This window comes from Corynebacterium ureicelerivorans, assembly GCF_000747315.1.
Taxonomy (GTDB): domain Bacteria; phylum Actinomycetota; class Actinomycetes; order Mycobacteriales; family Mycobacteriaceae; genus Corynebacterium; species Corynebacterium mucifaciens.
Genome location: NZ_CP009215.1, coordinates 1,865,077 through 1,977,134 on the forward strand (window position 1 = coordinate 1,865,077; position 112,058 = coordinate 1,977,134).

At 66.4% G+C, this 112,058-nt stretch carries 108 protein-coding genes, 2 tRNA genes and 3 pseudogenes (2 of these 113 only partly in view); 43 read left to right on the plus strand and 70 right to left on the minus strand.

Features of this window, described 5'->3' with window-relative positions; translation table 11 throughout:
• From CUREI_RS09240 to CUREI_RS09250, 3 genes are all read right to left on the minus strand, one after another.
• A protein-coding gene (locus CUREI_RS09240) for an alpha-keto acid decarboxylase family protein (protein WP_038612918.1) crosses the window boundary here: on the minus strand, positions 1-616 show its start. 1,088 nt of this gene lie to the left of the window's left edge; 616 of the gene's 1,704 nt are visible here — the first part of the coding sequence; the start codon lies at positions 614-616; its stop codon lies off the left edge, out of view.
• Between the two features lie 141 nt (positions 617-757).
• Positions 758-830: transfer RNA gene (locus tag CUREI_RS09245), tRNA-Lys, on the minus strand.
• Positions 831-883: 53 nt separating this feature from the next.
• Entirely contained in the window at positions 884-2,392 is a 1,509-nt protein-coding gene (locus CUREI_RS09250) for an acetyl-CoA hydrolase/transferase family protein (RefSeq protein WP_038612920.1), read from the minus strand.
• A 188-nt stretch (positions 2,393-2,580) separates the two neighbouring features.
• Between CUREI_RS09250 and dusB the strand changes: the two genes are divergently transcribed.
• The gene (dusB, locus tag CUREI_RS09255) at positions 2,581-3,741 is read left to right on the plus strand and encodes a tRNA dihydrouridine synthase DusB (RefSeq protein WP_144242450.1); all 1,161 of its coding nucleotides are present in this window, start codon (positions 2,581-2,583) and stop codon (positions 3,739-3,741) included.
• Between the two features lie 28 nt (positions 3,742-3,769).
• Entirely contained in the window at positions 3,770-4,501 is a 732-nt protein-coding gene (gene phoU / locus CUREI_RS09260) for a phosphate signaling complex protein PhoU (protein ID WP_330216988.1), read from the plus strand.
• A gap of 9 nt (positions 4,502-4,510) precedes the next feature.
• Here phoU and pstB read toward each other — a convergent pair whose 3' ends face one another.
• From pstB to mshD, 5 genes are all read right to left on the minus strand, one after another.
• Positions 4,511-5,287, minus strand: coding sequence for a phosphate ABC transporter ATP-binding protein PstB (gene pstB, locus CUREI_RS09265; RefSeq protein ID WP_038612925.1), 777 nt, complete (start codon positions 5,285-5,287; stop codon positions 4,511-4,513).
• A gap of 32 nt (positions 5,288-5,319) precedes the next feature.
• Positions 5,320-6,147, minus strand: coding sequence for a phosphate ABC transporter permease PstA (gene pstA / locus CUREI_RS09270; protein ID WP_038614365.1), 828 nt, complete (start codon positions 6,145-6,147; stop codon positions 5,320-5,322).
• Positions 6,148-6,298: 151 nt separating this feature from the next.
• On the minus strand, positions 6,299-7,393 hold the full coding sequence (pstC, locus tag CUREI_RS09275; protein ID WP_038612927.1) for a phosphate ABC transporter permease subunit PstC: 1,095 nt from the start codon (positions 7,391-7,393) through the stop codon (positions 6,299-6,301).
• A gap of 154 nt (positions 7,394-7,547) precedes the next feature.
• Positions 7,548-8,699, minus strand: coding sequence for a phosphate ABC transporter substrate-binding protein PstS (gene pstS / locus CUREI_RS09280; RefSeq protein WP_038612929.1), 1,152 nt, complete (start codon positions 8,697-8,699; stop codon positions 7,548-7,550).
• Between the two features lie 165 nt (positions 8,700-8,864).
• Positions 8,865-9,737 carry a mycothiol synthase gene (gene mshD, locus CUREI_RS09285; protein WP_038612931.1) on the minus strand — a complete coding sequence of 291 codons (873 nt, stop codon included), beginning with the start codon at positions 9,735-9,737 and terminating at the stop codon, positions 8,865-8,867.
• A 34-nt stretch (positions 9,738-9,771) separates the two neighbouring features.
• Between mshD and CUREI_RS09290 the strand changes: the two genes are divergently transcribed.
• Positions 9,772-10,497 (plus strand): LmeA family phospholipid-binding protein, encoded by a 726-nt coding sequence (locus tag CUREI_RS09290; RefSeq protein ID WP_236627185.1) that lies wholly within the window; start codon positions 9,772-9,774, stop codon positions 10,495-10,497.
• A complete protein-coding gene (locus tag CUREI_RS09295; protein WP_038612935.1) occupies positions 10,490-11,146 on the plus strand; it encodes an FABP family protein in 657 nt (218 codons plus the stop codon). Before CUREI_RS09290 ends, CUREI_RS09295 begins: the two co-directional genes overlap by 8 nt.
• Here CUREI_RS09295 and CUREI_RS09300 read toward each other — a convergent pair.
• The gene (locus CUREI_RS09300; protein WP_038612937.1) at positions 11,143-12,045 is read right to left on the minus strand and encodes an aminodeoxychorismate lyase; all 903 of its coding nucleotides are present in this window, start codon (positions 12,043-12,045) and stop codon (positions 11,143-11,145) included. The two genes, CUREI_RS09295 and CUREI_RS09300, sit on opposite strands and share 4 nt — an antisense overlap.
• 22 nt (positions 12,046-12,067) lie before the next feature.
• On the opposite strand from CUREI_RS09300, the gene ygfZ reads away from it, so the two are divergent.
• Both ygfZ and CUREI_RS09310 read left to right on the plus strand, forming a co-directional pair.
• The gene (gene ygfZ, locus CUREI_RS09305) at positions 12,068-13,120 is read left to right on the plus strand and encodes a CAF17-like 4Fe-4S cluster assembly/insertion protein YgfZ (RefSeq protein WP_038612939.1); all 1,053 of its coding nucleotides are present in this window, start codon (positions 12,068-12,070) and stop codon (positions 13,118-13,120) included.
• A 132-nt stretch (positions 13,121-13,252) separates the two neighbouring features.
• Positions 13,253-13,453 (plus strand): DUF3073 domain-containing protein, encoded by a 201-nt coding sequence (locus CUREI_RS09310; RefSeq protein ID WP_038612941.1) that lies wholly within the window; start codon positions 13,253-13,255, stop codon positions 13,451-13,453.
• A gap of 54 nt (positions 13,454-13,507) precedes the next feature.
• Here the strand turns inward: CUREI_RS09310 and purM are convergent, their stop codons facing one another.
• Genes purM through CUREI_RS09325 form a run of 3 tightly spaced genes read right to left on the minus strand, consistent with a single transcriptional unit; the run spans position 13,508 to position 16,500 of the window.
• Positions 13,508-14,575: a phosphoribosylformylglycinamidine cyclo-ligase gene (purM, locus tag CUREI_RS09315; RefSeq protein ID WP_038612943.1), complete on the minus strand. Its 1,068-nt coding sequence runs from the start codon at positions 14,573-14,575 to the stop codon at positions 13,508-13,510.
• Positions 14,575-16,095: an amidophosphoribosyltransferase gene (gene purF, locus CUREI_RS09320; protein WP_051952319.1), complete on the minus strand. Its 1,521-nt coding sequence runs from the start codon at positions 16,093-16,095 to the stop codon at positions 14,575-14,577. Before purF ends, purM begins: the two co-directional genes overlap by 1 nt.
• A 24-nt stretch (positions 16,096-16,119) precedes the next feature.
• Complete coding sequence (locus tag CUREI_RS09325) at positions 16,120-16,500, minus strand: sterol carrier family protein (RefSeq protein ID WP_038612946.1); 381 nt, start codon at positions 16,498-16,500, stop codon at positions 16,120-16,122.
• A 24-nt stretch (positions 16,501-16,524) separates the two neighbouring features.
• Between CUREI_RS09325 and CUREI_RS09330 the strand changes: the two genes are divergently transcribed.
• Positions 16,525-17,532 carry an acyl-CoA thioesterase gene (locus CUREI_RS09330; protein ID WP_038612948.1) on the plus strand — a complete coding sequence of 336 codons (1,008 nt, stop codon included), beginning with the start codon at positions 16,525-16,527 and terminating at the stop codon, positions 17,530-17,532.
• A gap of 20 nt (positions 17,533-17,552) precedes the next feature.
• Here the strand turns inward: CUREI_RS09330 and purL are convergent, their stop codons facing one another.
• From purL to purS, 3 genes are read right to left on the minus strand one after another with little or no spacing between them, the layout of a single operon-like run.
• The gene (gene purL, locus CUREI_RS09335; RefSeq protein ID WP_038612950.1) at positions 17,553-19,829 is read right to left on the minus strand and encodes a phosphoribosylformylglycinamidine synthase subunit PurL; all 2,277 of its coding nucleotides are present in this window, start codon (positions 19,827-19,829) and stop codon (positions 17,553-17,555) included.
• Positions 19,830-19,836: 7 nt separating this feature from the next.
• The gene (purQ, locus tag CUREI_RS09340; RefSeq protein WP_038612952.1) at positions 19,837-20,511 is read right to left on the minus strand and encodes a phosphoribosylformylglycinamidine synthase subunit PurQ; all 675 of its coding nucleotides are present in this window, start codon (positions 20,509-20,511) and stop codon (positions 19,837-19,839) included.
• A complete protein-coding gene (purS, locus tag CUREI_RS09345) occupies positions 20,508-20,738 on the minus strand; it encodes a phosphoribosylformylglycinamidine synthase subunit PurS (RefSeq protein ID WP_074432067.1) in 231 nt (76 codons plus the stop codon). The genes purQ and purS overlap by 4 nt, the downstream gene beginning before the upstream one ends.
• 217 nt (positions 20,739-20,955) lie before the next feature.
• Here purS and CUREI_RS09350 point away from each other — a divergent pair, with 217 nt between their 5' ends.
• From CUREI_RS09350 to CUREI_RS09365, 4 genes are all read left to right on the plus strand, one after another.
• Positions 20,956-23,604 carry an ExeM/NucH family extracellular endonuclease gene (locus CUREI_RS09350; RefSeq protein ID WP_038612955.1) on the plus strand — a complete coding sequence of 883 codons (2,649 nt, stop codon included), beginning with the start codon at positions 20,956-20,958 and terminating at the stop codon, positions 23,602-23,604.
• Positions 23,605-23,674: 70 nt separating this feature from the next.
• Entirely contained in the window at positions 23,675-24,529 is an 855-nt protein-coding gene (locus tag CUREI_RS09355; protein WP_038614368.1) for a metal ABC transporter solute-binding protein, Zn/Mn family, read from the plus strand.
• A gap of 11 nt (positions 24,530-24,540) precedes the next feature.
• Positions 24,541-25,218: a metal ABC transporter ATP-binding protein gene (locus CUREI_RS09360; protein WP_038612957.1), complete on the plus strand. Its 678-nt coding sequence runs from the start codon at positions 24,541-24,543 to the stop codon at positions 25,216-25,218.
• Positions 25,215-26,024, plus strand: coding sequence for a metal ABC transporter permease (locus CUREI_RS09365; protein WP_038612958.1), 810 nt, complete (start codon positions 25,215-25,217; stop codon positions 26,022-26,024). The genes CUREI_RS09360 and CUREI_RS09365 overlap by 4 nt, the downstream gene beginning before the upstream one ends.
• Here the strand turns inward: CUREI_RS09365 and CUREI_RS09370 are convergent.
• The 3 genes from CUREI_RS09370 to CUREI_RS09380 are packed head-to-tail and all read right to left on the minus strand — an operon-like array spanning position 26,006 to position 29,706.
• Entirely contained in the window at positions 26,006-26,680 is a 675-nt protein-coding gene (locus CUREI_RS09370; RefSeq protein ID WP_038612960.1) for a DUF2334 domain-containing protein, read from the minus strand. The two genes, CUREI_RS09365 and CUREI_RS09370, sit on opposite strands and share 19 nt — an antisense overlap.
• 39 nt (positions 26,681-26,719) lie before the next feature.
• Positions 26,720-28,813 carry a S9 family peptidase gene (locus tag CUREI_RS09375; protein WP_038612962.1) on the minus strand — a complete coding sequence of 698 codons (2,094 nt, stop codon included), beginning with the start codon at positions 28,811-28,813 and terminating at the stop codon, positions 26,720-26,722.
• Positions 28,810-29,706: a phosphoribosylaminoimidazolesuccinocarboxamide synthase gene (locus CUREI_RS09380; protein WP_038612964.1), complete on the minus strand. Its 897-nt coding sequence runs from the start codon at positions 29,704-29,706 to the stop codon at positions 28,810-28,812. The genes CUREI_RS09375 and CUREI_RS09380 overlap by 4 nt, the downstream gene beginning before the upstream one ends.
• A 19-nt stretch (positions 29,707-29,725) precedes the next feature.
• Here CUREI_RS09380 and CUREI_RS12340 point away from each other — a divergent pair, with 19 nt between their 5' ends.
• Positions 29,726-30,253: a hypothetical protein gene (locus CUREI_RS12340; RefSeq protein WP_038612966.1), complete on the plus strand. Its 528-nt coding sequence runs from the start codon at positions 29,726-29,728 to the stop codon at positions 30,251-30,253.
• Between the two features lie 12 nt (positions 30,254-30,265).
• Here the strand turns inward: CUREI_RS12340 and purB are convergent, their stop codons facing one another.
• Both purB and purD read right to left on the minus strand, forming a co-directional pair.
• Positions 30,266-31,699, minus strand: a complete 1,434-nt coding sequence (gene purB, locus CUREI_RS09390; protein ID WP_038614370.1) for an adenylosuccinate lyase — start codon at positions 31,697-31,699, stop codon at positions 30,266-30,268.
• On the minus strand, positions 31,699-32,946 hold the full coding sequence (purD, locus tag CUREI_RS09395; RefSeq protein ID WP_038612968.1) for a phosphoribosylamine--glycine ligase: 1,248 nt from the start codon (positions 32,944-32,946) through the stop codon (positions 31,699-31,701). The genes purB and purD overlap by 1 nt, the downstream gene beginning before the upstream one ends.
• 31 nt (positions 32,947-32,977) lie before the next feature.
• Here purD and CUREI_RS09400 point away from each other — a divergent pair, with 31 nt between their 5' ends.
• Positions 32,978-33,397, plus strand: coding sequence for an HIT family protein (locus tag CUREI_RS09400; RefSeq protein ID WP_038614372.1), 420 nt, complete (start codon positions 32,978-32,980; stop codon positions 33,395-33,397).
• Here the strand turns inward: CUREI_RS09400 and CUREI_RS09405 are convergent.
• From CUREI_RS09405 to CUREI_RS09415, 3 genes are all read right to left on the minus strand, one after another.
• Entirely contained in the window at positions 33,372-34,748 is a 1,377-nt protein-coding gene (locus CUREI_RS09405) for a sensor histidine kinase (protein WP_051952321.1), read from the minus strand. The two genes, CUREI_RS09400 and CUREI_RS09405, sit on opposite strands and share 26 nt — an antisense overlap.
• A 5-nt stretch (positions 34,749-34,753) precedes the next feature.
• Positions 34,754-35,461, minus strand: coding sequence for a response regulator transcription factor (locus tag CUREI_RS09410; RefSeq protein WP_038612970.1), 708 nt, complete (start codon positions 35,459-35,461; stop codon positions 34,754-34,756).
• Between the two features lie 135 nt (positions 35,462-35,596).
• Positions 35,597-35,672, minus strand: a tRNA-Thr gene (locus CUREI_RS09415).
• A gap of 92 nt (positions 35,673-35,764) precedes the next feature.
• On the opposite strand from CUREI_RS09415, the gene thrE reads away from it, so the two are divergent.
• Genes thrE through CUREI_RS09445 form a run of 6 tightly spaced genes read left to right on the plus strand, consistent with a single transcriptional unit; the run spans position 35,765 to position 40,737 of the window.
• Positions 35,765-37,219, plus strand: coding sequence for a threonine/serine exporter ThrE (gene thrE / locus CUREI_RS09420; RefSeq protein WP_051952322.1), 1,455 nt, complete (start codon positions 35,765-35,767; stop codon positions 37,217-37,219).
• Positions 37,220-37,272: 53 nt separating this feature from the next.
• Complete coding sequence (locus tag CUREI_RS09425; protein ID WP_038612972.1) at positions 37,273-37,620, plus strand: hypothetical protein; 348 nt, start codon at positions 37,273-37,275, stop codon at positions 37,618-37,620.
• A complete protein-coding gene (locus CUREI_RS09430; protein ID WP_038612973.1) occupies positions 37,621-38,898 on the plus strand; it encodes an alpha,alpha-trehalose-phosphate synthase (UDP-forming) in 1,278 nt (425 codons plus the stop codon). It begins immediately after the preceding gene.
• On the plus strand, positions 38,895-39,278 hold the full coding sequence (locus CUREI_RS09435) for a hypothetical protein (RefSeq protein ID WP_144242451.1): 384 nt from the start codon (positions 38,895-38,897) through the stop codon (positions 39,276-39,278). Before CUREI_RS09430 ends, CUREI_RS09435 begins: the two co-directional genes overlap by 4 nt.
• Positions 39,275-39,958 carry a trehalose-phosphatase gene (locus tag CUREI_RS09440; protein WP_038612977.1) on the plus strand — a complete coding sequence of 228 codons (684 nt, stop codon included), beginning with the start codon at positions 39,275-39,277 and terminating at the stop codon, positions 39,956-39,958. Before CUREI_RS09435 ends, CUREI_RS09440 begins: the two co-directional genes overlap by 4 nt.
• Positions 39,955-40,737, plus strand: a complete 783-nt coding sequence (locus tag CUREI_RS09445) for an alpha/beta hydrolase family esterase (RefSeq protein WP_038612979.1) — start codon at positions 39,955-39,957, stop codon at positions 40,735-40,737. The genes CUREI_RS09440 and CUREI_RS09445 overlap by 4 nt, the downstream gene beginning before the upstream one ends.
• On the opposite strand, the gene rlmB is transcribed toward CUREI_RS09445, so the two are convergent.
• The 9 genes from rlmB to CUREI_RS09490 all read right to left on the minus strand — a co-directional run bounded on the left by rlmB (position 40,700) and on the right by CUREI_RS09490 (position 48,749).
• Positions 40,700-41,632, minus strand: coding sequence for a 23S rRNA (guanosine(2251)-2'-O)-methyltransferase RlmB (gene rlmB, locus CUREI_RS09450; protein WP_038612981.1), 933 nt, complete (start codon positions 41,630-41,632; stop codon positions 40,700-40,702). The two genes, CUREI_RS09445 and rlmB, sit on opposite strands and share 38 nt — an antisense overlap.
• Before the next feature lie 3 nt (positions 41,633-41,635).
• Positions 41,636-42,961, minus strand: coding sequence for a cysteine--tRNA ligase (gene cysS / locus CUREI_RS09455; protein WP_038612984.1), 1,326 nt, complete (start codon positions 42,959-42,961; stop codon positions 41,636-41,638).
• Between the two features lie 11 nt (positions 42,962-42,972).
• Positions 42,973-43,530: a hypothetical protein gene (locus tag CUREI_RS09460; RefSeq protein WP_038612986.1), complete on the minus strand. Its 558-nt coding sequence runs from the start codon at positions 43,528-43,530 to the stop codon at positions 42,973-42,975.
• Positions 43,531-44,088 (minus strand): hypothetical protein, encoded by a 558-nt coding sequence (locus tag CUREI_RS09465; RefSeq protein ID WP_051952323.1) that lies wholly within the window; start codon positions 44,086-44,088, stop codon positions 43,531-43,533.
• Between the two features lie 9 nt (positions 44,089-44,097).
• Positions 44,098-45,351, minus strand: a complete 1,254-nt coding sequence (locus tag CUREI_RS09470; protein ID WP_038612990.1) for a hypothetical protein — start codon at positions 45,349-45,351, stop codon at positions 44,098-44,100.
• A 62-nt stretch (positions 45,352-45,413) separates the two neighbouring features.
• Positions 45,414-45,899, minus strand: a complete 486-nt coding sequence (ispF, locus tag CUREI_RS09475; RefSeq protein ID WP_038612992.1) for a 2-C-methyl-D-erythritol 2,4-cyclodiphosphate synthase — start codon at positions 45,897-45,899, stop codon at positions 45,414-45,416.
• Positions 45,896-47,386: an HNH endonuclease signature motif containing protein gene (locus CUREI_RS09480; protein ID WP_144242452.1), complete on the minus strand. Its 1,491-nt coding sequence runs from the start codon at positions 47,384-47,386 to the stop codon at positions 45,896-45,898. Before CUREI_RS09480 ends, ispF begins: the two co-directional genes overlap by 4 nt.
• A gap of 93 nt (positions 47,387-47,479) precedes the next feature.
• A complete protein-coding gene (gene ispD / locus CUREI_RS09485; protein WP_236627187.1) occupies positions 47,480-48,157 on the minus strand; it encodes a 2-C-methyl-D-erythritol 4-phosphate cytidylyltransferase in 678 nt (225 codons plus the stop codon).
• A gap of 1 nt (position 48,158) precedes the next feature.
• On the minus strand, positions 48,159-48,749 hold the full coding sequence (locus CUREI_RS09490) for a CarD family transcriptional regulator (RefSeq protein WP_038612998.1): 591 nt from the start codon (positions 48,747-48,749) through the stop codon (positions 48,159-48,161).
• A 136-nt stretch (positions 48,750-48,885) separates the two neighbouring features.
• On the opposite strand from CUREI_RS09490, the gene CUREI_RS09495 reads away from it, so the two are divergent.
• Together CUREI_RS09495 and radA are read left to right on the plus strand one after the other, a co-directional pair.
• Positions 48,886-49,461 (plus strand): hypothetical protein, encoded by a 576-nt coding sequence (locus tag CUREI_RS09495; RefSeq protein ID WP_051952324.1) that lies wholly within the window; start codon positions 48,886-48,888, stop codon positions 49,459-49,461.
• An 87-nt stretch (positions 49,462-49,548) separates the two neighbouring features.
• Positions 49,549-50,901 carry a DNA repair protein RadA gene (gene radA / locus CUREI_RS09500; protein ID WP_038613002.1) on the plus strand — a complete coding sequence of 451 codons (1,353 nt, stop codon included), beginning with the start codon at positions 49,549-49,551 and terminating at the stop codon, positions 50,899-50,901.
• 7 nt (positions 50,902-50,908) lie between these two features.
• Here the strand turns inward: radA and CUREI_RS09505 are convergent, their stop codons facing one another.
• Both CUREI_RS09505 and CUREI_RS09510 read right to left on the minus strand, forming a co-directional pair.
• Entirely contained in the window at positions 50,909-51,598 is a 690-nt protein-coding gene (locus tag CUREI_RS09505; protein ID WP_038613004.1) for a hypothetical protein, read from the minus strand.
• A gap of 9 nt (positions 51,599-51,607) precedes the next feature.
• On the minus strand, positions 51,608-52,228 hold the full coding sequence (locus tag CUREI_RS09510; protein ID WP_038613006.1) for a carbonic anhydrase: 621 nt from the start codon (positions 52,226-52,228) through the stop codon (positions 51,608-51,610).
• On the opposite strand from CUREI_RS09510, the gene CUREI_RS09515 reads away from it, so the two are divergent.
• A complete protein-coding gene (locus tag CUREI_RS09515) occupies positions 52,227-53,108 on the plus strand; it encodes an HhH-GPD family protein (protein WP_038613008.1) in 882 nt (293 codons plus the stop codon). The genes CUREI_RS09510 and CUREI_RS09515 overlap by 2 nt on opposite strands.
• On the opposite strand, the gene CUREI_RS12345 is transcribed toward CUREI_RS09515, so the two are convergent.
• The 19 genes from CUREI_RS12345 to dacB all read right to left on the minus strand — a co-directional run bounded on the left by CUREI_RS12345 (position 53,087) and on the right by dacB (position 72,944).
• Positions 53,087-53,257, minus strand: coding sequence for a DUF4236 domain-containing protein (locus CUREI_RS12345; RefSeq protein ID WP_144242453.1), 171 nt, complete (start codon positions 53,255-53,257; stop codon positions 53,087-53,089). The two genes, CUREI_RS09515 and CUREI_RS12345, sit on opposite strands and share 22 nt — an antisense overlap.
• Before the next feature lie 79 nt (positions 53,258-53,336).
• Entirely contained in the window at positions 53,337-56,072 is a 2,736-nt protein-coding gene (locus CUREI_RS09520) for an ATP-dependent Clp protease ATP-binding subunit (RefSeq protein ID WP_038613010.1), read from the minus strand.
• A 130-nt stretch (positions 56,073-56,202) separates the two neighbouring features.
• Positions 56,203-56,502 carry a CHY zinc finger protein gene (locus CUREI_RS09525; RefSeq protein WP_038613012.1) on the minus strand — a complete coding sequence of 100 codons (300 nt, stop codon included), beginning with the start codon at positions 56,500-56,502 and terminating at the stop codon, positions 56,203-56,205.
• Positions 56,499-58,190, minus strand: a complete 1,692-nt coding sequence (gene ptsP, locus CUREI_RS09530) for a phosphoenolpyruvate--protein phosphotransferase (protein ID WP_038613014.1) — start codon at positions 58,188-58,190, stop codon at positions 56,499-56,501. The genes CUREI_RS09525 and ptsP overlap by 4 nt, the downstream gene beginning before the upstream one ends.
• The gene (locus CUREI_RS09535; protein ID WP_051952325.1) at positions 58,183-60,222 is read right to left on the minus strand and encodes a glucose PTS transporter subunit IIA; all 2,040 of its coding nucleotides are present in this window, start codon (positions 60,220-60,222) and stop codon (positions 58,183-58,185) included. The genes ptsP and CUREI_RS09535 overlap by 8 nt, the downstream gene beginning before the upstream one ends.
• Positions 60,223-60,291: 69 nt before the next feature.
• Complete coding sequence (locus tag CUREI_RS11690) at positions 60,292-61,155, minus strand: hypothetical protein (RefSeq protein ID WP_051952326.1); 864 nt, start codon at positions 61,153-61,155, stop codon at positions 60,292-60,294.
• Positions 61,156-61,161: 6 nt separating this feature from the next.
• The gene (lysS, locus tag CUREI_RS09545; protein ID WP_038613016.1) at positions 61,162-62,673 is read right to left on the minus strand and encodes a lysine--tRNA ligase; all 1,512 of its coding nucleotides are present in this window, start codon (positions 62,671-62,673) and stop codon (positions 61,162-61,164) included.
• 76 nt (positions 62,674-62,749) lie between these two features.
• Positions 62,750-63,541, minus strand: a complete 792-nt coding sequence (locus CUREI_RS09550; protein WP_038613018.1) for a pantoate--beta-alanine ligase — start codon at positions 63,539-63,541, stop codon at positions 62,750-62,752.
• Entirely contained in the window at positions 63,542-64,243 is a 702-nt protein-coding gene (locus CUREI_RS09555; RefSeq protein WP_051952327.1) for a 6PGD fold domain-containing protein, read from the minus strand.
• Complete coding sequence (locus tag CUREI_RS09560) at positions 64,244-65,035, minus strand: DUF6779 domain-containing protein (RefSeq protein ID WP_038614386.1); 792 nt, start codon at positions 65,033-65,035, stop codon at positions 64,244-64,246.
• A gap of 10 nt (positions 65,036-65,045) precedes the next feature.
• Positions 65,046-65,513 carry a DUF3180 domain-containing protein gene (locus tag CUREI_RS09565; protein WP_038613020.1) on the minus strand — a complete coding sequence of 156 codons (468 nt, stop codon included), beginning with the start codon at positions 65,511-65,513 and terminating at the stop codon, positions 65,046-65,048.
• Positions 65,510-65,968: a 2-amino-4-hydroxy-6-hydroxymethyldihydropteridine diphosphokinase gene (gene folK / locus CUREI_RS09570; RefSeq protein WP_038613022.1), complete on the minus strand. Its 459-nt coding sequence runs from the start codon at positions 65,966-65,968 to the stop codon at positions 65,510-65,512. The genes CUREI_RS09565 and folK overlap by 4 nt, the downstream gene beginning before the upstream one ends.
• Positions 65,969-65,970: 2 nt before the next feature.
• A complete protein-coding gene (folB, locus tag CUREI_RS09575) occupies positions 65,971-66,342 on the minus strand; it encodes a dihydroneopterin aldolase (protein ID WP_038613024.1) in 372 nt (123 codons plus the stop codon).
• Positions 66,335-67,177: a dihydropteroate synthase gene (gene folP / locus CUREI_RS09580; protein ID WP_038613026.1), complete on the minus strand. Its 843-nt coding sequence runs from the start codon at positions 67,175-67,177 to the stop codon at positions 66,335-66,337. The genes folB and folP overlap by 8 nt, the downstream gene beginning before the upstream one ends.
• 4 nt (positions 67,178-67,181) lie before the next feature.
• The gene (gene folE / locus CUREI_RS09585) at positions 67,182-67,766 is read right to left on the minus strand and encodes a GTP cyclohydrolase I FolE (protein ID WP_038613028.1); all 585 of its coding nucleotides are present in this window, start codon (positions 67,764-67,766) and stop codon (positions 67,182-67,184) included.
• Complete coding sequence (gene ftsH / locus CUREI_RS09590) at positions 67,759-70,071, minus strand: ATP-dependent zinc metalloprotease FtsH (protein WP_051952328.1); 2,313 nt, start codon at positions 70,069-70,071, stop codon at positions 67,759-67,761. Before ftsH ends, folE begins: the two co-directional genes overlap by 8 nt.
• Positions 70,072-70,093: 22 nt before the next feature.
• A complete protein-coding gene (hpt, locus tag CUREI_RS09595) occupies positions 70,094-70,693 on the minus strand; it encodes a hypoxanthine phosphoribosyltransferase (RefSeq protein ID WP_038613030.1) in 600 nt (199 codons plus the stop codon).
• A 113-nt stretch (positions 70,694-70,806) separates the two neighbouring features.
• Positions 70,807-71,691 carry a tRNA lysidine(34) synthetase TilS gene (gene tilS / locus CUREI_RS09600; protein ID WP_038613032.1) on the minus strand — a complete coding sequence of 295 codons (885 nt, stop codon included), beginning with the start codon at positions 71,689-71,691 and terminating at the stop codon, positions 70,807-70,809.
• Positions 71,691-72,944: a D-alanyl-D-alanine carboxypeptidase/D-alanyl-D-alanine endopeptidase gene (gene dacB, locus CUREI_RS09605; RefSeq protein WP_038613034.1), complete on the minus strand. Its 1,254-nt coding sequence runs from the start codon at positions 72,942-72,944 to the stop codon at positions 71,691-71,693. Before dacB ends, tilS begins: the two co-directional genes overlap by 1 nt.
• A 74-nt stretch (positions 72,945-73,018) precedes the next feature.
• Between dacB and CUREI_RS09610 the strand changes: the two genes are divergently transcribed.
• Positions 73,019-73,552 carry an inorganic diphosphatase gene (locus tag CUREI_RS09610; protein WP_038613036.1) on the plus strand — a complete coding sequence of 178 codons (534 nt, stop codon included), beginning with the start codon at positions 73,019-73,021 and terminating at the stop codon, positions 73,550-73,552.
• A gap of 71 nt (positions 73,553-73,623) precedes the next feature.
• On the opposite strand, the gene CUREI_RS11695 is transcribed toward CUREI_RS09610, so the two are convergent.
• The gene (locus CUREI_RS11695) at positions 73,624-74,196 is read right to left on the minus strand and encodes a hypothetical protein (protein ID WP_051952329.1); all 573 of its coding nucleotides are present in this window, start codon (positions 74,194-74,196) and stop codon (positions 73,624-73,626) included.
• A gap of 331 nt (positions 74,197-74,527) precedes the next feature.
• On the opposite strand from CUREI_RS11695, the gene CUREI_RS09620 reads away from it, so the two are divergent.
• Positions 74,528-75,328 (plus strand): GDSL-type esterase/lipase family protein, encoded by an 801-nt coding sequence (locus CUREI_RS09620; protein WP_051952330.1) that lies wholly within the window; start codon positions 74,528-74,530, stop codon positions 75,326-75,328.
• Positions 75,329-75,330: 2 nt separating this feature from the next.
• Here CUREI_RS09620 and CUREI_RS09625 read toward each other — a convergent pair whose 3' ends face one another.
• On the minus strand, positions 75,331-76,008 hold the full coding sequence (locus CUREI_RS09625; RefSeq protein WP_144242454.1) for a sortase family protein: 678 nt from the start codon (positions 76,006-76,008) through the stop codon (positions 75,331-75,333).
• A 19-nt stretch (positions 76,009-76,027) separates the two neighbouring features.
• On the opposite strand from CUREI_RS09625, the gene CUREI_RS09630 reads away from it, so the two are divergent.
• The 3 genes from CUREI_RS09630 to CUREI_RS09640 all read left to right on the plus strand — a co-directional run bounded on the left by CUREI_RS09630 (position 76,028) and on the right by CUREI_RS09640 (position 80,842).
• The gene (locus tag CUREI_RS09630; protein ID WP_038613038.1) at positions 76,028-76,324 is read left to right on the plus strand and encodes a rhodanese-like domain-containing protein; all 297 of its coding nucleotides are present in this window, start codon (positions 76,028-76,030) and stop codon (positions 76,322-76,324) included.
• Between the two features lie 45 nt (positions 76,325-76,369).
• On the plus strand, positions 76,370-76,807 hold the full coding sequence (locus CUREI_RS09635) for a MarR family winged helix-turn-helix transcriptional regulator (protein WP_038614395.1): 438 nt from the start codon (positions 76,370-76,372) through the stop codon (positions 76,805-76,807).
• Between the two features lie 204 nt (positions 76,808-77,011).
• Positions 77,012-80,842: a Pls/PosA family non-ribosomal peptide synthetase gene (locus CUREI_RS09640; protein WP_051952332.1), complete on the plus strand. Its 3,831-nt coding sequence runs from the start codon at positions 77,012-77,014 to the stop codon at positions 80,840-80,842.
• Between the two features lie 29 nt (positions 80,843-80,871).
• Here the strand turns inward: CUREI_RS09640 and ppk2 are convergent, their stop codons facing one another.
• The 3 genes from ppk2 to CUREI_RS09655 form a co-directional block, all read right to left on the minus strand.
• A complete protein-coding gene (gene ppk2 / locus CUREI_RS09645) occupies positions 80,872-81,771 on the minus strand; it encodes a polyphosphate kinase 2 (protein ID WP_038613041.1) in 900 nt (299 codons plus the stop codon).
• A gap of 214 nt (positions 81,772-81,985) precedes the next feature.
• A complete protein-coding gene (gene groL / locus CUREI_RS09650) occupies positions 81,986-83,623 on the minus strand; it encodes a chaperonin GroEL (RefSeq protein WP_038613043.1) in 1,638 nt (545 codons plus the stop codon).
• A gap of 335 nt (positions 83,624-83,958) precedes the next feature.
• Positions 83,959-85,656, minus strand: a complete 1,698-nt coding sequence (locus CUREI_RS09655) for an IS3 family transposase (RefSeq protein ID WP_038609853.1) — start codon at positions 85,654-85,656, stop codon at positions 83,959-83,961.
• 196 nt (positions 85,657-85,852) lie between these two features.
• Here CUREI_RS09655 and CUREI_RS09660 point away from each other — a divergent pair, with 196 nt between their 5' ends.
• The 7 genes from CUREI_RS09660 to CUREI_RS09690 all read left to right on the plus strand — a co-directional run bounded on the left by CUREI_RS09660 (position 85,853) and on the right by CUREI_RS09690 (position 93,801).
• Entirely contained in the window at positions 85,853-87,205 is a 1,353-nt protein-coding gene (locus CUREI_RS09660) for a M20/M25/M40 family metallo-hydrolase (RefSeq protein WP_038613045.1), read from the plus strand.
• Positions 87,206-87,378: 173 nt separating this feature from the next.
• Positions 87,379-90,366 (plus strand): Na+/H+ antiporter subunit A, encoded by a 2,988-nt coding sequence (locus CUREI_RS09665; RefSeq protein WP_038613047.1) that lies wholly within the window; start codon positions 87,379-87,381, stop codon positions 90,364-90,366.
• Complete coding sequence (locus CUREI_RS09670; protein ID WP_038613049.1) at positions 90,367-90,858, plus strand: Na(+)/H(+) antiporter subunit C; 492 nt, start codon at positions 90,367-90,369, stop codon at positions 90,856-90,858.
• The gene (locus CUREI_RS09675; RefSeq protein ID WP_038613051.1) at positions 90,848-92,632 is read left to right on the plus strand and encodes a Na+/H+ antiporter subunit D; all 1,785 of its coding nucleotides are present in this window, start codon (positions 90,848-90,850) and stop codon (positions 92,630-92,632) included. The genes CUREI_RS09670 and CUREI_RS09675 overlap by 11 nt, the downstream gene beginning before the upstream one ends.
• The gene (locus CUREI_RS09680) at positions 92,632-93,144 is read left to right on the plus strand and encodes a Na+/H+ antiporter subunit E (RefSeq protein ID WP_038613059.1); all 513 of its coding nucleotides are present in this window, start codon (positions 92,632-92,634) and stop codon (positions 93,142-93,144) included. The genes CUREI_RS09675 and CUREI_RS09680 overlap by 1 nt, the downstream gene beginning before the upstream one ends.
• Position 93,145: 1 nt before the next feature.
• Positions 93,146-93,424, plus strand: a complete 279-nt coding sequence (locus CUREI_RS09685) for a monovalent cation/H+ antiporter complex subunit F (RefSeq protein WP_038613061.1) — start codon at positions 93,146-93,148, stop codon at positions 93,422-93,424.
• Positions 93,421-93,801, plus strand: coding sequence for a monovalent cation/H(+) antiporter subunit G (locus CUREI_RS09690; protein ID WP_038613063.1), 381 nt, complete (start codon positions 93,421-93,423; stop codon positions 93,799-93,801). Before CUREI_RS09685 ends, CUREI_RS09690 begins: the two co-directional genes overlap by 4 nt.
• Here CUREI_RS09690 and CUREI_RS09695 read toward each other — a convergent pair.
• Positions 93,791-94,921 carry a glutamate--cysteine ligase gene (locus CUREI_RS09695; protein WP_038613065.1) on the minus strand — a complete coding sequence of 377 codons (1,131 nt, stop codon included), beginning with the start codon at positions 94,919-94,921 and terminating at the stop codon, positions 93,791-93,793. The two genes, CUREI_RS09690 and CUREI_RS09695, sit on opposite strands and share 11 nt — an antisense overlap.
• Positions 94,922-95,087: 166 nt before the next feature.
• On the opposite strand from CUREI_RS09695, the pseudogene CUREI_RS12670 reads away from it, so the two are divergent.
• Together CUREI_RS12670 and CUREI_RS12035 are read left to right on the plus strand one after the other, a co-directional pair.
• Positions 95,088-95,528: pseudogene (locus CUREI_RS12670) on the plus strand (transposase); the annotation flags it as partial.
• Positions 95,529-95,639: 111 nt separating this feature from the next.
• Entirely contained in the window at positions 95,640-96,755 is a 1,116-nt protein-coding gene (locus CUREI_RS12035) for an IS30 family transposase (RefSeq protein ID WP_236627276.1), read from the plus strand.
• Positions 96,756-96,820: 65 nt separating this feature from the next.
• Here the strand turns inward: CUREI_RS12035 and CUREI_RS09705 are convergent, their stop codons facing one another.
• Positions 96,821-97,807: a LytR C-terminal domain-containing protein gene (locus CUREI_RS09705; protein ID WP_038613067.1), complete on the minus strand. Its 987-nt coding sequence runs from the start codon at positions 97,805-97,807 to the stop codon at positions 96,821-96,823.
• 58 nt (positions 97,808-97,865) lie between these two features.
• Complete coding sequence (locus CUREI_RS09710) at positions 97,866-98,090, minus strand: DUF3263 domain-containing protein (RefSeq protein ID WP_038613069.1); 225 nt, start codon at positions 98,088-98,090, stop codon at positions 97,866-97,868.
• A 15-nt stretch (positions 98,091-98,105) separates the two neighbouring features.
• On the opposite strand from CUREI_RS09710, the gene CUREI_RS09715 reads away from it, so the two are divergent.
• The 4 genes from CUREI_RS09715 to CUREI_RS09730 are packed head-to-tail and all read left to right on the plus strand — an operon-like array spanning position 98,106 to position 101,560.
• Positions 98,106-98,684, plus strand: a complete 579-nt coding sequence (locus CUREI_RS09715; RefSeq protein ID WP_038613071.1) for a peptide deformylase — start codon at positions 98,106-98,108, stop codon at positions 98,682-98,684.
• Positions 98,685-98,686: 2 nt separating this feature from the next.
• Positions 98,687-99,283 (plus strand): GNAT family N-acetyltransferase, cg3035/Rv0428c family, encoded by a 597-nt coding sequence (locus CUREI_RS09720; protein WP_051952333.1) that lies wholly within the window; start codon positions 98,687-98,689, stop codon positions 99,281-99,283.
• Between the two features lie 5 nt (positions 99,284-99,288).
• On the plus strand, positions 99,289-100,080 hold the full coding sequence (locus CUREI_RS09725; protein ID WP_038613073.1) for an exodeoxyribonuclease III: 792 nt from the start codon (positions 99,289-99,291) through the stop codon (positions 100,078-100,080).
• Between the two features lie 7 nt (positions 100,081-100,087).
• The gene (locus CUREI_RS09730; RefSeq protein WP_038613075.1) at positions 100,088-101,560 is read left to right on the plus strand and encodes a phospholipase D-like domain-containing protein; all 1,473 of its coding nucleotides are present in this window, start codon (positions 100,088-100,090) and stop codon (positions 101,558-101,560) included.
• Positions 101,561-101,608: 48 nt separating this feature from the next.
• On the opposite strand, the gene CUREI_RS12040 is transcribed toward CUREI_RS09730, so the two are convergent.
• From CUREI_RS12040 to CUREI_RS12465, 3 genes and pseudogenes are all read right to left on the minus strand, one after another.
• Complete coding sequence (locus tag CUREI_RS12040) at positions 101,609-102,724, minus strand: IS30 family transposase (protein ID WP_236627276.1); 1,116 nt, start codon at positions 102,722-102,724, stop codon at positions 101,609-101,611.
• 111 nt (positions 102,725-102,835) lie between these two features.
• Positions 102,836-103,303: pseudogene (locus CUREI_RS12675) on the minus strand (transposase); the annotation flags it as partial.
• 50 nt (positions 103,304-103,353) lie between these two features.
• A complete protein-coding gene (locus tag CUREI_RS12465) occupies positions 103,354-103,494 on the minus strand; it encodes a hypothetical protein (protein ID WP_158407461.1) in 141 nt (46 codons plus the stop codon).
• A 182-nt stretch (positions 103,495-103,676) separates the two neighbouring features.
• Between CUREI_RS12465 and istA the strand changes: the two genes are divergently transcribed.
• Both istA and CUREI_RS09745 read left to right on the plus strand, forming a co-directional pair.
• Positions 103,677-105,320, plus strand: a complete 1,644-nt coding sequence (istA, locus tag CUREI_RS09740; protein ID WP_038613077.1) for an IS21 family transposase — start codon at positions 103,677-103,679, stop codon at positions 105,318-105,320.
• Positions 105,317-106,084, plus strand: coding sequence for an ATP-binding protein (locus CUREI_RS09745; protein ID WP_038613079.1), 768 nt, complete (start codon positions 105,317-105,319; stop codon positions 106,082-106,084). Before istA ends, CUREI_RS09745 begins: the two co-directional genes overlap by 4 nt.
• Positions 106,085-106,170: 86 nt before the next feature.
• On the opposite strand, the gene CUREI_RS09750 is transcribed toward CUREI_RS09745, so the two are convergent.
• The 6 genes and pseudogenes from CUREI_RS09750 to CUREI_RS09770 all read right to left on the minus strand — a co-directional run bounded on the left by CUREI_RS09750 (position 106,171) and on the right by CUREI_RS09770 (position 111,029).
• Positions 106,171-106,974, minus strand: a complete 804-nt coding sequence (locus CUREI_RS09750; RefSeq protein WP_158407462.1) for an endonuclease domain-containing protein — start codon at positions 106,972-106,974, stop codon at positions 106,171-106,173.
• Positions 106,975-107,112: 138 nt separating this feature from the next.
• Entirely contained in the window at positions 107,113-108,228 is a 1,116-nt protein-coding gene (locus CUREI_RS12045; protein WP_236627276.1) for an IS30 family transposase, read from the minus strand.
• Between the two features lie 111 nt (positions 108,229-108,339).
• A pseudogene (locus CUREI_RS12680) lies at positions 108,340-108,807 on the minus strand (transposase); the annotation flags it as partial.
• Between the two features lie 87 nt (positions 108,808-108,894).
• Complete coding sequence (locus CUREI_RS09760) at positions 108,895-109,626, minus strand: ABC transporter permease (RefSeq protein ID WP_038613083.1); 732 nt, start codon at positions 109,624-109,626, stop codon at positions 108,895-108,897.
• Entirely contained in the window at positions 109,619-110,557 is a 939-nt protein-coding gene (locus CUREI_RS09765) for an ABC transporter ATP-binding protein (RefSeq protein WP_038613085.1), read from the minus strand. The genes CUREI_RS09760 and CUREI_RS09765 overlap by 8 nt, the downstream gene beginning before the upstream one ends.
• Positions 110,550-111,029: an NUDIX hydrolase gene (locus CUREI_RS09770; RefSeq protein WP_038613086.1), complete on the minus strand. Its 480-nt coding sequence runs from the start codon at positions 111,027-111,029 to the stop codon at positions 110,550-110,552. Before CUREI_RS09770 ends, CUREI_RS09765 begins: the two co-directional genes overlap by 8 nt.
• Positions 111,030-111,066: 37 nt before the next feature.
• Here CUREI_RS09770 and CUREI_RS09775 point away from each other — a divergent pair, with 37 nt between their 5' ends.
• Positions 111,067-112,058 carry the 5' portion of a hypothetical protein gene (locus tag CUREI_RS09775; RefSeq protein WP_038613088.1) on the plus strand. It continues 391 nt past the right edge of the window, so only the first 992 of its 1,383 coding nucleotides appear in the window; its start codon is at positions 111,067-111,069; its stop codon lies beyond the right edge, outside the window.

Consider the following 112,058-nt stretch of genomic DNA (forward strand, 5'->3'; position numbering starts at 1 on the left):
GGGCCGCGATCTCCGTGGCGGCCTTCTCCACTGCCTTGTGGTCGTAACCGACCTCCCACGCCCGCTCAAACCGCGCCGGCTGGGGAGCAGGGCATTCGGCGTCCGCCAGATTGGACGCGATTTCGATGTAGCAGGGCTTGGACTCGCGCAGGGCGGTGGCGATGGCGTCGTCGATCTTTGCCGGGGCCTCCTCCGCGGTGAGGATGCGCACCGTCTTGCAGGTCACCGGGCGGAACATTTCCTCCTGGTAGGAGTAGTCCGTGGTGCCGATGGTGTGGTGCAGGAACCGCCCCGAAGCCTCGTCGTTGGTGTTGTAGCCTGCGGAGATGAAGATCATGGGCAGGCGCTCCGCGTAGGCGCCGGCGACACCGTTCAGCGCGGAGAACGCACCGACGTTGAAGGTGATCACGCATGCCGATGCGCCGTTCGCGCGGGCGTAGCCCTCGGCCGCATAGGCGGCGTTGAGTTCGTTGGTGCAGCTCATCATCTGCAGATTCTCGTTTTTGAGCAGTTCGTCCAAAAGCTGCAGGTTGTAGTCGCCCGGGACCTGGAAGTAGTGCTCCAAGCCGATCTGCTCCAAGCGGGTGGCCAGGTAGTGGCCGACAGTAGTTGCCATGGTTCGCCTTTCCTCAACGGTGGGTGGGATACCAACGGTAGGCGTAAGTTACTTTGATAGCACCATAATCTCGGTGACTGCCAGCCCGGGATGTGACGCACAGAACAAACCCCCGCTGCAGTGCGCAGCGGGGGTTAGCGGTGGGCCCTCCGGGGCTCGAACCCGGGACCTGCGGATTAAAAGTCCGTAGCTCTACCAACTGAGCTAAAGGCCCGCAGGGTCCCATGGTAGCCCCCAGGGCCGTGAGCCCGGTAATCGGGTCGGATTTTAGCCCTCCTTCATCATCGTGCCGGTCTCCTCCATGCGGATGTGGAAGTCGAAGGCGTGGCGCAGGTCATGCGGAGTTGCCTGGTACTTGCACTTGGAGGCGAGCTCGACATACTCCTCCAGCAGCGGGCGGTAGGACGGGTGCGCGATGGAGATCATCTTCGCGGGACGGTCGCGCGGGGCGAGGCCGCGCAGGTCCGCAACGCCGTACTCGGTGATGAAGACCATGGCGTCGTGCTCGTTGTGGTCGATGTGGGACGCGAACGGCACGATGGCGGAGATGGCGCCGTCCTTCGCCACCGACGGAGAGATGAACGTGGAGATGTAGGCGTTGCGGGTGAAGTCGCCGGAGCCGCCCAGGGCGTTCATCAAACGGGAGCCGTTGATGTGGGTGGAGTTGGCGTTGCCGTAGATGTCCGCCTCGATCATGCCGTTGGAGGCGATCAAGCCGGTGCGGCGGATGACTTCGGGGTGGTTGGAGATGGACTGCGGGCGCAGGATGATGGACTCGCGGTAGCGCGACGCCTCCCTGTTCATCTTCTCCGCGTACTCCGGCGACAAGGAGAAGGAGGTGGCTGAGGCGACGGTCATCTTACCGGCGTCGATGAGGTCGACCATGCCGTCCTGGATCACCTCGGTGTAGGCCTGGATGTTCTCGAACTTGGACTCCATCAGGCCCGCCATTACCGCGTTGGGCACGTTGCCCACGCCGGACTGCATGACGTAGCCGTCGTAGGTGAGCCGGCCAGCTTTGACCTCGTTTTCCAGGAAGTCGAGGAAGTTGCCCGCGATCTGCTCGGAAACCTCGTCCGGCGCCTTGAACGGGGCGTTGCGGTCCGGGTCATTCGTCTCAATGACGGCGACGACCTTGTCCGGGTCGATCTCGATGTAGGTGGCGCCGATGCGGTCCCCGCACTTGGTGATCGGGATCGGGACGCGGTTCGGCAGTGGCGGCACGGTCCAGATGTCGTGCATGCCTTCGAGCTCCTCGGACTGCCACGAATTCACCTCGATGATGATCTTCTTGGCCGCGTTGAGGAACTCGACGGAGTTGCCCACGGACGACGACGGCACAATGTTGCCGTCTTCGGTGATGCGCACGGCTTCCACGATGGCCAAGTCGACCTCGCCGAAGAAGCCCTCCTCCACCATCATGCCGGAGTGGGACAGGTGGATGTCCTGGAATTTCAGCTCGCCGGCGTTGATCTTGTTCCGCATGGTCGGGTCCGACTGGTACGGCATGCGGTAACGCAGCGCGTTGGCCTCCGCAAGCACGCCGTCGCACTCCGGCGCGGTGGAGGCACCGGTGTACATGTCGATGGAGAAATCCTGCCCCTTCTCATGCGCGGCCTTCGCCTTCTGCGCAATCGCGGCGGGCATGGCCTTGGGGTAGCCGGCGCCCGTAAAGCCGGAGGTGCCGACCTTGTCGCCGTGGTTGACAAACTGGGCTGCTTCCTCGGCGGTCATAACCTTGTCGCGCAGCTTGGCGCTTGCGATGCGATCGCTCATGATGCTCCCTCAAATCGTTCGCGTGAATTGCTAACAGCGACCACCATATTGTGACCTACGCCCTATGGCTACGAGGAGGGCGGAGCTCGTCGCAAAGCAACAGCTTAACGACGGCCCCGTACCCCCGAACGGGCGTAGCACCGCCGATTGGACGGGAGGCGTGCTGCGCGGGAAGAATGGGCGTCACTATGACTGCAGTTGCCCCCGCCCTAACCATCGGCGGCATTGACCTGAGCTCCCCCGTCATCCTCGCACCGATGGCCGGGGTGACCAACATGCCGTTTCGCGTGCTGTGCCGGGAGATTGAAGAGGAACTCACCGGTACCTCCTCAGGTCTGTACGTCTGCGAGATGATTACCGCGCGGGCGATGGTGGCCCGCAACCCGAAGACGCTGCACATGACCACCTTCGCCGAGGTGGAGACGCCGCGCTCGATGCAGCTGTACACCGTAGACCCCAAGTTCACCTACGAGGCGGTGCGCATGATCGTGGAGGAAGACGTCGCCGACCACGTGGACATGAACTTCGGCTGCCCGGTGCCCAAGGTGACGCGCAAGGGCGGCGGCTGCGCCATCCCGTACAAGCGCCGCCTCTACGGCAACATCGTGGACGCCGCGGTGCGCGCCGCGGAGGGCTCCGGCATTCCGATCACGGTGAAGTTCCGTATCGGCATCGACGACGAGCACCAGACGCACCTGGATGCGGGGCGGATCGCCGCCGAATCCGGCGCGGCCGCCGTCGCCCTGCACGCACGTACGGGCGCGGAGCGCTACTCCGGCGAGGCCCACTGGGATGAAATCGCCCGGCTGGTTGAGCACATGGACGGCACGGGCGTGCCTGTTATCGGCAACGGCGACATTTTCGCCGCCGACGACGCCGCGAAGATGATGGAGCTCACCGGCTCCCACGGCGTCGAGGTAGGGCGCGGGTGCCTGGGCCGCCCGTGGCTGTTCGCCCAGCTGGGCGCTCAGCTGCGTGGTGAGGACATCCCGCCAGAGCCGACGCTCGGCGAGGTCGCACGAATCATCTACCGCCATGCGGAGCTTTTGGCGCAGCACGACGGCGAGGAGCACGCGTGCCGTGACATCCGCAAGCACACCGGGTGGTACTTGCGCGGCTTCCCAGTCGGTGGCGAATTCCGCAAGTCCCTGGCGCAGGTGACCAGTCTGGCAGAACTGCGCGAGCGCCTGGCCCCGATTGCGGGCTCTAACGAGATGGCCGAGCACGCCGACGACGCGCGCGGGCGTCAAGGCTCCGCCGGCAAAATCGCGCTGCCCGAGGGCTGGCTCGAGGACCCGGAAGACGACACCGTGCCAGAGGGCGCGGAGATTGAGAATAACGGTGGATAGGTCCGGGTCCCCGCGGAGTAACAAACGCATGCTGCGCACTGAGTACAGGGAGCACCTCGAGGCGTTTAACCAGGACGTTCTTGAGATGTGCGACACCGTGCGCGAGATCATGGGCCACGCCACCGCCGCGCTACTGGAGCGGTCCTTGGAAGACGCCGAGGCCGCGCTCACAGAGGCGGACTCGCTGAAAGACATCAGTGAGCGCTGCGAGGACCGCAGCATGCGTCTGTTGGCGCTGCAGAACCCCGTCGCCTCGGACCTCCGCCAGGTCGTGTCCGCGATCTACATCGTGGAAAGCTTCGAGCGCATGGGGTCGCTCGCGCGAAACATCGCGCTGCTGGCCCGGCAGCGCCACCCCCACCCCGTGTACCCGGAGGCCCTGCACGGCTACGTGGAGGAACTCGCCCGCCTCGTCTACGAGATGGGTGCGACGACCCGCCAGCTCCTCGTCGAGCCCGACGCCGACGTTGCCGTGGAACTGCACACCATCGACGAGGGTGTCGACGACATGAAGGCCTACCTGTACAGCCTGGTCTCGGACCGGGAGTGGGAGTACTCCACCCGCGAGGCCGTCGACCTGTCCATGCTGGCGCGCTACTACGAGCGCTACGCGGACCGCTGCGTCAGCGTCGCCAGCCGCATGGTTTTCCTGATCACGGGGCTTAAGCCCGAGGCGTACCTCCGCCAGCGCGACGAGGTGGATTACGACCCGGAGCAGAAGTTCGCCACCATCGAGCGGAAATTCCGCACGCGCGGCTGACGGGACGCTCTAGCCGAAGCGGCCGGAGATGTAGTCTTCGGTCTCTTTCTGCTCTGGGTTTTCGAAGATGGTGGTGGTGTCGTTGAACTCCACCAGGTGGCCCGGCTTACCGGTGGCCTCGAGGGAGAAGAACGCGGTCTTGTCGGACACACGGGCTGCCTGCTGCATGTTGTGCGTCACGATGACGATGGTGAAGTCGTTCTTCAGCTCGTGGATGAGGTCCTCCACTGCGAGGGTGGAGATCGGGTCCAGGGCGGAGCACGGCTCGTCCATCAGGAGCACCTCCGGGCGCACCGCGATGGCGCGGGCGATGCACAGGCGCTGTTGCTGGCCGCCAGAGAGGCCGCCGCCCGGCTTGTCCAGGCGGTCCTTGACCTCGTCCCACAGGTTCGCGCCGCGCAGGGACTGCTCCGCGACCTCCTTGAGCTTCTTCTTGTCCTTTTCACCGGAGAGGCGCAGGCCCGCGACCACGTTGTCCTCGATGGACATGGTCGGGAACGGGTTGGCCTTCTGGAACACCATGCCGATGGTGTTGCGCACGGCAACCGGGTCGACGTCCTTGCCGTAAATGTCGTGGCCGTCGAGCAGGATCTCGCCCTTCACGGACGCGTTCGGGATGACCTCGTGCATGCGGTTGAGGGTGCGCAGCACGGTGGACTTGCCGCAGCCCGACGGGCCGATGAAGGCCGTGACGGACTTCGCCGGGATCTGCATGTTGACGTTCTGCACGGCGTGGAAGTCGCCGTAGTAGATGTTGACGTCGTTGAGTTCGAGCTTGGTAGACATCTGGGTTTCTCCTGGAGGGGTACGCGGGTGGGTTACTTCTTGACCGAGTAGCGCTTCGCCACAAAGCGTGCGAGCAGGTTGAGAGTGACAACGAGGATCACGAGCGTCAGCGCCGCGCCCCAGAGTCGGTCGTTTGCCGGGCCGGTGGCACCGGACTTCCACATGTCCAGCATGAACAGCGGCAGCGAGGACTGCGGCTTGTCAAACATGTTGAACCAGTTGGTGGTCGGCGTGGAGCCGACGAGGATGAGCACCGGGGCGGACTCACCCATCACACGGGCGATGGCGAGCATGACACCGGTGACGATGCCGGATAGCGCCGTCGGCAGCACGATGCGCACGATGGTCTTCCACTTTGGAACGCCCAGTGCATAGGACGCCTCGCGCAGGTCCATGGGCACCACGCGCAGCATCTCCTCGGTGTTGCGCACCACGACCGGGATCATGAGCAAGATCAGCGACAGGGACACCGCGAACCCGGAGCGCTGCTGGCCCAGGATGGTGATCCACAGGGCGTAGACGAACAGCGCCGCGACGATGGAGGGCACGCCGGAAAGGATGTCCACCATGAAGGTGGTCAGCTTGCCCAACTTGTTGCCGTTGGAGTACTCCACCAGGTAGATGGCGGTGAAGATGCCGATCGGGATGGAGATCAGCGACGCGATCAGCGTCTGCATGATGGTGCCGGCAATGGCGTGCAGTGCGCCGCCGCCCGGCTTGGAGGAGCGCACGCCGACCATGTCTTCGGTCCACCAGGCCGGGTCGAGCACGGCGCCCATGCCGCGGGAGACCACCGTGACTAGCAGCCACACAAGCGGAATCAGAGCGACGATCATGCACAGCCACATGAGGCCGCCCATGATGGAGTTCGTGGTCTTGCGGCCGGAGGCGATGTCCGTGAACGGGTTGTCGCCGCCGCGCGATGAGCGGGTGGACGGAGCGGGCTGCTGGGTGGCTACCTGGGAGGAGCCGTTGTTCGGTACTGCAGTAGACATTTTTACCTTCCGCTCCTTACTTGTTGACGATCGCGCGGGCGATCGAGTTGACGATGAAGGTGAGCAAGAACAGCACCAGGCCGGCGGCGATGTAGGCGCCCGCGGAAACCGGGTTGTTGAACTCCGCCGCGGCGTTGGCGATCGCGGTAGCGAAGGTGGTGCCGCCGTCGAACAGGGAGCCGCGGAACTCGTTCGCCGGTGCGACGGCCATGTACAGCGCCATGGTTTCGCCCAGTGCGCGGCCCAGGCCCAGCATGGAGCCCGCGATGAAGCCGGACATGCCGAACGGGATCACGGTCATGCGGATGACTTCCCAGCGGGTGGCGCCCAGTGCGAGCGCGGACTCGATCTGGCCGGGAGGGGTCTGCACGAAGATCTCTCGCGCGGTCGCGGCGATGATCGGCAGAATCATGATGGCCAGCACGATGCCGCCAGTCATCATGTTGCGGGCCGTAGAGAACGGCGGGGAGTTCTGGTAGGTGGCGAATAAGAAAAAGTCGCCGCCCCAGCTGTTAACCCAGCTGTAAAAGTCGCCCAGCAGCGGGCCGAGCACCTGCGCACCCCACAGGCCGTACACGATGGACGGCACGGCGGCCAGCATGTCCACCAGCGTGCCCAGCGGACGCACCAGGTTTGGCGGGCAGTAGTTGGACAAGAACAGCGCCACACCGAGCGCGATCGGCATTGCGATCACGAGCGCGATCACCGAAATGGTCACCGTGGAGAAGAACAGGTTCGGGATACCGAACTGCATCGCATCCAGGTTGGACGTCTGCCACTGGCCGCCGTAGGTGAAGAAGCCCGCCAGGCCACCGTCGTTGCGCAGCAAGGGCGGTAGCGCCTGGATGAGCAGGAAGATGCCGATAGCCGCGACAAGCACAGTAATCAGGGTTGCGGAGGCAGTGGAGAGGAACTCGAAGACGCGGTCGCCCGGGCGCTTCACGCCGGCGCCGTTGCTGGCACCCCCCGCAATCGGCGTGTTCTCGGTCGCGGGATCTTCGCCCTTACTCACTGGGGCGCCCGTGGAGTCTTGAATTACAGGATCGGTCTTTGTCGCGGGCCCTGCGCCGCGGTCGTCGTGCTCGGAAGCCGGCAGTTCGTTGTCAGCCATGTGCTCGAATCCTTCGAAGATGAAACGTTGTGGTCGGCGGCGCAAGCGGGTTCCCTCCGCTTCGCCGCATAGAGAGACCCCCGTGATCGGAATCAGTGGGGGGTCTATCTGCCTCCTACGGCCCTAGACCGCAGAGACCGGGTTCCAGAGTGACTTACTGGATGGCGTTGATCGCCTCGCGCAGGCGCTCAGCGTGTGCGCCCTTGACCGGGATGAAGCCCTCGTCGGCGAGCTCCTCGTCCTGGCTGTCAAGTGCGACGTTGAGGAAGTCCTTGACCATGTTGGAGGTCTCCTCGTCGTAGCCGGCGGAGCAGACGATCTCGTAGGTGGTCAGCACCAGCGGGTACGCACCCTCGGCGTCGGTGGTGAACAGCTTCTCGGAGTCGACGACCATGTTGTGGCCCTCGGTGGTGAACTCCAGGTTGTCCAGGGTCTTTTCCACGGCCTCTTCGGTCAGCTCGACCGGACCGTTGCCGAAGTCGATGTTGGCCGTCTTGTCAGCGAAGCCAGCCTCCACGTAGGTGATCGCACCGTCGGTTGCGCTGACCTCCTGTGCCACACCGGAGGAGCCGTTCGCGCCGGTGCCCACAGCGTTCGGGAACGCCTTGCCGGTGGACTCCCACTTGCCGTCGGAGGCGGCGGCCAGGAACTTCTGGAAGTTGTCGGAGGTGCCGGACTCGTCGGAGCGGTAGAAGACGTTGATCGGGGTGTCCGGGAGATCGACGCCCTCGTTGTTCTCAGCGATCTTCGGGTCGTTCCAGGTGGTGATGACACCCTGGAAGATCTCGACGATGTTGTCGACGGTCAGGTTCAGCTCGTCCACGCCGTCCAGGTTGTAGGCGATGGCAACCGGGCCGACGACGAACGGCAGGTGCCAAGCCTCGTTGCCGCCGCAGCGGTCAGCAGCAGCCTGGATTTGGTCGTCCTTCAGCGGGGAGTCGGAGCCAGCGAACACAGCCTGGTTAGCAATGAAGTTCTTCTGGCCAGCACCGGAGCCGGACGGGGTGTACGCGAGCTGCGCACCCGGAACCTCGGATGCGTAGACGGACGCGAAGTAGTCCATCGCGTTCTGCTGGGACGATGCACCCTCAGCAACCAGGGTGCCTTCCTGGCCGGTCAGCTCGTACTCGCCAGAGTTCTGGTCGTCGTCGTTGTCGTTGTTCTCGTCGGAGGAGGCAGCCTCGGTCGCAGACTCAACAGCGGTGGACTCTGCGTTGTCGTCGGAGTCGCCACAAGCGACGAGGGAGGCGGAAGATACTGCAACGACGCCGGCGATTGCGGCGGTGCGCTTGAAGTTACGAATCACGGGATACCTTTCCGGTACAAACAGGTCAGTTTCGAGTATTGGATACAACTATCCAATTACTCACGAGAGCAAACCTACGGAAACCTGGTTAATGGCCGGTAGCCAGTTAAGTGAACAACTGGTGAATTTCTTCGGCCCACTCGATTTCTGCAGGTGGTAGCCAGGCTACCGGTAGACCACGTGACTTTCACGCACAGCGAAACCGAGGTGGCGGTACAGCCTGACAGCAGGCTGGTTATCCGCCTCCACGTAGAGGATGACCTGCGCAGATCCACCCCCAATAAGGTAATTCAGCCCCATCTGCATCAGCGGTCCCCCCAGTCCCTCCCCCCGGTACCGTGAGGCAAGACCAACCACATACACCTCACCAGTCCCATCCGGGTGCCGCTTGGTCCAGTGGAACCCGGCGAGCTCTTTCCCGTAGAACAGCAGCTGCACACCCGCCGGGTCGAACCACTCCGCCTCCATCGCCCGCCGCAGGTGCTCCAGATCCCAGCCCCCCTGCTCCGGGTGCCACGAAAACGCATCGTTGTTCACCTCAAGCCATTGCCTATCGACGGCGTCGCGCCCCCACCGCTCGACCGCTCTGGCGTAATCCAGCGCCTCGAACCCCTCCGGCAGCTCGGCGCCGCCCGCCGGAATCTCCTCGGCGGCGATGCCCATCACCAAAAGCTCACGGTCAACCGTGAACCCGAGTTTTTCGGCGAGCGCCTGCGCCCCGGGGAGGTTGCCGTGCGCCCACAGGCCAGCGTTCGGCCGCTGCTCGCGCACCGCCTCCGCCAGCGCCTCGCCGACGCCCTCGCGTCGGCGCTGCGGATGCACAACGAGCTCCGCCGAGCCGTCCTCGGCGATGCCCGCGCAGGCGATCACCTCCCCGCTGTCTTCCACAATGAGGTGGGTGTGGCGCACGCGCTCGTCGTCAAGCCCCTGCACGAAAGCTTCCGAAAAAGCCGCGATGCCGTCAGCCGCTTCGGCGGCTTCGAGCAGGGGTCGTACGCGGTCGCCGGGGAGGTGGGCGCTTAGGATGTCTGCAGTCATAGCTTTTAAGGCTACGTGCGGAAAAGAGGTCGCGGTGCGGAGAACGGTCATGGTCGTGCTCGCGCTCGTCGCCGCCCTTGGGCTGGCGGACACGGCCGTCGCCTCCCAGGTGGAGCGCACGCTCGCCCCGGCCGGCGCCGAAGCGCAGGTCACAGCCACCCCGTTTGCGCTGTCGGGCGTGAGCGGGCGCATCCCGCGGGTGACCGTGCGGCGCACCGACGCCGACATCCCCGGGCCCGGTGTGGGAACGGCGAGCGTGGAGCTGTTCAACCTCGAGCTGGACACCCCGAAAGACGCGCTGCACGGGGAGATTGTGGGTGCCAACGCCCGCCTCGTGCGCCGCCGCATCCGGCTGGACGGGGTGGGCTTCGGCGAGCTGCTGGGCATCACGGATTTAGACATAGCCAACCCGTACGACATCTCCCCCGCCGGCGGCGTAGCCAGCGAGGCGCGCCTGACCGGCACCGTGCCCGGCGCGGATCAGCCCGCCACCGTGATCGTGACCCTGCGCCTAGCCGACGGGGTGTTTCACATGCGGCCGAGCCAGCTGCTCGAGGTCCCCGACGGCGATGAGCAAGCTGTCCTCGACGGCTTCACCTTCGACCTGGACACCCGCACGCTGCCGCTCGGCGGGCCGGCCGACCTCGTGCAGCTGAACGGCGGCTCGCTCGAGTTTTCCCACGACCGCGTAAACACCGTGGTGGAACCGGCGGATCTCGAGCCGCTGGCGCGAGCGTCTACGCTTGAGAACCATGGCTGAAAACGCAAACACTAACGAGCAGAAGCTGGACGGCAACGAGGCCGTGAACCTCGCGGCCGAGCAGTCGAAGGCGACTGCCCATCGCAACATTCCGGAGCTCGGCTTCGACGACATGCCGCTTGAGGCGGACACCGCCAACCTGCGCTACGGGCCGTCGCTTCACGACGGTCTGCTGGCGCTGCTCCCCCTCGTCGGCGTGTGGTCTGGCTCCGGCCAGGCCAACGACCCCTCCGACCCGGAAGGCGGCGAGTACGCCTTTGGCCAGCAGCTGGTCATCTCCCACGACGGCGAGAACTACCTGCGCTTTGAATCACGCACCTGGCGCCTGGACAGCGAGGGCAACGCCACCGGCGCAGACCAGCGCGAGGTGGGTTTCTGGCGCATCTCGCCGAAGGACGAGATCGAGGTGACGCTGACTAACTCCCGTGGCCTCGTGGAGGTCCTCTACGGCGAGCCCGTCAACGAGCGCGCATGGCAGATCACCAGCGCCTCCACCATCGCCACTGAGACCGGCCCCGCCGCCCACGGCCCCGGGAAGCGGCTGTACGGCCTGATGCCCAACAACAACCTGGGCTGGGTGGACGAGCGCGTCGTCGACGGCGAGATGGTGCCCTACATGTCCGCCGAGCTGAAGCGCGTCGCGGGCTAAGCCAGCGCGCTTTCGATGAGCTGCTTGATCTCCGACTCGTTGCCGGGGGCGGGCAGCTTTGTGCCGTCGAGGCGCTTGACGCGCGCGGCGATACGGGTGGAGCTGACTAGCCACACGGACTCGGCCTTGAACAGCTCGCTGAGGTAGATGTCTTTCGCCTTGCACTTCCACCCGGCCCGCTCTGCGCGCTCGAAGATCGCGGCCTGCGTGGTGCCGGCCAGCACGCCCGCACCCGGCGCAGGCGTGCGCATGCGGCCGCCCTTCTTCACCATCAGCACGCTCGACGTCGCACCCTCGAGCACGCGCCCGGTGCCCGGGTCGATATAGATGATGTCGTCCGCGCCCTGCTCCCCCGCCCAGCGCAGCGCGGCCATGGTCAACGCGTAGTTGAGGGTCTTCGCGCCCTCGCGCATCCACGGCACGTCCGCGTCCACGGCGTAACCCCGCGGGGTGGTCACCACACTCACGCCCCGCTCGCGCTGGCGCAGCACCTCCTTCGGCAGGGGGCGGACAGTGATCCACGCGGTGGGAACGCCGGTGGTTTCGCGCCCACGCGTTAAAGTCCAGGTGCACTTGGCCTCAACCGCCACGCCCGCCTCACCCCCGCGCTCGCGGCAGTAGTCTGCAACCGCCTCCTCCGTCGCACGGGTCCAGTGCTCGCGGCCGGGCTCAGGCAGACCCATCAGCGCGGCAGAGCGGGCGAAGCGCGCGAGGTGCTTGTCCAGGTTCACGGGCGCGCCGCCGCGCACCAGGATGGATTCGAAGACGCCGTCGCCGCGGGTGACGGCCGCATCGTCCCAAAACACGTGCGGCATGTTCGGGTTCTGCCTCCGCACGGAGCCGCCGAACGGCTCCACGAGGTAGATGACGGGTTCGGCCGGGAGCTGGGAAGAAGCCATAGTTCCCCTATGATAGGCCCCCATGGCTTACGCATCGGAGCTACTTGCACTCCCCGGCGCCCAAGAGCTGCCGGGGCCATCGCTTCTCGACGCCGAAGGGGTGCCCTGGCACTACGGCAACCCGCTCGGCGAACAGCGCATCACCGAGCCGACGCTGGTGGACCGCTCCAACCGCGCCGTCATCGCGGTCTCCGGCCCCGACGCACCGGGGTTCCTGAACAACCTGCTGTCGCAGAAGCTCGACACCGTCGCCGACGGCTTTGCCGCCTCGGCCCTCGACCTCGACGCGCAGGGGCGCATCCTCCACCACGCAGACGTGGCGCTGGCGGACGGCGTGTACTACCTCGACGTCCCCTCTTACCAGGGCGAATCCTTCGCAGCGTTCCTGCGCAAGATGGTCTTCTGGTCCGACGTGACTGTGGAAGAGACCGATCTTGCGGTGCTGAGCATCCTCGGGCCTGTGGGGCCAGTGGACGCCGGCCAGGTGTTCACCCGCCGCCTGGACAATTGGGGCGGGGTGGGCCGCACCGACATCGCGGTGCCTCGAGCGCACGTGGGCGAGATCGCCCAGCAGTTCCCGCTTGCGGGCCTGATGGCGTTCACCGCCTTCCGCGTCGCCGCCGGGGAACCGGAGACGCGCGCGGATCTGGATGAGAAGTCCATCCCCCACGAGGCGCCGAACCTGATCAACCGCGGTGAGGCGATCCGCGCCGTGCACCTAGAGAAGGGCTGCTACCGCGGCCAGGAAACGGTCGCGCGTGTGGAAAACCTGGGCCGCTCCCCCAGGCTGCTGGTCAAGCTGCAGCTCGATGGCTCCGCCCCGACCGAGCCGGAAACCGGCGCGGAGATCACTGCGGGCGGGCGCAAGGTCGGCCGCCTGGGCACCGTGGTCCACGACGCGGACGAGGGCCCGGTGGCGCTGGCGTTGGTGAAGCGCTCCGCGTTGGGCGCGCCGCTGGACATCGGGGGCACGGCGGCGTCCGTCGACCCGTCGTCGCTGCCGGCGGATGAAGGCGAGCACGCGGGACGCAGAGCCGTCGATAAGCTGCGCCGCGGCCCGGGCCACGACGAGTAAGACCAGCTCAGACCCCTAAGGCGCATTTTTCCCGGGCGCAGGCTATAGTGTCCTACAGGAAAATATCGTAAATAAGTATGAGGCCGCCTCGATTCGAAGGCCGCCCAAAAACCACCTCAAGGGGGTCACGCCATGGGCCGCGGACGCGCGAAAGCCAAGCAGACCAAGGTTGCTCGCCAGCTGAAGTACAACACTCCTGAAATGGATCTGGATTCCCTGCAGCGGGAACTCGCAGGCCAAGCGCCGCGACGCAGCTGGGACAACGATGAGACCGAGGTGGACGACCAGTACGCGGACTACGCCAAGTGGGACGACGAGGACGACAACCGCTAAGCCTCCACCTACGACGAAAAGGGGCACCCCAGCCGGGGTGCCCTTTTGACGTTGCTAGTACTGCGGATGGGATCCGGTCAGCACGGCGCGTTTGTCATCGCCTTCGCCGGCGGCACGGACCTCGCCGAGATCCCAGGCGTCGATGTGGCGCGCGGCGAGGATAGCCAGGGCGCGATCCCGGTCCTCCGGGCTGACCACTGCAACCATGCCCACGCCCATGTTGAACGTCTTCTCCATCTCCTCGTCCGGCACCTGGCCGACGGACTTGATGGTGCGGAAGATCGGGCCCGGGGTCCAGGTGGTGCGTCGCATCTCCGCCACGAGGCCCTCCGGGATGATGCGCTCCATGTTGCCGGCGAGCCCGCCGCCAGTGACGTGGCAGAAGGTGCGCACGTCGCACTCGGCGGCCAGTGCGAGGCAATCCAGGGCGTAGATGCGGGTCGGCTCCAGCAGCTCCTCGCCCAGCGTGCGGCCGAGCTCTTCCATCTCCGCGTCCAGCGGCAGGCCTGCGCGCTCGAGCAGCACGTGGCGGGCCAGGGAGTAGCCGTTGGAGTGCAGGCCGGAGGACGCCATGGCGATGATGGCATCGCCCTCGCGCACCTTATCCGGGCCGAGCAGCTCGGCAGCTTCGACGACGCCGACGGCGGTGGCGGAAACGTCGTACTCCTCGGGGTCCATCACGCCCGGGTGCTCAGCGGTCTCGCCGCCCAGCAGCGCGCAGCCGGCCTGGACGCAGCCCTCGGCGATGCCCGACACGATCTCGGCGACCTTCTCCGGCACGACCTTGCCGATGGCGATGTAATCCTGCAGGAACAGCGGCTCGGCACCGCAGACAACCAGGTCGTCCACGCACATGGCCACTAGGTCGATGCCGATGGTGTCGTGCTTGTCCATAGACTGAGCCACGGCGAGCTTCGTGCCCACGCCGTCGGAGCCCGCCGCCAGCAGCGGCTCCTTGTACTTCCCCAGCGCGAACAGGCCGGCGAACCCGCCTAGGCCGCCGCGGACCTCCGGGCGGGTGGCCCGCTTGGCGTGCGGGGCGAAAAGCTCGACGGCCTTGTCGCCGGCCTCGATAGAGACGCCGGCGGCCTCGTAGGAAACTGGATCGTGTTCAGTACTCATTAGGCTTCTGCACCTTTCTGCATGCGTCGGACCAGGTCTGCGTTGGGGTTGCCGTCCGGCAGGCCGAGCGGGTAATCGCCGGTAAAGCACGCCGCGCAGAGGTTGTCCTTGGGCTGGTTCGAGGCGGCGATCATGTCGTCGATAGGCACGAACGCGAGCGAATCTGCCCCGATCATCGTACGGATAGACTCCGCGATTTCCTCGTCGCTGTCCGTGTGCCCGTGGTTGGCAATGAGCTCGCCGGGGCTGGCAAAGTCGATGCCGTAGAAGCACGGCCACTTCACTGGCGGGGAGGCGATGCGCACGTGCACCTCGGCCGCCCCGGCCTCGCGCAGCATCCGGATGAGCTTGCGCTGGGTGTTGCCGCGCACGATGGAATCGTCCACCACCACGAGCTTTTTGCCCTCGATCACCTCGCGCACCGGATTGAGCTTCAACCGCAGGCCCAGCTGGCGCAGCGAGTCGGAGGGCTGGATGAAGGTGCGGCCCACGTACGCGTTTTTCATCATGCCCTGCTTGAACGGGATGCCGGAGGCTTCGGCGTAGCCGATGGCCGCGGGCGTGCCGGATTCCGGCACGGGCATGACCAAATCCGCCTCCACCGGGCTAACGCGCGAGAGCCGGCGGCCGATCTCAATACGCGAGCTGTTCACCGTCTGGCCGTCGATCACGGAGTCGGGGCGCGCGACGTAGACGTATTCGAAGACGCAGTGCGCCTTCGGCGTCTCCGCAAACCGCTCGGAGTGCACGCCGGTTTCGTCGATAGCCACCATTTCGCCCGGCTCGATGTCGCGCACGAACGACGCGCCCACGATGTCCAGGGCGCACGTCTCGGAGGCCACGACCCACCCACCGTCGAGGCGGCCCAGGGACAGCGGGCGCACGCCGTGCGGGTCCCGCGCGGCGTAGAGGGTGCGCCCGTCCGTGACCATGAAGCAGAACGCGCCCTTGATGCGGGGCAGGAGTTCACGCGCGGCGTCGATGAGCGTCTTGTCCTCGGTGACCAGATCCGCCAACAGCGCGGACACCACCGCGGTGTCGGAGGAGGAACCCTGGCCCTCCACGCCGGAGGCCGGGATCAGCTTCTTCGCAATTGCCTCCTCCTGCAGCTCCTTGTAGTTGACCAGGTTGCCGTTGTGGGCAAGCGCAATGTCGGTGCCGTTGGGGGAGGTGCGGAACATCGGCTGCACGTTCTCCCAGGAGTTGCCGCCCGCCGTGGAGTAGCGGGTGTGGCCGATAGCCACCTCACCCTGGAGCGCCTCCAGCACCGATTCGTCGAAGACCTGGCTGACTAAGCCGGTGTCCTTGAACACCACCACTTTGTCCTGGTCCCCCACCGCAATGCCGGCCCCCTCCTGGCCGCGGTGCTGCAGGGCGAACAGGCCGAAGTAGCTCAGTTTGGCTACGTCCTCACCCGGCGCCCACACGCCGAACACGCCGCACTCGTCGCGCGGGCTGTCGTTGTCGAAGCCGGCTTGCTGGCTTGGTTCAAGACTTGGTTGAGAGCTCTGCGTAAGCACGCCCAACACTGTATCCGAGCGGGGTCAGTGCAGCGCAATCACCGGAAGCCCGGCGGCGATCTCGGCCGCGCGGGAACCGGAGGCGTCGATAGTCCCCCGCCCCACCTCCGCCTCGAAAGTGGTCAGGCCGGTGGCGAGCCGCAGCCACGTCTCAGGCGCCATCTCCACCACATTCGGCGGCGTGCCGCGGGTGTGGCGGGGCCCCTCGACGCACTGCACCGCCACAAACGGCGGCACGCGCAGCTCCACGGAGTGGCCTGGCAGCTCCTCGGCGAGGGTGCGGGCGGTGCGGCGGCACGCGTTTGCCAGCTCGCTTCTCGACGGCTCCGCGCCGCCCCCCTCAAGCCACCCCGCCACCTGCTGAATCGCTTGGCGCGTCAGCGCCGGGTCCTGCTTCTGCACCATGGTGAGCCATATTAAGGTGGCGGCATGCCGAATACCCCCGTCGCCCCAGAGCGCTCCCCCTCCGTGACCCTGCGATTCATGGCCTCTCCGACCGACGTGCTGCACCACGGCGCCCAGGGCGTCTCCGGCGGTCGCGTACTGGAATGGATTGACAAGGCCGCCTACGCCTGCGCCGCTCAGTGGTCCGCCACATACTGCGTGACCGCGTACGTGGGCCACATCCACTTCACGCGCCCGATCCCCTCCGGCCACATCGTGGAGGTTCGCTCGCGCATTGCTATGACGGGCCGATCCTCCATGCACATTGTCAACGAGGTGCTCTCCGCGGACCCGCGCGAGGGCGTATTCACCCGCGCCTGTGACTGCCTCGTGGTGTTCGTGGCGAAGGACCCGGCAACCGGCAAATCCATGGCCGTGCCGACGTTCGTGCCCACCGACGAGGAAGAAAAGCGGGTGGCCGAGGCCGCGAAGTCGCGCATCGAGCTGCGCAAGGCCATCGAAGCTGAGATGGAGGCGCAGACCTACACCGACGACTCCACCGCCCCGCGCATCGTGCACCGCTTCATGGCCAAGCCAACGGACGTGAACTGGGGCGGCAACGTCCACGGCGGCACTGCTATGGAGTGGATCGACGAGGCCGGGATGTCCTGCACCATGGAGTGGTCCGGGGAGCGCACCGTGGCGGTCTACGCGGGCGGCATCCGCTTCTACCACCCGGTGCACATCGGCGACCTGATCGAGGTGGACGCCCGCATCACCCGCACGGATTCGCGCTCCATCCACACCTCCGTGCATCTGCGCGCCGGCGACCCACGCGGCGGGCGCGAGAACCTCGTGGACGCGATCCACGCGACGTTTACCTACATCGGCATTGACATCGACGGCAACCCCCTTCCCGCCCGCACGTTCACGCCGGTAACGGAGGAAGACAAGCGCCTGTGGGAGCACACCCAAACGCTGAAAGACCTGCGCGCGCAGTACGAGCCAGTGCCGCTGGTGAAGCCGCTTCCCGCGACGCAGCGGACGTTCTAGGCCCGCAAACTGGGCCGCTGCTACACCGCCGCGTTTGGCGCAGTCGCCGCTGCGAAGTGCGACGGCATCGTCGCGGCCCACGCGCCAGCGAGCTCGAGCATCGCGATCTCCTGGCCTGCCACGCGAAGCACGCCGTCGTTGGTGGTCTCGCCCAGCACCGCCACCGGGATACCGGCTGCGGTCGCCTGTTCCACGGCGGCCTCCGCCCGGTCAGAGGTCACGGCGACCAAGACGCGGGAAGCAGACTCGGAGAACAGTGCGGTGAAAGCGTCCTCGTGCACGCCGTTCAGGTGCAACTGCGCGCCCTTGTCCGAGCCGAGCAGCAGCTCGAACACCGCCTGCGACAGGCCGCCCTCCGACAGGTCGTGGGCGGCGGCGATGCCAGCGGCGTTGTCGGCGAAGAACGCGGCCAGGCGCGCCTCGTTGGCCAGGTCCACCTGCGGCGGCAGGCCGGACAGGCCCGCACCGGAGATGTCCTGCCACACAGAGCCGCCGAACTCGTCTTTGGTCTCGCCCAGCACGATGAGGGTGTACTGCTCGTCCGCGGACGGCAAGGCGTGCGGAATGGCCTGCTCCACATCCTCCATCACGCCCAGGACGCCGACAACCGGAGTGGGCAGAATCGGCGTCTCGCCAGTCTGGTTGTAGAAGGACACGTTGCCGCCGGAGACCGGGATGGCGAGCTCGGCGGAGCCGTCGGCAAGCCCGTGCACCGCCTCGCGGAACTGCCACATCACGTCCGGGTTCTCCGGGGAACCGAAGTTGAGGCAGTTGGTCACGGCAACCGGGGTGGCGCCGGTGACGGCGACGTTGCGGTACGCCTCCGCCAGCGCGAGGCGGGCACCCATGTTCGGGTCGAGGTAGGTGTAGCGGCCGGACGCGTCCGCAGACACGGCCACGCCGCGGTTGGTCTCCTCGTTGATGCGCAGCACGCCGGAGTTGGCGTACTTGGCCTGCACGGTGTTGCCGCGCACGTAGCGGTCGTACTGCTCCGTGATGAAGTCGCGCGAGCAAAGCGCCGGCGATGCGACCATCTTCAACCATGCGTCCTTGATGTCGCCCTGCTTCTCGACACCACCTTTGGCCTGCACCGCGTCCTGCCAATCCGGGCGGGCGTAGGGGCGCTCGTACACCGGGCCCTCGTCGATGGTTGACGGCGGCGCGTCGACGACGAGCTCACCGTTGTGGAACACCTGGAGGCGATCCGCGTCGGAGGTGACCTCGCCGATGACTGAAGCAAGCACGTCCCACTTCGCGCAGATCTCCATGAACTTGTCCACGTCCTCCGGTGCCACGACCGCGCACATGCGTTCCTGGGATTCGGAGGCGAGGATCTCTGCGGCCGACATGTTCTCGGCGCGCAGCGGCACGTTGTCGAGGTTGACGGTCATGCCGCCGTCGCCCGATGCCGCCAGCTCAGAGGTGGCGCAGGACAGCCCGCCGCCGCCGAGGTCCTGGATGCCCTCGACCACGCCCGCGGCGTAGAGCTCGAGGCAGCACTCGATGAGCACCTTTTCCGCGAACGGGTCGCCGACCTGCACAGCCGGGAGCTTGCGCTCCGCGCCTTCCTCGAAGGTGGCGGAGCCCAGCACGGACACGCCGCCGATGCCGTCCAGGCCAGTGCGGGAGCCGAACAGGATGACCTTGTTGCCGGTGCCCGAGGCGAACGCGAGGTGGAGGTCCTCCACCTTCAGCGTGCCCACGCACAGGGCGTTGACCAGCGGGTTGCCGGCGTATGCCGGGTCGAACACGGTCTCGCCGCCGATGTTGGGCAAGCCCAGGCAGTTGCCGTAGCCGCCGATGCCGTGGACGACGCCCGGCAGGACGCGCTTGGTGTCGTCGGCGTCGATCGGGCCGAAGCGCAGCTGGTCCATCACGGCGATCGGGCGGGCGCCCATGGCCATGATGTCGCGGACGATGCCGCCCACGCCGGTGGCTGCGCCCTGGTAGGGCTCCACAAAGGACGGGTGGTTGTGGCTTTCCACGCGGAACGTCACCGCGTCGCCGCCGCCGATGTCCACCACGCCGGCGTTCTCGCCGATGCCGGCGAGGATCTTGGACGCCATCTCCTCGGTCATGGTCTGGCCGAAGTAGCGCAGGTGCGTCTTGGAGGACTTGTAGGAGCAGTGCTCGGACCACATGACGGAGTACAGCGTCAGCTCCGCGTCGGTAGGCCGGCGGCCGAGGATGGCCTTGATCTTGGCGTACTCGTCGTCCTTCAGCCCCAGCTCGGCGTACGGCTGCGCCAGGTCCGGGGTGTCGAAGGCGTGTTGGACAGTGTCGTTGTGCACGGTCATTTCGGGTTTACGCTCCGATCTTCGAAATCGCGTCGATAACGGAAGTGAACAAGCCGAGGCCGTCCGTGGACGGGCCGGTGAGGGTCTCAATGGCGTGCTCGGGGTGCGGCATGAGGCCGACGACACGGCCGGTCTCGTTGGTCACGCCGGCGATGCCGTTGATGGAGCCGTTGAAGTTGTCCGTGTAGCGGAACACCACGCGCCCCTCTTTTTCCAGCGCCTCGATCGTCTCCGGCGCGGCCTGGAAGCGCCCTTCGCCGTGCTTGGCCGGCACGTAAATGCGCTCGCCCAGCTGCCCCGTCCACGCCGTCGCATTGTTCGCCACCTCGAGGTAGGTGTCCACGCAGTGGAAATTGAGCCCCTGGTTGCGCGTAAGCGCGCCCGGCAGCAGTCCTGCCTCGGTAAGAATCTGGAAACCGTTGCAGATACCCAGCACCGGCATGCCCTTCTTCGCGGCCTCCACGACGGCACCCATCATCGGCGCCTGCGCGGCAATTGCCCCGGAGCGCAGGTAGTCGCCGTAGGAAAACCCACCCGGAACGACAACAGCGTCGACGCCGGTCAGGTCGTCGTCCGCGTGCCACAGCTGGCGAGGCTGCGCACCGGCGAGGCGGACGGCGCGCAGCGCGTCAACGTCGTCCAGCGTGCCTGGAAAAGTAATGACTCCGATGGTTGCGCTCATCGCACAACCTCGAAGTCCTCGATCACAGTGTTGGTCAACAGCGTCTCGGCCATGCGCTGCAGCTCGGCGTCAGAGACCGAGTCATCCACCTCAATTTCAAAGCGCTTGCCCTGGCGAACGTCGGTCACCCCCTCGACCCCGATGCGGCCCAGTGCACGGAGCACCGCCTGACCCTGCGGGTCAAGAATTTCAGCCTTGGGCATGACATTGACAACGACTCGTGCCATGAGAATCCTTCACGTTTCGGGAGGTTGATCGTCCGTTGCGGTACGCGCGTCAGTATATCGGACGGCCCGACACGCCCCGAAACCCTTGGTGAACTGCCCACGGTGAACGGGCGGTGAATTCTTTGCAACGTGCGCCGCATCGCTGAGCGGAGTGCGTAAACCAGCGTTAATTTAACGTGGCTTCAGCTTTTCCCACCGCTTCCCCAAGAGGTTTTTCATGAATAACAAGGTTCTCAGCGCAACGTTCATCGTCGCGCTTGCAGCCGGCACCGTGTCCGTCGTCGCACCGACCGCATCGGCGGCACCGGACGGCTCCAGCGTCGTCATCAACGAGACCTACGGCGGCGGAGGCAACTCGGGCGCGAAGTACACCCACGACTTCGTCGAGCTGTACAACCCGACCGACCAGGACATTGACGTCACCGGCTGGGTGCTGGACCAGCAGTCCGCTGCCGGCAACTCCGGCTCGAAGGTGACTCTGAGCGGTGTTGTGCCCGCTGGCGGGTACTTCCTCGTTCAGGGCAACCGTGGCGAAAGCGGGTCGGGTGACGCGCTTCCTACTCCCGACCAGGAGGCGGGGTTCAACTTCGGCGCCAAGGCAGCCATCGCCGTCTTGTCCAGCGGCGACCGCGAGATTGACCGCGTGGGTTGGGGCAGCGCCTCGAACCCGGAAGGGAAAGCTGCGGGCGGCACCACGAACGGGACGTCCGTCCAGCGCAAGGAAGCGGGCAAAGACACCGACAACAACGCGGACGACTTCCTAGTCGCGGAGCCGACACCGCAGAATTCTGGCAGTGCGGGCGAAACACCTGTCGACCCTGCTCCGGAGAACCCGACGCCGCAGCTGGGTGAGGTCACCCGGATCGCCGACATCCAGGGCACCGGCGCAGCTTCTCCGCTGGTGGGTAAGACGGTCACCACCGAAGGCGTCGTCACCGCCGTCTACGAGGCGGGCGGGAAGAGCGGTTTCTTCCTGCAGGCTGGCGGCTCCGGCTCCGAGAAGCATCCGGGCGACGCGTCCGACGGCATCTTCGTGTACATGAACACGAACACCGACTATCCGCAGCGCGGAGAATCCGTCCGTGTGTCCGGCCAGGTGGGCGAGCACTTCACACAGACGCAGATCACGATGGCGTCGATGGATACGCTCGACAATGCTCTCGAGGTGCCGAAGGCTGTGGAGATCGAGACCCTTCCCGCTGGCGACGAGGCCCGCGAACCGTACGAGGGCATGCTCGTGCGCCCGAAGGGGCCGTACACGGTGACCAACAACTACACGCTCAACACCTATGGTGAGCTTGGCCTGGCGCCGGGCGAGCGCGCGCACCGCACACCGACGGACGTCGTCGCCCCGGGTGCTCCCGCGGCCGAGCTCCAGGCGAAGCAGGATGCGGAAGTGGTGTACCTCGACGACGGCCGCACCAAGGATTACTTCCGCACCGACAAGCACACGCCGCTGCCGTACATCGTCACCTCCGAGGGCGGCGTGAAGTCCATCCGCACCGGCGACCAGGTGGACTTCCAAACCGACGTGGTGGTGGACTACTCCTTCAACCAGTGGCGTTTCCAGCCGCTCGAGCCGATCACCGGCAAGAACGCGGCGGAGGAATTGCCCATTGCCTGGGAGGATTCCCGCGGTGCTGCGTACGACGTGCCGGACACCGTAGAGGGCGACTACTCTATCGGCTTCTTCAACGTGCTGAACTACTTCAGCTCGCTGGGCAGGGACGAGCAGGGGTGCAAGGCGTACAACGACATCAACGGCCAGCCCGTCGGCGCGAACAACTGCAAGGTTCGCGGCGCCTTCTCCCAGGATGCCTTCCAAGACCAGCAGGCGAAGATCGTCACCGCCATCAACAAGCTGGACACCGCAGTGCTCGGCCTGTCTGAAATCGAAAACACCGCAACCGTGACGGGCGACGTAGCGAAGCGCGACGAAGCGCTGCAAAACCTCGTAGCGGCGCTCAATGCCAAGGAACCCAACAAGTGGGCGCTGGTGGAGTCCCCGGAGAAGCTGGGTACCGACGAAGACGTCATCCGCGTCGCGTTCATTTACCAGCCGGCGAAGGTGGAGCCGGTCGGCGAGTCCATCATCTTCGACGACGAGGCGTTCAGCCGCACCGCGCGCCAGCCACTGGCTCAAGAGTTCGACACCGTCGGTAACGACGAAGACACGAACTTCGTGGCTGTAGTCAACCACTTCAAGTCCAAGGGCTCCGTCGTGCAGGGCGACGGAGATAAAGGCGACGGCCAGGGCAACAACGCAAACGTGCGCACCCGCCAGTCTGAGGCGCTGCTGAAGCACCTTGGCGAGCAGAACCAGTGGGCGGAGCTTCCGACCTTCTTCGTGGGCGACTTCAACGCCTACACCAAGGAAGACGCGATCACGAAGCTGGTCGAAGACGGCTTCAACATCGTCGAGTCCGAGAAGGACTATGACCAGGCGTCCTACCAGTTCGCTGGTCAGCTGGGCACCCTGGATCACGTTCTGGCTAACGCTGCGGCAACTGAGCTCATCCAGGATTCCGCAGTGTGGAACATCAACGGCGACGAACCGGTCGCGTTCGAGTACTCCCGTCGTAACTACAACGCGCAGGACTTCTTCGGCGAGGGCGATGACAAGCTCTACGGCTACGGCAACCCGTTCCGTTCCTCCGACCACGACCCGGTGAAGGTGGGCTTTTCCACAGCGGAGAAGCACGACCCGCAGGCCGGTGGCGGAATGAGCACCAAGCAATACCCGATGAGCACCGTCCTGGGCATTCTGTTGGGCGTGCTCGCAGGGATTGCGGCGAGTCTTGGCGTGCTCCACTTCCTCATGCCTGGTGCGGTGAACGAACGGCTGAAGCAGTGGGGCCTGCGCTAGCGCGCCTCCTCGTGTGGAGTGCGCGCCATTCAAATTGAAAACCGTTTTCAATAATGGTTAGATGCACTCCATGCGAAACCCCAAAATCGTGGCCGTCGTCGCCGCCGCAACCTTGCTCACCGCCTGCACCGCAACCGAGGAAGGCGACGGCAACGCACAGCCGGACTTGCTCGCGACAACCGGCGTGTGGGCGGACGTGGCGGCCGCGGTCACCGGCACAGACGTGGACGCGATCATCACCGGCACAGACGTCGATCCGCACCACTTCGAGCCGACGGCGCAGGACCTAGCCAAGGTCAAGGCTGCCGACACGCTCGTGGCGAACGGCGGCGGGTACGACCACAGCCTGTACTCGGTTGCCGAGCAAGACAAGGTCGTCTTCGCTATCCCGCCCGCCGAAGATGGCGCAGAACACGACCACAGCCACGGCACCGAGGACCTCGACAGCATCGAACACATTTGGTTCAACCCGGGCAAGGTCAAGGAGGTTGCCCGGGAGGTGGCGCAGCGGGCAGGCGGCTCGGCGGCAGACGTGGAGGCGCGAATGGATGCCGTGGAGGCCAAACTCGCGGAGATCGGCAGCGTCCGCCTCGCGGCGACGGAGCCGATCGCGACGGGCCTGATCTACGGCACTGAGCTGCACGATGTCACCCCGGATGGCTACCTTCACGCCGCGCTCAACGAGTCGGAGCCGTCCGCGCAGGACATCGCCGCGTTCCTAGAGACGATCGAGGCAGGCGAGCTGGATCTGCTGGTGTATAACCCGCAGTCCACCACTAGCGCCGCCGACCGCATTGTCGAGGCGGCGAGAGAGCACGGGGTGGACGTGGTGGAGATCAGCGAGATCCCGCCTGCCGGCACGAATTTCCTGGACTACATGGATTCCGTGGTGGACCAGATCGCTCAAGCAGCCGCGCGCCACTAGGATCCCCGCAAGTGATCCTTCAGATTCGTGGCGCCGCCGTCGCGCCCCTGTGGAGCGGCCTCGACCTCACGCTCGAGCGCGGCGAGTTCCTCGCAGTGCTTGGGCCGAACGGGGTGGGCAAATCGACGCTCCTCGGCACCATCCTGGGCGTGCGCGAGCTCACCGCCGGCAGCGTCGAGGTTGTCGGCCGCGTCGGGTTGATTCCGCAGCAGCGCATGTTCCCCCGCGATCTCCCCGTGCGGGGGCGGGACCTGGTCTCGCTTGCAATTTCGCACCGGCGGCCGGTGGGCGAAGCGGTCGTCGACAAGCAGCTCGACGCCGTGGGGGCGCTCGGGTTTGCCAACGAGCGCGTGGGGCTGCTCTCCGGAGGGCAGCAGCAGCTTATCCGCCAAGCGCAGGCGTTTGCGCAGAACCCGGAGCTTGTGCTTGCCGACGAGCCACTGCTCTCCCTCGACCCGGCCCGCCAACGCGGCACCGTCCGCAGGCTGCACGAGCACCCGGCGGCGGTGGTGTGCGTGACCCACTCCATCAACCCGTTACTCGGCGTGGTCGACCGCGTGCTCTACATCGGGCCAGAGGGCCACGTGGTGGGCACAGTGGGCGAGGTCATGCGCTCTGAAGTGCTCAGCGAGTTGTATGGCACGCGCGTGGACGTGGTCGAGGTGGACGGAAGGATGGTGGTCCTGTGACAACGCTCGAGCTGCTCAACCTGGGCTTCGTGCGCGCGACCCTGGTGGCGTGCGCCCTGCTGGGTGTCTTGTCGGGGGTGATGGCGCCGCTGGTGGTGCTGCGCCAGATGTCGTTTTCGGTCCACGCCACGAGCGAACTGGCGCTGATGGGCGCCTCCGCGGCCCTGCTGTTCGGCCTCAACGTCGGCGCGGGCGCGATTGCCGGCGCCGTGGTGGCCGCGCTCGTGCTGGCCGCGCTGGGTCTGAAAGGCCAGCAGGATTCGGCCGTGGGCGTAGTGATGAGCTTCGGCATGGGCCTGTCCGTGCTGTTCATCCACCTCTACCCGGGCAATTCCGGCCGCGCGCTGTCGCTGCTCACCGGCCAAATTGTGGGCGTGAACGGGCAAGACCTGTGGTTGCTGGGTCTGACCACCGCGGTTGTGGTCGTCGCCGTGGCCGCGTGCTGGCGACCGCTGCTGTTCGCCTCCGCAGACCCGGAGATGGCCGCGGCCAGCGGCGTGCCGGTGCGCGCCATGGCCTTCCTGTTCGCAGTCCTGGTGGGCGTGGCCTCGGCGCAAAGCGTCCAGATCGTCGGCGCGCTGCTGGTGATGTCGCTGTTGATCACCCCTGGCGCCGCCGCCGCGCAGATCACGGCCAGCCCGCGCAGGGCGGTCGTCTATTCGGTGGTGTTCGCTGAGCTTTCTGCGGTGGGCGGGATGCTGCTCTCGCTCGCCCCCGGGGTGCCCGTCTCGGTGTTCGTGGCGTTCGTGTCCTTCGGCATCTACCTGGTGTGCCGGGGCGTGGGGCGTTATAGGAACGCCCGGTAGTCATCGGGCCGCGCGCCGGCGTCCACCGCCGCCTCAGCCGCATTGAGGAAGTCCCGGCGCACTTTCTTCTGGTCGAGCTCGCGGCCGGAGACCGAGAGCCTGATCGTGTTACCCCGCTCCGCGCCACGCGCCGCCGCCTTGATCACGTTGCGGCGCCACCACTTCGCCGCGCCGTAGCCTTCACCCACCGAGAGGTTGCGGGATTGCGTGAACCCGCCGGTGCGCAGGTTGTGGATGCCCTTGCTGGACACAGCGATGTCGAACGCGAAATCAGGCAAGACATCCAGCGTGCCCCGGGAAAGCTGCCAGCGCGGCGGTGCGAACATGCGCAGGTCGAACCCGAGGGACTCCATCTGGCGTGTAGCCCCCTTGAGGCGCAGCCGAGCCTCGTGTTCTTGGAGGGTGGCAAATTCGGCGCGGCGGCCCTGCACCGGCTGGTCAAAGCCGTTGAGCAGCACAGCCCGATCACCGAGCTGCGCGCGCAGCCATGAACGGGTCTGCTTGTCTTTTGCCAGGTGCCACCGCTTGTCAATGTGCGGCGCCACCAAGAGCGACACCGGAATCTCCCGGCGGTCCAGCTCGTCCACCAGGTTGCGCACCCCGTCCAGGGTCTCGTCGAAAATAGAGGAAACGGAGACGAGGAGACGGCCTGGCATACCGGAAATTATCGCACAACCGGCCCGTCCCCGCGCGCCCTACCTCGTCACCTCATCCGCTCCGGCGGTGACCAGCGTCCACGCGTACTCGAACGCCGTCTGCTTCCACTTGGCGTAGCGGCCGGACACGCCGCCGTGCCCCGCGGACATTTCCGTCTTGAGCAAGAACGGCCCACCGCGGCCGACTTCCCGCAACTTGGCTATCCACTTCGCGGGCTCGACGTAAAGCACGCGCGTGTCGTTGAGGGAGGTCACGGCCAGAACCGCCGGGTACTCCTGGTCGGCGACGTTCTCGTATGGGGCGTACGTGGCCATGTAGTCGTACACCTCCGGGTCGTGGTACGGGTCGCCCCACTCCTCCCACTCGCCCACCGTCAGCGGCAGCTCGGGCTTCAGAATGGAGGTCAGCGGGTCCACGAACGGCACGACGGCGAGGATTCCGGCAAACTTCTCCGGCGCCATGTTGGCCACCGCGCCCATGAGCAGCCCGCCTGCGGAGCCGCCTTCTGCCACCAGCCGCTCGGGGGTGGTCAGGCCCAGCTCCACGAGACGATCCGCGCACGCGATGAAGTCCGTGAACGTGTTGGTCTTGTGCAGCATCTTGCCGTTGTCGTACCAGCCGCGGCCCATCTCGCCGCCGCCGCGCACATGTGCGCAGGCCCACACCATGCCGCGGTCGAGCAGGCTCAGCCGCGACACCGAGAACCCGGGGTCCATGGAGGCCTCGTACGAGCCGTACCCGTACAGCAGCGCGGGCGCCTGCTTCTCGACACCCCTCCGGCGCACCACCGAGACCGGCACCTGCTCCCCGTCCGGGGCGGTCGCCCACACACGGAATGCCTCGTACTCGCTCGGGTCGTAGCCGCCCTCGACCTCCTGCTCTTTCAGCAACGTCGTCTCGCCGGTGGAAACGTTGTAGTCCAGCACCTGCGTCGGCTGGGTGTAGGAGGAGTAGACGACGCGGACCACCGGGGCTTCCCACTCGGGGTTGCCGCCCAGCCCCACGGTGTAGAGCTCCTCGGAGAACGCAAGCTCCGTGAAATCGCCGAAGCGCTCACCCAGCGGGGCCACCGCCAGGCGCGAGATACCGCCGCGGCGGTACTCCATGAACATGAAGTCGCGGTACGTGTCCACGCCTTCGACGCGCACGGTGTCGGAATGCTCCACCAATACGTCGAGCTCCCGCAGGGGCGGCAAGGTACCGACAGGAACCGTCGAGACGCAGAAGTTCGGCCCGTGGGCGTTGTGGGTGACCACCCACTGTTCTTCGCCACCCACGACGGCGAGGTTCACGCCGTACTCGATGCCGGCTTCGCGCGGCCACATGACCTCGAAGGACGCAGTGGGATCTGCAAGCGGCACCACGCGGTACTCGGAGGTCAGCGATGACGACGCCGCAATGAACAGGTAGCGTTCGGCGCGGTCCACGCCGACGCCAACGCCGAATTTTTCGTCCGGCTCCTCGTAGACCAGCACGTCCTCGGACGCATCGGTGCCGAGCGCGTGCCGCCACACCTGGTAGGGGCGCCACGCGTCGTCCACGCGGACGTAGAACAGGTAGTCCTCCCCCGCCCAGGTCGCGCCGTAGAAGATGCCCTCTAGGACGTCGTCGAGCGACTCGCCGGTCTGCAGGTCCTTCACTCGCAGGGTGAAGCGCTCGTCGCCGGCGGTGTCGTAGGAATACGCGAGCAGCCGGCCGGAGGTGGACACCGACGACGCCCCGATGGAAAAGAACTCGTGTCCAGCGGCCAGCTCGTTGACGTCGAGAAGCACCTGCTCCCCCGGCATCTCGTCCGTGACCTCGGGCGGCGTCCACGGCTCGCCAGCGGTGGGCACACGGCACGAGATGGCGTAGTCCTTGCCCTCGATGGTGCGCCCGTAGTACCACCAGTCGCCCTGACGCACCGGCACGGACATATCCGTTTCTTTGATCCGGGACTTGATCTCGTTGTAGACGTCGTCCACCAGCCCAGACCACGCGGACGTCTGCGCGTCCGTGTAGGCGTTTTCCGCCTCGAGGTGGGCGATGACCTCGGGGTTGTCCTTGTCGCGCAGCCACTCGTAGTCGTCTACGAACTCCCGGCCGTGGAACGCGCGGGTGCTCGGGCGCTTGGCAGCTACCGGAGGGATCATGCGTGCTCACCCGGCCACTCGGAAAAGCGGCGACCGCTGAGTCGCTCGTACGCCTCGATGTAGCGCTCGCGGGTGGCCTCGACCACGGAGCCGGGCAGCTCCGGCGGCGGGGTGCCTTCTTCCTGGTCCCAGCCGGCCTTGGGGCCGGTGAGCCAGTTGCGCACGTATTGCTTGTCAAAGCTGGGCTGGCTGCGCCCCTCCTCGTAGCTGTCCGCCGGCCAGTAGCGGGAGGAGTCCGGCGTCAGCACTTCGTCGGCAAGCACGAGCTCACCGTGTTCGTCCAGCCCGAACTCGAGCTTGGTGTCGGCGAGGATGATGCCCTTGCTCTCCGCGTAGTCGGCGGCGCGGCGGTACACATCCAGGGTCGCGTCGCGCAGGCGCTCGGCAAGCTCACCGCCAAGCTTGCCCGCCATGTGCTCGAACGTGACGTTGACGTCGTGGTCGCCCTGCTCCGCCTTAGTGGCGGGGGTGAAGATTGGCTCCTCCAGCTTGGATGCCTCCGTGAGCCCCTCGGGCAGCTTCACGCCGCACACCCGCCCGGTGGCGTCGTACTCCTTCTTGCCGGAGCCGGTGAGGTAACCGCGGGCAACGCACTCGAACGGCACCATGTCCAGCTTCTTCACCACCATCGCGCGGCCGAGGACGTCGGCGGGGATGCGCTCGTCGTCGATCGGACCGGCCAGGTGGTTCGGCACGTCGGACAGCAGGTCGAAGAAGAACATCGAGGTCGCGGTGAGGATTCGCCCCTTGTCCGGGATTGCCGGCTCGAGGGAGAAATCGAACGCGGAGATACGGTCGGTCGCGACCATGAGCAGGGTCTGGTCATCCACCTCGTAGATTTCGCGAACCTTGCCGCCGGAGATGTGTGAGTAATCTGAAAGCTCTGGACGCATGCGCGCTAGTATATGCGCCGTGAAAATCCGTGCGACCGCAGTCCTCCTCCCCCTCGCGTTGGTTGCCTGCGCCGCGCCGGCGCCGTTTGACGGCGACATGCCGCCGTTTACCCCCTCCCGCGACGGCGCGACATTCCGCTTCGGCCAAACCGCGAGCATCGTCACCGAGGACGTGCGCTTCCACGTGCCCGTGCAGTGGGAGATCACGGTGGATGAGCCCACCACCTCCCGCGCGCCCCGCAGTGCGGCAGAGGCAGCGAGCATCGTGTGCTTCCCGGTCACCTACACCCCGGTGGCTATCGGCGAATTCTCCCGCGACGTCACTGTCGCAATGCCTGAGCTTTCGCCTATCGACGGCTCCCTGGCCGCCAACCGGGCCGACCCCGCCTACTGCGGCGACACCACCGTCACCGGCTACATCCGGGACCTGCGGGAAAACGACACCTACGAGGGCTTCGTCGCCTCCTGGGCCGGCAGCGCCGACCCGGGGATTGTGGCCACGGGCGTCGAGCTGCGCAGCCACGACGCCGCCGTGACCTGGGAATAGCTCTGGAAGTAGCTACAGGATGTCGCCCGGGGTGTAGGCGGCCGCCTCCGGGTGCGTGTCGACCAGCGCCTGCACGCGCGCGAGCACACGGTCCACCTGCGCCTCAGCGGCGCCGATGAACGCGTGCCGGTCCGCCAGCGCCTGGTTCAGGGCATCTGCGTCCAGCGGCAAGCGCTCGTCGTCGGCCAGCCGCTCCACCAGATTCTGCTCTGCGCCGTGCTCGCGCATGTCCAGCGCCATGGCGACCGCGTTTTCCTTGATCACTTCGTGCGCGGTCTCGCGGCCCACGCCCGCGCGGACGGACGCCATGAGGATGCGGGTGGTGGCCAAGAAGGGCAGGTAGCGGTCCAGCTCGCGGTTGATCATCGCCGGGAACGCGCCGAACTCGTCGAGCACGGTCAGCATCGTCTCCAGCTGGCCGTCGATGGCAAAGAACGCGTCCGGCAGGGCCACGCGGCGCACCACGGAGCAGAACACGTCGCCCTCGTTCCACTGCTGGCCGGCAAGGTCCGCCACCATGGTGAGGTAGCCCCGCAGGATCACCTGGAACCCGCCGACCCGCTCGCACGAGCGCGCGTTCATCTTGTGCGGCATGGCCGAGGAGCCGACCTGCCCCTCCTTGAAGCCCTCGGTGACCGTTTCGTTGCCGGCCATCAGGCGGATGGTGGTGGCCAGCGACGACGGGCCCGCCCCCAGTTGCACCAGGGCGGAAACGACGTCGAAGTCGAGGGAACGCGGGTACACCTGGCCCACCGAATCGAAGACGCGGTCGAAGCCCAGGCCTTCCGCAATCCCCTGCTCGAGGCGGGATAGCTTCTCCTCGTCGCCCCCCATCAAATCGAGCATGTCCTGTGCTGTACCCATCGGGCCCTTGATGCCGCGCAACGGGTAGCGGGACAGCAGCTCCTCAATTCGCTCCACCGCCACCAGGATCTCGTCCGCCGCGGACGCGAAGCGCTTGCCCAAGGTGGTCGCCTGCGCCGCGACGTTGTGGGAGCGGCCCGCCATAACGAGGGACTTGTACTCGCCCGCGCGGTTGCCCACCGCTTTCAGCAGCGCGATGGCCTTGTCGCGGGTGAGCTCCAGCGCCCGACGCACCTGCAGCTGCTCCACGTTTTCGGTGAGGTCCCGGGACGTCATGCCCTTGTGGATCTCCTCGTGGCCCGCCAGCGCGTTGAACTCCTCGATACGCGCCTTCACGTCGTGGCGGGTGACGCGCTCGCGGGCCGCGATGGAATCCAGGTCAACCTGGTCCACAACCCGCTCGTAGTCCTCGATCGCGCCGGGCGCGACCGCAACCCCGAGTTCCTGCTGCGCCTTCAGCACTGCGATCCAGAGCTGGCGCTCCAGGACGATCTTGTGCTCCGGGGCCCACAGTGTGGCCATCTCCGGGGAGGCGTAGCGGTTGCTCAAAACATTCGCGTTATTCGGCTTCACGGCATTCATCATAAGGAGATGGCTCCCTCGATCGCGGGGCGGGCAATGTCTGTGCGGTAGAAGGAACCGGGAAGCTCGATGCCCTCGATGACCCGGTACGCCTCAGCCACCGCCTCCTTAAGGGTCGCGCCGCGCCCGACGGTGCCGAGCACGCGGCCGCCGGAGGCCACCAGCTGCCCGTCTTCCAGCGCGGTGCCCGCGTGCAGCACCTTCGCCGGGTCACCCAGCGCCTCGCCCGTGACCGCACCTCCGGTCTTCGCCGCCTGCGGGTAGTCCTCCGCGGCCAGCACCACCATGGCCGCAAAGCCATCGCGCCACTGCAGCGGCTCCACCTGCGCCAACCGGCCCTGCGCCACGGCGAGCAGCACGCCCGCCAGCGGCGTTTCCAGCAGCGATAGCACTGCCTGGGTCTCCGGGTCGCCGAAGCGGGCGTTGAACTCCACCACAGCTGGCCCCTCGGGGCCCCACGCCGCGCCGACGTACAGCAGACCCTGGTACGGGGTGCCGCGGCGCACCATCTCGGCGGCGACCGGCCGGGCGATGGTATCCACAATGGTCTCCACGCCATCCTCCGGCAGCCACGGCAGCGGCGCGTACGCGCCCATGCCGCCGGTGTTGGGGCCCTCGTCGTTGTCGTAGGCACGCTTGTGGTCCTGCGCCGGCAGTAGCGGCACCACAGTCTCGCCGTCCACCAGGCAAAACAGCGAGACCTCCGGGCCTTCCAGGAAGGACTCGAACAGCACCGGGTTGCCGGACGCGATGACCGCCTCCGCGTGCGCCTTCGCCTCGGCGCGGTCCTCGGTGACCACCACGCCCTTGCCGCCGGCGAGCCCGTCGTCTTTGACCACGTAGCGTGGGCCGAACTCGTCCAGCGCCGCCTCGATGTCCTCCGCGGCCTCGACGCGCGACGCCGAGGCAGTCAGCACCCCTGCTGCCGCCATCACGTCCTTGGCAAACGCCTTCGAGCCCTCGAGCTGCGCTGCAGCCTGCGTCGGCCCGAACACCGGAATACCCGCCTCAATCAGGGCGTCCGCGGCGCCCGCCACCAACGGCACCTCCGGGCCGATCACCACAAGCTCCGCCTCGACGTCGTGTGCCAACGCGACGATGGCCTCCGGGGAGGCGACGTCGACGGAACGCACCGTCGCTAAGCCGGACATGCCCGCGTTGCCCGGGGCAACCGTGAGCTCGTGGCCGTGCATTGCGTGGAGAAGGGCGTGTTCGCGGCCGCCCGAGCCGATGACAAGGATGCGCATGGGCCTTAATTTACCGGTAGCGTTTGAAATCATGAGCACCGTATTCAGCAAGATCATCGCCGGCGACATCCCAGGCCGAATCGTCTACCAGGACGACACCGTCGCCGCGTTTCTCACCATCGAGCCGGTGGCGTACGGCCACACGCTCATCGTGCCGGTGGAGGAAATTGACAAGTGGACCGATATCCCGTCCGAGCTGTGGGCGCACATGAACGAGGTGGCGCAACGCATCGGCGCCGTGATCGTAGAGGAGTTCGACGCCGAGCGCGCCGGCTACCTCATCGCCGGCTTTGAGGTGCCCCACGCGCACATCCACGTCTTCCCCGCTAACGACATGTCCGGCTACACGCTGTCCACCGCGATGCGCAACGACGAGACCGACCCGGCCAAGATGGATGCCGCCGCGGAGACCATCCGCCGGGGCCTTACACAGCAGGAAGCGACAGCGTAAACGTCGAGCCCTTGCCCGGCGCGGTGTCCACCGTCACCGTGCCGCCGTGGGCCTCGATGAGGGATTTCGTGATGGCCAGGCCCAAGCCGGAGCCGCCCGTGGCGCGGTTGCGGGAGCTGTCGGCGCGGTAGAAGCGCTCGAAGATGTGTTCCGCGTCCTTGGCCTCCATGCCGCAGCCGTTGTCCGTGACGTCAACCACCGCCCGGTCCAAGTTGCGCCGGATAGTCACCGTCACCTCCGCGTCCGGGCCGGCGTGCTTGTAGGCGTTGGTGATCAGGTTGACCAGCACCTGGTGCAGCCGGTCCGGGTCGCCGTTGACCTCCACCACGTCCGGGGTGTCTGCGATGACGTCCACGCGGCGGTCCGGGAACGCCGCGTCCACCGTGCTCTTGGCGGAGAGCACCAGCTCGAGCACGTCCGTGGGTTTGGTGTTCAGGCGCGCCCCCTCCGCGCGGGTCAGCGCCAGCAGGTCCTCGACAAGCAGCTGCATGCGGGCCGATTCCTCGTCGATCTTGGCCAGCACCATGTCCGGGTCGTTGGCCATGCCCTTGCGGTAGAGCTCCGTGTAGCCGCGCACGCTGGTCAGCGGGGTGCGCAACTCGTGGGAGGCGTCGCCGACAAACCGGCGCATCTGCTCCTCCTGCACCTGCGCGTTGACCAGGGAGTCCTGCAGCTTGGACACCATCGTGTTCATGGCGTAGGACAAACTGCCCACCTCGGTCTCGCGCGACCATGCCGGCACGCGGCGGTCCGTGTCGCCGTTGGCGATGGCCAGCGCCGTGTTTTCCACGATCTTCAGCGGCGCGAGCGCGCGGGCAACCATATAGTTTGCGGCCACCGCGATGCCGAGCAGCGCGAGCACGCCCACGCCGGCTTCCACCCAGGCGAGCGCACGCAGCATCTTGCCCTCGGTCTCCAGCGACTTCGCTACGTACTGCACCGTGCCGTCCGCCTGCTGGTGCGCAATTGCACGCCATTTCGTGCCGGTGCCCACGCCACCCGCCGAGGTGATTGTCGTGGGCGTGTCCAGGCGCTCCACCTGGGAATAGTCGGGCGGGTCGGTCGCGCCCCGCCGCGGCACGAGCTGGTCGATGCCGGGGTATAGCGTCGCCTGGTTGAACTCGCTGGGCAAGCTGAAGTAGTTGAACTGCCACGCTGGCGTCTGCTGTGCCCACGTGTCCAGCCCTTCCCGGAGCTGGTTATCGGCGCGGTCGAAGAGGAAGTTGCGCATCACGGCGAAAATCAGCATGGAGCTGAGCGCGATCCCCAGCGTGGACGCCACCATCACCGCCGCCACCAGCTGGCGCTTGAGCGGCTTTTTCGACGGCGCGCTGAACACCGAAAAGGCCATGGACACTACTGGCGCGGGGTGCGCAGCACGTAGCCCACGCCGCGGACCGTGTGGATGAGCTGCACGTCGCCGGTGTCGACCTTACGGCGCAGGTAGGAAATGTAGGACTCGACCACGTTGCCGTCGCCGCCGAAATCGTAGTGCCACACGTTGTCCAGGATTTTCGCCTTGGACACCACCACCTCGGCGTTGAGCATGAGGTAGCGCAGGAGGTTGAATTCGGTGGGCGACAACTCCACGATCTCGCCGGCCTTGGTCACCTCGTGGGTGTCGTCGTTGAGGGTGAGGTCCGCGTAGCGCAGGGTCGAATCCTCGTTAGAATCGTCCGTCACATTGCCGCGGCGCAGGATCACGCGCAGGCGGGTGATCACCTCTTCAAGCGAAAACGGCTTGGTCACGTAGTCGTCCGCGCCGATGGTCAGGCCGTGGATGCGGTCTTCCACCGCGTCCTTCGCGGTGAGGAACAGCACCGGGGAGTCGAGGCCCTCGCCGCGCAGCTTGCTCAGCAGCTCAAAGCCGTCCATCTCCGGCATCATGACGTCGAGGATGTACGCGTCCGGCCGCCACGAGCGGGCGAGCTCCAGCGCGTCCGCCCCCGAGTTCGCGGTCTCCACGTCAAAACCCTGGAACTTCAGGGAGACGGTCAACAGCTCCACAATGTTCGGCTCGTCGTCTACAACCAGCACCTTCAGGTTCTGAGCGCTTTCTGCCATGTCATCCACTCCGTTTCCACGTTTTTCAGACGGTCACTCACACGTCACAACGATTGGAAACGATTAAACCGGACAACTCTGCACGTTTCCTGTACGTCCACTGAGCGCGCGACGCGGACTTCCCCCGAAAAGAAATGGAGCTGGAGACGGGACTTGAACCCGCAACCTACGGTTTACAAGACCGTTGCGCTACCAATTGCGCCACTCCAGCAGTGCTGCAAAATCTTACACTCGCCCCGCGCTCGAGTCACAACAGTGCGTCACAACGGTGCGTCACAACAGGCCAACCGTTAGTGTGAGCGTGTGGCAGAAGGCAACTCTTTGTGGGAGCGGATTTCGGGCTCCCGGCAGCGCTTAGCAACAATCGACGAAGCCCGCACGTCGCCGCCGCCGTCCGTCCTCGCGCCCATCAACCTGACGGATCCGGCCGAGGTGGCCGCGGTAATGAACATCGCCGCGCGCATCGGCGAGATCCTCATCGCCAACGCCACCACGTCTGCAGACGCGGCCAAGCAGATACACACCGTGTGCTCCTCCTACGGCCTGCACTACGTCCATGTGTCCATCACGGTGAACACCATCACCTTGAACACCATCATCGGCGTTGACCAGCGCACGCCCGTGAACGTGTTCCGCGTGGTCCACATGATCAGCGAGAACTACCACAAGCTGCAGGAAGTGGATCGCCTCATCCGCTCCATCCGCTCCGGCGCGACACCGCCGGAGATGGCGGAGCGGATCCTCAACGACATCGACACCTCCCCCATTCCCCACCGCAACGCCCGCAACCTCGCGGGCTCGACGGTGATGGGGTTCTTCGTCGCCATGCTCCTCGGCGGCGACCTGCTCATGATGACGGTGGGCGGCCTGACCGCCTTCCTCATCATGGGCTTTAACAAACTCCTCTCCCGCGGCGGGCTGCCGGCGTTCTTCCACAACGTCGTCGGCGGTTTCCTCGCCACCGTGCCCGCGGCTATCGCCTACGATTTCTCCGCCTCCATCGGGCGCACCATCGTGCCCAGCCAGCTCATCGCCACCGGCATCATCGTCCTGCTCGCGGGTCTGACCCTTGTGCAATCGCTTCTCGACGGCGTGACCGGCTCCCCCCTCAACGCCTCCGCCCGCTTCTTTTCCGCCATGCTCAACACGGGCGGCATCGTCGCCGGTGTGGCCACCGGCGTGGCGGTTTCCGAGATGGTGGGTATGCCGCTGCCTCCGGTGGAGCTGCTGCCGGGCAGCGCGGCGTACTCCAGCGCGACGCTCACCATCATCGGCGGCGGCATGGCCGCGGCCGCGTTCGCGGTGTCCTGCTTCGCGGAGCGCGCCGCGATCATCCTCTCTTTCGTCACCGCCGCCATCGGCTCCGCCTGTTACTACCTCCTGCTGGCCCCGCTGGGCCTGGGCCGGCTCTCCGCTACGGCGGCCTGCGCCATCGTGGTCGGCCTCGTCGGCGGTCTGATCTCGCGCCGGTTCTTGATCAACCCGGTGATTACCGCCGTGGCGGGCGTGACGCCCTTCCTCCCCGGCTCCTGGATCTACCGCGGCATGTATGCGCTGATGAATGAGCAGATGATCCTGGGCATGGCGAACATCTTCACCGCCATCGGCACCTGCATGGCGTTGGCCGCGGGCGTGATCTTCGGCGAGTGGATCGCCCGCCGCATCCGCGCCCCGCAGCTCTACGTGCCGTATCAGGCGTTCAAGCGCGCCGGCCGCGTCACCTTTGAGCAGCTGCGCAGGGTGCGTCGCCGGAGATAAGCTCATCGCGTAAAATGAGTGCCCTTGACGCCTGATGCAAGGAGGAGACCGTAGTGCCACCCAAGATCACCGATTCTCGCCCCACCGCCGAGGCGATGCACGCCGTGGAGGAGCAGACGGCTTCGGGTGCCCGTCGGATCGTGGCAACCTACGCCGAGGACTTCCTCGACGGCGTGACGCTGATGTCCATGCTGGGTGTCGCACCCAAGGGCTTCGTGTACAAGCGCTACGTGGAGGACCTGGAGAAGGCCGCCGAGGAGGAAGCGCCGAAGAAGGCCACCAAGAAGAAGGCGACAAAGAAGAAGGCCACCAAGAAAAAGTCGGTAAAGAAGGCGGCGAAGAAAAAAGCCACCAAGAAGGCCACAAAGAAGTCGACCAAGAAGGCTGCAAAGAAGGCCTAAATGGGGGACAACGACTTCGTCGTGGTGGCGAACCGCCTGCCGGTGGACAAGGTTGGGGACCAATACGAAGTCTCCCCCGGCGGCCTCGTCGCCGCGCTCGCTCCCGTGCTCCGGGCGCGGGAAGGGTGCTGGGTGGGGTGGCCCGGCACCATCGGTGAAGCGCTCGAGCCCTTTGCGTTCGGCGGCATTTCTCTGCTGCCGGTCGCCCTGGACCAGGAGGACTACGAGGGGTTCTACGAGGGCTTTTCCAACTCCACGTTGTGGCCGCTCTACCACGACCTGATCGTCCAGCCGGAGTACAACCAGCAGTGGTGGGAGCGTTACGTCGCGGTTAACCGCAGGTTCGCCGAAGCTGCCGCCCACGCCGCCGCGGAGAATGCCACCGTGTGGGTGCAGGACTACCAGCTGCAGCTGGTCCCGGGGATGCTCAAGGAGATCCGCCCCGACGTGACCATCGGGTTCTTCCTGCACATTCCGTTCCCCGCCCCCGCGCTGTTCCAGCAGCTGCCGTGGCGCGAGGAGATCTTGGAGGGCCTGAAGGGCTGCGACCTCATCGGCTTCCAGCGTGGCGCCGACGAGGAGAACTTCCGCCTGCTTACCCAGGAGATCCGGACCGGGACGTTCCCCATCTCCATCGACTCCGCGGAGATTGCGGCGGCACCGGAGGCGTCGATACGCGAGCTCCGCGCGTCCGTGGGCGACCCGAAGCATCTGCTGCTGGGTGTGGACCGCCTGGATTACACCAAGGGCATTCTGCAGCGCCTGCTGGCGCTTGAGTCGCTGCTGGAGGAGGGAACGCTCGAAGACGCCGCCTTCATCCAGCTGGCGACACCGTCGCGCGAGCGCATCGAGAACTACCGCACCACCCGGCGCGAGGTGGAGGAGGCGATCGGCCGCATCAACGGCAGCTTCGGGGAAGTAGGCCGACCGGTGGTGCACTACGTGCACCGCAGCATTCCCAAGGAACAGCTCGGCATCTACTACGCGGCGGCGGACATCATGCTGGTCACCCCGTTCAAGGACGGGATGAACCTGGTGGCGAAAGAGTACGTTGCCGCCCACCCGGACGCGGATGGCGCGCTGGTGCTCTCGGAGTTCGCCGGCGCGGCCGTGGAGCTGCACGAGGCGTACCTGTGTAACCCGTTCGACCTCGAATCCGTTAAGGACGCGATCATGGCGGCCACCGAGCCGGAGCCGACCCGCATGCGTCACATGCACGATTGGGTGATGGAACACGACGTCACCGCGTGGGCGCAGTCGTTCCTGGAGCAGCTGTGAGGCGCGCCCTCCCCGCCGCTTCCCTACTCGCCCTCGTCGCCTGTTCGCCGGCGCCGAGCTGGCAGGTTGTTTCCGTGCGCGCGGACGCGGACCTGCCAGCCACGGAGACGTCGCCTGCCCGGGTGCGTATCGACGACCACAGCTTCGCCGGCACCACCGGCTGCGCGGATATCTCCGGTGTCTACGACGGCGACACCGACGTCACCCTTTCGCAGATCCAGGTGGGTGACCCGGGGGATTGCGCCGGCTGGGCGCGCCACACGCACGACCAGCTCACAGAGTTCATCGTGGACGGCGCGACGCTGCACCTGACGCGCCCCGCTGACTTCGAGCTCGTGCTGGTAGACGCCGACGGGCGGACCGTGAGGCTGATGCGATGAGCAGCATGCTTGTGTGCCTGGACTTCGACGGCACCCTGGCGGAACTGCACCCGGACCCGTACGCGGTGCGCATCCACCCCGGTGCCGAGCGCGCCATCCGCAGGCTGGCGGCAGCCCCCGACACCGAGGTGGTCATCCTCACCGGCCGCCACATCGCGGGCATCCGGCAGATTTTGCCCGCGGACCTCCCCGTCACGGTTGTCGGATCCCACGGCGCGGAGCCGGGGCCGACGCTTTCCGCCGCCGACCGTGCGTACCTGGACAACATCGAGGCGCAGCTGGCTCCCCTCGCCACCGAAGGCGCCTACGTGGAGGTCAAGCCCTTCCAGCGGGTGCTGCACGTGGCGCAGGTTCGCGACCCAGCTGTCGCCCAGGCGATCCTCGCGGCGGCAAACGCCATCGACACGGGCGGCCGGCCGAAAACGCAGGGCCACAACGTGGTGGAGTTCTCGGCGGTGAGCATTACCAAGGGCAGCTTCTTGGCCGAGTACAAGCGGGCCTTCGACGTCACCGTGTTCGCCGGCGACGACGACACGGACGAGCACGCCATCGCGGTGCTGGGGCCGCGGGACATTGGCATCAAGGTGGGTGCGAAGCCGTCGATAGCCACCGTGCGCCTCGACGACGTCGACGCCATGGCCGAGTTCCTTGCCCAGCTCGCAGACGAAAGGCAGGCATGAAGCGCCACACGCTGACCCACCAAGGCCGCGAGCGCCGCTGGGTGGAAATACCCGGCGATCCCGATGCCCTCGTGCTGGTCTTGCACGGCTCCCTGCAATCCAGCAACGTGATGCGCAACTTCACCGACCGCACCTTTGAGGGCCTCGGCCCCACCGTGGTCTACCCGGACGGCGTGAAACACCATTTCAACGACCTGCGCACCGGCTTCAACGAGGACGCGCGCCGCCTGCGCATCGACGACGTCGGCTTCCTGATCAACGTGGTGGAGCACTACCGCGCCGGCACCGTGCTCGGCTGCGGGTTCTCCAACGGCGGCCAGATGGTCATGCGCCTGCTTTTCGACGCCCCCGGCCTGCTCACCGGCGCGGCCACCTTCGGCGCCTCGATGCCGACCCCCGACAACACTCTGACCTCAACCGAGCACTACCAGCCCACTGCGCTGCTGTCCGTCCACGGCACCGAGGACCCGCTCGTGCCCTACAACGGCGGCATGGCCGGCATCGGCGGCAACAACCGGGGCACCACCCGCTCCGCCACCGACTCGGCGGCGTTCTTCGCCGAACTGAACGGATGCACACGCCACGAGGTGACTGCAAGCGACACGCTTCACATCGACGACTGGGGCGGGCCCCACCCGGTCAGACTTGTCACCCTCCGCGGCGCCGGGCACCTCGTACCGGTGAACAAAGACCTCGACCCCCGGCTGGGCCCCAACCCCAAGACACCGACCGGCGGGGAGCTTATCCGGCAGTTCTTCTTTGCCGGGCAAACTCGCTGAGCACCACGCCAGCCGCAACGGAGGCGTTGAGGGATTCAACCCAGTCCTCCATGGGCACGGACATGATCACGTCGCAGTTTTCGCGCACGAGGCGCGAGATACCCTTGCCCTCGGAACCGACGACGATGACGACCGGCTCGGTGGCCTGGTCAAAGGTGTCCAGGGTGTGCTCCCCTCCCGCATCGAGGCCGACCACCGTGTAACCGTTGTCTTGGAACTGCTTCACGGTGCGCGTCACGTTGGTCACGCGCGCGACCGGCAGCCGGGCGGCTGTGCCCGCCGAGGTGCGCCACGCCACTCCCGTGACCTGCGCGGAACGGCGCTCCGGGATGATCACGCCGTTGCCGCCAAACGCCGCGGTGGAGCGGATGACCGCACCCAGGTTGCGGGGGTCCGTGATGTTGTCCAAAACGACGAACATGCCCGGCCCGTCCACGGACTCCAGCAGATCGTCCAAATCGGCGTACTTGTACGGCTGGATCTTCAGCCCGATGCCCTGGTGCATGCCGTTGCCGGTCATGGCGTCGAGCTGCTGGCGCGGCACCTCGTGCACCGGGATGTTCTTGGAGTTTGCCAGGCCCACGGCCTCGCTCAGGCGCTCGTCGTGGCCGGTGCCGGCCGCCACGTACATCGCCTCCGCCGGCACCTTGGCCTTCAGGCACTCCACTACCGGGTTGCGGCCGACCACCATGTCCGCCACCTCGCGGTCGTGGCGCCCCTGGGCGCGACGCTGCTGCTCCAGCTTGCGCTTGTGCGCCGCGTGGTAGACGCGGTCTTCGGCCTTCGGGGTCGCGCCCTTGCCTCGCAGGCCGCGGCGGCGCTGCCCGCCCGAGCCCTTGGTGGGGCCCTTCTTGTTCTTCTTCTGCTTGTCAGGCCGCTCGTACGGTTTTGCCATGGTCTACTCCTTCACCTGCCACTGCGGCCCCTCAGCCGTATCGGTCACCTCGATGCCGGCCGCGGCCAGGCGGTCGCGCACCTCGTCCGCGGTCGCCCAGTCCTTCTCCGCCCGGGCGGTCGCCCTGCGCTCCAGCTCAGCGCGCACCAGCACGTCCAGCGCAGCGCTATTGCTTGACGACGACGGCCACGCCCCCGGATCCACACCCAGCACGGCCGCCATCGCACGCACCTGCGCCGCGAGCGGCACCGGATCCGCAGCCTTGTTGCCCTCGCGCACAACGTTGTGGATCTCCGCCAGCGCTTTGGGCACGGCGAAGTCGTCGTCAAGCGCCTGCGCAAACCCTTCCGTCCACGTGGTCGGCTCGGGCGTGCCGGCGCGTTTGACGAATTCCTCGATGCGCCGGTACCCGGCTGCCGCCTCTTGCAGCGCCTCCGGCGAGTACTCCAGCACGCTGCGGTAGTGCGCGGAACCCAGGTAGTAGCGAAGCTCCACCGGGCGCACCTGTTCCAGCATCGCGTCGATGGAAAGCACGTTGCCGAGGGACTTCGACATCTTTTCGCCCGCCATCGTGACCCAGTGGTTGTGCATCCAGAAACGGGCGAAGCCGTCCCCGGCGGCGTGGGACTGCGCCTGCTCGTTTTCGTGGTGCGGGAACTGCAGGTCAAGCCCGCCGCCGTGGATGTCGAACTCGGGGCCCAGGTACCACGTGGACATTGCCGAGCACTCCAGGTGCCAGCCGGGCCTGCCCGGGCCCCACGGGGTGGGCCAGCTCGGCTCGCCCGGTTTCGCGGCCTTCCACAGCGCGAAGTCGGGGTCGTCGCCCGTCATGTCCTCCAGCCGGTTGCCGGAGATCGAGCCATAGTCCCCGCCCCCGTTCACCCACGCGTTGACGTCGAAGTAAACGGACCCGTCGCGGGGGTAGGCGAAGCCAGCGTCGATAAGCCGCTGCATGTACTCGACCATCTGGGTCACGTGGCCGGTCGCCCGCGGTTCCACGGACGGCGGGAGCACACCGAGGGTGTCGTAGGCGCGGGTGAATTCGCGCTCGTGGGTGGACACCCACTCCCACCAGGGGCGGCCGTGCTCGCTCGCCTTGGTCAGGATCTTGTCGTCGATGTCGGTGACGTTGCGCACAAACGCAACGTCGTAGCCGTTGGCAAGGAACCAGCGGCGCACGATGTCGAACGCGACACCGGAGCGCAGGTGCCCAATGTGGGGCTTGGCCTGCGGGGTGGCGCCGCACACGTACATGGAGACACGGCCGGGTGTAAGCGGCTCGAAGTCGCGCAGTGTGCGGGTCTTGGTGTCGAAGATGCGTTGATTCACAACACAGCAGTCTACAGCTGGGTGGACTCCACCCTCAGCTCCGAGTAGCGGGCCTCGGGGACGCTGAAGGAGTACGGCTGGCCAATCGGCTGCCACACCTGGTCCGGGCTGCACTTGACGTCCTGGGCGTCCCCATCAAGCATGGTGAAGCCCCACACGAGCCGGCCCTGCTTGCCCGAGTCAAGCATGTACGGGCCGACCACCTGGTTCAGCGACCAGTACACCTCGTGGACGTACTTCCAGCCGTACGCGCGGGAGACGTTCTTGACCAAATCCCCCTTGGGCGTGAAGGTGCCGGAGACCTCCAGCGTCTGCACGCGCTTTTCCTTCACAGTCTGCTCCACGGGCACCGGTGCTTCGGTGTCGTTGCTCACGCTCGCCGCATCCGTTTGCTTGAACCAGCGGCGGGTGGCCTCGACGTACGTGTCCGTCCTGCCCGGGGTGGCGCAGTGGGTCCCCGGCGCGAGGTCCTCGTTCCACCGCTGCGGGAGCTCGAAATCGTAGGACTCGGCATTTGCTGGGGCGGCGAGCGCCAGACATGCCAGCAGCGCAGGCACGACCTTCTTCATTTACGCCACCCAATCGGTGTTGTCGCGGGTGCTGACGCGGACGTGGCGCTCCTTCGGCATGGTCGCGGTGAAGGTGTTGCCCGCGCCCTGCCAGGTGTGGTCGGCGCCGCAGACGGTCTCCTGGCCGCGGAAGTCGGACACGATCCAACCAGCCTGCAGCACAGCGGTCTTGCCCGGCGCGATGTTGTACGGGCCGATCTTCTCGCCCACCTCGTAGGACTGCTGGTCCGTGTAGCTGGTGGAGAACGTGAATTGGATCAGCTTGGCCACGTCGAAGCTCAGGCCGGCGGTAACGTTCCAGGTTTTGGTCTTCGTCTCCGTGACGGAGCGGGTCACAGAAATCGGCTCATCGTTGTAGTTGGACACGGTCCAGGTGCCGGCGGAGCCGTCGAAGTAGCTGCGGACGATCTCCACCGTCTGGCCGCGGTCGCCCGGGTTGGCGCACTTCGCGCCGATGGTGGTCGGGTTGGTCGCGTCGTAGTCGCGCTGCGGCAGGGCGTTCGCGGCGGGCGCAAGGGCGAATGCGGCGGCGGTGAGCAAAGCAATGGTGCGTTTCATGATGATTCCTTAGAGGTAGGTCTGTGTGGGAACAGGGAGGTTGCGGTACTCGTCGGGAGTGACGTCGATGGTCCGCGTGGACCCGTCCTTGCCAGTCACTGTGGCCTCGGCCCAGAAACCGGACGGGGCCGCAGACTGCGGGTGGGCCGTCACGCGGGAGTACTTGCCGTCCCGGCCAGCGGAGATTTCGCGGTAGTTAATCCGCGTCATGGTCGTGCCGTACTCGATGTGGACACGGTCGCCCGGCTGCAGGTCGATGGGCTTGAGCGCAGTATTCACCGGCATGTACGCCCGCTTGACCGCGCCGACCGAGGACAGCCAGCCTTGCGGCAGCCGGCCGCCGTTGCCCATCCAGTTGACGTACTGGTTGTTCTCCGCACCGACGACGTAGTCCGTAACGGGCCTGAAGGTGTAGTCGCCCTTAGACCAGTTGAGGAAGTCCTGGGAGTAGCCCGGCTTGCGGAACGTCGGCGCCACGGCCTCGATGTCGTACGGGTAGTAGGACTTGTCGCCCTGGCGTGCCGGCTGGTTCAGCTCGGGCCACTCCTTGTCGCGACGGAACTGGGCATCCGGCTTGACCACGGTGTCGCGCTCGTCCGCCACCTTCTCCAGGCTCGGGCCCGAGGTGGCTGTGTAGGTGTCGCCCGACGGCCGGGAATTGGCGCCCTCAGCGCGAGACGGGATCTCCATGGCGAGGTTGGACACGGAGCCGTCCGCCTTGATGATGTAGGCGAAGGCGTAGCGCTCCGCCGGGCCCGTGCCGCGGATGACGTTCGCGCCCGGGGCGTTGCGCAGAACGCCGTTGTCGCAGGTCATGAACATGGAGATGAAGTCCTTCTCCAGCACGCCGTAATCCACGCGGAAGGACTCGCCCGGCCCAAGCTCGATGGGCCCAAAGGTTTCGCCCTCGATCCAGCCATTGGACTCTTTCAAACCGATGTCGCTCTTGGCGGTGGTGTCCCACCCGCTCGGCAGCGCGGCCTTCGAGTTCGCCTCGATCTTGCGGTTGGTGCCCGTTTCCACCGTCGCCGTGTACGGCACGGTCTGATCGGTGTTGTTGGTGAACTGGAGGGTGCCGTCCGCCAGGTAGCGGCGGGCTGTTTCGCCGTAGCGCCACTCCGGGGTGACTCCGGCCTGGCAGGCGGTGTCGAGCCCCTCGATTGGGTATCCCTGCGGCATAGCCGGAATCGCCGCCGCGATCGGGGCGTGCGCCATCGCGACCGTTCCAAGCACCGCAACGAGTGCTGTCCTGATCTTTCGCATGGGGTCACAGTAACCCCAAAATTTCCTCGGCGGAACCCGAGAAAGTGAAGTGGGATCTTTCGTTACGGGGTGGGGAACTTTCGTTCCACTAGCGCCGTTGCAATGGCCGCCCGCCCCTCTCCGCTGCCGGTGAACCCCATGCGGTCCGTGGTTGTCGCTGAAACGGACACCGGGGCACCGAGCGCCTCCGACAGGACCCGCTCGGCTTCTTCCCGCACCGGCCCCATCTTCGGGGTCTGCCCGATGAGTTGGGCCGAGACGTTCACCACCCGGTGGCCTTGGTTTTCAATCAGTTCCTTGAGCTCCTGCAGAAGCTCGACCCCGCGCACCCCGTCGTATTCCGGGCGCCCCACGCCGACGAACGAGCCGAGGTCACCCAGGCCCGACGCGGATAGGACGGCATCCACGATGGCGTGGCTGACCACGTCACCGTCGGAATGCCCCTCGCAGCCGTCCTGGCCTTCGTGCAGGATGCCGGCGATCCAGCATGCTTTCCCGGCTTGGATCTGGTGGGCGTCAAACGCCGTGCCTACTCGGAGATCTGTCATGCGTACGACGGTACTTCAGGATCCTGAAAGTCGTGGTCCGGCGGGTAGTCACGGATGAGGTAGAACTCCCGGCTTGTTTCGTGCGCCATGTCCCGGAGGTACTCCTCCAACGCGGCAAGGAGCTGCGGTGTGAGTTCCGGCTCTTTCTCGGGCGGGTACTCGAAGCGCCTGCCGAACTTTTCCTCCAGCTCGTGGATGGTGGCCATGCACGTTTCGTAGTCCCGATCCTGCTCGTACTGCTCCACAGCGGAGTGGCAGCGGTGGTAAAACTCAGCCCGGTCGCGTCGCTGCTGACGGCGCTGTTCGAGGGTCGTTCGCCACCGGGGGTACTCCGGCTGGAGATAGTCCGTAAGGAACCCGCCGGCTTCTGTCACCTGGAACGTGCCGTCAGCGTGCAACCACACGATGTCTCCGGTGACGGGGTCCGGCACGTAGTACACGCGGCGGCCGGTCTTGATGTTGTGGTGGTGTGCGCACAAGCAGAACAGGTTGGAGGGGGTGGTCTTGCCTCCCTCGTCATAGGGGACGCGGTGGTCTAGCTGGCAGTTTTCGGCTTTAACGCTGCAACCGGGCCAGGGGCAGGTTCCGTCTCTGGCTTGCACCAGCGCTCGCATGGCGGTGGAGGGGACGTAGGCTTGAGTTTCCGCACCCTCAGCGGCGTCCAGGTCGATGACGTGGGGAGGGTTATCTTCCAGCATTGCCTCCACCGCGGCAGTCCCGTCGGCGTCGGTCCAGCCGAAGTTTGGTATGTAGTAGGAGCTGCCCGGCGTTTTCGAGGTGAACATGTAGAGCACAACCTTCGGCGTGGCCTTCACCTCGCCGGTGAGGATGGCCTTGAGCGCATCGTCCCGTGAGAGCTTGTGCTCGCGTGCGATCTGCTCGGTGTAGCGCTCCATCAGGCCGATGGTGGCGGCGTCGCCAGACACGTTCAGCCCCGCATCCCCGTCATCTTGGCCGTAGAACGTGCCCCGGCACGTGCCGAAGGGGGCATCCTTTGCTTTCTTCCGGTCCTTGATCTTCTTCTGGTTAGGCGCCAACTTGGCATCGATGCGCTGAATCCGTTCCCGCAGGCGGCGTTTCAGCGAACTTGGCGACGGCAGCTCCGCCCCGGCCACACGCGGAGTGAACACCTTGACCAGGTAGGCATCCATATCTGCGAGAATGTCCGGTGTGGCAAGGTCGTTGAGCCGGTTCAACGTGGACTCGATAGCCGAGAGCCTGCGGACATCCAGCCGGCGAGTTTCCACCTGAAGCTCCCGGAGCCTGGGCAGATCGGCGAGGACGGAGTACCCGAGTATCCCCGTCTCAGCCCACGCCTGACTCTCCCCCGCGGCGAGCGCGATGGAGCAGGCCTCTAGCTCAAAGTCGTCCACTTCGGCCAGCGGCTTGGCGTAGCGCTGGAACATTTGGAATTCAGCGTCGCGCCGCGCTTGCCCAGCAGCAGCGATAGGGCACCCTTCCCGCTCGGTTGCGAAATGTGCGTTCATTCCACCCCCCCTCGTACCTACGTTCGAATATAGCTTCGACAGAACGGTACGTCAAGGGTTTCCCAGAAAAATTTCCACCACTATGTTCGATAACTAGAGTGCGCCGACAACGTTTTCCGCCAACCGCAGATCCAGCGGAGTGGTGATCTTGAACGCTAGCGCATCCCCCTCCACGATGGTCACCGGCACTCCGAACCACTCCATGAGCGAAGCGTCGTCGGTAGCCACGAACGACGGCTTCTCCGCCAGGTATTTCTCGTTCGCTTCGCGCAGGAGGCGCAGGTCAAACCCCTGCGGCGTCTGAGCGGCGCGCAGCACGGATCGATCCAAGGTCGTCTCGACCACGTCCCCCGCGACCCGCTTCACGGTATCCGACACCGGCACGACCGGCACGACAGCTGGGGCGCCCCCGACCACGGCGTCGGACACGCGAGAGCCCATCGACTCGGGGGTCAGTGCCCGGGCGGCGTCGTGGATCAAGACGCAGGCGTCGTCAAGCGAAATTGCGTTGAGCGCGGCGTAAATGGAGTCGGCGCGTTCGGCGCCGCCGTGCACCAGCTGCACCTCGTGGGCTGCGAGGGTGGACCTCGCGCGAGCCTCCATGTCGGGGCTGACCACCACAACAACATGGTCCGCAACCTGCGACATCGTCGCCACCGAGCGCTCCAGAAGCGTGCGGCCGCCGAGCTCGACGTACGCCTTGGGCACCTCCGCCCCCAAGCGGGTGCCTTGGCCCGCAGCGGCGACGACTGCTACGACTTTGCGACGCAACTTAGTTGTCGTCGTCCTCGTCGTCGAAGGAGAGGTCGTCCAGATCCACCTCGTCATCGTCGTCGATCTGGCCCGGGTCCTCGGAAATACCGGCCTTGACCTGCTCGTCGATGATGGCCTGGATCTGCTTGCCGATCTCTTCGACCTTCGCCTCATCCACGGGCTCGGCCAGCGCCAACTCACCCACCAGGATCTGGCGCGCCTTGCCCAGCATCCGCTTCTCGCCTGCGGATAGACCCTTGCCCTGGTCGCGGCGCCAGAGGTCGCGCACAACCTCAGCGACCTTGTTGATGTCGCCGGAAGCGAGGCGCTCCTGGTTCGCCTTGTAGCGGCGGGACCAGTTGCCGGCCTCCTCCACGTCCGTCTCACGCAACACGGAGAACACCTTTTGCAGGCCCTCCTCGTTGACCACGTCGCGCACGCCGACGAGCTCGGAATTCTTCACCGGGACGCGCACTTCAAGGTCCGAGTGGAGGATCTGCAGCACCAGGTAATCGAGCGTTTCCCCGCGCATCTCGCGCTGCTCGATGTCGGCGATGCGGGCCGCTCCGTGGTGCGGGTACACAACCACTTCTCCGACCTTGAATTCCATTGCGGCTCCTTGTGTCGATAGGCGAAGTTCAGACCCCACCACCTTACCACCGAGCATTTTGCCTATCGACGACCAAAGGTCCCCGCTCCGTATAGGGGGAGCCGGTGGGAAAACTTGCTGTGCAGACGCTAGAGTAATGCGGAGAAAACCCTCGAATGAGTTGATTGATGGAGGACACCCCGTGAAGTCCCTGAAGCGCGTCGCCGCGGTCGCAGTCGCAGGCTGTGCATCCCTGGCCCTCGTCGGCTGCTCCGCCGGCCAGATCACCCAGACCTCCAGCCAGGTCGCGGCCGTCGACGGCGCGAGCGGCTCCACCGAAGACGGCGCGCTTTCCGTGCGCGACGTCAACGTGGTGCTCGCGGAGGACGGCCAGGCCGCCGTGAAGTTCACCGCGACCAACCAGGACACCTCGATGCGGGACCACACGCTGCAGTCCGTGGAAGTAGACGGGCAAAAGGCGGCGCTCGGGGACAACGCCACCATCGCCTACAATTGCGCGCTCGTTGCGGATTCCAAGGACGGCCTGGAGCGCATGCCGCAGGACCGCAACGGCAACTGCATCCAGTACACCGCTACCGCCCTGGCCAACGACGACTTCGCCTACGGCGGCAACATCCCGGTGAAATTCAACTTCGACACCGGCTCCGTCGAGGTTGCGGCCACGGTGTCGGCCCCGATCCTCGCATCCGGTCAGGAGGACCGCGAGAACTAGCGTTCTCCTCACCGCTCACCGCTGGCCTGGCCAGCGGTTTTTTCATGTTCGAACGTCATGTCGGGTCCGTGTTATACGGTGTCGCGCATGGCTAAAAAACCACGCGTCATCCACACCTGCACTGAGTGCGGCTACTCCTCCCCCAAGTGGCTGGGGCGCTGCCCGGAGTGCGGGTCATGGGGGACACTCCAGGAGGAGGCGCCGGTCGCCGCGGGCCCGGTGAAAACGGCAGCTCTGACCCCGTCCGCGCCGGCTCACCCCATCACCAAGATCGAGGCCGCCGCGACGGCCACCGTGAAATCGGGCATCGGGGAGCTCGACCGGGTGCTCGGTTCGGGTGTCGTCCCTGGCTCGGTGGTGCTGATGGCGGGTGAGCCCGGCGTAGGAAAGTCCACGTTGCTGCTGGAGGTGGCGTCGCGCTGGGCGGCGCAGGGGCGCAAGGCGCTGTACGTCACCGCCGAGGAATCGGCCGGGCAGGTGCGCGCCCGCGCCGAGCGTACCGACGCATTGCACGACACGCTCTACCTCGCCGCCGAGTCTAACCTCGACGTGGTGTTCGGGCACGTGGAGCAGCTCAAACCCTCGCTCCTCATCGTGGATTCCGTGCAGACCATGCACGCGGCCGGCGTGGAGGGCGTCGCAGGCGGAGTTGCGCAATCCCGTGCGGTGACGGCGGCGTTGACCACGCTGGCGAAGACGACCAACATCCCGGTCCTTCTAGTAGGCCACGTGACCAAGGACGGCAACGTGGCCGGTCCCCGCGTGCTCGAGCACCTGGTGGACGTGGTGCTGAACTTTGAGGGGGACCGGCAGTCGTCGCTGAGAATGCTGCGCGGCATCAAGAACCGTTTCGGCGCTACCGACGAGGTCGGTTGCTTCGAGCAAACCTCCGGCGGGATCCGCGAGGTGCCAGACCCCTCCGGGCTGTTTCTCTCCCACCGGGGGCGGACACCGGACGGGTCCGCGGTGACCGTGGCGATGGACGGCGTGCGACCCATCCTGGCGGAAGTGCAAGCGCTGACGGTGGACCCGGTAAATAAGAGCCCTCGGCGCGTGGTGACGGGCCTGGACTTCAACCGGGTGCCGATGGTGCTGGCGGTGCTGCAGGCCCGCTGCGGCGAGAGAACGAACGACAAGGACGCCTACGTGGCCACGGTGGGCGGCGTGAAGATTACGGAAACTGCCACAGACCTCGCTGTCGCGTTAGCCACGTGGTCCAGCCTGCACGACACACCGTTGCCCGCCAAGACAGTGGTTGTGGGCGAAGTCGGCCTCGCGGGAGAGATTCGCCGTGTGCCCAACCTCGGCCGTCGCCTCCAGGAGGCCGCGCGCATGGGTTACACCAACGCCATCGTGCCAGCGGGCGAGCAAATCGACGTAGATGGCATGGCGGTGCGCCACGTCTCCACCCTCGGCGAGGCGCTCGCCGCGCTGCAGTGAGCGGTGTCTAGGTGATGTTGAAGGGGCTGGCCTCGGAGGCGTTTTCCCCGATCACACCGTGGAGGAAGTAGGAACCTGCCTTGACTTCGGCGCGGTCGTCGCACTGCCCCGGCTGGGACGCGGTGCCAGACCAGCGGGCCTCCCAGCGTCGCTTCTCCCCCGGCGCGAAGTCAACCGTCCCGCCGACCACCGGCGGGTAGCAGTCGATGTCGGACCAAATGCGCTCGTTGGACGCCATGTCGTAGACCTCGAAGCGCAGGGGATTGTCGTCCAAATTGATCACGCAGTCCGTGTCGGTTGGGTTTTCCACTTCCATGTAGAACACCGGCTGAGCGCCTTCGGCGTACGAGGGCTGGTTGCTCGAGGACTGGACCCGCAGGTCGCCGAGCTCGCACGAGCCCTTCTTCGCGGGTGCCGCCTCCGTGCTCGCGGTGGGCTCGGTGGTCTTGGCCGCGGTGGGCTCGGTGGTCCGCGTCGTTTCGGCGGTGGTGGACAATTCCACCGTCGGCTCGGTGGCCAACGTGGTAGACGGCGTTTCGGGGGCTTGCGTGGCGTCTCCGGATTCGTCCGAATTGCCGCTGCGCGCAAACGCGGTAAGCCCCCACACCAGCAGCGCCACAACAACCAGCATGATGACGAGTGCCGCCACACGACGGCGCATGTAAATCTCTGGAGGCAGTGGGCGCTGGTTCGACATGCCTATAACTTAATCACCGAAGTTTTCGTAGGTGGTGTCGACACGGCCGTCCGACAGTCGGTAGCGGGCACCGACGACGCCGACCGTCTTGTTCTCCAGCCCCGCCATCACAGACGGGATGCGTGCCGCAATGTGCTCGGCACCGTTGCGGGCGTGCGCGAGTTCCACATGCTCGCCACGTGCCCTTGCCTCCACGACGGAGGGCGCGATCTTCTCCACGAACACGCGGGTGAGCCCCGAAGGGATCTCGCCCGAGTCCAGCGCGCTCACCGCGGCACCAACAGCGCCGCAGTTTTCGTGCGCGAGGAACAGCACGAGGTCCACGCCGAGGCCCTCGACAGCGAACTCCACGGACGCGGCCACGGCCGAATCCACGCAGCCGCCAGCAGTGCGGATGACAAAGATGTCGCCGAAGCCCGCATCGAACAGCAGCTCCACCGGGACGCGCGAGTCGGAGCAGCCAATCACGCATACGGCCGGGTTTTGCCCGGCGGTGAGCTGCTGGCGTGTTTCTGGGTCGCGGCGCGGCTCGGCGGTGTTACCTGTGGAGAAACGCTCGTTGCCGGCGCGGAGGAGCTCCCACACCTCGCGGGGAGAAGAAGCGGACTGAAGGTCGGTTGGTGTAGTCATGGGCACTATTCTTGCACGCATTGTGACCAATCTGCGCCCAGACAAGATCATCAATTGGTACCGGGCCAACGCCCGGGACCTGCCCTGGCGAGCGCCGGGAACCTCTCCGTGGGGTGTGCTGCTCAGTGAAGTGATGAGCCACCAAACCCAGGTTGAGCGGGCGGCACCCATCTGGCAGGAATGGATCGAGCGCTGGCCCACCCCGGCCGCTTTCGCCCAGACTGGCACCGACGAAATACTGCGCGCCTGGGGCAGCCTCGGCTACCCCCGCCGGGCGCTCCGGTTGAAGGAATGCGCCCAGACGATCGTGCGGGACCATGGTGGGAGGGTGCCGGAGGACGTCGATACGCTGCTGGCGCTTCCGGGCATCGGGGACTACACGGCGCGGGCGGTGGCGTGCTTCGCGTACGGCAAGAACGTGCCGGTGGTGGATACGAATGTGCGGCGCGTGGTCGCGCGCGTGGAGCGCGGCGAGGCGCTGGGGAAGCCGGGGAAGAAAGAAATCGACGAGGTCGCGCAGCTGCTCCCCGCCCAGAACGGCCCGGAGTTCTCGGTGGGGTTGATGGAGCTTGGCGCCCTGGTGTGCACCTCCCGGTCGCCGCAGTGCGGTGTGTGCCCGGTGCGTGCGGAGTGCGCGTGGCTTGCCGCTGGCCAGCCTGCAGCGGAGGCCCCGAGGCGTTCCCAGAAGTTTGCGGGGACAGACCGCCAGGTGCGCGGAAAAATCATGCGGGTGCTGCGGGAAGCGGAGGGACCAGTGGAGCAAGAGCGCATCCACGCCGCCTGGCCCGACGCCGCACAGCGTTCCCGCGCGCTGTTTTCTCTGCTTGAAGACGGGCTAGCCGAGCAGGACGAGAACGGCTACTTCCACCTGCCGCGGTAGTGCAGGCCGCCCGGCAGCTTCACGTACACGCCGCCGCGGGAGTTGAAGGTGACGGGGCCGATCTTCTTTGACGCAGAGACGCCGGACTTGGAGTAGTTCAACCAGCTATCGTCGCTGATTTTTTGGCGCTTGCGGTACTGAATTCCCATGCGGGGCAGTGTACAAACAGCGAGAACCCCTCCGCCACCCTGCATCAAGGGTGGCGGAGGGGCTTGCTCCTGGGCGGTGTTACACCGGCTCCGGGCCGTTGCCCTCGTTGGGCTGGTTGCCGTTCTGATCGGCGTCATCCCCGTCGCGCTCGTCCGGGAACTCGGAGGCCTCGGTCTCCGGCTCGGCGTGCTCCGGCTCGATGTCGCGGACCTCGTCCTCCGGCTCCACGTCGAAGCTCTCGGCGGGCAGCGGGCGCGGACGCGGCGTGAAGGTGAAGGTCGCGTCCGGCGCAGCCTTGCCGCGCTCCTTGCGGGCAGCCTCGACGTCGCCGTCCCAACCCTCGACGTCCACCGTGATGATCTCGCCGGCGCCAATCTCGCCGTAGAGGATCTTCTCGGACAAAACGTCCTCGATCTCGCGCTGGATCGTGCGGCGCAGCGGGCGGGCGCCCAGCACCGGGTCGAAGCCGCGGACCGCGAGGAGGTTCTTCGCGTTCTCGGTCAGCTCGATGCCCATGTCCTGCGCGGCCAGGTTCTTGTCCACGCGGGAGGTGAGCAGATCCACCATCTGGACAATCTCGTCCTGGCTGAGCTGCTTGAACACGACAATCTCGTCGATGCGATTGAGGAACTCCGGGCGGAAGTGCTTCTTCAGCTCGTCGTGCACCTTGCCCTTCATGCGCTCGTACTGCGCATCGGAATCGACCGCACCGTCGCCCGTGAAGCCAAGGCCCACCGGCTTGGAAATGTCCGAGGTGCCCAGGTTGGAAGTGAAGATCAGCACCGTGTTCTTGAAGTCCACGTTGCGGCCCTGGCCGTCGGTGACGTGGCCCTCCTCGAGCACCTGGAGCAGCGTGTTGTAGATCTCCTTGTGAGCCTTCTCAATCTCGTCGAAGAGCACGACGCTAAACGGCTTGCGGCGCACCTTCTCGGTGAGCTGGCCACCCTCCTCGTAGCCGACGTATCCCGGAGGGGCACCGAAAAGACGGGAGGCGGTGAAGCGGTCGTGGAACTCGCCCATATCCACCTGGATCAGGGAGTCGTCGTCGCCGAACAGGAACTCTGCCAGCGCCTTGGACAGCTCCGTCTTACCCACACCGGACGGGCCGGCGAAGATGAAGGAACCGGACGGACGGTTCGGGTCCTTCAAGCCAGCGCGGGTGCGGCGGATGGAGCGGGACACGGCCTTGACGGCCTCGTCCTGGCCGATGATCCGCTTGTGCAGCTCGTCTTCCATGCTGAGCAGGCGGTTCGACTCGGACTCGGTGAGCTTGAACACGGGGATGCCGGTCCAGTTGGCCAGCACGTCCGCGATCTGCTCTTCGCCGACCTCGGCGATGTCCTCCAGGTCGTCGGAGCGCCACTTCTGCTCCTTAGCGGAGCGCTCCTCCCCCAGCTTGCGCTCGGTGTCGCGCAGGCCGGCGGCCTTTTCGAAGTCCTGGGCATCGATCGCCGCTTCCTTCTCCTTGCGCACCTCCGCAATGCGGTCGTCCACCTCGCGCAGGCCCTCCGGGGCGGTCATGCGCTTGATGCGCATGCGTGCGCCAGCCTCGTCGAGCAGGTCGACGGCCTTATCCGGCAGGAATCGGTCGTTGATGTAGCGGTCCGACAATGTTGCGGCTGCCTTCAGCGCGTCATCCGTGTAGGAGACTCGGTGGTGCGCCTCGTAGCGGTCGCGCAGCCCCTTGAGAATCTGGACGGTGTCCTCCACGGACGGCTCGTCTACCTGCACTGGCTGGAAGCGGCGCTCGAGCGCGGCGTCCTTCTCAATGTGCTTGCGGTACTCGTCCAGCGTGGTAGCGCCGATGGTCTGCAGCTCGCCGCGGGCCAGCTTCGGCTTGAGCAGCGATGCAGCGTCGATAGCACCCTCGGCGGCACCTGCGCCGACGAGGGAGTGGATCTCGTCGATGAACAGGATGATGTCGCCGCGCTGGTTAATCTCCTTGAGCACCTTCTTCAGGCGCTCCTCGAAGTCGCCGCGGTAGCGGGAGCCTGCAACCAGGGAACCCAGGTCCAGCGAGTAGAGCTGCTTGTCCTTCAGCGTCTCGGGGACCTTGCCGTTGGCGATGTCGAGAGCCAGGCCCTCCACCACAGCGGTCTTGCCCACGCCGGGCTCACCGATGAGTACCGGGTTGTTCTTCGTGCGGCGCGACAGCACCTGCATGACGCGCTCGACCTCCTTGTCGCGGCCGACAACCGGGTCGAGCTTGCCTTCCTTGGCCGCGGCGGTGAGGTTGCGGCCAAACTGGTCCAGCACCAGGGAGTTGGAGCGCTCTCCGCCCTGCGGGCCGCTGCCGCCCCGTGATGCGCCGGCACCCGCGCCTGCGAAGCCCGGCGTGCCCTGCTGGGGCGCCTCCGGGTTCTGGCCCTCGCCACCCTCGTAGCCGGAGAGCAGCTGGATAACCTGCTGGCGCACGCGCGGGAGATCCGCGCCGAGCTTAATCAGCACCTGCGCCGCAACGCCGTCACCTTCACGGATCAGGCCGAGCAGCAGGAACTCGGTGCCGATGTACTTGTGGCCCATCTGCAGACCCTCGCGCAGAGAAAGCTCCAGCACCTTCTTCGCGCGCGGGGTGAACGGGATGTGGCCGGTCACGGGCTGGGATCCGTGGCCGATAATGTCGATGACCTCGCGGCGGACGTCGTCGAGGTTAATGCCCATGGACTCAAGCGCCTTCGCTGCGACGCCCTCGCCCTCCTTGATCAGGCCGAGCAGAATGTGCTCGGTGCCCATGTAATTGTGGTTGAGCTCGCGCGCCTCCTCCTGTGCAAGGACGATGACACGACGGGCCCGGTCGGTAAACCGCTCGAACATGTGGCTGACCCCTTCTTTCCTCAATCAGTTGTCCCCAACCATAACGCCGGGGTCCGACATCACTTCCCTCCTTTTGCGGTTCTTCGCCGGATGGACGTCAAAAAGCGCAGGTGAAAAGGGGTGTTCACCCTTAGCGAACAGGCAGGAAGTACACGGCTTCGTGGTTCTTGCAACCAGGGTTGAAGGGGTGGCCGCACGAAGGGCAGGAGGCGCCGTACTCGGCGTGGGTCATCATGTACCCGCACGCCCCGCACATCACGGAGCGCTCCCTCCGATCCACGGGTGCGAAGCTGTGGTTCTCGCACTCGTCGTGGCACAGCGAGCACGCCCACAGCTTCCCGCACGCGCCGCACATGTTGGCCACGACGTCGCGCTCGGAGTGCCAGTGGGCGCAGCGCCCCTGGCTATCGACGTCGATTCCGTGGATCACAGCAGATCTTTGAGCACCGGATCCGCGAGGGCCAGCACTGCCTCGCGTGCGTCGCGAGCGGTACGCGCGTCTACGGCGAAGTTGGCCATCTGGCGGCAGGTGTCAAAGTCGTGGAGGCGCAGCGCGGCGCGCACAGCGTTGACCTTGCCCGGCGCCATGGACAGGGACTTCACGCCCAGGCCGACAAGGACGAGCGCCATGAGCGGGTCGCCGCCAGCCTCGCCGCACACGCCGATGGGCTTGCCGGTGGCTTCGCCGCCGCGGCAGGTCTCGCGGATCATGGACAACACGGCCGGCTGCCACGGGGAAAGCAGGTCTGCAAGCTCGCCCTGCATACGGTCTGCGGCCATCGTGTACTGCGACAGGTCGTTGGTGCCGATGGAGGCGAAGTCGACCTCTTCCAGCACCTGCCAGGCGCGGATTGCCGCAGCGGGGGTCTCGACCATCACGCCGACTTTTGCCAGGCCGGCCGCTCGAGCGCGCTGCGCGAACCACTTGGCTTCGTCCACGGTGGCGACCATGGGGGCCATCACCCACAGCTCGGCGTCCGGCACATTTGCCGCCGCCGTTGCGAGGGCCGTGAGCTGGTCGGTGAGCAGGTCCTCGCGGGCCTGGGAGAGGCGCAGGCCGCGGCGGCCCAGCGCGGGGTTTTCTTCCTCCCCGAGGTCGGCGAAGGACAGCGGCTTGTCGGCGCCTGCGTCGAGGGTGCGCACCACCACACGGCGGGTGCCAAACGCCTGCAGCACCTTCGTGTACGTCTCCGCCTGCTCCTCCACCGTCGGCGCGGACTCGCGGTCCAGGAAGAGGAACTCGGAGCGGAACAGGCCGGATCCCTCGAGGTCCTGCGCGGCCGCCTTCTCCGCATCTTCTGCGGTGCCGATGTTGGCCAGCAGCTTGACCTTCGTGCCGTCCCGGGTCGCACCCTCGCCGGACGATCCGGCCAGCGCAGCGGCACGGCGACGGGAGCGCTCTTCAAGCTCTTCCACGTCCGAGGTGTTCGGGGCGACGATGACTTCGCCCACGCCGCCGTCGAGGGCAACCTGCGGCGCGTCTACAACCGCGTCGGCGATGCCCTTGACCTGCACCGCGCACGGGATGCCCAGCTGCGCGGCAAGGATCGCGGTGTGCGAAGTCGCGCCGCCGGCCTCGGTGACAATGCCCAACACCAGGTTTTGATCCAGCGTCGCTGTTTCCGCCGGCGCGAGGTCGTGCGCGACCAGAATGGACGGGGTTTCCATGTCGGGCACCCCCGGCTCCGGCAGGCCGCGCAGGCGGGCGGTGGCGCGGTTGCGGATGTCGTAGAGGTCGGTCACGCGCTCAGCCATGTAACCGCCGAGCTTGCGCAGCTTTTCCGCGTACACCTCCACCGCGTCGTGGATCGCCTTGGTAGCGCCCGCGCCCTTCTTCAGCTCCTTGTCAATGCCGCGGATAAGCCCCTTGTCGGTGGCCAAAGCCGCCGTCGCCTCCAGCACGGCCTTCGACGCGTCGGAGTTCGCGTGCTCGGCGCGGGCAGTGAGCGAAGCTGCGACGCCGTGAAGCACGGCGCGGATGCGCTCGCCGTCGGCCTGGGGGTCGACGGAGGCGGGCTCATGCTCGTCGATGCCGACGGCCGGCGTGACCACGGCGACGGGGCCGGAGGCGGTGCCTGCGGAGACGCCGATGCCGTGCAGGACGGTGCGGTTAGACATGTGTGTTCACCTCAGAGTGCACTTCAAGAATCGGATCCCCGGCGGCGACGGCGCCATCCGCGATGTCGTTGACGCCGCCGAGCTTCTTTGAGTTCACCACTGTAGTGATCACGGTGGTGTCCACGCCGTGGTCAGCGACGGCGGCGAAGTCCACCTCCGCCAGCGGGTCGCCCGCAGCCACCGTCTGTTTCTTCTCCACCAGCGGGGTAAACCCTTCGCCGCCGAGCTTGACCGTGTCCACGCCGATGTGGACGAGGAGCTCGACGCCATCGTCGGTTTTGATGCCGTACGCGTGGCCGGTCTTGGCTACGGAAATCACCTTGCCGGCCGCAGGTGCGACCACGGTGAGCGTGCCGTTTGTCGGCGTGACGCCGACCGCCTGCCCCAGCGCGCCGGACGCGAAAGCGGCGTCTGACAGCGCCTCCATCGGGACCACTTCGCCCGCGATCGGGGCGAGCACACTGCTTTGCGACGTCTGCTCCGCAGCGACCTGCGCCGGAGCAACCTCTTCGGCCTCCTCGGTTGCTTCATTGACCTCGTTGCGAGCCGCAGCCGCGCGCGCGAGCGCCTCCGCCTTCTCTTCCGGCGTGCGGTAGTCGGTGATGAAGATGATCAGGAAGGAGGTGACAAACGCCACGGCGATCGCGAGCATGTACACCCACACCGGGTCGAAGACGAACATGGTCGGGAGGGAGGTGAACACGAACGCGCCCGTCTTCACGCCGCCGAACGGGGTGCCCAGAATGGCGATGGTCAGGCCGCCGGCGAAGCAACCCACCAACATGCGCGGGTAGATCTTCTTGTACCGCAGGTGAATGCCGTAGAGCGACGGCTCGGAGATGCCACCCAGCAGGCCGGCTGCGAGGGCCGAGCCGGAGGTCTGGCGCATCAGCGGGTCGTGGTCGCGCAGAGAAATAGCCAGGACCGCGGCAGTCGCACCGAAGCAGGCGAAGTTCCAGGCGCCCATGGGGCCCTGGATGAAGTCGTAGCCGAGGGTGTCGATGTTCACCAGCATCAGCGCGTTGAGCGGCCAGTGCAGGCCAAGCGGCACCAGGAACGGGTAGAGCATCGGGATCAGGAGCGCGAACACGAACGGTGCGTTGCCGTTCATCCACGCCAGGCCGGTGCCGATCCAGGCGCCGAGCAGGTAGCCGAACGGGCCGATGAGGAAGGCGGTGACCGGGATCATCACCACAAGCGTCAAGAACGGCACGAAGACCATGTGCACCGCGGACGGGATAACCTTCTGCAGCGCTTTGTACACCAGCGCGGCGACCGCCGCCATGATCAGGGGCACGAAAACGTTGCCGTTGTAGGCGTTATGGATCATCGGCAGCCCGAAGACGTCGACCACGTTGGTCGGCTCGCCGAAGATGTCCACCACGCGGACGTCCGGGTGCTCCTCCAGCGTGGTGAAGTCCGGGGTGAACAGCGCCAACATCACCGCGGCCGGCACCCACGGATCGATGCCCAGCTTCTTACCCGCGTTGTAGGCCACCGCCACCGGCAGGAAGAAGAACACGGAACTCCACATCGCGTCCACGAACTGCCAGCCCGGGGTCTTCACCTCGGCACGGAAGTCGACGATGTGGAAGGCGTCCAAGAACGCCGCAAAGGCGATGATCAGCGACGCGCCGAGCAGCACGCCGAGAATGGGACGGAAGGAGTCCGACAGGTACTCAAAGAACGCGTCCAGCCAGGGCACCTTGCCTTTGGCCTTGTCCCGCTGCCGGTTCTTCAACTCGTCGTCGGAGACGCTGCGGTTGGCCATCTCCGGCAGCGAGTTCATCGCGTTGTACACCGTGGCCACGTCGCCGCCGACGATGACCTGGTAGTGGCTGCCGCCCTGCGGGACCGCTCCCATCACTTTTGGGTTGGCCACGAGGCGGTCTTTGTCCGCCAGGGATGCGTCGTGAAGCTCGAAGCGCAATCGCGTCGCGCAGTGCGTCATGGACGCGATGTTGTCCGCGCCGCCGATGCCGGCGAGGATGTCAGCGGCCTGGTCTTGCAGGCTCGCCTTGGTGGTTGCCATGCTGGTGCTCCTTTCAACCCCAATGGTTGGTTGCACCAAACGTTAGTTGGTCATAACCACCAGAAACAACTAGCAGGGACTTGTAAATTCCGCGCGGTTGGACAGCACGCGGGCGTCGCCGCCGTAGTTTGCCCTCGCCCGGCACAGCGCTTCGGTGTCGTGGCCGAAGTCGAGGTAGACGGGGTAGACGTCGTTACCGTTCACCTGCGCGCGCAGCGACGGGCACTGGCCCGGGAAGGTGTACTGGCGCGATTTCCCGGTCGGATCCGCCGTGAGCACCTCGACCGCGAGGCGGTGGACGGTGTCGGCGCGGTCGCCGTAGTCGATGACAGAATCGACGATGAGGATGCCGCGCCCGTCGCACGCGGGCTCAGCGGCGTATTCCGGCGTCGTCTCCCCCATCCCCACGTACGGGATGTAGCGTTCCTTGCTTGCGTCCTCCCAGTTCTGCTGGGTTGACGGCGGCTCTTCGCCGGGCCCGTACACGCCACAGCGATGCACCCGTGCGGCAATTTCCTCCGGCACGCCCATTTCCTCCAGCCTGCCCGGGTTGTAGCACTCGTCCTGCAGGCCCAAGCCGTCCCAGATGCCGTCGGCTGGGACGTTCTCCCAGTAATTACCGTTCCACGTCACCAGCGCCCTTGCATCGCTATCCGGCATCCCCGGGTACCCGAACCCGCCAGCGCATGTGCCGAAGAACCGGTAATCCGAGTACCCCGGCGACGCCTGCAGCGCCTCGTCGGAGCAGTCCGGCGGCGTGCCGGTGGGTGTGGTGGAGCTGGTGCTCGACGACGCCGCACTCGAGGCGGTCGTCGTGGCCGGGGTGGCGCTGGAGGCAGTTTCGGTCACCGTCACCTCCACGACGTCCGGCTCGTCCGCGCACCCAGCGAGGGCGAGCAACGACACGGCAGCAAGGGCGACACGGCGACGCATGGTTTGTTACGCCTCCGGCTTGACCATCGGGAACAGCACGGTCTCGCGGATGCCCAGGCCGGTCAGGGCCATGAGCAGGCGGTCCACGCCCATGCCGGTGCCGGCTGTCGGCGGCATGCCCTGCTCCATGGCTGCCAAGAAGTCCTCGTCGAGCACCATCGCCTCGTCGTCGCCGTGGGCAGCCAGGCGGGCCTGGTCTTCGAAGCGCTCGCGCTGGATCACCGGGTCCACCAGCTCGGAGTAGCCGGTGGCCAGCTCGAAGCCGCGCACGTACAGGTCCCACTTCTCGGTCACGCCGGGTTTGTCGCGGTGGTCGCGGGTGAGCGGCGAGGTCTCCACAGGGAAGTTGACCACGAAGGTCGGCTCGTAGAGCTGGTCGGAGCACAGCTCCTCCCAGATCTCCTCCACCAACTTGCCGTGCAGCCAGCCGGCGTTTTCCGGCACCTTCAGCCCGATCGCCTCGGCGATGCCCTTCAGTTCCTCGACGGAGGACTCGATGGTGACTTCCGGCTGGCCCGGGAACTTGCGCTGCAGCGCCTCGTTGAGCGAGGGGTACATCTCCAGGACCTTCCACTCGCCGCCGAAGTCGTACTCGGTGCCGTCCGGCAGCGTCACCGTCTGGGAACCGAAGACCTCCTGCGCGCAGAACTGCACGAGGCCCTTAATCGTTGCCGCGCCGTCTTTGTACGTGCCCCACGCCTGGTAGGTCTCCAGCATGGTGAACTCCGGGGAGTGGGAGGAATCCACGCCCTCGTTGCGGAAGTTCCGGTTGATCTCAAACACGCGCTCGATGCCGCCGACCACGGCGCGCTTGAGGTACAGCTCGGGCGCGATACGCAGGTACAGGTCGATGTCCAGGGCGTTGGAGCGGGTGACAAACGGGCGGGCCGCGGCGCCGCCGTGCAGCGTCTGCAGCATCGGCGTCTCAATCTCCACGAAGTCCAGGCCGGTGAGGTACTTGCGCACGGCGGCGATGACCTTGATGCGGGTCATGGCGTTTGTGCGGGCGTCCTCGCGCATGATCAGGTCGGTGTAACGGCGGCGCACACGCTGCTCTTCGTTCATGTCCGCGAACGCCACCGGCAGCGGGTTCAGCGCCTTGGACGCCATGTGCCAGGACTGCGCCATGACGGACAGCTCGCCGCGCTTGGACGCGATGACGCGGCCGCGCACGGAGACGATGTCGCCGAGGTCCGTGTCCGCCTTCCACTGGGCCAAGGACTCCTCGCCGACCTCGGCGAGCGAGAGCATGACCTGCAGCTGCGTGCCGTCGCCCTCCTGCAGGGTGGCAAAGCAGAGCTTGCCGGTGTTGCGCTGGAACATGATGCGCCCGGCCACGGCGACGACGTCCTGAGTCTCATCGCCGGGCTCGAGGGTGCCGTCGTACTTCGCGCGCAGGTCTTTCAGAGACGTCGTGCGGTCGACCTCGACTGGGTAGGCATCCCGCCCTTCGTCGATAAGCCTCTGCCTCTTCTCCCGGCGGATCTGCTGCTGCTCTGAAAAGTCCTGCGTAGTCACGGCGAATAATCGTAGCTTATTCGCAGACAGGCAGGTCGAGTCGCTGGTTCTCCGAGTCGGCGCATTTTATCGGCTATCAGGCCTCGACGTGCTTGAAGCCGACGCCCAGGGGCAGGCCCACATTGTCCGTCAGCCGCACTCCCCCGAGGTCCACGGCGGTGAGCAGGCGCGCGTCGCCCTCCACGGGCGCCTCACGCATGGCCAGATCGCGCAGCTCCAGGTACGCAGGCTCGACCCCGGCGGCCTTCAATACACCACGCGCGGTCTCCAGGACCTTGGCCTTGCCGTGCTCAGCAGCGTGCGCGCCTGCGGTCAGGGCCGCGGAGAGGGCGAGCGCGGCGTCACGCTTATCGACGGCTACGCGTGCATTCCTGTTCGACAGCGCCAGCCCGTCCGGGGTGCGCACCGTGGGCACGCTGTGGAGCTTGCACTCCATGCGCAGGCCGGACACCGCAAACTGGGTGGCCACCAGCACCTCGAAGTCCTTCTCCCCCAGCACCACGTCCGTGGCGTGTGTGGCGTTGATGGCCGCGAGGATGCGGGCGACCTCCCGCTGGGTGGTCTCCGGGTCTTCCAGCGGTTCCGCGCCGGAATCCACGCGCACTTTGGTGGCGAGCGTGCCGTGGAACACGACGTCCACACGCTCCTTGGCGAACACCTCCGGCACCTCGTCTCCCGAGTACGTCACCACCACGTACGAGCCGAGCAGCGACTTCGCCGCGCGGATGAGCTCCACGTGCCCGCCGTGGATGTCGGTGCCGAGCGGCACCACCACGACCGACTTGCCTACCTTGCGGAACGCCCTGCCGTAGGTGGCCAGCAGGTTCTCGTCGGTGACAACCACCGCCTGGCCGGGTTCGAACGTCATCTATCCTCCCTCGTATTTGTGGATCGCCCACAGTTCCGTATCAGTGTCCCCGTCTACTTCGCCGCGCCGGCGCACCAGGTCCACGAACAGCCGTTTCGCTCCCGGATCCGGCACCGCCTGCACGAGCTGCTCCAGCCGGGCCGGTGAGCGGGTCGTGCGCGGGCCGGCCAGCGCCTGGAGAAACTGCGGCGCGACCGCGTCGAACCCGGGCACCGCTTGGGTGAGCAGCTCCAGCGCGTCGTCGCGCACGACCGCTTCCATGGCGCGCAGCTCTTGCGCCGCGGCGATCGCGGGGCGGGCCTGGTCGGCGATGCGCAAGCTCACCCCGCCGATTTCCGCGATGAGCAGCCCCACCACCGTCTCGCCCAGCTCGTCGGCGGCGGAGGTCACCCACACGTTGTCGAAGATGTTGTGGGCGCACATGGTGATGGCGTGCGAGGTCTCCACGTCGTCGAGGAGCTGCTGGCCTTCCTCCAGCGCGGTGTGCAGGAACATCTGGCGGGGGCGGGCGTGGTCTGCCACGCGCTCGCAGGCGGCGCGGATGTCGGCCGAAGGTCCGTCGAGAAGCACGAGGTCCGCATGCGCAACCGCACCAGGGTCATCATGAATGTCCAGCGGCCGGACGGTGTGGCCGGCGCGCTCAAAGCGCTCTGCAAGCGGCGTCGCGCCGAACACCGCGCCCACCAGCAGGCGAGGCGGCATCTACTTCCCCTGGCGTGCGAGGAGTTCCGCCACGGACAGGGCCTGGTCCCCGCGCTCGTCGCGGCGGCGGCGGCCCGACCGCTGCTCGGGGCGCGCCTCGGCTGTCGGCTCCGGCTCGGCCTTAATTTTCTCCGCCTTCTCTGCCTCCCGCTCGCTGATCAGGTCGGACAGCGGGTTGCGGGCGGGACGCGACGACGGCTGCGAGCCGATGCGGCCGGCGATGGCGTCCGAACTCGGCGCGCCGGACGGGCGGACGCGGGAGATCACCGCAGTCTCGTCCGTGGACGGGCTAGGGCTCGCCTGCGGCTTCGGTTCTGGTTCCGGCGTGGGGTTCGGTTCTGGCTCCGGCTTGGGCTCCGGCTTTGGCGCAAGCTCGGTAATGCGCCGCGCGGACGCACGCACGGCTGCCGGTTCATACTCGAAGACGCGGCCGTTGAGCTCCTCCAGCTGCTCGCGCAGCGCCTGGATCTGGTCCTGCAGCTCGCGCAGCGCCTCCACGTCCACCGGCTGGGCGGCGGGTTTGGCCTCCAGCTCTTCACGGTGGCGCTCCTCCTGGTCTTGGATGCGCTGCTCGGCGGCGGCCGCCTCATTCGCCGCCGCGTCGCGGTCCCGGCGCGCCTTCGCGCTGACCAGGATGCCGGCCGCGCCAGCCCACAGCGCGAAGATCAGCGCGACCTTGAGCGCGTTGGCGGAGTTGGTGAACAGCATGACCACGGTGCCGATGACGGCGACCGCAAACGGCACGATGACCCACAGGTTCGCGCGGTCTGGGGACGCATTCTGGGCACTCATGCCCACCACTCTAGCCAACGCCTTGCCCCTCGTTGGGCGGCGACACCTCGCACATTTTCTCCAGCCAGATCCCGGCGGCGCACAGCGCAATGCCGCCGAGGGTACCGGCAACAAGCGGCGGGACGTCTCCGGGCGCGGCGGCGAGCACGCCGAGCTTGGGCACGACGTAGCTCAACGCGCCCGCATACACGCCGCCGGATACCGCGCCCGCCCAGGCGCACGCCTTGCCAAAGACCATGAAGTGCGCCGCCTGCACCGGGTGGAGCTGGCTGCGGTCCTGGCCGACCCTGCCCTCCTTGCGGCGCTTGCGTACCACAAGCGCGAGCCAGCCCGCGATCACGGCCATCACCCACAGCGACAGCGGCACCACCATGTCCACGGATTCCAAAAGCCCATAGAACCGGCGCACCAGAATCACCGCGGCGGCCGCGCAGAACCCGGCGGCGGCGATCAACCCCTCGTACGGCGTGCGCTTCACAGTTTGCGCACCCCTTGGTCGTCCACGTCCGCAAGCAGCGCCGCCACCCGTACCCCGTTCAGCTCCGCGTCCGGGTCCATCTCCAACCAGGGCTGGAGCACGAACTGGCGCAGGTGGGCACGCGGGTGCGGCACGGTCAGTTCCGGGTCGTTGGAGGTATAGCCCTCGATCCAGACGATGTCCACGTCCAGGGTGCGCGGGCCCCAGCGTTCCTCGCGCACGCGGTTGGCCCGCTGCTCCAGGTCCTGGCACCGCGCGAGGAGCTCGCGCGGGGTGTTGTCCACGTCCACCAGCAGGCTCTGGTTGAGAAAGTCCGGCTGGTCGGTCTTGCCCCACGGCGCGGTGGCGTAGATTGAGCTGGCAGCGACGAGCTCGCCGGCGAACTCGTCCGCGACAGTGCGCAGGTGGGCGCGCGCGTCCCCCATGTTCGAGCCCGACGACAGCAGGGCGCGCATGGCTACATCCGCTTTCTGGAGCGGCGGGCCACCACCGCGACGTCGTCGAACACGGCCGGGATCGGCGCGTGCGGCTTGTGCAGGGTGACCTCGATGGCGTGCAGCAGCTCGTTCTCGCGCATGGCGGTCTCGGCGATCTCCACCACCACCGTCTCTATGAGCTGCCGGGGCGTGCCGCGAGCGATGCGCAGCGCGGTGTCCGCCAGCTCGGCGTAGTTGACGGTTTGCGTGAGGTCGTCCTCTCGCGCCGCCCCCGCGAAATCCAGCCAGCAGGTGATGTCCAGGGAGAACGCCTGTCCGTACTCAGTTTCGTGCGCGAGTACCCCGTGGTTGGCGTGGAACTGTAATCCTTTGAGCTCAATCCGGTCAGCCATTGGTCCACCTCCGTGCAACATCTACCGCGTCGCGCGACACGGCCACTTCGTGCACCCGCACGCACCACGCGCCAGCGTGGGCCGCCAGCGCGGTCACTGCAGCGGTGGCGGGGTCGGCGTCGATGGGCGAGTGCTCTAGCCCCCGATCCGCCCGAATTTTCATGAGGAAACGCTTGCGCGACGCGCCGACCAGGACGGGAAACTCCCCCGCGACGAACTCCGGCAGGGCGTGAAGCAGCGCCCAGTTGTCCTCAGGGGTTTTGGCAAAGCCGAGGCCGGGGTCGAGCGTGATCTGGCCCGGGTCCACCCCGGCGGCAGTCGCCTTCTCGACGAGCTCCGCCAGCACCTCGCGCACATCCGTCACCACGTCGCCGCCGTGATCTGCCGCGCCGGACGCGTTGACGAAGGCGTCGGCGCGCCAGTGCATGAGGCACACCGGCAGCCCAGTCTGCGCCATCACGCGGTACATGTCGGCGTCGGCCAGGCCGCCGGAGACGTCGTTGATCATGTCCACGCCCTCTTCCGCCGCGGCCAGGGCTGTGGAGGCGCGCATGGTGTCCACGGAGGTGCGGATGCCGTCGGCATGCAGCGCTCGGATGACGGGCCGGATGCGCTGCGCCTCCACCTCCGCCGGGACGCGCGTGGCGCCCGGGCGGGTGGATTCCGCGCCGACGTCGATGAGGTCCGCGCCGAGGCGCACGAGCTCGTGGGCGTGCGCGATCGCGTCGTCCGCGGCGAGCCACTTGCCGCCGTCTGAAAACGAGTCCTCGGTGACGTTGACAATGCCCATCACGCTGGTGCGCCCGGGCACGGTCAGGTCGGCGACGGTGGTCATGGCGTTACCCCCTGATCAGGCTGAGCACTTCCGCGCGGGAGGCGGCGTTGTTCTGGAAGCCGCCACGCACCGCCGAGGTGGTCGTGGTCGCGCCCGGCTTACGGATGCCGCGCATGGCCATGCACAGGTGCTCGCACTCGATGACGACGATCACCGCAGACGCATCGAGCTTCTCGACGATGGCGTCCGCGATCTGCGCGGTCAGCCGCTCCTGCACCTGCGGGCGCTTGGCGTACATGTCGGCGAGGCGCGCCAGCTTGGACAGCCCCGTGACTTTGCCGTCCGCACCCGGGATGTAGCCGATGTGGGCCACCCCGTAGAACGGCACCAGGTGGTGCTCGCAGGTGGAATAGATGGGGATGTCGCGCACGAGCACGAGCTCGCGGTGATTCTCGGAGAAGGACTTTTCCAGGTGGATCTTCGGGTCCTCGCGCAGGCCCGCGAAGACCTCCTCGTAGGCGCGCGCGACACGCGCCGGCGTCTCCGCCAGCCCTTCGCGGTCCGGGTCCTCCCCCACCGCGATAAGCAGCTCGCGCACCGCGGCCTCGGCGCGCTCCCGGTCAAAACCGCCAACGTTCTGGCTAGTCATCGTCCCTCCTGTGCCTCGGCTCGCGCTCTTGGCGCGGCAGCTGGGTGGTTTCCGCATCGGGCGTGGTTTCCGGCTCAGGCCCGCGCGGAGCGTGGTCCGGCCGCTCGTTTTCCGGCAGGCGGAAACCGATCTCTTCGGTCTCGCCCGCCGGGTAGTTCTGCGCCCCGGGGTGCTCGTGTTTCGGCGCGCCCTTGTACGTCCAGCCCTCCGGCGGCGTCGGGCCGCCGTACTGCGGGGCGTTGTCCTTGGGCTGCTCCCAGCGGGTGGAACCCTTCTTCGCAGGGGTGCCCTGCTGGGCCTCGCGCTCTTTGCGGCGGCGCTCACGGGTGGCCTTGGACGCCTCCAGGATGGAGAAGCGCTTCGGCGGCTCCTCGCCGCGCTCTTTGGCAATCTCTACCGGCGTCTTCACCGGGTCGCGGTCTGCCTGGCGCCCGAAGCGGACGTCGTGGGCGGGCAGCGCCGGGCGGGTCGGCTCGACGGTGTCGAAGATGGCCTCCAAGTCGCCGCGGCGCAGCGTCTCTTTCTCCAGCAGCTTCGACGCGAGCGTGTCCAGCTCGTCGCGGTAGCGCTCGAGGGTGGCGTAGGCGACCTTGTGGGCTTCGTCGAGAAGCAGTTGCATCTCCTCGTCAATCTTGGCCGCCACCGCCGGCGAGTATTCCAGCGAGCCGCCGGCGCCGCGGCCGGAGAACGGATCGCCCTGCTCCTGGCCGTACTTCACCGCGCCGAGGGCCGAGGTCATGCCGTACTCCGTGACCATCGCGCGGGCGATCTTGGTGGCTTGCTCGATGTCGTTGGAGGCGCCGGTGGTCGGCGCGCCGAAGACCAGCTCCTCCGCCGAGCGCCCGCCCATGGCGAAGACCATGCGGGCGAACAGCTCGTCGCGGGTGTACATGCCCTTGTCGTCCTCGTCCGCGGTCATGGCGAAGCCGCCGGTGCGCCCGCGAGCGAGGATGGTCACCTTGTACACGCGCTCAATGTCCTCGAGCGCCCACGCGGCGAGCGTGTGGCCGCCCTCGTGGTAGGCGGTGACCTTCTTCTCGTGCTCCGAGATGACCTTGCTGGAGCGGCGCGGGCCGCCGATGACGCGGTCGGTCGCCTCCTCGAGCGCGTCGGCGGTGATCACGTTGCCGCCAATGCGTGCGGTGAGCAGCGCGGCCTCGTTGAGCACGTTGGCCAGGTCCGCACCCGACATGCCGGCGGTGCGCTTAGCCAGGGCGTCGAGGGAGACGTCCTCCGCAAGCGGCTTGTCCTTGGCGTGGACCTTGAGAATTTGTGCTCGGCCGGCAAGATCCGGGTTGGTCACCGGGATCTGGCGGTCGAAGCGGCCCGGGCGCAACAGCGCCGGGTCCAGGATGTCCGGGCGGTTGGTCGCCGCGATGAGGATGACGCCCTCGCGGCCGGAGAAGCCGTCCATCTCCACCAGCAGCTGGTTCAGGGTCTGCTCACGCTCGTCGTGGCCGCCGCCCATGCCGGAGCCGCGCTGGCGGCCCACCGCGTCGATCTCGTCGACGAAGATGATGCACGGGCTGTTCTCGCGCGCCTGCTTGAACAGGTCGCGCACACGCGAGGCGCCGACGCCGACGAACATTTCCACGAAGTCCGAGCCGGAGATGGTGTAGAACGGCACGCCTGCCTCGCCCGCCACGGCGCGGGCAAGCAGGGTCTTACCGGTGCCGGGCGGGCCGTACAGCAGCACGCCGCGCGGGATCTTCGCGCCCAGCTTCTCGTACACGGTCGGGTCGGTGAGGAAGTCCACCACCTCGTGCAGCTCGTCCACGGCCTCGTCCGCGCCAGCCACGTCCGCGAACGTGTTGGTCGGGTTGTCCTTGGTCAGCTGCTTGGCCTTGGAGCCGCCGATGCCGAATGGCCCGCCGCCGCCGGCTTGCAGGCGGTACATGAAGAAGAAGATCAGGCCGAAGACCAGGACCATCGGCAGCACGAAGCCCAGCATGGACATCAGGAAGGACTCCTGCGTCACATTCGTCTGGTACTTGTCCGCGCCCGAATCCCGCACAGCCGCGAAGATGTCTGGGGTGGTGCGCGCGGGGTACTGGGCGGAGATGGCCTCCACGCCCTCGCGCTCGTCCACGGTGATCGGCTCGCGCAGGTCGATGCGCACGCGCTGCTCGCGGTCGTCGATCTGTACTTCTTCCGCGTTTTGGTTCTGCAGCTGCTCAATCGCCACAGAGGTGTCCACGCGCTGGTAGGCGCGGGAATCGTCCCCGATCAACGTAAGCAGGTAGAGGACGATGAGCGCGATGGCGCCGATGACGCCCCACCGCAAGACCTTTGTATTTTTGCTCATAAACCCTTGTTCTAGTTAGCGTCTAGTCCGCCTCGGAGTACACGCGCGGGTGCAGCGTGCCCACGTACGGCAGGTCCCGGTAACGCTCCGCGTAGTCCAGGCCGTAGCCGATGACAAACTCGTTTGGAATGTCGAAGCCGATGTCCAGCAGGTCGATCTGCGCGGTCTGCACGTCCGGCTTGCGCAGAAGAGTAACGACTTCGAGGCTCTTCGGGTTCCGGTTGCGCAGGTTGCGCAGCAGCCAGGACAGGGTCAGGCCCGAGTCGATGATGTCCTCCACCACGAGCACGTCGCGGCCCGCGATCTCCTTGTCCAAGTCCTTGAGAATGCGCACCACGCCGGAGCTGGTGGTGGAGTTGCCGTAGGAGGACACGGCCATGAACTCCATCTCCGCCGGGATCGACAACTTGCGGGCGAAATCGGTGAGGAAGAACACCGCGCCCTTGAGCACGCACACCAAGATGAGGTCGTTGTCAGCGTCGCGGTACTTCTCCGAGACCATGTCCGCCAGCTCCTGGATGCGGTTTTGCAGCTCATCCTCCGAGATGAGGATGGCTTCCACGTCATCTCCGTAGCGGTGAGGCGGGACGTTGAAGTCCTTGGTGTCGTGCAACTCGGTCATGGGCTGGCCCTTCCCTCTCGCGGTCTCTCCGCGCCTATTGGCGTTCACGTGCGCGTAACTTCCTCATCTTGCCACCTGCCCGCGAGAAGGTACAACCACCTGCGGGGTTTGCGCTAACGCAGCGCGAGCTGTGCCCCCTCACGCACCACCACGCGCCCGCCTGCAACGGCGACGGGTCCCTGCCCATGCCAATCCACGACCAAGGCCTCCACCGCGTCGAGCTGGTCGCCCTGCACCGGCACGCCCTCGCCCACAAGCCATGCCGCTAATCGACGCCTCCGGACCGGCCCCGCATCCCGCGCGAGCTCCTCGCAGGAGGTGGTCGGCGAGAGATCTGCAAGCGACGCAATCAGCGCGTGATCCGCCGCGATCCGGCCGGCGGTGGCGGCCAAGGCGGGCACGGCGTCGCCGCCGAGCAGCTTGCTGAGCAGGGGCACCACCTGCGTGCGCACCGCCACGCGCCGGAAGGCGGGGTCGGCGTTCATCGGGTCGTGCCAGGGTGTTAGCCCCAGCTCCTCGCACGCGCCCACGGTGTCGGCGCGGCGGACCCCCAAGAACGGCCGGATGACACGCCCGGCGCGCGGCGCCATGCCGGACGGGTTGCCGCGCAGCGCGCCGAGGATGAGCGTCTCCGCCTGGTCGTCGGCGGTGTGGGCGACCCAAAGGTCGTGCCCGTACGCGAGCAGCGCCTCGTACCTGGCGCTGCGCGCTGCGGCCTCCACGTTGCCCTCCCCGACCTCGACGCGGACCACCTCCGCCGCCAATCCGAACCCCCGTGCCGCACCCGCCGCCCGCTCGGCTACGCCCGCCGAGCCGTCCTGCAGCCCGTGGTCCACAACCACGCACGTCACGTCCTTGCCTTCCGCGGCGGCAGCGGCGGCCAACGCGAGGGAGTCGGGCCCACCGGACAGGCCGATCACCGCCGGGCCGTCGAAGGGCCGGACGGCGCGCCGGCAAGCGAGGAAGTGGGGCGAGCGGCGCGGCCAGAACGGTTGCATCAGAACTGCCGCAGGGCGGAGGTGAACTCGTCCATCGCCCGGCGCGCGTCGAGCACGTCGGCGTCGTTGCAGATCAGCGCGAACGTGTAGATGTTCCCGTTCACGCTGGTCACCGTGCCGGCGAGCGACGCCGTGCCGTCCAGCGTGCCGGTCTTCGCCCGCACCCAGCCGCGCCCGGGCAGGTCACCGTAGCGGTCCTCGAGCGTGCCGTCGCCGGCCGCCACCGGCAGGGTGGAGAAGATCGGTCGCAGCTCGGGTTTGGTGGCGGCGTCGGCGAGGATGGCGTCGAGAAGCTTGGGCGCGATGCGGTCCTCGGTGGACAGGCCCGAGTTGTCCCGCAGGACCACGCCGGCGGTGTTGAAGCCGCGCTCCTCCAGCACCGACAGCGTTGCGCCCGGCGCGTCCGTCGTCCCGCGGGCGAGCGCCACCTCGCGGCCGATGGCCTCGGCGTAGACGTTGTCGGAGTGCTTCATCATCAGCTCCAGGCGCTCCACCAGGGTCGGCGACTCCACCGCGGCGACAACCTCCCCCTCCGCGGGGCCGACGCCGACGGTCTGCGCGCCCACGCGGTCCGCCAGCGCCTGCGCGACGTCCAGCGCCGGGGTGTGCGAGCGCGGCACGTCGCCGGTGGTCTCCCCGTCCAGGCGGCCGCCGGAAAGCATCGCGGGCTGCATGGGCGCGACGTAGCCGCCGTCGATGTCCAGCGGGTTCCAGCCGGGCAGCATCTCCGCCATGCCGTCCCAGACAGAGGTGTCGATGTAGACGGCGTCCGCGTGCCCGATCTGCTCCGCGAGCGCGTCCATCGCCTCGGCGTCCAGCCACACGTCGCCGGCCGCCTTGATGGTCACGGCCGCCGGGTCCGCGCCCCGCACGACCTCGGTGGTGATGCGGTCCTGCGCGCCCAGGCTCAGCAGCGCCGCCGATGCGGTGAGCACCTTCGTCACACTTGCGGGCCGCAGCGCCTCCTCCGAGGCCCGGTCGAACACCGTTGCACCGCTGCCTATCGACGTCACGTGGCCGTGGAACACGCCCAGATCAGGATTCTCGGCGAGGGTGGCCAGGGTGGTGGTGAGCGAAGCGTCGTCGAGAGGCGAAGGCGTCACCGGCACCATCGCCTCCGGCGCGGACTGCAGCTGGTACGGCGGGGTGTGCGTGATCTGGGAAAGCTCCTCGTGCGCCGCGATGCCGAAGCCCGCCACCGCGCCGACCGCGGCGAGCGTGAGGCCGCCCGCAACCCATGTCCATACCTTCATCGGCCAAAATGCTAGCCCACGTATGATGTGTGGCGGACATTCACCGAACTCAGGCACTGAACAAAGGAGAAGCAATGGCTATCGAGGTCATCATCGAGATCCCCAAGGGCTCCCGCAACAAGTACGAGGTCGACCACGAGACCGGCAAGGTCTTCCTGGACCGCTACCTGTTCACCCCGATGGCGTACCCGGCGGACTACGGCTTCATCGACAACACCCTCGCCGACGACGGCGACCCGCTGGACGCCCTGGTCATTTGCCCGGAACCCGTCTTCCCCGGCGTGACCGTGATCGCGCGCCCGATCGGCGTGTTCAAGATGACCGACGAGGCCGGCGACGACGACAAGCTGCTCTGCGTCATCGACGACGTGCGTTACGAGAACTACCAGGACATCTCCGACGTCTCCGACTTCCTGAAAGACGAGATCGAGCACTTCTTCGTGCACTACAAGGACCTCGAGCCCAACAAGGAAGTCACCGGCTCTGGCTGGGGCGACAAGGCTGAGGCCGAGTCGATCCTGCAGGCCGCGCTCGACGAGTTCAAGCGCGTGGGCGACAACTCCCGCGAGAACCTCGAGGCCGAGAAGGAAGCCAAGACCGAGAACTAAGCTTTCGCCTATCGACGGCTAACGCCGGGCACGCCTATTGGCGGGCCCGGCGTTTTCGCGTTCCCGCGCGGTTAGATCAGGCGACGGCGCGCGAAAGCGAAGAAGGCGGCGCCGAGCGCGGACGCCAGCAACAGCGCGAACACTGCACGGACGAGGGTGTTGGAGCCGGTCTCTGCCTCGAGGCCGCGGGTGGTCGCAGCGTATTGGGTCTCGGCCGGGGTTTCTGCAGGCGCTTCGGCCGGGGTTTCGGCTTCAGCGTCTCCCGCCGCACGCGCAGCCTCGAGCCCCTGGCGGCCGATCTCGCCGGCGTTCACGCTGATCAGGGCCTCGGATGCGGCGACCTCCTCCGGAGTGACATCGGCGTCGACGCGGGCGACGTCAGTGACGAAGGTGTGGCCGTCCTTGTTCAGGTAGTAGGTGGTGCCGTCCAGCGTCAGCACAGGCGGGAACTCGACCAGACCGCTTGCCACCGGCGCATCTCCGGTCGGTTCGACGTCTTCGACGCCGAGCGCGTCTTCCGCGACAGGATCAACGGCCGGGGTCTGCGCCGCCTCGTGGGCCGGCAGGTCTTGCGCGGTGGCGTTCACTGCAGGAAGGGCAAGGACGGTGGCGGCTACGGCCGCGGCTCGAAGTGTGCGGTTCATGGTTGTCTCCTTTGAGGCGTGGGGCGGGAAGTCTCAACGCGTGGTTGAGAGTTTACCCCCACTTCTCACAATTGTCACAAAAATCACAGAAGTTTCCGCCCTTCAAGACAAAACACCAAAACCATTTTCCATCACGTCCCTACCTGCCATTTCCTCAAATTTTTCAGGAGGGACCCGAAAACGTTACGGCGCAGACTCGTACGATCCCCTTCCGCGTTTTGTCGACCAACACGATCGGTGGCTGGGCTCGAGCTGAGAAAACACTAAGATTCCATGGCGCGAATCATCACCCGCGAACTAGCGTCATTCATCGCAGAAAAGGAACCCAACGATGGCCAGGCACAAAAAACTCGCTGCAGTAGCCGCCGCTGCCGCAGCCTTGCTTACAGCAAACACCGTGGCCCACGCCGCGGTGCCGGGAAACACCGTGCTCACCGGCGATAGCATTGTGGCTAACCCCACCGTCGTCGATTATGCGCGAAACAAGGCCAACCTAATGGCAAACACCGGGGTTGGGTGCGTCACCGACGGTTCCATCGCCTACGAAATCACCAGGGCCTCCGGCGCGCATGTCGACCAATATCAGTGCGCTGGGGCGTCTTTCAGCACTGGCGGCTACCACATCGACGACTCTCTTCGCACGGCGGCACAGCGCGGCGACCTGAACCCGCAGACCAAGAACGTGGTCATCGTCGCCGGCGCGAACGACACCTACCCGTACATGGCCGACATTCAGGGGTCAGAGTGGGCGCTGCGAAACGGCTTGCGTAGCGCTATCAACGTCGCCCGCTTCCATGCGCCTGGCGCGAAGATCACCGTTGTCGGCTACCCCCGCGTCACAGTGAACAACAACACATGCCTGACCTCGTCGATTATCCCCCTACCGATTAGCCAGGTGCCCGCAACGGAGAACCGCCTGCAGAACACCCTGCGCGAGGTCGCCCAGGCCAACGGCGCCACGTTCCTCGACGCCTGGCCCATCTCCACCGGCCACAGCACGTGCTCCCCCGACCGCTGGTGGGTGAACTTGGTGGACCCGGTTCCGCCCGCCCCGGGCAACCTGCCGCTACACCTCAACGCCAACGGCACGCACGCCTACGGCCAGCTCATCGGGCGCAACATCGCCCGCTAGCCTCACCGCGGCTGGAACGCCGCGTCCACCTGGGCTCCGGTGACCGTTCCGGCGAGCTGCCACCCCACCACCGCGTTGCGCACGCTGCCCGCCAGCGGGTTCGCCGGCTGGATGCACGAGATGGTGAGCAGCCGCCCCGGCATCGGCCCAGTACCCCAGATCTCGGGGGTGTCCGCGAGCGCACCCTTGTCCGGCTCGTGCAGATCCGTGGCGGTGTACTTCAACCAGTCGTCGCCGGAGGCCTCGGTGCGCATGAACAGCGAGTCGCCCGGGGCGACGTTGTGGTGCTGCGCTTTGCCGTCGTAAAGCTGGTTGAACACCGCGCTCACGCCGGCGCCGGTGTGGCCCGCGACCACCACGATGTCTCCCGCGTCGGTGCCCGGCAGCGCGTACGGGTACTGCGGCCCCGTCAGCGCGCACGCTTTGTCCAGGGTCTTCGGGTTGATCGCCCCGTCCTCCACGCGGCAGTCGCCGGCCTCGAACTGCGCGCGCAGCCCCAGCACCGGCACGACCATCTCTGTCGGCCTACTTTGCGCAATTGAGGCGGCTGCCTGACGACGCGGCTCCGCAGGTTGCGCGGGTTGGTCCGAAGGGGCGTCGTGAAGCAGAGCCCTCGCGCCCGCGACAATGACCAGCAGCAGGATCAGCAGAGCTGCGGCGCGGCGGAGGTGATACTTCACGGCGGTTATCATACGAACCATGAAAGAAGTTTCTGTCACCGAAGTCCCCGCAGGCGCGCAGCTCATCGACGTCCGCGAGCCCGACGAATACGCCGCCGTGCGTGCAGAGGGCGCCGTGAACATACCCCTGTCCGAGTTCGTTGCCCGCGCAGACGAAATCGACCCCGAGCAGGACATCTACCTGATCTGCAAGTCCGGCGGACGCAGCGCCCAGGCGGCCCAGTACCTGGAGCAGGCGCGCGGGTGGGACGGCGTGCACAACGTCACCGGCGGCACCACCGCCTGGGTGGAACAAGGCTTGCCCCACCAAAGTTAGGAAGCGCCAATTGTTGGGCGTTGGCAGGTAGTTAAGATGGAAGGCATGTCGACGCTCCCCGAACTGCCGTCCACCCTGGCCAAGTCCCCCCACTTCCAGGTAGAACGCGTGCGCAGGCACACCAAAGACGAGGTGGAGCGCGCCCTGGCCACCCACGACTCCACCATGCGCGAGTACTGGATCCTCGCCTGTGTGGACGGCCAACCAATGAGCCAGCGCCAGCTTTCCGAGCTCCTAGGCATCGACGCCTCCGACATGGTCCGGCTCATCGACTCGCTGGAGACCAGCAACTGGGTCACCCGCGAGCGCGACCCGAAAGACCGCCGCCGTCAGATCGTCGCCGCCACGAAGAAGGGGACGAAGGCGCTGGCGCGGCTGGCTGCCGACGTAGCCGAGGCGGAGGACCGCGCACTCGAGGCATCCTCCTCCAAGCAGCTGAAGAGCCTGCGCAAGCTGTCCCAGGCGCTCGAGGCGGAGGAGTAGCGGCTCGGGTCGGTGTGTTCCGCCCCTGTCCCCGCCCCGTTCCCACGGATCCAGCTGGTAAGAGCCAGCTATTCCGCCTCTAGAGCCGATTAGCTGGGCCCTTGTAGCTGGATCCGCGGAAGAAGGGACACAAGGTGGGCCGGCGCAAATAGTGGGCCTTTCCCACAATTTGCGGTTTTTCGGCACATCATTAGCCTTATCCGCATGTCTCAGCCCGGAGAAGACACCGCGAATCCGCTCCTGCGCAGCCACTTGGCCCCGCCGGAGCGGACGCTTATCGACGTCCTCACGGCTACCGCCGCCCAGTACCCCGATGCCGCCGCCATCGACGACGGCAACCGCGGCAGCGCCAACCCCGACGATGACGGCGTGCTCACCTACGCGGAGCTTGTGGAGGAGATCGAGCACCGCGCGGCTGAGATGCGCGCCAAGGGCGTGCGTGATGGGGGCCGGGTGGGTGTCAGGATGACGTCGGGAAGCAGGGAGCTCTATCTGGCCATCTTGTCCACGATGCGCGCGGGCTGCGCGTACGTGCCGGTGGACGCGGACGACCCGGACGAGCGCGCGGAGACGGTCTTCGGCGAGGCGGACGTGGACGCGATCTGGACCGACGAGGGGCTGCGGGTGCTCAAACCCGCGGAGCCCACCCCGCTGGGCGAGGTCACCCCGAACCACGACTGCTGGATCATCTTCACCTCCGGCTCCACGGGCAAGCCGAAGGGCGTGGCCGTCACGCACCGCTCTGCAGCCGCGTTCGTGGACGCGGAGGCGCGCCTGTTTTGCCAGGACAACCCGCTGGGACCGGACGACCGCGTGCTGGCCGGCCTGTCCGTGGCCTTCGACGCCTCCTGCGAGGAAATGTGGCTGGCCTGGGGCCACGGCGCCTGCCTGGTGCCTGCCCCGCGCGCGCTGGTGCGTTCCGGGCAGGACTTGGGTCCGTGGCTGATCCGCCGTGACATCACGGTGGTGTCCACCGTGCCCACCTTGGCTGGGCTGTGGCCGAAGGAGGCGCTGGATAATATCCGCTTGCTCATCGTGGGCGGCGAGGCCTGCTCCCAGGAGTTGACCGACCGCCTAGCCAAGGGCCGCGAGATGTGGAACACCTACGGCCCCACCGAGGCGACCGTGGTGGCCAGCGCAAAGCGGCTGTACCCGGGTGAGCCGGTGACCATCGGTTGGCCGCTGGACGGCTGGGACCTCGCCGTTGCAAGCAACGGCGAGGGAGAACAAGGAGAGCTGATCATCGGCGGCGTGGGCCTGGCCCGCTACCTGGACCCGGCCAAGGACGCGGAGAAGTACGCGCCCATGGGCGAGTGGGAGCGCGCCTACCGCACCGGCGACCACGTGAAGCTCACGGACAACGGCCTGGCGTTCATCGGCCGCGCCGACGACCAAGTGAAGATCGGCGGGCGCCGCATCGAGCTGGGCGAGGTGGAGGCCAACGTGGCCGCCCTCGACGGCGTGTACAACTCGGCCGTGGCCGTGCAAACGCTGCCCTCCGGCGACAAGGTGCTGGTGGGCTACGTCTCCCCCAACGAGGGCACCGACCTTGACGTGCAGCAGATGCGCGAGCGGCTGGCGGAGGTCATGCCGGCGGCGCTCGTGCCGCGCCTGCACGTGATGGAGGAGCTGCCCGTGCGTACCTCCGGCAAGGTGGACAAAAAGGCGCTGCCGTGGCCGCTGCCCGCGAGTGTGGACGCGGTGGGCCTCACCGAGACAGAGGCGTGGGTGGCGCAGCAGTGGGTAGAGGTGCTGGGCTTGGACGTGCCGGGCCGGGACGCGGACTTCTTCGAGCTCGGCGGCTCCTCGCTGGCCGCGGCCGCGCTGGTGACGCGCCTGCGCGATCGCGTTCCCACCTTCGCCGTGCGCGATCTCTACGACCACCCCAGGTTGGAAACGCTTGCCTCGCTTATCGACGAGCTAACGCTCGCCAGCCGCACCTCCCTACGCGAGCGCGCGGTGAAACCCGTCGGCGCGGGCACGCGCGTGGCGCAGACGGTGGCGCTGCTCCCGGTGATGACGCTCAAGGCTGCCACGGCGGTGACATGGGTGGCCGTCGCGGCAAACCTGCTGGGGCTGACTGAGCTTTCCTGGGCGTGGCTCGCCGCCGCGTTTGTGGCCCTGTGCACCCCGCTTGGGCGCATCCCCGTCGGCGCGCTGGGCGCGCGTGTGATCCGCGGCCGGGTCACGCCCGGCGTATACCCACGCGGCGGGGTGCGGCACGTGCGCCTGTGGGCCGCCGAGCGCTGGCTGCATGCGTCCGGCGCGCTGAGCATCTCCAGCGCGAACGCCGCGAAGGTCACCGGCCGGATGCTTGGCGCGAGCATCGGCAAGGGCGTAGACATGCACACCTTTGCCCCGGTCACGGGCTTGCTCACCGTGGGCGAGGGCGCGGCCATCGAGCCGGAGGTGGACCTGTCCGGCGTGTGGCTCGACGGTGACGAGCTGCACGTGGGCGAGGTGGCAATCGGCGCGGAGGCCCGCGTCGGCGCGCGCTCCACGCTCATGCCGGGCACTGAGATCCGGCAGGGCGCGCACGTGGAGCCGGGTTCCACCGTCACCGGAGACAAGCCGGTGAAGAAGGGGTCGCGCTGGGCGGGTTCTCCCGCGCGGAAGGTAGGCCGCTCCAAGCACCGATTCCCGGACGAGCGACCGCCGCGCCGTCCGCTGTGGGCGCTGGGTTACGGCCTGACGTCGCTGCTGTTGGCGCTACTGCCGGCTGCTGCGGCCGTTGCCGGCGCCGCCGCGACGCTAGGGCTGGCGCGCCTGGCGGATACCTCGTCGGTGTGGGGGCTGCTGGTGTTCGCGCCGGTGGGTGGGCTTGTCTATTTCGGTTGCGGTTTGGGGTTGACGTGGGTGGCCGTGAGGGTGGCGTCGATAGGCATACAGCCCGGCGTGTTCCCCGTGCGCAGCGTGCATGGCTGGGCGCTGTGGACGGTGACCAGGCTGATGGACGACGCCCGCACCCGCTACTTCCCCATCTACGCGGGCTTGGCCACGCCGGTGTGGCTGCGCTCTTTGGGCGCGACAATCGGCGAGCGCGCCGAGGTGTCCACCGCGGTGCTGGTGCCGAAACTGACGGAGGTGCGCAGCGGCGCATTCTTGGCGGACGACACCATGGTGGGCACGTACGAACTCGGCGACGGCTGGATCCGCACCGAGCGCACCGTGGTGGGCAAGCGCTCCTTCGTGGGCAACTCCGGCATGGTCGCGCCCGGCCGCAAGCTGGCCAAGCAGTCGCTGGTCGCGGTGCTCTCCGCCAGCCCGAAGAAGTCTAAGGCGGGCTCGAACTGGTGGGGTTCGCCGCCGGAGCGCATGCGCCGCGTGGAGGTGGCGGCAGCCGGCGAGGCGACGTACGCGCCGTCGCGCGCGCTCATGCGCAAGCGCGGCCTGGTGGAGACGCTGCGCCTGCTCGCGCCGATGGCGCAGGCGGTGCTTGTGGCCGTGTTCGCGGCGGCCACAGTCACACTGCTGGAGCGCTTCGGTGTCTGGACGTACCTGCTCGGCGGGCTGGTGTGGATGGCCGTGGGCGCGCTGGCGGTTGGCAGCGCGGTGGTGGCGAAGTGGGTGCTGGTTGGCCGCCAGCAGGCGGGCGAGCACCCGCTGTACTCCTGGTACGTGTGGCTTAACGAGCTGCAGGACCAGTTTGTGGAGGTCGTGGCCGCCCCCTGGTTCTTCCACTACGCCGCCGGCTCCGGGGAGATGAACCTGGCGCTGCGCGCGCTGGGTGTGCGCGTGGGCCGCGGCGCGTGGATCGAGTCCTACTGGTTCCCGGAGACCGACCTGTGCCAGGTGGGCCGCGGCGCGTCAGTGGGCCCCGGCACGGTGGTGCAGACGCACCTGTTCCAGGACCGCGTGATGTCCTTGGACACGGTGGCGATCCAGGATTCCGCGACGCTGGCGGCGCACTCGGTGTCCCTGCCGGGTTCCGTCATCGGGCAAGGCGCCACCGTGGGCCCGGGCTCGCTGGTCATGCGCGGCGACGAGGTACCCGCGATGACAGTGTGGCAGGGCAACCCGGTGGAGCCGAAGTAGCCGCCCAGACCCGGATTTAGCGCAGCTGCCTAGTCGCCGATCTGGTCGCGGCCGCGCTTGACAATCAGCGGGTCCGGTTGGCCCACAACCTCGTGGTCCTTGTTGGTGTACTCGAACTTGGACAGGATGTAGCGCATCGCGTTGAGGCGGGCGCGCTTCTTGTCGTTCGACTTAATGGTGATCCAGGGGGACTCGTCCGTGTCCGTGTAGCGGAACTGCTCCTCCTTGGCACGGGTGTAGTCGTCCCACTTGTCCAGCGAGGCCAGGTCCATCGGCGAGAGCTTCCACTGGCGCACCGGGTCCACCTGGCGGATGGCAAAGCGGGTGCGTTGCTCCTTCCGGGTCACCGAGAACCAGAACTTGGTCAGGGAGATGCCGGAGCCCAAGACCATGTTCTCCAGCATGGGCACCTCGCGCAGGAACTCGGCGTGCTGGGACTCGGTGCAAAAGCCCATGACGCGCTCGACGCCGGAGCGGTTGTACCAGGAGCGGTCGAAGAAGACGATCTCGCCGCCCGACGGGAAGTGCTCGATGTAACGCTGAAAGTACCAGGAGGTGGACTCGCGCGGCGACGGCTTCTCCAGCGCCACGGTGCGGGCACCGCGCGGGTTCAGGTGCTCGTTGAAGCGCTTAATGGTGCCGCCCTTGCCGGCGGCGTCGCGGCCTTCAAAGAGGATGATGTGGCGCTGGCCGGTGTCCTTGGTCCAGTTCTGCCACTTCAACAGCTCAATCTGTAGGGCGCGCTTTTCCTTCTCGTAATCGTCGCGCGACAGGCGCTCGTCGTACGGGTAGTTCTCCCGCCATGTCTGAATGGCGGTGCCGTCGGGCATAAGCAGGACCGGGTCGTCCTCGTCGGTGTCGTCCACAACCCAGCCTTCGGTCTCGGCGAGGTCGATCAGCGGCAGGTCGTCATCTTTGATATCAGCCATGGTTTACACTCTATTCTGGGCGGGGGAAGTACGCCGGGGAAATTTTCAGGGGGATAAGAAAAACCCCGCCGCTTAGCGACGGGGCCTTCGGCGGATGCGCGTTATTTACGCGACCAGGCCAATCAGGTTAGCGAGGTTTTCAGCCAGCTCGCCGAAGTCAGCGAGCGAGGTTGGCAGCGCGCCCCGAAGGGCGCGTGTGCAGCTCAGGGGCGATTTACATCATGCCCATGGCCTCCGGGTCCATGCCCGGGTTAGCGGAAGCCGGCTCCGGCTTGTCGGCCACGACAGCCTCGGTGGTGAGGAACAGCGCGGCGATGGAGGCGGCGTTCTGCAGTGCGGAACGGGTCACCTTGGCCGGGTCGGCGATGCCGTTGGCCAGCATGTCCACGTACTCGCCGGTAGCGGCGTTCAGGCCCTGGCCGTCGGGGAGGTTGGCAACCTTGTCCGCCACCACACCCGGCTCCAGGCCGGCGTTGAGGGAGATCTGCTTCAGCGGGGCGGACAGCGCCTCGCGGACGATCTTCACGCCGGTCGCCTCGTCGCCCTCGAGGCCGAGGTCGCCCTCGAGCTCGTTGGCGGCCTGCAGCAGGGCCACGCCGCCGCCGGCGACGATGCCCTCCTCAACGGCAGCCTTGGCGTTGCGGACAGCGTCCTCAATGCGCAGCTTCTGCTCCTTCAGCTCCACCTCGGTGGCGGCGCCGACCTTGATCACCGCAACGCCGCCGGCCAACTTGGCCAGGCGCTCCTGCAGCTTCTCGCGGTCGTACTCGGAGTCGGAGTTCTCAATCTCGGCACGGATCTGCTTGACGCGGCCGTCGATCTGAGCCTGGTCGCCAGCGCCCTGGACCAGGGTGGTCTCGTCCTTGGTCACCACAACCTTGCGTGCCTGGCCGAGCAGCTCGAGGCCAGCGGTCTCCAGCGACAGGCCGACCTCCTCGGAGATGACTTGGCCGCCGGTGAGGATAGCCAGGTCCTGCAGCATGGCCTTGCGGCGGTCGCCGAAGCCCGGAGCCTTCACGGCCACGGACTTGAAGGTGCCGCGGATCTTGTTCACCACCAGGGTGGACAGGGCCTCGCCCTCGACGTCCTCGGCGATGATCAGCAGCGGCTTGCCGGACTGCATGACCTGCTCGAGCACCGGCACGAGCTCCTTGACGTTGGAGATCTTGCCGGAGACCAGCAGGATGTACGGGTCTTCCAGCACGGCCTCGCCGCGCTCCATGTCGGTGGCGAAATATGCGGAGATGAAGCCCTTGTCAAAGCGCATGCCCTCGGTGACCTCAAGGTCCACGCCGAAGGTGTTGGACTCCTCTACCGTGATCACGGACTCCTTGTTCACGGAGCCGTTGCCCACGGCGTACATCGCCTCGGCGATCTTCTTGCCAATCTCCGGGTCAGACGCGGAGATGCCGGCGGTGGAGGCGATCTCCTCCTGGGTCTCCACCTCCTTGGCTTGGTTGAGCAGGTACTGGGAGACCTTGTCGGTAGCAGCCTGGATGCCGCGCTTGATGCCCATCGGGTTGGAGCCGGCAGCCACGTTGCGCAGGCCCTCGCGCACGAGCGCCTGGGCCAGGACGGTGGCAGTGGTGGTGCCGTCGCCAGCGACGTCGTCAGTCTTCTTGGCAACTTCCTTGACCAGCTCGGCGCCGATCTTCTCGTACGGGTCCTCGAGCTCGATCTCCTTGGCGATGGTCACGCCGTCGTTGGTGATCGTGGGGGCGCCCCAGGACTTCTCCAGCACCACGTTGCGCCCCTTGGGGCCCAGCGTGACCTTCACGGCGTCGGCCAGGGTGTTCAGGCCGTTTTCAAGGCTGCGACGTGCTTCCTCGTCGAATGCGATCATCTTTGCCATGTGAGTGTGTCACTCCTTATTTAATAGAGTTCATCTGACGCTCACTCAGTTCGTCGGTGCAAGCAGGCGCCCGCGACGGCACGGCTGACGAGTGGTCTCAGCCTCACCCGCTTTATTCGTTTATCTGGCACTCGGTTTACGTGAGTGCCAGCCACCATGTTTAGCACTCGGCCGGGTTGAGTGCAAGGCACGCAAGGGGTGGAGGTTTCCGCTGCGGGATGCTTGCCGGGGCGAGGATGCTTACCGAAACCAGGATGCTTACTCCAGGGTGCTTACCCCTCGAGTGGCGCGGGCGATCAGGGGGTGCTGACTATTTCTTGGACCACTGGGGGCTTTTATACGCTCAGTGCCTGTCGGTACTGGGCGATGGTTGTATATCCTTCGGTCAGCGTCGACTTCAACCGTTCGTGGTTGTAGAAATCGACGTAGCGGTTAATGTATCGGATCATTTCTGCTCTTGTCATCAGTTCGGTTTCTGGGCGTCCGTAGATGCATTCCTGCTTCATAGTGCCGAAAAAACCCTCCACTCTCGCGTTATCCCCACTTGTTCCTTTGCGCGACAATGACGGTATAAGCAGCCATTTGTTGGGGCAGAACTGTCCCGTTTCGCATAGCCGGCACGTTGTGGTGTCGTGGCTGGAGTCGGTGATGGTCTCTACCCAACGGTGGGTGCGGTACAACATGCCCCGGTCGGAGTGGATGATCGGGCGCGCACCTTCAGGCAGGTGCGCTTTGAGTTGGTCCATCATGTCCATCACAAGCCCCGTGTCCGGGGTGGGTGACATAGCCACCACAGGGATGTAGCCGTCGTAGAAGTCCACGACAGGGCTTATAAATAGCTTTCCGTCTACGCAGTTGACCTCGGTGACATCAGTGCCGAGTTTCTGCCACGGCTTATCTGCATAGAAGTCGTGGTGCAGGTCAAACGCGAGCGCGTTGGTTTTGAAATATGTTGACACCCCGTCCGGGTACATCACCTGCTCGGGTTGAGCATCAGGATCGATAAGCAGCAAGTTTTCTGGCTTGTGCTCATTTTCGCCCGCATAGGAAGAATGCCTTCTTATCCTCTTGCCCTTCGGGCGCAGCCCGCATTCGCCCATCAGGGCGTTTACTACCTTTTCTGACACTACGATTCCGCGCTTGGCCAGCGCGTGATGGACCCGCCTATAGCCGTAGCTACATCCAGAGGCTTCCACAATGTCGGTGATCTCACGAGCGAGCTCTGCACGGCGCTTCTGCCGCAGCGCGTGGCGCCGCAATTGGTCACGACGGTCGAAAAACGTCGACTTGCTCAGTCCGACTAACCGGCACGCCTTACGCACTGAAACCCCACCGGCGTGCACGAGGATCTCAACCGCGGCTGTTCTCACCGTCAGATCCGGCTGCCCCGCCGGGGCGAGGTCTTTTCCCGCCTCACCACCTGCCCGCTGTTCAAACGCCGCCTGTAACAACGCGTCTTTTACCATGTCACGCTCCACCTGAGCTGCGATGATGCGTTTGAGGGCTGCTGGATCATCCGGCAGATTGTTCACATCCGGTGTTGAACCGGGTAACCATTCATCAACCGGGCGCAACTTGGGCGCCTGGGCAGCCTGCTGGCGGGCCGCGTTTTGCTCGCGGATATTCTTGCGATGCTCGTTCACGCGTTCCATTGTCGCCAAAACAACATCATTGAACGACACAGACGGATCCAACGGCGTTTTTGGGCCGAAACTGTCTACCCACCGACTCACAGCGGTTGTGCCGCACCCGTATTCCGCGGCGACTTTCGAAATCGTTGCCCCCAGCACAACGCGCGACGCGACAACGCGGCCAATCACCTCCGCAGCACACTCCCTGACACGCTCCGCGTCATCGACCAGATCCTGGTCCACCCCGTGACGATGCGCCGCAACCCACAGCGTCAGTGTCGCACGCGATGGCCGCACCCCATGCGCAGCCTCAAGCCGGTCGAACACCGCCGCAGCGCTTAACCCGGACTCGTATAACTCAACCGCCTCACGGCGAAACTCATTGCTGAACTTGTAACCCATTCAAGGCCTTCCCGCCCCAAAGTGGTCCAACTAAATGTCCGCAGTCCCTCACACCGCGGGTTACTCGATAAGTAAGCATCCTGGGGTAAGCATCTAGACGGGTAAGCATCCTGGGTAAGTATTTGAAGCCGAAAGCCGGGCGAATGCCACCGAACCGCCACGGAAACTGCGCCGCCAACGCTGCTAGCGTGGGACCATGCCTGAACAGACTGCACAGCACTTCTCCCCGCGACGCGACCGCATTTTCAAGGACCTCTCCGAGCTGGTTGCCTTCAACTCGGTGCACTCCACGCCCGCGCTGGCGGACCAGCACGAGGCCGCCTGCGCCTGGACGGTAGAGGCCCTGCAGGCCCTGGGCCTGGACGTGACCCGCTACCCCACCGTGGATGACGCGGACACGATCGTCGGAAAGCGAGAGCCCATCAACGGCGCCCCGACGGTGCTGCTGTACTCCCACTACGACGTTGTCCCCGCGAACAACCCGGAAGCCTGGACGAGCGACCCGTTCGAGCTGACGGAACGCGACGGCCGCTGGTACGGCCGCGGCGCCGCCGACTGCAAGGGCAACCTGGCCATGCACCTGGAGGCACTGCGCATGCTCGAGGAGAATGGCGGCACCGACCTGGGCCTGAAGGTCGTGGTGGAGGGCTCGGAGGAGCTCGGCGGCGACGACGGGCTGGGCAAGCTCATCGAGGACAAGCCCGAGGTATTCGAGGCCGACGCCATCCTGATCGCGGACACCGGCAACATGGCGGCCGGCGCGCCCACGCTGACCACCTCCCTGCGCGGCGGCGCCCAGGTGAAGGTGACGGTGGAGACGCTGGCCAACCAGGCCCACTCCGGCAACTTCGGCGGCGGCGCCCCGGATGCGGCCCACGCGCTGATGGTCATTGCCACCTCGCTGTTCGACGAACACGGCCGCACCACCATCGACGGCGTGGACACCACCGCCAAGTGGGACGGCGACGCGTACGACCGCGAGACCTTCCGCACCGACGCCACCGTGCTGGAGGGCGTGCAGCTGCTGGGCACCGTCGACGACGAGCCGGCGGACCTGGTGTGGGCGCGCCCCGCGGTGACCATGATCGGCTTCACCTCCACCCCGGTTGCGGAAGCGCTCAACGCCGTCAACGCGCGCGCCGAAGCGCAGTTCAACCTGCGCGTGCCGGCCGGGCAAAGCGCCGCCGAAATCGCGCAGAAGATGGAAGAGCACATCAAGGCCCACACCCCGTGGGGCGCCAAGGTCGAGGTTGACATCAGCAGCGTGAACGAGCCGTTTGCCACCAACCCGAAAGCCGGCGCCGTTGCCACGCTGGGCGAATGCCTGCAGGAGGCCTACGGCGCCGACGAGCTGGCCGTGGTCGGCTCCGGCGGTTCCATTCCGCTGACCATCACGCTGCAGAACACCTTCCCGGACGCGGAGATCGCGCTGTTCGGCGTTGAGGAGCCGCAGTGCGGCATCCACGGCGTGGACGAGTCGGTGGACCCCACCGAGATCGAACGCATCGCTGCCGCAGAAGCCGCCTTCTTGCAGCGATACGGCAAGTAGCACCAAATATCGCTAAAATTTCTTCCCAACGGCCGCGCCACTGGTGTTGACGCGTAGATACCCAGATAACTCAGCCCCCTGCTGTGTGAGTATTTCTGTGTGAACTCAATGAGCTCCCCCGCTTGAGGCGCGGTGTGCCCGCACGCGCACAACACAAGGAGGGCCGCGCACTCGTGCTGACATTGCTCATCGCGCTCACCGCTGCCACGCTCGCCGCCCCCGTGCTTTTGCGCACGGTGGGCCGCGCCGCGTTCGGCATCATCGCGCTCGTACCGCTAGGCGGGTTCATCTGGGTGGCCAGACTCTTCGCCACCGGGGTGTTCGCCAACGGCGGCGAAATTGCCGCGGCGTTCACCTGGATGCCGTCCACCAACCTCAACCTCGAGTTCCGCCTCGACGCCCTCGCCGGGCTGTTCAGCCTGATCGTCCTCGGCGTGGGCGCGCTGGTGCTCCTCTACTGCTGGGGCTACTTCGACTCGAACCCGCGCCGCCTGGCCAAATTCGGCTTTGAGCTGACGTTCTTCGCCACCACCATGTACGGCCTGGTCATCGCCGACAGCTTCCTGCTCATGTACGTGTTCTGGGAGCTGACGTCGGTGCTGTCCTACATGCTGGTGTCCTACTACGGCGAGCGGGCCTCCTCCCGCCGCGCCGCCATGCAGGCGCTCATGGTGACCACCTTCGGCGGCCTGGCCATGCTGGTGGGCATCAACCTGCTGGGCTACAAGGCCGGAATTTGGAAGCTCTCCGAGGTCTCCCAGATCACGGACATTGAAAACACCCAGGCCATCTCCGCCGCGATTGTGCTAATCATGCTTGGCGCGCTGACCAAGTCCGCCCAGGCGCCCTGGCACTTCTGGCTGCCCGGCGCGATGGCCGCGCCCACCCCGGTGTCTGCGTACCTGCACTCCGCGGCGATGGTGAAGGCGGGCATCTACCTCGTCGCCCGCCTCGCCCCCGACCTGTCTGCGGTAACCACCTGGCACCTCGTGGTGCTCTCCACCGGCGGGTTCACTATGCTGCTCGGCGGCTGGATGGCCCTGAAGCAGCAGGACCTGAAGCTGGTGCTGGCCTACGGCACGGTGAGCCAGCTCGGCTTCATCATCACCGTCATCGGCGTGGGTTCGCGCGAAGCCGCCATGGCGGGCCTGGCCATCACCTTCGCCCACTCGCTGTTCAAGGCCGCGCTGTTCATGATCGTCGGCGCCATCGACCACTCCACGGGCACGCGCGACATCCGCGAGCTGTCCGGGCTGGGCAAGAAGCAGCCGCTCCTCATGGTGCTGGCGGTCATCTCTGCGGCGTCCATGGCCGGCATCCCGCCGCTGTTCGGCTTTGTGGCCAAAGAGACAGCGCTGGACGCCATCCTGCACGAGGAGCTGCTCATCGGCATGCCCGGCGACATCACGCTGGTGGTGCTGGTTGTCGGCTCCATCCTCACCATGGCCTACTCCGTGTACTTCTGCTACGGCGCCTTTGCCACCAAGCCGGAGCAGTCCACCAACGACGCAGGGCAGTCCGAGGCCGTGGAAGCCATGCACCACGTGGACCCGAAGCTGTGGATCCCTCCGGCCGTCCTTACCGCCGGCACCGTGGTGTTCGGCCTGATGCCGCAGTTCCTCTCTAGGCCCATCAACGAGTACTTGAACGTGCGCTTCCCGGACGTGGAGGGCTCGAAGCTGGCCCTGTGGCACGGCTTCACGGTGCCGCTGGCGCTGTCCGCCGTGATCATCGCCGCCGGCGCGATCATGTTCTGGCAGCGCGACATTGTGGCCAAGGCGCAGTTCGAGCGCCCCGCGCTTGGCGACGCCAACGATGTCTGGGACGCCATCATGGGCACACTCAAGCGCTGGTCGCTGAAACTCACCGCGTCCACCCAGCGCGGCTCATTGTCCATCAACCTGGCCGTGATCTTCACCGTGCTCGCTGTGGTCCCGCTGGCGGCGCTCATCCTGGGCGATTCCAACAACATCCGCATGACGGTGTGGGACAACGTCTGGCAGGGCCTGACCGTCACCCTCATGGCGGGCCTGGCGTTCTTTGCCACCCTCCAGCACAACCGCCTCTCCGGCGTGATCATGGTGGGTCTGACCGGCTACTTCATGGCGCTGATTTTCGCGCTGCACGGCGCACCGGACCTGGCACTGACCCAGGCGTTGGTGGAGACCATCTCCCTGGTGCTGTTCATGCTGGTCCTGCGCAAGATGCCCACGGAAACGGAGCCGCGAAACGACGACAACCGCCTGCGCGCCTGGCTGGCCATCGGCACCGGCGTGTCCGTGGTCACCGTGGCCATGACTGCCATGTCCGCCCGCATTGCAGACCCCATCTCCAAGTACATGCCGGAGCTGGCCTACGAGATCGGCCACGGGCGCAACACCGTCAACGTGCTGCTGGTAGATCTACGCGCAGCCGACACCTTCGGCGAGACGCTGGTGATCGTCGCGGCCGCCACCGGCACCGCCAGCCTCATCTTCGGCACCTTCCGCTTCGAGCCGGAGTCGCGCCGGCCCACCCTGTCCACCACCAAGGCGCGCTGGCTCGCGTCCGGCGTGGAGACGGAGACCGGGCAAAACCGCTCCATCCTGGTGGATGTGGTCACCCGCCTGCTGTTCCCATCCATGATGCTGCTGTCCGCGTACTTCTTCTTCTCCGGCCACAACGCGCCGGGCGGCGGGTTCGCCGGCGGCTTGGTCGCCGCGCTTGCGCTGACGCTGCGGTACCTGGCCGGCGGGCGCCGAGAGGCGGAAGAGACGCTACCGGTCCACCCGGGCCGCGTAATGGGCATCGGCATCATGTTCACCACCGCCGCCGCAGTGGTGCCCATGTTCTTCAGCTACCCGCCGCTGACCTCCTCCTACGCCGAGTTCACGCTGCCGCTGATCGGCGAGGTCACCGTGCCGTCGGCGCTGGTCTTCGACGCCGGCGTCTACATCATCGTCGTCGGCCTGATCATGCACGTGCTCGCCTCCATGGGCGCGTACCTGGACCGCGAGGAAGACACACGCAAGCAGCGCGCCCGCGACCGCGCGCGCGAGCTGCAGGTCAAAAACGAGGAACGTCGCCGCTCGCTGTCGCGGGGCCGCAGAGCGCGGTTTGCGCAGCGCCAGGCGGCGGCCAGCGGATCGTCCATAAGCAAACGCGAAGAAAGGAGCGAGTAGATGGAAGCGAACCTGTTCCTGCTCATCGGCGCCGGTGTGCTCATCGCGTGCGGGGTGTACCTCATGCTGGACACCTCGATGACGCGCATGATCATGGGCGTGACCCTGATCGGCAACGGCGCGAACCTGCTCCTGCTGCAATCGGGCGGACCCGCGGGCTCGCCGCCGATTATCGGGCGCGGCTCTGAGGCGGCGGCCGACGGGGCCGACCCGCTCGCCCAGGCCATGATCCTCACCGCCATCGTGATCTCGATGTCCATGGTGGGCTTCATGCTCGCGCTGGCCTACCGCCAGTACCGCTACCGCACCGACGACGTGGTGGAGCGCGACGAGGAAGACCGCGCCGTTGCCGCCCGGCCCCACACCCCGGGCCCGGAGCGCGAGAATTCCGACGACGCGCCGGCCGGCAAGGCCAGCGCCCCGGGCGAAACCGGCCCGAAGCCGTTCGAGGACCCGGTGAAAGAAGTGAAGGGGCGCGCCGATGCGAGCTAGCTTTATGACGTTCGCAGACTGGGCCCTGCCCGCCATGCCCTACCTCACCGTCATGCCGATCGTCCTGCCCGCCCTCGCCGCCGGGCTGATCGCGCTGTTTCGCGGTGTGAACCTGCAGCGCACAATCGCACTGGCCACCCTGGCTGCCCTGACCGTCATCGCCGCGGTGATGATCATCGTGGCCGACACCCACGGCATCCAGACCGTGCAGATGGGCGGCTGGGACGCACCGGTGGGCATCACGATGGTGGCGGACCGGTTGTCCTCCATCATGCTGTTCGTCTCCTCCATCGTGCTGTTCGCGGTGATGTGGTACGGCATCTCCCAGGGCCTGCGCGACGGCGACGAGGACGACCCAGTGGCCGTCTTCCTACCCACCTACATGCTGCTGACCTTGGGCGTGAACCTGTCCTTCCTGGCCGGCGACATGTTCAACCTGTACGTGGGCTTCGAGGTGTTCCTGGTGGCGTCCTACGTGCTGCTCACCCTGGGCGCCTCGCCCCAGCGCGTGCGCGCCGGCATCGGCTACACCTTGGTCTCCCTGGCATCCTCCATGATCTTCCTATTCGGGCTCGCCTTGGTGTACGCGTCCACCGGCACGGTGAACATGGCCCAGGCCGGCGAGCGCATGTCGGAGCTGCCCTCCGGCACCAGCGCGGCCATCTTCGCCACCTTCATCGTGGCGTTCGGCATCAAGGCCGCCATCTTCCCCCTGGACGCCTGGCTGCCGGACTCCTACCCCACCGCCGCCTCCATCGTCACCGCCGTCTTCGCGGGGCTTTTGACCAAGGTGGGCGTGTACGCCATCATCCGCGTGCGCTCCACGGTGTTCACGGACGGCTCGCTGGACTCCACCCTGATGGTGGTGGCGCTTTTGACCATGATCGTGGGCGTGATGGGCGCAATCGCCCAAAACGACATCAAACGCCTGATGTCGTTTACCCTGGTCAGCCACATCGGGTACATGATCTTCGGCGTGGCCCTCGGCTCCGTGGAAGGGCTGTCCGGCGCCATCTTCTACGCCGTGCACCACATCCTGGTGCAGACCTCCCTGTTCCTGGTGGTGGGCCTGGTGGAGCGCCAGGCCGGGTCTTCGAACCTGCGCCGCCTGGGCTCGCTGCTCTACACCGCGCCCGTGATCGGGGTGCTCTACCTCATCCCGGCGCTGAACCTCGGCGGCATCCCGCCGCTGTCCGGCTTCCTGGGCAAGGTCATGCTCATCCAGGCCGGCGCCGAGGACGGCTCGTGGCTGGCGTGGGTACTTATCGGCGGTGCCGTGGTCACCTCCCTGCTCACCCTCTACGCCATGATGAGCGTGTGGTCCCAGGGTTTCTTGCGCGACCGCGCCGATGCACCCGAGGGCGACGTCGTGCTCGCCCGCCCTGCCAACTTGGTCGCGCGCGAGGAAACCGTTGCCTCCGGCGACCGCGACGACGTGGGCCGCATCCCCGTGGGCATGTTCCTGTCCACCGCGTTGTTGGTGGCCACGTCCACGGCCATCACCTTCCTGGCCGGCCCGATGTCCAACATCACGGACCGCGCGGCCCAGTCCGCCACAGACCTGTCCATCTACCGCGGCGCCGTGCTTGGCGACGACCCTTCGGACCCCACCCGCGACCTGGACGCCTTCCGCGAGGAAAGCGGCGAGGGCGGCAAGCGCGATACCCTAGACCGCCGCGACAACTCCAGCCCGGCCGGGCCCACGTTCACCGGCGTGACCACCGAGATGGTGCCGGAGCCCGCAGACGCTGAATCGAACGAGGTGGAGAAGTAATGCTTTCTGGACTCTCCAACCGCTTCCGGCCGTGGTCGGTGGTGTGGCTGACCTTCATGTGGCTCCTGCTCATGGGCGAGATCAGCTGGGGCAACGTGGTCGCCGGGCTTGCCCTGGGCACCATCATCGTGCTGGCCCTGCCCCTGCCACCGATCCCGCGCAGCGGCAACCGGGTCAACTGGCTCAAACTCGCCGCGTTTATGGCGGAGTGGTTCTGGGACCTCTTGACGGCCTCCGCCAAAGTGGTGTGGCTGTCCCTGCGCCGGGCGCCCCAGCCAAGAAACGCCATCCTGCGGGTGCCCATGCGCCTGAGCAACGAGATGGTGCTCTACCTGGCCGCCTGCGCTTACAACCTGCAGCCCGGCGGCACGGCCACCGACATTGACCTGGCCAACCGCGAGTGGACCATCCATGTCCTCCACGCCGAGACCGACGAGGACATCGCCCGCGAAATTGCCAACGTAGAAAAATTGGAGCGCCAAATGATTGCCATCTTTGAAGGAGGACGCTGACATGGACAGCACCATCTACACCGTCTTTTTGACCGTGGCCGCGGTGTTCCTCGTCGCCGGCTTCTTCATCTTCGCCTGGCGGATCGTCGTCGGCCCCGACTCCATGGATCGCCTGCTGGCCAACGACGGCATCACCGCCTCCCTGCAGTGCGCGCTGGCGCTCTACATCTGCTGGACGCTAGACACCACGGTAGTCAACGTCATGATCGTCATTGCCCTGCTCGGCTTCATCGCCACGCTGTCCGTGGCCCGCTTCCGCAAGAGGGACGGTTCCCTATGATTACCGACATCATCTCGCTTATCTTCATCCTCCCCGGCGCGTTTTTGGTCTTCTCCGCCGCCGTGGGCACCGCCCGGTTCAACTCCACCCTCGCCCGCGTGCACGCGGTGACCAAGCCGCAGACCACCGGGCTGGTGCTCATGATCACCGGCACCATTATCCGCGTCACCACCGCCGACGACTTCGGCGTGCACGAAAAAGGCGACATCGGCATGATGGTCCTGCTCGTGCTGTTCGCGCTGATGACCAGCCCGGTCACCGCGCAGCGCGTGGGCCGCATCGCCCGCCGCGAGGGCCTCTACGGCGGCGAGGAGCAGCTCAGCCGCAACGACCGCCCGGCCAGCTACCACCCGCGGCGCATGAACCCTAAGGGGTAAGCTCCCACATCTCCGCGCAGGTGGCGTCCACGACGTCCTTCCAGTCGCCGGTGCGGGCGTAGATGGCGCGCTGGCGCTCATACCCCGCGCCGCGCTGGATAATCTCGCGGACTAGGTTCAGCTCGTCCACGCAGCCGAGGTCGGCGGCGACGGGCGTCAGCTCGTCGATAAGCAGCTGCAGCTCGTCTTTCACCCACGCCTCGTCCGTGTCGCGGTTGGTGATGACCAGGGCGTCCATGCCGTAGCGGGCCCCGCGCCACTTGTTCTCCGCGACGTGCCACTGCTGCAGGGTGGGCAGCTCCGCGCCGCGCTCGAGCATGCGGTCGTAATGCACGATGAGGCAGTGCGTGAGCGCGACGACGGCCGCGAGCTCGCGCAGATTACTCGTCGCGTCCGAGATGCGGACCTCGATGGTGCCCCACTTCGCGGCCGGGCGGACATCGAAGTGCATGGAGCCGGTGTGGTTGATCACGCCCGACGTCTGCTGGTCGCGCATGAAACTGACCCACTCGTCCCAGCTCTGGAACTGGTACGGCATGCCCGCGGTGGGAAGCTGCTGGTAGAGCATGGTGCGGTTGGAGGCGTACGAGGTGTCGATGCCGTCCCACCCCGGGCTCGACGCCGAGATGGCCAGAAGGTGCGGGTACTTGGTCATCACCGCGTTGATGATGGGCCACACCTTGTCCTCGTGGCTGATGCCCACGTGGCAGTGGATCCCCCACAGCAGCATGTGCTGGCCCCAGTATTGGGTGCGGTTGACGATCTCCTCGTACGTGTTCTTCGGGCTCAGCGGGTTGGTGCGGAAATCCGAGAACGGGTGGCCGCCGCTCGCCCAGAGCTTGAGGCCCTTCTCGTCCGCGACCTCCTTGATGGCGGTGAGGTCCTTGTTTAGCGCCTGAATAGCCTCGCTGGTGTTGGCGCAGATGGGGGTGACTAGCTCGATCGTGTTCTGCAGGAACTCCGGCTCGAGGTGGATGTCGGGGTGCCTGGCCTGCACTTCGTCGATGACCTCGGCCGCGCGGGGCACGAGGTCGCGCGTCTCCGGGTCAACGAGGCAGATCTCCCACTCGACGCCGAGCGTCGGGCCTGCGGACCTGGCAAAGTCGCGGAATGGATCCATAGTGCTCGAGCCTATCCGGTGGGGCGCGTTTGACTGGCTCCGGCGGTGGTTTTTATGCGGGGGTCTGCCGTTCTGCGCACAAATGGTGAGCCAAGGATGGTGAATCCGGCCCGAAATGGGGGGAGTTGTCAGTGGGTGAATGCGCCACCACGACCGGGAGGTTGTTATGGCTCATCGTTGGACTCCGAAAGATACCAAGGCCGCTGCGGTGGCGCGGGTGGTTGCAGGCGACGACGTCAGCGAGATCGCCCGCGATGCCGGTGTGAAATTCCAGACCGTGTACAGATGGGTCAAACAAGCCGGTGCTGTCGCGCCGACGAAGGCGTTAGCGCGTGAGCGCGACCAGCGCCTCGATGACGCGGTGGCGTTAGTGACCTCGGGGATGTCGGTGCCGGATGCCGCTGCGGCGTTGGGGATGTCACCGGGTGCGTTGTACCCGCGGTTGGCGAAAGCCGGTGTGGTTACCGAATTGCAGCGAAAGCCCCGCATCACCCCGCAGCAGAAAGCTGATGCGGTCGAGCGAGTAATGGCTGGTGAGCAGGTTGATTCAGTTGCTGCGGCATTCGATCGGTCGGCTAACACGGTATTTCGCTGGGTGCGGCAAGCACGCCAGGTGAAAGCGGTGAAACACCGTGATGGGCCTCAGCGCGCGGACACGCCGGAGGCGTGCGCGTCAAAGGCCTCTGCACACAGCACAGTTGATGGCGTGCCAGCACCAATGAAAACGCGAGCAGGCAGTGTGCCTGCCGACTATGCCGAGGACTGTGTGAACGTAGGCCGCGGGGTCCGGCTGTCGTTTGAAGACCGCCTGACGATCCAGCACGGGTGCAGCCAGGGCCGTTCAGCGAGACAGATCGCAACGCTTCTGGGGCGCCACCATAGCGTGATCAGCCGGGAAATTGCCCGCAACGGGTGGAAAGTTGCCGGCGATGACGGCGAGGTCACGGTGTACTACAACGCCCGGCGTGCCGGCGTGGGTGCCAAGGCGCGTGCGTGTCGGCCGAAGGTACGCAAGCTCGACGACAACCCGCAGCTTCGCGCTGTGGTGGTGGCCTGTCTTGCCCGCCGGTGGTCGCCCGGGCGCATCAGTGTGTGGCTTAAGCACGCTTTCGCCGATGATGAAACCATGCGCATTTCTCACGAAGCGATCTACAGTGCCTTGTACATCCAGGGCAAAGGCAGCCTGCGCGCCGAGCTTGAAGCGGTGATGAAGACCCAAGACGTGCTCATCCGCGGCGGGAAGCGGCGCAAAGCCCGCCCCCGCCCCCGCAACGCCGGTGTGTTAACCGGTAAGCCGTGGGTCAAAGGCGCTGAGATCACCAAGCGCAGCCCGGAGGCCGACGACCGGGCGGTGCCTGGGCACTGGGAAGGCGATCTTGTCATCGGCAAGGGCGGCAAAAGCGCGCTGATTACCCTGGTCGAGCGCACCAGCCGATACACCCTGCTTGGCCATCTGCCCACCGAGCACACATCGATGACGGTGATCGAAACGATCCAGCACATGATCAAAGACCTCAACGCTGAGCAGTTGAAAACCATCACCTGGGACCAAGGCGTAGAGATGGCTGAAACCGCACGTGTGCGCATCAAGGACGGCTGCGAGGTGTACTTTTGCGATCCGCACTCGCCGTGGCAGCGGCCGACGAACGAAAACACCAACGGTGAGATCCGGCGCCGCTTCTACAAAAAAGGCACCGACTTCGCCACCGTCACACCTGAGCATGTCGCTTGGGTACAAAACGAACTCAACGACACACCCCGACAAGTCCTCGGCGGGGCGACACCACGTGAGATACTCGAGCAACTATTCAAACGTGGCGCATTAACCACTTGATCCCGCCGGGCATTTTCACCATCCTTGGCTCACCATCTGTGGGCTGGCGGGCCCGGGTGCTGGTTCTAGCGAGCCAGGACGACCGTGACGGACTCGCGGTTGTTCGCCTGCTCCGGCAGGCTCGCGCCGTCCGGAATGTCGCTCTTCGCGCGCACAGTGCCGCCCACGCGGCCGGCCACATCCGCCGCCACCTGCTCGGCGCCCGGCACGGCCGGGTCATAGAAGACGTAGGTCTCCGGGAAGACGCCGTAGACCTGCTCCGGCATGTTCATCACAGCGGCGTCCGCGGAATCGTTGGCCACGTTGAACTGGCCCTTCAGCTGGTCAGCGGTGCGGCTGGCCAGGTCCGGCACGCCGGAGTTGTTGTAGACGTACACCTGGGCGGAGGCCGCGTCGAGAGTATCCCCCGCCGGTGCCGGTGCCGGCGCGGGTGCGGGCTGGCCCCCAGCGCCCTGGTCAGGCTGCGCGTTGGGGTCCTGCGCGTTCTGCTCGTCGGCGGGGACGGTGTCGGTCACCGTCGCGGTGGCCTGGGCGTTCGGGTCCTGCGACGGCTGGCTGGGCTGCGCGTTGGGGTCCTGCGACGGCGACGCGGCCGGGGCGGCAGGGGTGCCGATCACGGTGGATGAGGTCGCTGCGGCATCCTCGCCGGCGCCGTCCGTGTCGTCCGCGTCGTCCTGGGTCAGCTTCCAAATGCCCCACAGCGCCAGAAGCGCCGCCACTGCGATGAGGATCATGGCCAGCCCGCGCTTGGGCAGGCCGCCCTCGGCGCCGCCGGCTGCGCGCTCGCCCGGCTCATCCTCGTAGGGCTCGTCGTAGACCGCATCGTCGGCGCCACCTGCGTAGACGACGTCGTAGTCGGCATCATCCTCGTCTCGGCGGTGCGCACCGCGGTAGGCGGGGTCGTCGTCGACGATCTCGGCGTCGTACACAGCGTCGTACCCAGCGTCGTACGCAGTCTCGTCCCCACCCTCGCGCGAGGACGGGGTGTAGCGCGTGGAGCCGGTGTCGGGCTCGAGGTCGGGGCGGTCGTTGCCAGAGTTGTCTTGAGTCACACCAGTAACTCTAACCACACCGCCGCACTGGGCCGACACAACACACCGTAAACCTCAACTAGAGGTTGGGGTGCCCCTGGCCGTCGCGAAGCCGCTGCAACCTCCGCACCAGCTGCGGCTCGGCGGCGAGCGCGTCGGGCGAGTCCAGCAGCCTGTTCAGGCGCTGGTAGTAGCGGATCGGCTGCATGCCCAGCTCGGAGCGCACGGCGTCCTCGCGCGCGCCGACCGACCTGGGGGCGCGCGCGGCGAAGCGGAGCACGGCGAGGTCGGTGTCGGAGAGCATGCCTAATATATTGGCATGACAATCCGACCCATCGTTATCCACGGCGATCCGGTGCTGCACGAGCCCACCAAGGAAGTCACCCAGCCCGTGGAGGAGCTCAAAGAGCTCATCGCCGACATGCACGAAACCATGGACGCCGCACACGGCGTGGGCCTGGCCGCCAACCAGATCGGCGTGCCGCTGCGCCTGTTTGTTTACCACTGCCCGGACGGCGACCAGATGCGCCGCGGCACCGTGATCAACCCGGTGCTGGAAACCTCCGAGATCCCCAAGACCATGCCCGCGGACGACGGCGAGGACGACGAAGGCTGCCTCTCCGTGCCGGGCTACAGCTGGCCCACCGGCCGCGCGGACTGGGCGAAGGTGACGGGCCTAGACGAACACGGCAACGAGATCGAGGTCGAGGGCACGGGCTTCTTCGCCCGCTGCCTACAGCACGAAACGGGCCACCTGGACGGCTACCTCTACACCGACGTGCTCACCGGCCGCTACAAGAAGGAGGCCAAGCGCGTCATCCGCGACAACGGGTGGAAGGAAGCCGGCCACACCTGGCTGCCGGGCACGGACGAAGACCCCTTCGGCCACGACGAGTAACCGTGTCCCGGATTTTCCGCTCTGACGAGGTCGCGGTCGGTGATCGTGTGGTGGTGCGCCAGCGCCGCGGCGAGCACGCCAGCGACATCATCGGCCACGTGGTCTCGCTGGACCCGCTGGTGATCCGCCCACAGGAGGTCGGCGGTTTCCCCTCCGCGAAGGAGGCGATTGAGGTCGCGGACGTGCACATCATCAAGAAGCTGTCCCCGCGCACCGTCCGCAACTCCGAAATCCGCGCGCTGGAGGCCCGCCTCGCCGAGCGCCTCGACGTGCACGAAAAGGCCTGGGCCGGCGGCTGGCTCATGCGCACCGGCGCATCCGACGAGGCAAACTCCGCCGTGCCGCTGGGCCCCTCCGCCGGCTTTGAGCCCGTGCCTATCGACGCCATCCGGTCCTTCTACACCCAGCGCAACCTCCCCGTGCGCCTGACCATCCCCGAGCGGATCGGCAAACCGGCGTTCAAGGTCATTGGAGCCGGGTGGACCCTCCAAGACGAGCAGGTTGTGTGGGAGGCGGGGGATGCCTTTGGTGTGGCGTCGATAGGCGATGTGCCCGAGGGAGCACTCGAACACCACCGCAGGCGGCTGGCGCTAGGCTAGGCCGCATGCGAATCGCCACATGGAACGTGAACTCGGTGCGCACCCGCGCCGAGCGGATCGCCGCCTTCCTCGAGCGCGAGGACGTGGACGTGCTGGCGATGCAGGAGACGAAAACCGCGGACGCGAAGTTCCCCTACGCCACGTTCGAGGCCGCCGGTTACGAGGTCGCCCATGTGGGCGTGAACCAGTGGAACGGCGTGGCCATCGCGTCGCGGGTGGGGCTGGACAATGTCCGCGACCACTTCGACGGCCAACCCGGGTTTGCCAAGAAGGGCGACCCGGAGATCGAGGCGCGCACCGTGGGTGCGGTGTGCGGCGGGGTGGACGTGTGGAGCCTGTACGTGCCCAACGGCCGCGAGATCGGTGACCCGCACTACGACTACAAGCTGCAGTTCCTCTGGTCCCTGGCGGACCAGGTGCAGCCGGGCGAGCTGCAGGTGTACATGGGCGACTTCAACGTGGCCCCGCGCGATGAGGACGTCTGGGACGCGGCCTGGTTCGAGGGCAAGACCCATGTGACGGAGCCGGAGCGCGCCGCGTTCCAGATGCTGCTGGAGGCCGGGCTGCATCAGGTCACGCACGAGGACCAGTACTCGTTCTGGGACTACAAGTCCATGCGGTTTCAGAAAAACGAGGGCATGCTCATCGACTTCCAGCTGGCCACCAAGCCCCTGTTCGAGCGCGTGGAAAAGGCCTACGTGGATGTGGAAGAGCGCGAGGGCAAAGGCGCGTCCGACCACGCACCCGTGATCGTGGAGTACGACACCCGCGGCCTGGCCTACGACGAGGTCCGATGAGTAACCGATGACGCTCGACCTGTCCTGGTGGCAGTTCGCGGCCATGGTCGTGGACTACGCCATTAAGTTCGTCATGATCGGCGTGGTGCCGGGCGGGCGCAAGCCGTCCTCCGCCAACGCCTGGCTGCTGCTCATCCTGCTCCTGCCGGTGGTGGGTCTGCCGTTGTACTTGCTGTTCGGCTCCACGTTTGTCTCCCGCCGCCGCCACCGCATCCAGGTGCAGGCGCGCCGCTCGCTGGACGGGGCATGGGCCGGCCCCGACGACACGGTCCGCCACCTCCCGCCCGAGACCGCGTCGCTGGTCCACCTCAACCGCGAGCTCACCGGCTACCCCGCCGTCCGCGGCCAAGTGCGCGCCCTGTGGGCGGACTACAGCAAGACAATGCGGCGCATGGCCACGCTTATCGACGAAGCATCCGCCACCATCTCCATCGAAATCTATGCCGTCGCCTGGGACGACACCACCGACGTGGTGTTCCGCGCCCTGGAGCGCGCCGTCGCGCGAGGGGTGCACGTGCGGCTGCTGTTCGACCACATCGGCTCGTCCAAATACCCCGGGTTCCGCGCGTTGAAGCGACGGCTGACTGCGATCGGCGTGGACTGGCACATGATGCTGCCCCTGGCACCCCTGCGCGGACGCTGGCGCCGCCCCGACCTGCGCAACCACCGCAAGCTGGTGGTGATCGACTCGCGGGTGGCACTGATGGGCTCGTTCAACCTCATCGACCGCGGCTACCTCATGCGCGGCCACCGGCGCGCCGGCCGCCAATGGGTCGACGCATTCGTGGAGCTGGAGGGCCCGATCGTGGGCTCCGTCGAGTCCATGTTCGCCGTGGACTGGTACACCGAGTCCGGGGAGACGATGGAATTGGGGTCGCAGGTCCAGTCGGTGGAGGGGCCGGAGGAGGCGTCGAGAAGCAATGTGTTCCAGCTCGTGCCCTCCGGGCCGGGCTACCTCACGGAGCCGAACCTGCGCATGTTCAACACGATCGTGCACAACGCGAAAGAGCAGCTCACCCTGTGCTCGCCCTACTTCGTGCCGGAGGAGTCGCTGCTGGAGGCGATCACCTCCGCCTGTTATCGCGGGGTGCGCGTGGACCTGCTCGTGGGCGAGCGGGCCGACCAGTTCGTGGTGCAGCACGCGCAGTCCGCGTATTACCAGCAGCTGCTCAAGGCCGGCGTGCGCATCTGGGAGTTCCCGGCGCCCTACGTGCTGCACACGAAGTTCGTGCTGGCGGATCCGGGGCGCGAGGGTGGCGTCGGCGTGGTGGGGTCCTCCAACATGGACATCCGCTCGTTCTCGCTGAACTACGAATCGTCCCTGCTTGTCGCCTCCGGCGGGCTCATCGACGCGCTTGAGCAGCTCGGTGCGAACTACCTGGCCGTGTCGCGGGAGCTGACGCTCGAGCGGTGGTCGCGCAGGCCCTGGTACCGGCGGTACGTGGACAACGTGATGAAACTGACGTCCGCGCTGCAGTAGGGGTGCCCGCAAATGGTGAACTAAGCATGGTGAAGCTGGCCGGCGGGATCAAGTGGTTAATGCGCCACGTTTGAATAGTTGCTCGAGTATCTCACGTGGTGTCGCCCCGCCGAGGACTTGTCGGGGTGTGTCGTTGAGTTCGTTTTGTACCCAAGCGACATGCTCAGGTGTGACGGTGGCGAAGTCGGTGCCTTTTTTGTAGAAGCGGCGCCGGATCTCACCGTTGGTGTTTTCGTTCGTCGGCCGCTGCCACGGCGAGTGCGGATCGCAAAAGTACACCTCGCAGCCGTCCTTGATGCGCACACGTGCGGTTTCAGCCATCTCTACGCCTTGGTCCCAGGTGATGGTTTTCAACTGCTCAGCGTTGAGGTCTTTGATCATGTGCTGGATCGTTTCGATCACCGTCATCGATGTGTGCTCGGTGGGCAGATGGCCAAGCAGGGTGTATCGGCTGGTGCGCTCGACCAGGGTAATCAGCGCGCTTTTGCCGCCCTTGCCGATGACAAGATCGCCTTCCCAGTGCCCAGGCACCGCCCGGTCGTCGGCCTCCGGGCTGCGCTTGGTGATCTCAGCGCCTTTGACCCACGGCTTACCGGTTAACACACCGGCGTTGCGGGGGCGGGGGCGGGCTTTGCGCCGCTTCCCGCCGCGGATGAGCACGTCTTGGGTCTTCATCACCGCTTCAAGCTCGGCGCGCAGGCTGCCTTTGCCCTGGATGTACAAGGCACTGTAGATCGCTTCGTGAGAAATGCGCATGGTTTCATCATCGGCGAAAGCGTGCTTAAGCCACACACTGATGCGCCCGGGCGACCACCGGCGGGCAAGACAGGCCACCACCACAGCGCGAAGCTGCGGGTTGTCGTCGAGCTTGCGTACCTTCGGCCGACACGCACGCGCCTTGGCACCCACGCCGGCACGCCGGGCGTTGTAGTACACCGTGACCTCGCCGTCATCGCCGGCAACTTTCCACCCGTTGCGGGCAATTTCCCGGCTGATCACGCTATGGTGGCGCCCCAGAAGCGTTGCGATCTGTCTCGCTGAACGGCCCTGGCTGCACCCGTGCTGGATCGTCAGGCGGTCTTCAAACGACAGCCGGACCCCGCGGCCTACGTTCACACAGTCCTCGGCATAGTCGGCAGGCACACTGCCTGCTCGCGTTTTCATTGGTGCTGGCACGCCATCAACTGTGCTGTGTGCAGAGGCCTTTGACGCGCACGCCTCCGGCGTGTCCGCGCGCTGAGGCCCATCACGGTGTTTCACCGCTTTCACCTGGCGTGCTTGCCGCACCCAGCGAAATACCGTGTTAGCCGACCGATCGAATGCCGCAGCAACTGAATCAACCTGCTCACCAGCCATTACTCGCTCGACCGCATCAGCTTTCTGCTGCGGGGTGATGCGGGGCTTTCGCTGCAATTCGGTAACCACACCGGCTTTCGCCAACCGCGGGTACAACGCACCCGGTGACATCCCCAACGCCGCAGCGGCATCCGGCACCGACATCCCCGAGGTCACTAACGCCACCGCGTCATCGAGGCGCTGGTCGCGCTCACGCGCTAACGCCTTCGTCGGCGCGACAGCACCGGCTTGTTTGACCCATCTGTACACGGTCTGGAATTTCACACCGGCATCGCGGGCGATCTCGCTGACGTCGTCGCCTGCAACCACCCGCGCCACCGCAGCGGCCTTGGTATCTTTCGGAGTCCAACGATGAGCCATAACAACCTCCCGGTCGTGGTGGCGCATTCACCCACTGACAACTCCGCCCATTTTGGCGCATTCTCACCATGCTTAGTTCACCATTTGCGGCCGAGTTGCTCGGCCAGCGCTTGGGGGAAGAACTGCTGGCGCCGTGGCCCCCTCGGCTCGTACAGGCGCGGCTGCTCCCGCAACGGCCGCGATTCCTCCTCGAGCTTGTCTAGAACACGGCGCACCACCTCTACCTCGTTGCGGTCGATCTCGCCGGTCCTGACGTGTTGCGACCGGCTAGTTGGTAGCGGTGTGGTGACTTTCGGGTAGCGGTTCAGTGGGTATCCGGTAGCGGGGTTTGCGGTGGCGGGTGATGCTTTCGGGTGGTTGCACCGCAGGGGTGTGGCCGGTTACCGGAAGGAGTCCGCTGATGACGGATTACCGGGCGGTGATGAAGCTGCTTGTGCAGCAGCGTTCGTACCGCCAGATTGAACAACAGCTCGGATGCTCGCACCGCGCGATTTCCCGGTCGAACCAGGTGCTTCGATCCCTCGGGATTCGCACCGTCGACCAGGTGTTGGCGCTGACGGATGATGAGCTCGATGAGTTATTCGTCGATGGGCGCAGCACAGGCCAGGGCGAATTCGTCCCCATCGATTTCGATGCGGTGGTCAAAGCCCGCACCGGGCGTAACAAGCAGACACTGCAAGTGCTGTGGGCTCGCTACACCTCCACACCTGCTTTACCCGGCCAGCTCCATTACAGCTACGACCGGTTTCGCCAGTTGGTGGCGTCCCATGTCGATGCGGCCGGTTTGACCGCACGCATCACCCATACACCGGGGCACACCATGCAGGTGGATTGGGCAGGCACCAAGATGCGTCTGTTCGACCCTTATGGCGCACCGGGGATCAAGGTCAGCGTGTTTGTTGCCTCAATGCCGTATTCCGGGATGATTTTTGCCCTCGCATGTCCGGATGAGCGCCAGCATTCCTGGCTTGATGCCCACCACCACGCGTTCGCCTACTTCGGGGGCGTGCCTGAGGTTGTGGTGCCGGATAATGCCTCGACTGCGTCGAACGCGATCAGCGCGGCGGATCGAAACCGCAAGGTCAATGACACCTACGAGCAGTTTTTGGAGCATTACAACACCGCAGCGCTGCCCACGAGGTCGAAACGGCCGAAAGACAAAGCCAATGTCGAAGCCGCAGTCAAGATCGTCACCCACAAGGTCATCCACGCACTCGATGGCCACCAGTGCGTCGACCTAGACGAACTCAACACGCGCATTAGGCAGATGGTTGACCAGATCAACCAGGCGGTGCCGTTTCGTCACCAGCAGACAAGCCGCAAAGACATTTTCGATGCGCATGAAAGACACCTTTTGACAGCACTTCCCGATACCCCGTGGCAGCGCACCGAGTGGAAACGCGCCAAGATCGCCCCGGATTTCCACATCACCGTAGCCAGCGTGCGGTACTCCGTGCCGCACCAGCTCGTTGGCCGCACTGTCGATGTGCGCATCACCGGGCAAGTGCTCACGGTCTTCGACGGTGGCCGTGCCGTTACAACCCACGCGCTTTCCCACACCCGCGGGGCGTATGTCACCGATACCGATCACATCCCGGCGAACATGGATCACACCCAGGGCCTGTGGACGAGCGATTACTTCCTGCGCGAAGCCCAAAAAATCGGCCCGGCGACACGCACCGTCATCGAGGAAATGATCGCGGCGAAAGCAATCCCGGCCCAGGCGTACCAATCGTGCAGAAACGTGCTGTCAATGGGCAAACACGCCAACAAGCCCGTGCTGGAAGAAGCATGTAAGCGTCTGCTCTCCTCCGACGGGACCCGCCGGGCGGTGTCCTACACCGCGGTCAAAAACATGATGGCCGCCGTACGCAAAGAAGCCGCAACTCGACCACACGGCTTCGACCAGCCGGCACCGGCCACACCTGGGCATCCGGCCCACGCACCCGCCGCTGCAACACGCGACACCAGCGGCGCCTACCTCGGTGGTGCAGCACAGTTCAGCCTGGACAACCTCATCAAGAAAGGAACCACAACGCCATGACCCCACCGACCCCGCCGCAAGAGCGTTTCCTCGACGAATCCGTCCTCGCGGACTTCACAGCAATGCGCATGACAGCCTTCGGCAAAAGCGTCATCGACATCGCCAACGACCCAACCTTCGATACGTGGACCTTCTCACAAAAGGTGCTCTACGCACTCGATAAAGAAGTCGCGGCCAGACGCGAACGCCGCATCAACAAACTGCTCAAGGCATCACGATCGCCAAACCCCGATGCCTGCCTTGAAGACGTCGTCTACGCGCCTGACCGCAACATCAACCCAGAACAAGTCAGCCGACTCGCTCACCGACAATGGTGCCACCTGGGCCAAAACATCGTCATCTTGGGCAAATCCTCAGTCGGCAAGACCTACCTCGCCCAAGCACTGATCACCGCAGCATGCCGCAACGACTACTCCGCCAGATTCTACCGCACCGACATGCTTGCCGCGCACTTCGCAGTGATGCCACTCGACGACCCAGCCCGGCTCAAACTCACCCGCGAGTTGATCAGCGTCGACGTGCTAGTCCTCGACGACTTCCTCACCACCCCAGTCGATGCCACCACCGCACACCTGCTCTTCAACATTCTCTCCGAACGAGAAGGCAACCGATCAACAATCGTGACCTCACAGTTCACCCCGCAAGACTGGTACAGATCCATCCCGGACGCCGTCATCGCCGAATCCATCCTCAACCGACTCATCGCCGGCGCCGAGATCATCACCCTCGAAGGACCAAACATGAGACTGGAAACTAACCAGTAACACACAAAACGCCTGAGCAGGGACCGCTACCGGATCCCCACTCAGGCGCTACCACAAACTCACCACACCGCTACCATTTCCATCTTCTAAACACTGACGCGCAGCACCTTGAAGCCCTGCTCCCGCAACCAGTCCTCCCGCTCGAGTTGTTTCAGCACCACGTCTTCGGGCTGCTTTGCGTACTTCACCCGGCCGTCGATTTCGATGATGACGTCCCCGACCAGCAGATCCACCCGGTACGGACCGATGCTCACCTGGGCGTGGCATGTGATGCCGTGCTCTTGCAAGATCAGCCGCAGCAGCGTCTCGTACGCGGACTCGGACCGGTTGGTGGCCTTCGCGAGCGCTGCCCGCGCCTTGCTAATGCCCTTCGTGCCCTTCATGCGCCGCATCAGCGCCGCGCATTCCTGCCGCACGAGGTCGGCTTCGGCGTCGGAGCACCCCGCCAAGAGGCTTTCAAACGCAATGATGCCGGACCGCTCCCCGGCGCTGCGAGCGATATCCACGGCGGTGCGGACAGCGTTGGTGAAGCGGATCCCGGCGCGCTCGACCACGTCTCCGGCCGGGACCGCCATCCGCCTGTACTCAATGCCCGGGCTCTGCGCCTTTGCCGACGGCGGCTTGCCGCTCGCCAGCGCGACCTGCACGCCCGGCCTGACGTCGGAGTGCACCCACACGTCGCACATGCGGGCGGCCGAGAAGCCGACCAGAATCGCCTTCCGGCTCTGCCTGGACGCGGCGCAACACCGAAGAAACTCCTGCTCGTAGCCGGGCAACGCGTCCCACTGCGCCTTCTCGACGTACACCGACGCGGTCAGCTGCCGCATCTCGCCACCCCGCAACCGCGAGTGGGTCGCCTCGTCGTGCGCGGCGACCCGACGAACGTCCACCAACAGCTCCAGCAGCGCGTTCTTGCGCGAACCATCCATGTCTGAACCCCCCGTTCAGTAGCCCAGCCCGAACAGTACCCGTTACGGCCCCCTCCCGCACAGAAGGTGAGAGACCGATGGTGAAAATGCCCGGCGGGATCAAGTGGTTAATGCGCCACGTTTGAATAGTTGCTCGAGTATCTCACGTGGTGTCGCCCCGCCGAGGACTTGTCGGGGTGTGTCGTTGAGTTCGTTTTGTACCCAAGCGACATGCTCAGGTGTGACGGTGGCGAAGTCGGTGCCTTTTTTGTAGAAGCGGCGCCGGATCTCACCGTTGGTGTTTTCGTTCGTCGGCCGCTGCCACGGCGAGTGCGGATCGCAAAAGTACACCTCGCAGCCGTCCTTGATGCGCACACGTGCGGTTTCAGCCATCTCTACGCCTTGGTCCCAGGTGATGGTTTTCAACTGCTCAGCGTTGAGGTCTTTGATCATGTGCTGGATCGTTTCGATCACCGTCATCGATGTGTGCTCGGTGGGCAGATGGCCAAGCAGGGTGTATCGGCTGGTGCGCTCGACCAGGGTAATCAGCGCGCTTTTGCCGCCCTTGCCGATGACAAGATCGCCTTCCCAGTGCCCAGGCACCGCCCGGTCGTCGGCCTCCGGGCTGCGCTTGGTGATCTCAGCGCCTTTGACCCACGGCTTACCGGTTAACACACCGGCGTTGCGGGGGCGGGGGCGGGCTTTGCGCCGCTTCCCGCCGCGGATGAGCACGTCTTGGGTCTTCATCACCGCTTCAAGCTCGGCGCGCAGGCTGCCTTTGCCCTGGATGTACAAGGCACTGTAGATCGCTTCGTGAGAAATGCGCATGGTTTCATCATCGGCGAAAGCGTGCTTAAGCCACACACTGATGCGCCCGGGCGACCACCGGCGGGCAAGACAGGCCACCACCACAGCGCGAAGCTGCGGGTTGTCGTCGAGCTTGCGTACCTTCGGCCGACACGCACGCGCCTTGGCACCCACGCCGGCACGCCGGGCGTTGTAGTACACCGTGACCTCGCCGTCATCGCCGGCAACTTTCCACCCGTTGCGGGCAATTTCCCGGCTGATCACGCTATGGTGGCGCCCCAGAAGCGTTGCGATCTGTCTCGCTGAACGGCCCTGGCTGCACCCGTGCTGGATCGTCAGGCGGTCTTCAAACGACAGCCGGACCCCGCGGCCTACGTTCACACAGTCCTCGGCATAGTCGGCAGGCACACTGCCTGCTCGCGTTTTCATTGGTGCTGGCACGCCATCAACTGTGCTGTGTGCAGAGGCCTTTGACGCGCACGCCTCCGGCGTGTCCGCGCGCTGAGGCCCATCACGGTGTTTCACCGCTTTCACCTGGCGTGCTTGCCGCACCCAGCGAAATACCGTGTTAGCCGACCGATCGAATGCCGCAGCAACTGAATCAACCTGCTCACCAGCCATTACTCGCTCGACCGCATCAGCTTTCTGCTGCGGGGTGATGCGGGGCTTTCGCTGCAATTCGGTAACCACACCGGCTTTCGCCAACCGCGGGTACAACGCACCCGGTGACATCCCCAACGCCGCAGCGGCATCCGGCACCGACATCCCCGAGGTCACTAACGCCACCGCGTCATCGAGGCGCTGGTCGCGCTCACGCGCTAACGCCTTCGTCGGCGCGACAGCACCGGCTTGTTTGACCCATCTGTACACGGTCTGGAATTTCACACCGGCATCGCGGGCGATCTCGCTGACGTCGTCGCCTGCAACCACCCGCGCCACCGCAGCGGCCTTGGTATCTTTCGGAGTCCAACGATGAGCCATAACAACCTCCCGGTCGTGGTGGCGCATTCACCCACTGACAACTCCCCCCCTATGGGCGGATTCTCACCATCGGCCTCTCACCATTTGCGGCTGGGCGGGACTGCGCCAGGCCACCTACGCGTCGCGGGCCTCCAGCGTGGCCACGCCGGCGACCCACAGCGCCACCGCCCACGCCACGAAGATGCCCAGCGACGTGCCGAGGGACCAGTACGCGGTGGGTTGGTTGGTCATGAACGCGATGAGGTTGCCAAACGGGAGATACTTCGCCACGTCGGGGCCGAGGCGCGGGATGAGCACGACGACGGTCTCTACAAGCAGCATCATGCCCATGCCCGTCACCACGGCGCCGGAGGTGTTGCGCACGAGCCACCCCACGCCCTGCTGGAACATGGCTATCAGCGCCATCCCCAGCGGCACGGCCCACAACGAGCGCCGCGCGGCGGGGTTGCTGGGCCAGTCGGCGGGCACGGTGGCGGTGAGGTCGCCGAGCACGTAGGCGAGGACCAACCCCAGGCATGTGAGCACGGCCGCCAGGAGCGCGCCGAGTACCAGTTTGACCAGGGCCACCTGCCACCGTTTGGGCGCCACCCGGAAGTTCGTGGCGGGGATGCCAAAGCGGTACTCGGTGGTGACCAGCATGGATTGCTGCACAATCACGATGATGCCCGTGGTCATGGCAACGGTAGCCACCACCTGGAGGGGGATGTACGGCAGGCCGCCGGAGCGGGAAAGGGTGCCAAAAAGTGCGCCGTACAGGGCGCTGAAGAGCAGGATCAGGCCGGCGGTCCACCAGAAGGAGGCGGTGGAGCGCAGCTTGGTCCACTCGGCGGGAAACAGGTTAAGCATTGGTACCTCCCGATGAGACGTACTGGGCGTGGCCCTCGGTGGATCGCATGTAGGCCTCTTCGAGGGAGGCGCGGCGCTCGGAAAGCTCGGACAGGGCCACGCCGGCGGCGAACGCCAGGCGGCCGACCTCGTCGGAGGTGCGGTCGGGAACTTCGATCACCCAGCGGCCGTCAGCGTCCTCGGCGCGCGCAAACGCCACCGCCTCGCGCTCCAACGCGCCGGCCAGCGCGGCCGCCGCGTCCTCGGTTGGCGTGCGCACAACGGTGGTGACCCCAGAGTTGGTGCGGATGAACTCCGCCACGGAGGTGTTTGCCACCAGGCGCCCGCGCCCGATGATGATCAGCTCTTCGGCGGTCTGGGCCATCTCGGCGAGCAGGTGGGAGGACACCAGCACGGTGCGCCCCTCCGCGGCGAGGGACTGCAGCAGGCCGCGCACCCAGCGGATGCCGGCGGGGTCGAGGCCGTTGACCGGCTCGTCCAGGATCAGGTACTCCGGGTCACCCAGTAGCGCTGCCGCGATGCCGAGGCGCTGCCCCATGCCGAGGGAGAAGCCGCCGACGCGCTTGCCGGCGACGTCGCTCAGGCCCACCAGCGCGAGCACCTCGTCCACGCGCGAGCGCTCGATGCCCGCCGCCTGCGCCTGCCAGAGCAGGGTGGCGCGGGCGGCGCGGTTGGGGTGGACCCCTTTGGCGTCGAGAAGCGCGCCCACTTTGCGCGCGGGGTTCTCGAGGGAGCGGTAGGGCACGCCGTCGATGAGCGCGGTGCCGGCGGTGGGTTTGTCTAGCCCCAGGATCATGCGCATGGTGGTGGATTTACCTGCGCCGTTGGGGCCGAGGAAGCCGGTGACCACGCCGGGTTTGACCGTGAAGGTGAGGTCTTCAACCGCTTGGACGGCGCCGTACCGCTTGGTCAGGCCTTGCACTTCAATCATGCGGATCAGTATGCCCCATCGCTATTTCGAGCACATTGCCTAGCGACGCAGCGAAGCCCGGGTGGAGAGCAAACCCCGAAACGTCGCGCAGTGGCACCCACCGAAGCTCCTCCGACTCCTCGTTGGCGGTGACGCCAAGCGGGGCATCGCACCGCGCGATGACGGTGGTGTAGCTCCACCCGGGTACGTCGGTGGTGACCAGTTCCTGCACCACCCGGATGCGCTCCGGGTCGATGCCGCACTCCTCCACGGACTCGCGGATGGCGGCCTCGGCCGGGGTCTCGTGGCTGTCGCGAGCGCCACCGGGCACGCCCCACGTGCCGCCTTGGGCGGTCCAGACGGCGCGGTGCTGGAGCAGCACTTTCGCGTTATCACCCTCGCCGGCGACGAGGAAGAGGCCGGCCGCGCCGTAGCGCCCCCAGAGTCGTGTGCCGTCGGGTGCGTGGACCCAGCCGTTTCCGTCGCCAAGCATGACACCCACTGTAGGTGGCAACGGTTATCATTGCGGAATGGTGACGCAGCCGGTGAGCGACGACGCGTGGCTCGACGAGCTTGAAACGCGACCCGCGCACCCGCGCCTGCACGGCGTGATCCACGGCCCGCTGGCCGGTCCGCTGCGGCTGGGGCGCCGCAGCAAGGCCTTCGCGCAGACCACGCCGGGCAAGATCATTGTGGTGATGGTGCTGCTCACCGCGAGTTTGCTGGCGGCGGGGCTGTCCATGAGCCAGTCCATGGCCGGGCGCAACCAGGCCCTGGACACGGTGCGGGAGGCCACCGAGCCGATGAGCGCCGCCGCCCATCTGCTGTCCACCTCCCTGCTGCGCGCGGACACGATCGTCGCCGGCGGCTTTGTGCAGCCCGGCCCGCTGTCGGAGGAGGACACGCGGGCGTACGCGGCGGCGATCGATACCGCGGTTACCGCAGCCGGCGAGATTTACAAGGGCGCGGTGGAGGCGGACTCCCCCTCCAGCGCCCGGATCGAAGCGCTGGTGGGCGACATTCAGCGCGACCTGCCCGTCTACGCCGCCCTGAACGAGCGGGCGCGCGTGAACCAGCGGATGGGCAACCCGGTGGGCGTGGCGTACATGTCCGAGGCCTCCGGCATCATGCGCTCGCGCATGCTGGTGGCCGCCTCCGAGGTCAACGCGCTCACCCGCGCGGACGTGGCGGCGGAGATGCGCAGGTTGTCCCAGCCCCAGTGGATCCCGCTGTCCGGCCTGCTGGCGGCCCTGGCGTTCCTGCTGCTCGCGCAGTGGTGGCTGTGGCGCGTGTTCCGGCGCCGCCTCAACCGGGGCTTCCTCGCCGCCACGCTCGCGGTCGTGGTGTCGCTGTGCTGGGTGGGCGTGTCCAACTTTCAGTCGTGGCGCAACGGCTCGGTGGGCTACGAGCGTGCCGCCCAGCCGTGGGAGGAGCTCACCGCCGCGCGCATCGACGCGTTGGAGACCCGCACGGACGAAACGTTCGCGCTGCTGCGCCGGCAGTCCGTCGTGCATTCGTCGCG

Excerpts from the sequence above, each read along its gene's own strand:
- CUREI_RS09250 (WP_038612920.1), bottom strand. The coding sequence starts at position 2,392 with ATGAGCGATCGCATCGCAAGCGCCAAGCTGCGCGACAAGGTTATGACC.
- dusB (WP_144242450.1), top strand. The coding sequence starts at position 2,581 with ATGACTGCAGTTGCCCCCGCCCTAACCATCGGCGGCATTGACCTGAGC.
- phoU (WP_330216988.1), top strand. The coding sequence starts at position 3,770 with ATGCTGCGCACTGAGTACAGGGAGCACCTCGAGGCGTTTAACCAGGAC.
- pstB (WP_038612925.1), bottom strand. The coding sequence starts at position 5,287 with ATGTCTACCAAGCTCGAACTCAACGACGTCAACATCTACTACGGCGAC.
- pstA (WP_038614365.1), bottom strand. The coding sequence starts at position 6,147 with ATGGGCGGCCTCATGTGGCTGTGCATGATCGTCGCTCTGATTCCGCTT.
- pstC (WP_038612927.1), bottom strand. The coding sequence starts at position 7,393 with ATGGCTGACAACGAACTGCCGGCTTCCGAGCACGACGACCGCGGCGCA.
- mshD (WP_038612931.1), bottom strand. The coding sequence starts at position 9,737 with ATGACTGCAGACATCCTAAGCGCCCACCTCCCCGGCGACCGCGTACGA.
- CUREI_RS09295 (WP_038612935.1), top strand. The coding sequence starts at position 10,490 with ATGGCTGAAAACGCAAACACTAACGAGCAGAAGCTGGACGGCAACGAG.
- CUREI_RS09300 (WP_038612937.1), bottom strand. The coding sequence starts at position 12,045 with ATGGCTTCTTCCCAGCTCCCGGCCGAACCCGTCATCTACCTCGTGGAG.
- ygfZ (WP_038612939.1), top strand. The coding sequence starts at position 12,068 with ATGGCTTACGCATCGGAGCTACTTGCACTCCCCGGCGCCCAAGAGCTG.
- CUREI_RS09310 (WP_038612941.1), top strand. The coding sequence starts at position 13,253 with ATGGGCCGCGGACGCGCGAAAGCCAAGCAGACCAAGGTTGCTCGCCAG.
- purM (WP_038612943.1), bottom strand. The coding sequence starts at position 14,575 with ATGAGTACTGAACACGATCCAGTTTCCTACGAGGCCGCCGGCGTCTCT.
- CUREI_RS09325 (WP_038612946.1), bottom strand. The coding sequence starts at position 16,500 with ATGGTGCAGAAGCAGGACCCGGCGCTGACGCGCCAAGCGATTCAGCAG.
- CUREI_RS09330 (WP_038612948.1), top strand. The coding sequence starts at position 16,525 with ATGCCGAATACCCCCGTCGCCCCAGAGCGCTCCCCCTCCGTGACCCTG.
- purL (WP_038612950.1), bottom strand. The coding sequence starts at position 19,829 with ATGACCGTGCACAACGACACTGTCCAACACGCCTTCGACACCCCGGAC.
- purQ (WP_038612952.1), bottom strand. The coding sequence starts at position 20,511 with ATGAGCGCAACCATCGGAGTCATTACTTTTCCAGGCACGCTGGACGAC.
- purS (WP_074432067.1), bottom strand. The coding sequence starts at position 20,738 with ATGGCACGAGTCGTTGTCAATGTCATGCCCAAGGCTGAAATTCTTGAC.
- CUREI_RS09350 (WP_038612955.1), top strand. The coding sequence starts at position 20,956 with ATGAATAACAAGGTTCTCAGCGCAACGTTCATCGTCGCGCTTGCAGCC.
- CUREI_RS09355 (WP_038614368.1), top strand. The coding sequence starts at position 23,675 with ATGCGAAACCCCAAAATCGTGGCCGTCGTCGCCGCCGCAACCTTGCTC.
- CUREI_RS09370 (WP_038612960.1), bottom strand. The coding sequence starts at position 26,680 with ATGCCAGGCCGTCTCCTCGTCTCCGTTTCCTCTATTTTCGACGAGACC.
- CUREI_RS09375 (WP_038612962.1), bottom strand. The coding sequence starts at position 28,813 with ATGATCCCTCCGGTAGCTGCCAAGCGCCCGAGCACCCGCGCGTTCCAC.
- CUREI_RS09380 (WP_038612964.1), bottom strand. The coding sequence starts at position 29,706 with ATGCGTCCAGAGCTTTCAGATTACTCACACATCTCCGGCGGCAAGGTT.
- purB (WP_038614370.1), bottom strand. The coding sequence starts at position 31,699 with ATGAATGCCGTGAAGCCGAATAACGCGAATGTTTTGAGCAACCGCTAC.
- purD (WP_038612968.1), bottom strand. The coding sequence starts at position 32,946 with ATGCGCATCCTTGTCATCGGCTCGGGCGGCCGCGAACACGCCCTTCTC.
- CUREI_RS09400 (WP_038614372.1), top strand. The coding sequence starts at position 32,978 with ATGAGCACCGTATTCAGCAAGATCATCGCCGGCGACATCCCAGGCCGA.
- CUREI_RS09405 (WP_051952321.1), bottom strand. The coding sequence starts at position 34,748 with ATGGCCTTTTCGGTGTTCAGCGCGCCGTCGAAAAAGCCGCTCAAGCGC.
- CUREI_RS09410 (WP_038612970.1), bottom strand. The coding sequence starts at position 35,461 with ATGGCAGAAAGCGCTCAGAACCTGAAGGTGCTGGTTGTAGACGACGAG.
- CUREI_RS09430 (WP_038612973.1), top strand. The coding sequence starts at position 37,621 with ATGGGGGACAACGACTTCGTCGTGGTGGCGAACCGCCTGCCGGTGGAC.
- CUREI_RS09440 (WP_038612977.1), top strand. The coding sequence starts at position 39,275 with ATGAGCAGCATGCTTGTGTGCCTGGACTTCGACGGCACCCTGGCGGAA.
- CUREI_RS09445 (WP_038612979.1), top strand. The coding sequence starts at position 39,955 with ATGAAGCGCCACACGCTGACCCACCAAGGCCGCGAGCGCCGCTGGGTG.
- rlmB (WP_038612981.1), bottom strand. The coding sequence starts at position 41,632 with ATGGCAAAACCGTACGAGCGGCCTGACAAGCAGAAGAAGAACAAGAAG.
- CUREI_RS09460 (WP_038612986.1), bottom strand. The coding sequence starts at position 43,530 with ATGAAGAAGGTCGTGCCTGCGCTGCTGGCATGTCTGGCGCTCGCCGCC.
- CUREI_RS09465 (WP_051952323.1), bottom strand. The coding sequence starts at position 44,088 with ATGAAACGCACCATTGCTTTGCTCACCGCCGCCGCATTCGCCCTTGCG.
- CUREI_RS09470 (WP_038612990.1), bottom strand. The coding sequence starts at position 45,351 with ATGCGAAAGATCAGGACAGCACTCGTTGCGGTGCTTGGAACGGTCGCG.
- ispF (WP_038612992.1), bottom strand. The coding sequence starts at position 45,899 with ATGACAGATCTCCGAGTAGGCACGGCGTTTGACGCCCACCAGATCCAA.
- CUREI_RS09480 (WP_144242452.1), bottom strand. The coding sequence starts at position 47,386 with ATGAACGCACATTTCGCAACCGAGCGGGAAGGGTGCCCTATCGCTGCT.
- CUREI_RS09490 (WP_038612998.1), bottom strand. The coding sequence starts at position 48,749 with ATGGAATTCAAGGTCGGAGAAGTGGTTGTGTACCCGCACCACGGAGCG.
- CUREI_RS09495 (WP_051952324.1), top strand. The coding sequence starts at position 48,886 with ATGCGGAGAAAACCCTCGAATGAGTTGATTGATGGAGGACACCCCGTG.
- radA (WP_038613002.1), top strand. The coding sequence starts at position 49,549 with ATGGCTAAAAAACCACGCGTCATCCACACCTGCACTGAGTGCGGCTAC.
- CUREI_RS09505 (WP_038613004.1), bottom strand. The coding sequence starts at position 51,598 with ATGTCGAACCAGCGCCCACTGCCTCCAGAGATTTACATGCGCCGTCGT.
- CUREI_RS09515 (WP_038613008.1), top strand. The coding sequence starts at position 52,227 with ATGGGCACTATTCTTGCACGCATTGTGACCAATCTGCGCCCAGACAAG.
- CUREI_RS09510 (WP_038613006.1), bottom strand. The coding sequence starts at position 52,228 with ATGACTACACCAACCGACCTTCAGTCCGCTTCTTCTCCCCGCGAGGTG.
- CUREI_RS12345 (WP_144242453.1), bottom strand. The coding sequence starts at position 53,257 with ATGGGAATTCAGTACCGCAAGCGCCAAAAAATCAGCGACGATAGCTGG.
- CUREI_RS09520 (WP_038613010.1), bottom strand. The coding sequence starts at position 56,072 with ATGTTCGAGCGGTTTACCGACCGGGCCCGTCGTGTCATCGTCCTTGCA.
- ptsP (WP_038613014.1), bottom strand. The coding sequence starts at position 58,190 with ATGTCTAACCGCACCGTCCTGCACGGCATCGGCGTCTCCGCAGGCACC.
- CUREI_RS09535 (WP_051952325.1), bottom strand. The coding sequence starts at position 60,222 with ATGGCAACCACCAAGGCGAGCCTGCAAGACCAGGCCGCTGACATCCTC.
- CUREI_RS11690 (WP_051952326.1), bottom strand. The coding sequence starts at position 61,155 with ATGCGTCGCCGTGTCGCCCTTGCTGCCGTGTCGTTGCTCGCCCTCGCT.
- CUREI_RS09550 (WP_038613018.1), bottom strand. The coding sequence starts at position 63,541 with ATGACGTTCGAACCCGGCCAGGCGGTGGTTGTCACCGACGAGAACCTG.
- CUREI_RS09555 (WP_051952327.1), bottom strand. The coding sequence starts at position 64,243 with ATGCCGCCTCGCCTGCTGGTGGGCGCGGTGTTCGGCGCGACGCCGCTT.
- CUREI_RS09560 (WP_038614386.1), bottom strand. The coding sequence starts at position 65,035 with ATGAGTGCCCAGAATGCGTCCCCAGACCGCGCGAACCTGTGGGTCATC.
- folK (WP_038613022.1), bottom strand. The coding sequence starts at position 65,968 with ATGCGCGCCCTGCTGTCGTCGGGCTCGAACATGGGGGACGCGCGCGCC.
- folB (WP_038613024.1), bottom strand. The coding sequence starts at position 66,342 with ATGGCTGACCGGATTGAGCTCAAAGGATTACAGTTCCACGCCAACCAC.
- folP (WP_038613026.1), bottom strand. The coding sequence starts at position 67,177 with ATGACCACCGTCGCCGACCTGACCGTGCCCGGGCGCACCAGCGTGATG.
- folE (WP_038613028.1), bottom strand. The coding sequence starts at position 67,766 with ATGACTAGCCAGAACGTTGGCGGTTTTGACCGGGAGCGCGCCGAGGCC.
- ftsH (WP_051952328.1), bottom strand. The coding sequence starts at position 70,071 with ATGAGCAAAAATACAAAGGTCTTGCGGTGGGGCGTCATCGGCGCCATC.
- hpt (WP_038613030.1), bottom strand. The coding sequence starts at position 70,693 with ATGACCGAGTTGCACGACACCAAGGACTTCAACGTCCCGCCTCACCGC.
- tilS (WP_038613032.1), bottom strand. The coding sequence starts at position 71,691 with ATGCAACCGTTCTGGCCGCGCCGCTCGCCCCACTTCCTCGCTTGCCGG.
- dacB (WP_038613034.1), bottom strand. The coding sequence starts at position 72,944 with ATGAAGGTATGGACATGGGTTGCGGGCGGCCTCACGCTCGCCGCGGTC.
- CUREI_RS09610 (WP_038613036.1), top strand. The coding sequence starts at position 73,019 with ATGGCTATCGAGGTCATCATCGAGATCCCCAAGGGCTCCCGCAACAAG.
- CUREI_RS11695 (WP_051952329.1), bottom strand. The coding sequence starts at position 74,196 with ATGAACCGCACACTTCGAGCCGCGGCCGTAGCCGCCACCGTCCTTGCC.
- CUREI_RS09620 (WP_051952330.1), top strand. The coding sequence starts at position 74,528 with ATGGCCAGGCACAAAAAACTCGCTGCAGTAGCCGCCGCTGCCGCAGCC.
- CUREI_RS09630 (WP_038613038.1), top strand. The coding sequence starts at position 76,028 with ATGAAAGAAGTTTCTGTCACCGAAGTCCCCGCAGGCGCGCAGCTCATC.
- CUREI_RS09635 (WP_038614395.1), top strand. The coding sequence starts at position 76,370 with ATGTCGACGCTCCCCGAACTGCCGTCCACCCTGGCCAAGTCCCCCCAC.
- CUREI_RS09640 (WP_051952332.1), top strand. The coding sequence starts at position 77,012 with ATGTCTCAGCCCGGAGAAGACACCGCGAATCCGCTCCTGCGCAGCCAC.
- ppk2 (WP_038613041.1), bottom strand. The coding sequence starts at position 81,771 with ATGGCTGATATCAAAGATGACGACCTGCCGCTGATCGACCTCGCCGAG.
- groL (WP_038613043.1), bottom strand. The coding sequence starts at position 83,623 with ATGGCAAAGATGATCGCATTCGACGAGGAAGCACGTCGCAGCCTTGAA.
- CUREI_RS09655 (WP_038609853.1), bottom strand. The coding sequence starts at position 85,656 with ATGGGTTACAAGTTCAGCAATGAGTTTCGCCGTGAGGCGGTTGAGTTA.
- CUREI_RS09660 (WP_038613045.1), top strand. The coding sequence starts at position 85,853 with ATGCCTGAACAGACTGCACAGCACTTCTCCCCGCGACGCGACCGCATT.
- CUREI_RS09670 (WP_038613049.1), top strand. The coding sequence starts at position 90,367 with ATGGAAGCGAACCTGTTCCTGCTCATCGGCGCCGGTGTGCTCATCGCG.
- CUREI_RS09675 (WP_038613051.1), top strand. The coding sequence starts at position 90,848 with ATGCGAGCTAGCTTTATGACGTTCGCAGACTGGGCCCTGCCCGCCATG.
- CUREI_RS09680 (WP_038613059.1), top strand. The coding sequence starts at position 92,632 with ATGCTTTCTGGACTCTCCAACCGCTTCCGGCCGTGGTCGGTGGTGTGG.
- CUREI_RS09685 (WP_038613061.1), top strand. The coding sequence starts at position 93,146 with ATGGACAGCACCATCTACACCGTCTTTTTGACCGTGGCCGCGGTGTTC.
- CUREI_RS09690 (WP_038613063.1), top strand. The coding sequence starts at position 93,421 with ATGATTACCGACATCATCTCGCTTATCTTCATCCTCCCCGGCGCGTTT.
- CUREI_RS09695 (WP_038613065.1), bottom strand. The coding sequence starts at position 94,921 with ATGGATCCATTCCGCGACTTTGCCAGGTCCGCAGGCCCGACGCTCGGC.
- CUREI_RS12035 (WP_236627276.1), top strand. The coding sequence starts at position 95,640 with ATGAAAACGCGAGCAGGCAGTGTGCCTGCCGACTATGCCGAGGACTGT.
- CUREI_RS09710 (WP_038613069.1), bottom strand. The coding sequence starts at position 98,090 with ATGCTCTCCGACACCGACCTCGCCGTGCTCCGCTTCGCCGCGCGCGCC.
- CUREI_RS09715 (WP_038613071.1), top strand. The coding sequence starts at position 98,106 with ATGACAATCCGACCCATCGTTATCCACGGCGATCCGGTGCTGCACGAG.
- CUREI_RS09725 (WP_038613073.1), top strand. The coding sequence starts at position 99,289 with ATGCGAATCGCCACATGGAACGTGAACTCGGTGCGCACCCGCGCCGAG.
- CUREI_RS09730 (WP_038613075.1), top strand. The coding sequence starts at position 100,088 with ATGACGCTCGACCTGTCCTGGTGGCAGTTCGCGGCCATGGTCGTGGAC.
- CUREI_RS12040 (WP_236627276.1), bottom strand. The coding sequence starts at position 102,724 with ATGAAAACGCGAGCAGGCAGTGTGCCTGCCGACTATGCCGAGGACTGT.
- istA (WP_038613077.1), top strand. The coding sequence starts at position 103,677 with ATGACGGATTACCGGGCGGTGATGAAGCTGCTTGTGCAGCAGCGTTCG.
- CUREI_RS09745 (WP_038613079.1), top strand. The coding sequence starts at position 105,317 with ATGACCCCACCGACCCCGCCGCAAGAGCGTTTCCTCGACGAATCCGTC.
- CUREI_RS12045 (WP_236627276.1), bottom strand. The coding sequence starts at position 108,228 with ATGAAAACGCGAGCAGGCAGTGTGCCTGCCGACTATGCCGAGGACTGT.
- CUREI_RS09760 (WP_038613083.1), bottom strand. The coding sequence starts at position 109,626 with ATGCTTAACCTGTTTCCCGCCGAGTGGACCAAGCTGCGCTCCACCGCC.
- CUREI_RS09765 (WP_038613085.1), bottom strand. The coding sequence starts at position 110,557 with ATGATTGAAGTGCAAGGCCTGACCAAGCGGTACGGCGCCGTCCAAGCG.
- CUREI_RS09770 (WP_038613086.1), bottom strand. The coding sequence starts at position 111,029 with ATGCTTGGCGACGGAAACGGCTGGGTCCACGCACCCGACGGCACACGA.